Genomic DNA, 115,343 nt, shown 5'->3' with positions numbered 1-115,343 from the left:
GCGAGTCATCAACGGTGGTGAATGCGCCGACGGTTTTGAACTGGCCTTCGAAGAGGCGTGCGGCGACTGGCTCGATGCGCAGCCGGATCTGCCTGTGATCGCCTGCGGCATGGTCGGCAGCGCCCAGGGCTGGCGCGAAGTGGCCTACTGCGAGACGCCGGCGAACGTCGCCAATCTCGGAAATTCCCTGCAAACACTGGTCAGTCTGCGCGGCACGCGGGTGCACATCGTGCCTGGCGTGATTCAGCGATCGCGGCTGCCCAACGTGATGCGCGGCGAAGAAACCCAGGTCCTCGGCGTGTTGCAGAACCTGCCGGCCGAGGCGGGCGGCGATCTGTTGATTGGTCTGCCGGGCAGCCACTCCAAATGGGTGGAAGTGGTCGAGGGCCGCATCACTCATTTCGACACCTTCATGACCGGCGAAGTGTTCGCCGTGCTCAGTGAACACAGCATTCTCGGGCGTACCCAGCAACAGGGTGCAACGTTCGACGGCGTGGCATTTGACCGTGGTGTGCAAGTGGCGCTGTCGGCGGACGGCGAACTGGGCGTGCTCTCCACATTATTCAGTGCCCGCACCCTGGGCCTGACCGGCGAACTGGCCCCGACGGCGCAAGTGGATTACCTGTCCGGGCTGATGATCGGCCATGAGCTGGCGGCACTCGCCATAGTTCAGCGCCGCCGCCGCAACAGCGTGCATCTGCCCTCGATCATCCTCATCGGCAACGCGCAACTCTGCGCCCGTTACGGCCGTGCCCTCGATGCCTGCGGTTTCGCTCGCGTCACGCTGGCCGAGCAGGCCACCGAGCGTGGTCTGTGGCAACTGGCGCTGGCCGCCGGGCTGCTCGATTCCTCATCCCGTTAACCCTGACTGGAGGCCTGACATGCTCAAGCAAGCATTGGCACAAAACGGTCTGATCGCAATCCTGCGTGGCCTGCAACCGCAGGAAGCCGCTGCTGTCGGAAAAGTCCTGTATGCCGCCGGATTTCGCGTCATCGAAGTACCGCTCAATTCTCCGTCGCCGTACGACAGTATCCGCATCCTGCGTCAGACCTTGCCTGCCGATTGCCTGATCGGTGCCGGCACGGTGTTGACCCCGGAGCAGGTCGAGCGGGTGAAAGAGGCGGGCGGCCAAGTGATTGTCATGCCGCACAGCGACGCCAAATTGCTGCGTGCGGCGAAAGCGGCGGGGCTGTACCTGTCGCCGGGTGTCGCCACGCCGACCGAAGCGTTCGCGGCGCTGGAGGAGGGCGCGGACATTCTCAAGCTGTTCCCGGCCGAGCAGATGGGCCCGGCGGTGGTCAAGGCGTGGCTCGCGGTGTTGCCCTCCGGGACGGTGCTGGCGCCGGTCGGCGGGATCACCCCGGACAACATGCAGGCGTTCATCGACGCTGGCGTGAAAGGTTTCGGCCTCGGTTCCGGCCTGTTCAAACCGGGCATGACGACTGAGCAAGTGGCGGCCAATGCCAAGGCCTACGTGGCTGCCTGGAAAGCCCTTCGCTGAGATTTATCCGGCGCTGCGTGCGCTGCATCTAACAAGAGAGACAAGCAGATGAAAATCACCAAACTCACCACCTTCATCGTCCCGCCGCGCTGGTGCTTCCTCAAGGTCGAAACCGATGAGGGCGTGACCGGTTGGGGCGAGCCTGTGGTCGAAGGCCGTGCCCACACCGTCGCCGCTGCCGTTGAAGAATTGTCCGACTACCTGATCGGCAAAGACCCACGCAACATCGAGGACATCTGGACCGTGCTGTACCGTGGCGGCTTCTACCGTGGCGGTGCGATCCACATGAGTGCGCTGGCCGGTATCGATCAGGCGCTGTGGGACATCAAGGGCAAGGCCCTCGGCGTGTCGGTCAGCGATCTGCTCGGCGGTCAGGTGCGCGACAAGATTCGTGTGTATTCGTGGATCGGTGGCGATCGTCCGGCCGACACCGCCCGTGCCGCGAAAGAGGCGGTAAGCCGTGGTTTTACTGCGGTGAAAATGAACGGCACCGAAGAGCTGCAGTTCCTCGACTCCTTCGAAAAAGTCGATCTGGCCCTGGCTAACGTGGCTGCGGTGCGCGATGCCGTCGGGCCGAACGTCGGTATCGGCGTGGACTTCCACGGTCGGGTGCACAAGCCGATGGCCAAGGTGCTGATGAAGGAACTCGACCCGTACAAACTGATGTTCATCGAAGAGCCGGTGCTCAGCGAAAACTATGAAGCGCTGAAAGAGCTGGCGCCGTTGACCAGCACACCGATTGCCCTGGGCGAACGGCTGTTCTCGCGCTGGGATTTCAAGCGGGTGTTGAGCGAAGGTTACGTCGACATCATCCAGCCGGATGCCTCTCATGCCGGCGGTATCACCGAAACCCGCAAGATCGCCAACATGGCTGAAGCCTACGACGTGGCGCTGGCGCTGCATTGCCCGCTGGGGCCGATTGCGCTGGCGGCGTGCCTGCAACTGGATGCGGCTTGCTACAACGCGTTCATTCAGGAGCAGAGCCTGGGCATTCATTACAACGAGAGCAACGATCTGCTCGACTACGTGAAGGATCCGCGGGTATTCGACTACGACCAGGGCTTCGTGAAGATTCCGAACGGGCCGGGGCTGGGCATCGAGATCAACGAGGAATACGTGATCGAACGCGCCGCCGTCGGCCACCGCTGGCGCAACCCGATCTGGCGCCATGCCGATGGCAGTTTTGCCGAGTGGTGATTCCCTTCTGGACCACCACAAATCCCCTGTAGGAGCGAGCCTGCTCGCGATGGCGTCTTGTCTGTCAGATCAATGCCGGATGTGCTACCGAATCGCGAGCAGGCTCACTCCTACAGGGACTAGTGCAAGGCCATAGGCCAACCTCAAATAATCATAAGAAGAGGCACCCCCCATGCCAACGCAAACCCTCACCGGGCAGGCGTCTTTAGTCACGCCTAGCCGCAGGCGGTTTTTCATCATGGTGCTGTTGTTCATCACCGTGGTCATCAACTACCTCGACCGCAGCAACCTGTCGATTGCCGCGCCCGCGCTGACCAGCGAACTGGGCATCGACCCGGTTCACGTCGGGCTGATTTTCTCCGCATTCGGCTGGACCTACGCCGCGATGCAGATCCCCGGCGGCTGGCTGGTGGATCGGGTGCCGCCGCGCATCCTCTATAGCGTCGCGCTACTGCTGTGGTCGCTGGCCACGGTGCTGCTCGGCTTCGCTGCGAGTTTCATTGCGCTGTTCGTGCTGCGCATGGCAGTCGGCGCTTTGGAAGCCCCGGCCTATCCGATCAACAGCCGCGTGGTGACCACCTGGTTTCCTGAGCGCGAGCGGGCCACGGCGATAGGTTTCTACACCTCCGGACAGTTTGTCGGCCTGGCCTTTCTGACCCCGGTGCTGGCCTGGCTGCAACATGAATTCGGCTGGCACATGGTGTTTGTCGCAACCGGTGCGGCGGGCATCATCTGGGCGGCGATCTGGTACGCGGTGTATCGCGAACCGCGAGACTTCAAGGGCGCCAACGACGCGGAGATCGACCTGATCCGCGAGGGTGGCGGACTGGTGGATATTCAAGCGCAGACGGCCAAGGCCTCGTTCAGTTGGACCGACCTCGGTATCGTCCTGAGCAAACGCAAATTGTGGGGCATCTACCTCGGCCAGTTCTGCCTGAACTCGACGCTGTGGTTCTTCCTGACGTGGTTCCCGACCTATCTGGTGAAATACCGTGGCATGGACTTCATCAAGTCCGGCCTGTTGGCGTCGCTGCCGTTTCTCGCGGCTTTTGTCGGCGTGCTGTGCTCGGGATTCTTTTCTGACTTGCTGATCCGGCGTGGCTGCAGCGTGGGCTTTGCGCGCAAGTTGCCGATCATTGGCGGGTTGCTGATTTCCACCTCGATCATCGGCGCCAATTTTGTTGAATCGACGCCGCTGGTGATCGCCTTTCTGGCGTTGGCGTTTTTCGGCAACGGGCTGGCCTCGATCACCTGGTCGCTGGTCTCGACCCTGGCGCCTGCGCGGTTGCTGGGGTTGACCGGCGGGGTGTTCAACTTCATCGGCAACCTGTCGGCAATTGCCACGCCGATTGTCATCGGGTTCCTCGCCCGTGGTGATTCGTTTGCCCCGGCGATCACCTACATCGCGGTTCTGGCGCTGATCGGTGCATTGTCCTACGTGTTGCTGGTGGGCAAGGTCGAACGTATCGAGTTGTAGTGGTCTGCGTCGGGCGACCATAATGCCGCCCGTTCCCTCGCTCAACGGTAAAGGCTGGATATGCAGGAAGACGCCCCGGAAAAAACCAAGGACGCCGCACCCACCGGTACTCAGACGCTGCTTCGCGGACTGGGTGTGGTGCAGGCGGTGGCCAGTGGCGCCCGCGATCTGAAAGAGATCGCCCGGCTGATCGGCACCACGCGCAGCACCACCCATCGTCTGGCCAGTTGCCTGGTGGACGAGCGCTACCTGCGCGTGGTGCCGCAAATCGGCTATCTGCTGGGGCCGAAGTTGATCGAGCTGGGGTTTCAGGCACGCGAAGAGTTACCGCTGGTGAGTCTGGCCGGGCCGTATCTGGACGAGTTGTCGGCGCTGACCGGCGACACCGTGCACTTGGGCATTCGCGAGGGCGACGAGGTCTTGTATCTGCTGAAGAATCCGGGGCGCAACGGCCCGGAAATGCGCTCGCGGGTCGGCCATCGCATGCCGCTGGCACGCACCGGGATTGGCAAGGCGTTGATGCTCGATGATTCGCCGCAGGATTGGCAGCGCCTGTACGACATCAGCCTGCCGGCGGGTGGGAAAAGTCAGTTCTGGCCGCAGCATCCGCAGCAGTCCTGGGAACAGCTCGAACAGCGCATGACCGAGTACGTGGCCGGTGGCTACGCCTTCGATCTGGAAGATAACGAGCCGTCGATCCGCTGTGTGGCGGCGCCGATTCGTGATGCGAGCAAGCGCATTGTGGCGGCGATCAGTATCGCCAGCACCGTGCCGTACATGCCGCTGGAAAAAATGGCCGAGCTGATCCCCCTGATCAAAGGGGTCACAGCCCGGCTCTCGGCGGAGCTTGGCTTGAAGGTCTGAGGCCTTAAACCTTGAGCGTCGCCATGTCGATCACGAAGCGATACTTCACGTCACCGGCAATCATCCGCGCGTAAGCCTCGTTGATCTGGCGGATGTCGAGCATTTCGATGTCGCAGGTGATGTTGTGCTCGGCGCAGAAATCCAGCACTTCCTGGGTTTCGGCGATGCCACCGATCAAGGAGCCGGCGAGTACGCGGCGGCTCATCACCAGTTTGCCGGCGTGTATCGGCGGATCAACCGGTTCGATCAGACCGACGATGATGTGCACGCCGTCGAAGCGCAGGGTGTCGAGGTACGGATTGAGATCATGCTGCACCGGAATGGTGTCGAGCAGGAAGTCGAAACGGCCAGCGGCGGCGGCCATCTGCTCGGCATCGGTGGAGACGATCACATGATCGGCGCCCTGACGACGACCTTCTTCGGCCTTGCTGGCCGAACGGGTGAACAGCGTGACTTCCGCGCCCATGGCCTTGGCGAACTTGATGCCCATATGGCCGAGGCCGCCCATGCCGAGAATCCCGACCTTGTCACCGGCCTTGACTCCGTAATGCTTGAGCGGCGAGTAGGTGGTGATGCCGGCACAGAGGATCGGCGCGGCGCTGGCCAGGTCGAGTTTCTCCGGGATGCGCACCACGAAGTGTTCGCTGACCACGATGCTGTCGGAGTAGCCGCCCATGGTGTTGCTGCCATCGACCCGGTCCGGGGTGGCGTAGGTCATGGTCGGGCCTTCGAGGCAGTATTGCTCGAGGTTCTGCTGGCAGGCGGCGCAGGAGCGGCAGGAGTCGACCATGCAGCCGACACCGACCAGATCGCCGACGTTATGTCGGGTAACGTTCGCACCCACGGCGGTGACTTTGCCGACGATCTCATGGCCGGGCATCAACGGATAAACAGCGATGCCCCATTCGTTGCGCGCCTGATGGATGTCGGAGTGGCAGACGCCGCAATACAGGATCTCGATCGCCACATCATCAGCGCGTGGACTGCGGCGTTCGAATTTCATCGGGGCGAGGGGAGTGGTGGCCGATTGAGCGGCATAACCGATAGCGGTGTACATGAGAACCTCGCAAAAGCAGTGACAGGTGAGGTGGCGCATTTTGGGCGCCGTCTGCCGCTGCGGCCATGACAATTCCTCCGGCTCTCATGCCTAATCCTCCGGCATGCAGGTCTGGGCAAGCGCATTGACGAAAGGATCTGCGATGATGCTTGCATGCCTTTTTCCGTGACTTTTTTGAAGACCCCTCCGATGCAGTTGACCCGCCACCTTGATGCCAATGCCACGCTGGTTTCGCTGATCGAGCCGCTGGCGCTTTGCGATGGTTACAGCCAGACCGGTCTGCCCGGCGTGCAGGTATTGCGCGCCAGTTGCGACGTGGCGCGTGGCCCGCACATTTATGAGCCGAGCCTGATGATCATCGCCCAGGGCAGCAAACTGGCGTTCCTCGGCCCGCGCACCATGGAATATGGCGCCGGGCACTACCTGATTCAGGCGCTGCCGGTGCCGTTCGAGTGCGAAACCTTTGCCTTGCCGGATGCGCCGTTGCTCGGAGTGTCGGTGGCCATCGACCGGGTGTTGCTCGGCGAGCTGGTGCTGGCCATGGGACTGGCGCCGGGGCGGCACATTCCGGCACAGACACCGGAGTCGATGACCTCGGTGGTGCTCGACGATGACATGCGTGGCTGCGTCGAACGTTTGTTGCGCTGCCTGCACGATCCGCTGGAGCGGCAGATTCTCGGGCCGGCGCGGGTGCGTGAATTGTTGTTTACCGCACTGCGCGGACCGCAGGCCGATGTGTTGCGCGCGCTGGTGGAACAGCAGGGGCAGTTCGCCCGGGTGGCGGCGTCGATCAGTCATCTGCATGCGCATTACACTGAGCCGTTGAATGTCGAGACTTTGGCCAGTTGTGCCAACATGAGCGTGTCGTCCTTCCACGAGCACTTCAAGCGCAGCACGCTGTTGTCGCCGGTGCAGTATCTGAAGCGCTTGCGCCTGCTCAAGGCGCAGACCTTGCTGGTCGTCGAAGGGCTTGGGGTGGCGCAGGTGGCGCATCGGGTGGGGTATCAGAGTACGTCGCAGTTCAGTCGCGAGTACAAGCGTTACTTTGAGCGCAGCCCAGGCGACGAACGCGCGGCCTGAGTCAGTGGCAACGTTCCTGATGGACCCGCGATCCCTGTAGGAGCTGCGGCACGCTGCGAGCTTTTGATTTTCAGATCAGCGTCAAGAGATCGCAGCGTGCCGCAGCTCCTACAGTGGAATGCAGGAATTTTGGGCAACAAAAAGGCCCCCATTTCGGGAGCCTCGTTGTTCAGCGATACGCCTTACATGTTCGGGTAAGTCGGGCCGCCAGCGCCTTCCGGCGTGACCCAGGTGATGTTCTGCGAAGGATCCTTGATGTCACAGGTCTTGCAGTGCACGCAGTTCTGGGCGTTGATCTGGAAGCGTTTTTCGCCGTCTTCCTTGGTGATCACTTCGTAGACGCCGGCCGGGCAATAGCGCTGCGCCGGTTCGTCGTACAGCGGCAGGTTTTTGCTGATCGGGATACTCGGGTCGGTCAGCTTCAGGTGGCACGGCTGTTCTTCTTCGTGGTTGGTACCGGAGATGAACACCGAGCTCAGTTTGTCGAAGCTGAGTTTGCCGTCCGGCTTCGGATAGTCGATCTTCTTGCAGTCGGCCGCGAGCTTCAGGCAAGCATAGTCCGGCTTGGTGTCGTGCAGGGTGAACGGCAGTTTGCCGCCGAAGATGTTCTGGTCCAGCCAGTTGAAACCACCGCCGACGATCGCGCCGAACTTGTGGATCGCCGGGCCGAAGTTACGGCTGGCGAACAGTTCGTCGTAGAGCCAGCTCTTCTTGAACGCGTCGACGTAGGAGGTCAGCTCTTCAGTGCCATCCTTCTCGGCGAACAGCGCGTCGGCCACCGATTCCGCGGCGAGCATGCCGGACTTCATCGCGGTGTGGCTGCCCTTGATCTTGGCGAAGTTCAGGGTGCCGAGGTCGCAGCCGATCAGCGCACCGCCCTTGAAGACCATTTTCGGCAGCGAGTTCAGGCCACCTTTGCAGATCGCGCGAGCGCCGTAGCTGACGCGCTTGCCGCCTTCCAGGTATTGAGCCAGCACCGGGTGGTGCTTGAGGCGCTGGAACTCGTCGAACGGCGACAGGTAGGTGTTGCTGTAGGACAGGTCAACGATCAGACCGACCACTACCTGGTTGTTTTCCAGGTGATAGAGGAACGAGCCGCCGGTGTTTTCGGTGCCCATGATGTCCAGCGGCCAGCCGGCGGTGTGCACCACCAGACCTGGCTGGTGTTTGGCCGGGTCGATTTCCCAGATTTCCTTCAGACCGATGCCGTAGTGCTGGGCGTCGGCATCGCTGTCGAGGTTGTAACGCTTGATCAGTTGCTTGCCGATGTGGCCACGGCAGCCTTCGGCGAACAGCGTGTACTTGCCACGCAGTTCCATGCCCGGGGTGTACAGGCCTTCTTTCGGGTTGCCTTCGCGGTCGACGCCCAGATCACCGGTGATGATCCCGCGCACGATGCCGTTTTCGTCGATCAGGGCTTCCTGAGCGGCGAAGCCCGGGTAGATTTCCACACCGAGGTTTTCGGCCTGCTGCGCCAGCCAGCGGCACAGGTTGCCCAGGGAAATAATGTAGTTGCCTTCGTTGTGCATGGTCTTGGGCACAAAGAAGTCAGGAATTTTCTGCGCGCTGTCGGCGTTTTTCAGCACGAAAATGTCATCGCGGGTGACCGGGGTGTTCAGCGGGGCGCCGAGTTCTTTCCAGTCCGGGAACAGTTCGTTCAGAGCGCGTGGTTCGAACACGGCACCGGAAAGGATGTGTGCGCCGACTTCGGAGCCTTTTTCGACCACGCAGACGCTGATTTCCTTACCGGCTTCGGCGGCCTTCTGCTTCAGACGGCAGGCGGCGGACAGGCCAGCGGGGCCGGCACCGACGATGACCACGTCGAATTCCATGTATTCGCGTTCCACAGGCTATCTCCTACTCAAGGCTCAACAGTTTTTTTTCTAATTTGGAGGTTCGGTGTCGCATCCGTTATTGCCTTTACGTTAACGTCAAGGGTAATAATGGGCAAACCAGCTTTCTCTCTAGGCGGCGCATTATATCTACACCACTCTTAGCGTCCAATACAAACGTTTGTTTGAATCGGCTCCAGCCCAGAGAAATCAAAGAAGCGCGGCTTATGAACGGCCATTTTGCCGTATTGACCGGAATAGGCGTTCCGGTCAAGATACGGGCGGTTTTGCGCTCGCCGTAGGCAGACTGGCGGTTTCAAGAGCACCTCTAAAGACAGGGCACAGGCAGCACAAGGTGATGCGCAGCGAAAGTCCGGCGCGCAGTTTACACACCGTGCGAATCAATGACCCGTCAGTCACCACTGACGAACGGTCATAGCCCCCAGCCGGCGTTTTTAGAGGTGCCCTTGTGCCCGATGAGCATCAACCGCCAGGTTCGCCTAGGCGACTTTCTTTTCACCGGAGAGTAACGAGGAATCCATGAAGGTTCTTGTAGCTGTCAAACGCGTTGTGGATTACAACGTCAAGGTTCGCGTCAAGGCGGACAATTCCGGCGTAGACCTCGCCAACGTCAAGATGTCGATGAACCCGTTCTGCGAAATCGCAGTGGAAGAAGCCGTACGCCTGAAAGAGAAAGGTGTTGCGACTGAAATCGTCGTCGTCTCCATCGGCCCGACCACCGCTCAGGAACAGCTGCGTACCGCACTGGCTCTGGGTGCCGACCGCGCCATCCTCGTCGAATCCGCTGAAGACCTGACTTCGCTGGCCGTGGCCAAGCTGCTCAAGGCTGTGGTCGACAAGGAACAGCCTCAACTGGTGATCCTGGGCAAACAGGCCATCGACAGCGACAACAACCAGACCGGCCAGATGCTTGCTGCACTGAGCGGCTACGGTCAGGGCACGTTCGCCTCGAAAGTCGAAGTTTCCGGCGACAGCGTTGCCGTGACCCGCGAAATCGACGGCGGCGCGCAGACCGTTTCCCTGAAACTGCCGGCCATCGTCACCACCGACCTGCGTTTGAACGAGCCGCGCTACGCGTCCCTGCCAAACATCATGAAAGCCAAGAAGAAGCCTCTCGAAGTGCTGACTCCGGACGCTTTGGGCGTTTCCACCGCCTCCACCAACAAGACCCTGAAAGTCGAAGCGCCGGCTGCACGCAGCGCAGGCATCAAGGTCAAGTCGGTGGCTGAACTGGTCGAGAAACTGAAAAACGAAGCGAAGGTAATCTAAAAATGACTATCTTGGTAATCGCTGAACACGACAACAAAGTGCTGGCCCCGGCCACACTGAACACCGTGGCTGCTGCTGCCAAAATCGGCGGCGACATCCACGTGCTGGTTGCAGGTCAGGGCGCTGGCGCCGTGGCTGAAGCCGCTGCGAAAATCGCTGGCGTGAGCAAAGTCCTGAACGCTGACAATGCCGCTTACGCGCATCAGCTGCCGGAAAACGTTGCGCCGCTGGTAGCAGAGCTGGGCAAGGGCTACAGCCACATCCTGGCTGCCGCCACGTCCAACGGCAAAAACATCCTGCCGCGCGTTGCCGCTGCGCTGGACGTTGACCAGATCTCCGAGATCATCTCGGTCGAAAGCGCCGATACTTTCAAGCGTCCGATCTACGCCGGTAACGCCATCGCTACCGTGCAATCGACCGCTGCGATCAAAGTGATCACCGTGCGTGCCACCGGTTTCGACCCGGTTGCCGCTGAAGGTGGTTCGGCGGCTGTTGAAGCGGTCGCTGCTGCGCACGACGCCGGCACTTCCAGCTTCGTCAGCGAAGAACTGGCCAAGTCCGATCGTCCTGAACTGACCGCTGCCAAGATCGTCGTTTCCGGCGGCCGCGGCATGCAGAACGGTGACAACTTCAAACACCTGTACGCCCTGGCCGACAAGCTGGGCGCTGCCGTCGGTGCTTCGCGCGCCGCCGTCGACGCAGGTTTCGTACCGAACGACATGCAGGTCGGTCAGACCGGCAAGATCGTTGCACCACAGCTGTACATCGCCGTCGGTATCTCCGGTGCGATCCAGCATTTGGCCGGCATGAAAGACTCCAAAGTGATCGTTGCGATCAACAAGGACGAAGAAGCGCCGATCTTCCAGGTGGCCGATTATGGTCTGGTGGCGGATCTGTTCGAAGCCGTACCTGAGCTGGAGAAGCTGGTCTAATCCGGCAGCTTCACTTATAAAGAGCCCGACCTTCTGGTCGGGCTTTTTTTTGTCTCGAATTTGAGTGGGAGTGTTTTGCCATGGATCTGCGCCACTGGCTGTTATTGGGATTGATCCTCTTGCCGGGGATGGCTGCGGCCGCCGGCAAATGCGAGCGCCTCGTCGTCACCGGCAGCCCGGATGCGCCGCCGTACCTGTGGCAGGACCCGCAGAATCCCAAGCAGTTGATCGGCGCCAGTGCCGACCTGTTGCAGCAAGTGGCCAAGGATCTGGGGATCAAGGTCGAGCTGCTCTACGCCGGCAAACGCTCGCAGGCTCTTGATGAAGTGCGCAGCGGGCGCATGGACATGCTGGCCGACACACCGCTGATGTTCAACGAACTGGAAAACCTCGACTACATCTATCCGCCGTTGCTGGAAAACGACTATCTGGTGTGGACGCGCAAAGGCTCGACGCTGGTCTACAGCGAAGCCAGGGATCTGCACGGGCACACTGGCGGGCTGTCGGAAAAGTCTCGAATGACCCAGGCATTCGGCACTTTCGCCGAGCAGAATCTGACCCTGACCCGGACGGCAAACATCACTCAGGCCTTTCAGAAACTTCTGCTGGGTGAGGTGGAATATGTACTCGCCGGTCGCTACTCGGGCATGGCCGCCGCGCAGGCATTGGGCATGGCCAATGATCTGCTGGCGTTCGAGCAACCGATCGACCGACCGGGATTGTTCCTCGCGGTTTCGCACAACTCGGCCTGCAACGATCCGTGGTTGCGCGGACAGTTCGCTAAAAAGATGACAGAATTGCCCGCGTCCGGACTGACCGAAGCCGCGCTGCAACGCAACATCGAGCGCTGGAAGGCTCAGCAGCAACAGCCGCAGCCATCTGTCAGTACCCCAAAACAGTAGGGATTCTTAGTGAGTATTCGACCTCTTTTCGCGGCCATGGCCGTTCTGGCCCTGGCCGGCTGCGCCAACGATCCTGCGCCCAATGAGCAAATGCGTCTGACCGAGCAGGCCATCACCCAGGCCAAGGCTGTGGGTGCGACCGCCGATGAACTGCCGGAAATGAAACTGGCCGAAGACAAGTTCAATCGGGCCAAGGGCAACATGACCGACGAGTCTTTCAAGAACGCCCGCATGCGTGCCGAACAGGCCGAGCTGGACGCTCGTTTGGCAGAAGCCAAGGTGCTGACACAAAAGAGCGAAGAGCAACTGAACGTACTCAACACCCGCATCATCCGACTGCGCAAGCAACTGGGAGATGCACAATGAGCCTCAAGTCCAAAGCCCTCGGCGGTTTGCTTCTGGCCGGTTGCGCGAGCCTCTATGGTTGCGCCGGTCAACACAGCGAAGCCGCCTTGCAACAGGCCGGCAGCGACTTCCAGAAGGTCAAGGAAGATTCCAACGTGCTGCGTATTGCGCCCAAGGACGTGATTCGTGCCGGTGAATCGCTGGCCCGTGCCGATCGCCTGTCGACCTATTGGGGCAGTGGCTCGGACGTGGTGCATTACGCCTACCTGAGTCAGCGCTACAGCGAAATCGCCCGCGAACACACCAATCTGGTGCTCAACGAAGAGCGCGCGGCGAAGCTGGAGCTGGAACGTCAGCGCCTGCAACTGGCCCTGCGTGAGTCCAAATTGCTGAGCGTGCAGCAGCAGGGCAAGTGGCTTGAAGAACAGATCGTCGCGCTCGCCACCACGCAAACCGATCGCGGTCTGGTGATGACCCTCGGTGACGTGCTGTTCGACACTGGCGAGGCGGAGTTGAAGAACTCGGCCAATCGCGTGGTGTTGAAGATCGTGCAGTTCCTGCAACTCAACCCGAAGCGCGTGGTGCGTATCGAGGGCTACACCGACAGCACCGGCGGCAAACAGGAAAACCTCAAACTGTCGCGTGATCGCGCGCAAGCGGTGGCCGATGTGCTGATGGACCTCGGGATTGAGGACAAGCGCATTCAGGTCGAAGGTTACGGCGACGAGTACCCGGTGGACGCCAACGCTTCCGAGCGCGGTCGGGCACAGAACCGTCGGGTGGAAATTGTGTTCTCCGACGAGAAAGGCCAGCTCGGCGCTGCCCGTTGAATTGCGGGTTCGGCGCAGTCTCCTGAACGACGCGTACCCCTGTAGGAGCTGGCGAAGCCTGCGATCTTTTGATCTTGGAAAAGCAAGATCAACGGATCGCAGCCTCGTTTCACTCGACAGCGCCTACAAAGGCCCGGCCTGTCATGCAGCGCCGGGCTTTTTTACGTCTGTCGAATAGCGCGCAAATCCGTACAGTTGTAGCTGACACTGCACTGTACGGTCGACTATGGTGGCAACTGTCCCAGTACACTTCTAAACTGTTCCGGTATTGTTTCACACAAGAATAAAATGCCCGTGAAATCGAGTGCTGCGTCATGACCAACCTCTTGCTCTACCAACGTATTGCTCAACAACTGGCGGAAGACATCCGGCGCGGTGTCTATCAGCCCGGAGAACGCGTGCCGTCGGTGCGCAAGATGAGTTCGCAGCTCAATGTCAGCCATGCAACGGTGTTGCAGGCTTATGCCAATCTCGAAGATCAGGGCCTGATCCGAGCACGGCCGCAATCCGGTTACTACGTACACCAGACCCCGGCACTGACAGCGCCGACCCCGGACATCGCCCGGGTCGAACGCCCAGGGCTGGTCACCCGCGCCAGCATCATTCAGCAAGTGCTGGTCGAATCCCGGCGCGAGGGGGTTTTCCCGTTGGGCGCTGCGGTGCCGAGTGTCGATTACCTCCCGGTGCGTGCGCTGCATCAGCAGTTGGCCAAAGTCACCCGATTCCATAGTCCACGCGCGTTCAGTTACATGTTCAGCCCCGGTTTTGAACCGCTGCGCCGGCAAGTGGCGATTCGCATGCGCGACGCGGGTGTGGTGGTCGATCCGTCGGAAGTGGTGATTACCCACGGTTGCGTCGATGCGCTGCAGATGTCGCTGCGAGTGCTGACCCGTCCCGGCGACCTGATCGCCGCTGAATCGCCAACTTATTACGGTCTGCTGCAACTGGCCGACCTGCTGGGCCTGAAAGTGATCGAGATCCCCAGCGATCCGGCCACCGGCATGAGCCTCGAAGCGCTGCAACTGGCGGCCAACCAATGGTCGATCAAGGCGCTGGTGCTGACTACCCGATTAAGCAATCCACTGGGCGGCACCATGCCCGAAGAGCGGCAGAAGCAACTGCTGCGGCTGGCCTCGGACTTCGATATCCAGATCGTCGAAGACGACATCTATGGCGAGTTGATGTTCGAACAGGGCCGCACCAAAGCCCTCAAGGCCTACGATCGACTGGATCGGGTGATCTACTGCTCGAGTTTCTCCAAGACGTTGTCGCCGGGTGTGCGTGTCGGCTGGATGATCGCCGGCAAGTATCAGCAGGAAATCCAGCGTCTGCAGACGTTCACCACGCATTCGGCGTGCAGTGTGACCCAGATGGCGATTGCCGCTTATCTGGAAAATGGCGGTTATGACCGGCATTTACGGTACATCCGCCAGGAATACCGAAAGAACCTCAGCGCGTTCCAGCTGGCGGTGCAGCAGTACTTCCCCGAAGGCACGCAAATGACCCGGCCCACGGGCGGTTTCATCCTCTGGGTGAGTCTGCCGGGCAGGGTCAATACTCAGGAATTGCATGTCCGCGCATTGCAGCAGGGCATCAGCATTGCACCGGGGCTGATCTTCAGTAATACCGAGCAGTTCAATCACTGCATCCGCCTGAACTGCGGCACGCCGTGGAATCGCGAGGCGGAAAGGGCGCTGATGACCCTCGGTTTGCTGGCGACTCAACTGTGTCAGGAAACCGCTGGCGGTTTCTGAACGACTGGTGCGTCACGCTTGTCTTGTGACGCTCAACAAGCGAGCATATGGCCCTCTGCCGTTAGTGTTGTAGGGCTCATGAAAGCGATTTTGCCTGCTGCCTGGATTTTGCTTGGTGTGTTGACGATGGGCCATGGGCCCGGTGTCATGGCAGCCGCCGTTCAGGAAAAGCCTGCGGCGTCAGCACCGGCGAGCAAAACGGCCAGCCACAAAGCCGTTGCGGACAAGAAAGCTCAGACTAAAAAAGCCCCGCAGAAGAAGGCGGCCCCGGTGAAGAAGCGGCCCCCGGTCGCCTCCAAGTCAAAACCGGCCAGTGAGGTGGCGAAAACCCGATTGCCGCCGGCCAAGCTCGATCTGAGTCTGCCCAAGGACATGGTTCAGCAACTCAAACCCGCCGGCACCTTGTCGCTGCCCAAGCACGAGGCGATCCTGCCGCAGATGTTCGGCGAGAAGAACAGCGGCTTTCAGCTCAATGGCCGCCTGCTCAGCAACGAAATGCAGTTGCAACTGCGCAACGAAGAGCGCCGAGAGGTCGAAGGCGCGGCGCTGGATTTCGAGTTCAAACAGTAAATTCAATCGATCCGTGACCCGCAGACCAGACGCTTTGTCGGAGACTGGTCAGTCACATTCAGTTATCGGTAAAAACCCCGGTTCAGGGAATTTGAAACAACCGTTTTAGCGGTTACTCTGTCCGTGTCTCTTTAACACATTGCCCGTCGCGAGGACTTGCTCGTCATGAAATGCCGTGAAGGCTGTGGCGCTTGCTGTATTGCCCCTTCTATCAGTTCTGCCATTCCGGGCATGCCCAACGGCAAACCTGCCGGCGAACGTTGCGTGCAACTTTCGGTCGAAAATCTGTGCAACATTTTTGGCCAGCCGGAGCGTCCGGCGGTCTGTTCAGGATTTGCCGCCGATGTCGAAGTCTGTGGCAGCAACTCGGAAGAGGCGATCAGGTTGATCGGCTGGTGGGAGCAGATGACGGCGGCGTGATGTGTCAATCGAACGGAACTTCAACAATAAGGAATAAGACTATGGGTTCGCTGCATCGTATCGCTGTGTTGTGTGGTTTGACCGCTGTGCTGGCTACCTCGGTTGCTCAGGCTGAGGACTGGAAAGTCGCCAAGGAGCAGGACGGGATCAAGGTCTCGCTGGCCGAAGTCGCGGGCTCCGATTACAAGTCCTATCAGGGCGTGACCCTGATGAAAACCACCATTGCCAAACTGCGCGCCTTGCAGGAAGACGTCTCTGGCGCGTGCGCGTGGATCTACGAGTGCAAGACCCAGAAGCTGCTCAAGCACGAGGGCGATCAGAGCTGGACCTACACCCAATTCAACACGCCGTGGCCAGTCACCTCGCGTGATTCGGTGCTGCACATCACCACTGTCGAAGGCGCCGATGGCAGCCTGACCCGCAACCTCGAAGGCGTGCCGAAGTACGTTCCGGAAGAGAAAGGCTTTGTCCGTGTCGCTCAGGTCAAGGGTTTCTGGAAGTTCGTACCCAAAGGTGATCAGGTCGAAGTGACCTATCAGGTGCACACCGAGCCGGGCGGCAGCGTACCGGCCATGGTAGCCAACAAATTTGTGGTCGACGCACCTTTCAATACCCTCAAAGCCCTGAAAGAACGCGCCGAGAAGTAATTCGTACGTTCACAGCAAAACGCCCCGACCGATTCGGGGCGTTTTGTTTTGTCGTTATATTGTGTTTCCAGATATGCGCTGCACGAAATTTTCACAAACCTTTCCCGACAATTCGCCCGCGCAACTCATGTTGTCTGCGAACGATTGCTTTTATGAAAGAGTCGGGCAGCGGGACAGTAATCAATGGCAATGCTGCCGTTGATCGTGCAACATTTGCGCACCGCGCACGCCCCGGGGCCTGGAATGGCCAATAGAGGGCATGGCGCCGCTGTATTTTGCAACTTCAACTTCCAATGGGTCCTAAAACGACATGGCAAACCCGGACGCCCTGAATCAGCAGCGATCTTCCACTCGCCTGCTGCAACCGACCGTCAAATCGCATCTGGCCTACACACTGTTGTGTGCCTTGGTCATGATGGTGATGTTTTCCGTGCTGCGCCTCGCGCTGCTGGTCTACAACCGCGAGATGATCCTCGATACCCCGGCTTCGACCTTCCTCGAAGCCTTCGCCAACGGCCTGCGTTTCGACCTGCGCCTGGTGGTCTATGTCTGCGTTCCGCTGGTGCTGGCACTGTTCAGTGCGCGGGCGATGGCTGCGCGTGGCTTCTTCCGTCTGTGGCTGACCGTGGCGTCCAGCATCGCGCTGTTCCTCGGCCTGATGGAGATGGACTTCTACCGTGAGTTCCACCAGCGCCTCAATGGCCTGGTGTTCCAGTACGTGAAGGAAGACCCGAAAACCGTGATGAGCATGCTCTGGTACGGTTTCCCGGTGGTGCGCTATCTGTTGGCGTGGGTCATCGGCACCGTGATCCTGACCCTGGCCTTCAAGGGCGCCGATCGTGCGACCCGTCCACGCGGCCCGTTCAGCGGCGGCAACGTCGGCACCCGTCAGGTGGCGCCGTGGTACACCCGCCTGGCGGTGTTCGTGGTCTGCCTGCTGATCTGCGTGGTGGCTGCCCGTGGCACCCTGCGTCAAGGTCCACCGATGCGCTGGGGTGACGTGTACACCACCGATTCCAACTTCGCCAACCAGCTCGGCCTCAACGGCACGCTGTCGCTGATCGAAGCCGCCAAGTCCCGCATGGGCGAGGATCGCGATAACATCTGGAAAGCCACGCTGCCGCAGGAGCAAGCGCAGAAAGTCGTGCGTGACATGCTGCTGATGCCTGACGACAAACTGGTCGATGCCGATATTGCCGCCGTGCGCCGTGATTACACGCCACCGGCTGACAAGACCCTGCCGATCAAGAACGTCGTTGTGATCCTCATGGAAAGCATGGCCGGTCACTCGGTGGGTGCCTTGGGCGCGCCGGGCAATATCACGCCTTACCTGGACAAGCTGTCCAAGGAAGGCCTGCTGTTCGACCGGTTCTTCTCCAACGGTACGCACACCCATCAGGGCATGTTCGCGACCATGGCCTGCTTCCCGAACCTGCCTGGCTTCGAATACCTGATGCAGACTCCGGAAGGTAGCCACAAGCTGTCCGGTCTGCCGCAGGTGCTCAGCGCCCGAAACTACGACGACGTGTACGTCTACAACGGCGACTTCGCCTGGGACAACCAGTCGGGCTTCTTCAGCAACCAGGGTATGACCAACTTTGTGGGTCGTAATGACTTCGTCAACCCGGTGTTCTCCGATCCGACCTGGGGCGTGTCCGACCAGGACATGTTCAACCGTGGTCTGGAGGAGCTGAAGGCGCGGGAAAACGGCAAGCCGTTCTACGCGCTGCTGCAAACCCTGTCCAACCACACGCCGTATGCCTTGCCGACGCCATTGCCGGTCGAGCGCGTGACCGACCGCGGTTCGTTGAACGAACATTTGACCGCCATGCGTTACTCCGACTGGGCTCTGGGTCAGTTCTTCGAGAAGGCGCGCAAAGAGCCGTACTTCAAGGAAACCCTGTTCGTCATCGTCGGCGACCACGGTTTCGGCAACGAGCGCCAGATCACCGAAATGGACCTGGGCCGCTTCAACGTGCCGATGCTGATGATCGCCCCGGGCATCCAGGAGAAGTTCGGTACCCGTGACCACACCGTGGGCACGCAGATCGACATCGTGCCGACCATCATGGGTCGTCTGGGTGGCGAAGTGCGTCACCAGTGCTGGGGTCGCGACCTGCTCAACCTGCCGGCCGGCGACACCGGTGTCGGTGTGATCAAGCCGTCGGGCAGCGAGCAGACCACCGCCATCGTCACCGCCGACCAGATCCTGGTGCTGCCGAAAGAGAAGGAAATGGCGCCAAAGCTCTACCAGTACCAACTGGGCGCGAACCCTTCTGCCGAGATCATTGCGGACGCACCGCGTACCGCGGAACTGAAACTCAAGCTTGAAGCGTTCTTGCAAACGGCGACCAAGAGCCTGATGGACAACACTGCTGGTGTCGTCAACGGCAAGCCGGACTGATAAAACCGCTGCATGAAAAAGAGGCCCCTGAGGGCCTCTTTTTTTTGTCTTGGGGTTTTATATCCTGCCAAGTAACAGCAAGACCAACAGCACCACCAACACCACGCCGATAATGCCCGAAGGACCGTAACCCCAACTTCTGGAGTGCGGGAAGACCGGCAGACCACCGATCAGCAACAGGATCAGGATAATGATAAGAATTGTGCCCATGTCGATTTCCTTGTTTATAGCGTTCGAGAAGTCTTGGTGTTCAAGGGCGACTGGAGGCTAACTAATTCCAGACGGCTTACAAATTCCGACTGGTGCGAATGAAAGAAAATTCAAAGTTTTTTTAATGTATTTGGATTGCTCGTTTATTTCCTTTAAAGCGCGAGATCAAAAGATCGCAGCCTTCGGCAGCTCCTACAGGAATCGGTGTAGGAGCTGCCGAAGGCTGCGATCTTTTGATCCTGTATTCAGCAATCTGATGGAGCGTGGGATACCCGGGATCCTTCGCTACACTCCGCGCATCTCCTACGGAACAACAAGGCTGTCTGCTATGCAAAATCGCATGATGATCACGGGTGCGGGCTCAGGTTTAGGTCGCGAAATCGCGCTGCGCTGGGCGCGTGAAGGCTGGCAGCTGGCCTTGTCCGACGTCAGCGAGCCCGGCCTGCAGGAAACCCTGAAACTGGTGCGCGAGGCGGGCGGCGACGGTTTTATCCAGCGCTGCGATGTGCGTGATTACAGCCAGCTCACGGCGTTTGCCCAGGCTTGCGAAGTGAAACTGGGTGGCATCGATGTCATCGTCAACAACGCCGGTGTGGCGTCCGGCGGGTTCTTCAGCGAACTGTCGCTGGAGGATTGGGACTGGCAGATCGCGATCAACCTGATGGGGGTGGTCAAGGGCTGCAAGGCGTTCCTGCCGCTGCTGGAGCAGAGCAAAGGCAAGATCATCAACATCGCTTCGATGGCTGCACTGATGCAAGGCCCGGCAATGAGCAACTACAACGTGGCCAAGGCCGGTGTAGTGGCGCTGTCGGAAAGTTTGCTGATCGAGCTGGCACAGCAGGAAGTCAGCGTGCATGTGGTCTGCCCGTCGTTCTTCCAGACCAACTTGCTCGACTCGTTCCGTGGCCCGACGCCGGCCATGAAAGCCCAGGTCGGCAAGTTGCTGGAAAGTTCGCCGATCACGGCTGCCGACATCGCTGACTATATCTACCAGCAAGTGGCCGCCGGCGAATTCATGATCCTGCCGCACGAGCAGGGGCGCATGGCCTGGGCGATCAAACAGAAGAACCCGCAACTGATCTACAACGAAATGACCACCATGGCCGATAAAATGCGCGCCAAGGCCAGACAAACCAACGGCTGAACTTGCCCGAAGGGTGTCGCGTCGTTAGGGTGGCCGCAATGGTCACCCTGTCGAGATGCATCAATGCTCAATTACCTGTGGTTCTTCCTCGCGGCGCTGTTTGAAATCGCCGGCTGTTTCGCCTTTTTCATGTGGTTGCGCCAGGGCAAAAGTGCCCTGTGGGTGATCCCGGCGCTGCTCAGCCTGACCCTGTTCGCCCTGTTGCTGACCCGCGTCGAAGCGGCTTATGCCGGGCGCGCCTATGCTGCGTATGGCGGGATCTACATCGTCGCGTCGATCGGCTGGCTGGCGGTGGTCGAGCGCGTGCGCCCGCTGGGTTCGGACTGGATCGGCGTGGCGCTGTGCGTGATCGGCGCCAGCGTGATCCTGTTCGGGCCGCGGTTTTCCGCCGCTTGAGGCGAGGCTGTTTAGTCATTTGCAGGAAACGTCTGAAGGGCGTGGCGCCTGCGCGCGTAGGGCAAAACTGAATTGCTCACCACCCATTGTAGAGCGCGTGCCCACCGCGCATCTTCAGGGCTGGCTAACCCTGAAGGACGAACTCCATGCTTGTACTCAGCCGTGTTGTGGGCGAGTTGATTTCCATCGGTGACGACATTTCCGTGCGCGTGTTGTCAGTCAACGGTTCCAGCGTGCGTTTTGGTGTCGAGGCGCCGCAGAAGGTCAATGTGCACCGCTCTGAAGTCTACCAGCGGATCCAGCGCAAACAGGCCACTGAAAAAGTCCGCTGAAATCTCAGTCGAAAAGATGCTTGGGCACATCGTGTTTGAGCATCAACTGGCATTGCTCGCTTTCCGGGTCGAAAACAATCAGCGCCTGACCTTTGGTCAATGCCTGGCGTACGCGCAGCACGCGAGTTTCCAGCGGTGTGTCATCACCGTTGTCGGTGCCGTCGCGGGTGACGAAATCCTCGATCAGGCGGGTGAGGGTGTCGACTTCAAGAGCGTCGTAGGGAATCAGCATGGGCACCTCGGCTAAATCAATGGCGGGATGCTACGGCGATTGATGTTGGGCTGCCAGTTTTGTATTGCCTGTGCCGGCCTTATCGCGAGCAGGCTCACTCCTACAGGGAAATGCATTCCGGCTGTAGGAGTGAGCCTGCTCGCGATAGCCATAGTTCAGACAACAAGGATTCAACTGTCGGAACGCTGCCCCACCAGACTGTCCACCGACGGCACTCGCGTATCGCTCTCCATCTGCGTCTCATGTTCGATCTGGTGACTGAAGCGATCCAGTGAAGCATTGGCTGGCGCCGCATCGCTGGCGAATACCGGCGGGCTCAGAATGTAAGCGCCGAGCAAACGACTGAGCGCTGCCAGGCTGTCGATGTGCGTACGTTCATAACCATGAGTCGCGTCGCAGCCGAACGCCAGCAGGGCCGTGCGGATGTCGTGCCCGGCGGTCACCGCCGAATGCGCGTCGCTGAAGTAATAACGGAACAGGTCGCGCCTTACCGGCAGTTCGTTTTCACCGGCCAGACGCAGCAAATGCCGCGACAGGTGATAGTCATAAGGCCCGCCGGAATCCTGCATCGCCACGCTCACCGCGTGTTCGCTGGAATGCTGGCCGGGCGCGACCGGCGCGATGTCGATGCCGACGAATTCGCTGACATCCCATGGCAATGCTGCCGCCGCGCCGCTGCCGGTTTCTTCGGTGATGGTGAACAGTGGGTGACAGTCGATCATCAACTCCTGACCGCTGTCGACGATGGCTTTGAGCGAAGCGAGCAGGGCTGCAACGCCAGCCTTGTCATCGAGGTGACGGGCGCTGATGTGGCCGCTCTCGGTGAACTCCGGCAGCGGGTCGAACGCCACCACGTCGCCGACGCTGATGCCCAGCGATTCGCAATCGGCCTTGGTCGCGCAGTAGGCATCCAGACGCAGTTCGACGTGATCCCAACTGATCGGCATCTCGTCCACGGCGGTGTTGAACGCGTGCCCGGACGCCATCAATGGCAACACGCTGCCGCGAATCACGCCGTTGTCGGTGAACAGGCTGACCCGGCTGCCCTCGGCAAACCGGCTCGACCAGCAACCGACCGGGGCCAGGGTCAGACGGCCATTGTCTTTTACTGCACGCACGGCGGCACCAATGGTGTCGAGGTGCGCGGAGACGGCGCGGTCGGGGCTGTTTTTCCTGCCCTTGAGCGTGGCGCGAATGGTGCCGCGACGGGTCATTTCGAAAGGGATGCCAAGTTCTTCCAGACGCTCGGCGACGTAACGCACGATGGTGTCGGTGAACCCCGTAGGGCTGGGAATGGCGAGCATTTCCAGCAGGACTTTTTGCAGGTAGTTCAGATCCGGTTCAGGGATTTGTGTGGTCATGGAAACTCCTGATGAGTTGAGGCGCATCGATGGTTTCGATGAGAAGGATTTGTGGCGCCTGATTCGGCCCCTTCGCGAGCTGGCTCGCTCCCACATTTGGAGGCGTTCCCCTGTGGGGGCGAGCCTGCTCGCGAAGACATCAGCCCAGACAAAGCAGAATCAAGAAACAGCCGGCTGACTGTGCGGAAACAACAAATCGACAAACCGCTCCGCCGTCGGCTGCGGTTCATGATTGGCCAGGCCGGCGCGTTCATTGGCTTCGATAAACACGTACTCCGCTTGATCCGCTGCCGGCACCATCAGGTCGAGGCCGACCATTGGAATGTCCAGCGCCCGCGCAGCGCGCACCGCTGCATCGACCAGGGTCGGGTGCAGAATCGCCGTGACGTCTTCCAGCGTGCCACCGGTGTGCAGATTGGCGGTGCGGCGCACGAACAGATGCTCGCCCGCCGACAGGATGCTGCTGTAGTCATAACCGGCCGCATGCAGGGTGCGCTGGGTTTCGTGATCCAGCGGGATCTTGCTCTCGCCCCCAGTGGCGGCTTGCCGACGACGGCTCTGCGCCTCGATCAATGCCCCGATCGAATGATGGCCGTCACCGACCACCTCGGCGGGACGACGAATCGCTGCGGCCACTACTTCAAAACCGATCACCAGAATCCGCAGGTCGAGACCTTCGTGGAAGCTTTCGAGCAGCACGCGGCTGTCAAAATGTTTGGCGGCTTCGATGGCCTGCTGCACCTCTTCGATACTCTGCAGATCGACCGCCACCCCTTGGCCCTGTTCACCGTCGAGTGGCTTGACCACCACGCGCTGATGCTCATCGAGAAATGCCAGGTTGTCGTCGGCATTGCCTGCCAGTTGCTGCGAAGGCAGCTTCAGGCCGGCGGCCTTCAACACTTTGTGGGTCAGGCTCTTGTCCTGGCACAGACTCATGCTGATTGCGCTGGTCAGGTCGCTCAGCGATTCGCGGCAACGCACCCGACGCCCGCCATGACTGAGGGTGAACAGCCCGGCTTCGGCATCATCCACCTGCACGTCGATGCCGCGCCGATGCGCTTCCTCGACGATGATCCGCGCGTAAGGGTTGAAATTGGCTTCCGGCCCGGGCCCGAGGAACAGCGTCTGATTGATGCCGTTCTTGCGTTTGATCGCGAAGGTCGAGAGGTTGCGAAAACCGAGTTTGGCGTAGAGGTTCTTGGCCTGACGGTTGTCATGCAGCACCGACAGATCCAGATAACTCAGGCCGCGACTCATGAAGTGCTCGATCAAATGCCGCACCAGCACTTCGCCGACGCCTGGCCGCGAGCACTGCGGATCCACCGCCAGGCACCACAAGCTGCTGCCGTGTTCCGGATCGTTGAAGGCTTTCTGGTGATTGAGGCCCATGACGCTGCCGATCACCGCGCCGCTGTCTTCATCTTCAGCCAACCAGTACACCGGGCCGCCCTGATGATGCGGGGTCAGCCGTGTCGCATCGATCGGCAACATGCCGCGTGCCTGATACAGCAGATTGATTGCCTGCCAGTCCGCCTCGCTTTGCGCCCGGCGAATGCGGAAGCCGCGAAACACGCGGGTGGCCTGGCGGTAATCGCTGAACCACAGACGCAAAGTGTCGGACGGATCGAGAAACAGCTGCGTCGGTTCGAGACCGAGAATCTGCTGCGGTGCGGCGACGTACAGAGCGATATCGCGCTCACCCGGCTGCTCGTTGAGCAGTTCCCGCGCCAGCGTCGCCGGGTCAGGAAAGGTGTGGCCGATCAGCAGCCGGCCCCAGCCGCAATGCACGGCAATGGGGTCGGCGCCGAGTTCGCTGCCGTCTTCGGCCAGACGCGCCTGCAAGCGTTCATACGACGGTGTCTGACCGCGCAACAGGCGTTGGCTGATAGCCGTGGCGTGAGGTTTCATCAATCAGATTCCTTGTTCACTGAGCCACAGGTTCAGGGCCGCCAGTTGCCACAGTTTCGAGCCGCGCAATGGCGTCAGTTGGCCTTGCGGATCAGTCAGCAGTTTGTCGAGCATGGCCGGGTTGAACAGGCCACGATCCTGGCTCGGATCCAGCAGCAGTTCACGCACCCAGTTCAGGGTGTCGCCTTGCAAGTGCTTGAGGCCCGGTACCGGGAAATAGCCCTTCTTGCGGTCGATCACCTCGCTCGGAATCACCAGGCGCGCGGCTTCTTTCAACACCTGTTTGCCGCCATCGGGCAGCTTGAACTGGCCGGGAATCCGCGCCGACAGTTCCACCAGTCGATAGTCGAGGAACGGCGTGCGCGCCTCCAGCCCCCAGGCCATGGTCATGTTGTCGACACGTTTGACCGGGTCATCCACCAGCATCACCGTGCTGTCCAGACGCAAGGCTTTATCGACTGCGGCATCGGCGCCGGGTTGGGCGAAGTGTTCCTTGACGAAGTCGCCGGCCGCGTCATTCGCGGTCAACCATTTCGGTTGCACGGTGGCGGCGTAGTCGTCATAGCTGCGGTCGAAAAACGCCGCGCGGTAGGCCGCGTATGGATCGGCCGCACCGTCGACTTGCGGGTACCAGTGGTAACCGGCAAACAGCTCGTCGGCGCCTTGGCCGCTCTGCACCACTTTGCAGTGCTTGGCCACTTCGCGGGACAGCAGATAGAAGGCGATGCAGTCGTGGCTGACCATCGGCTCGCTCATCGCGCGGAACGCAGCGGGCAGTTGCTCGATGATCTCTTTTTCGTCGATGCGCAATTGATGATGCTGAGTGCCGTAGTGTTTGGCGATCAGATCGGAATACTGGAATTCGTCACCGCGCTCACCGCCGGCATCCTGGAAACCGATGGAAAAGGTCGACAGGTTTTCCACGCCGACTTCACGCAGCAGGCCAACGAGCATGCTTGAATCGACACCGCCGGAAAGCAGCACGCCGACATCTACCGCCGCGCGTTGACGGATTGCCACTGCCTCGCGGGTGCTGTCGAGCACGCGGTCGCGCCAGTCTTCGAGGGTCAGATTTTTCTCGTCGTCGTGTGGGCCGTAGGGCAGGGTCCACCAGGTTTTCTGCTCGGTGCGGCCATCGGCTTCGACGCGCATCCAGGTCGCTGGCGGCAGCTTTTCGATGCCTGCGAGCAAGGTGCGTGGAGCCGGTACCACCGCATGGAAATTCAGATAGTGATTAAGCGCCACCGGATCGAGGATCGGGTTGATGTCGCCGCCCTTGAGCAGCGCCGGCAGGGCCGAGGCAAAGCGCAAACGCTGGCCGGTGCGCGACAGGTACAAAGGCTTCACGCCGAGACGGTCGCGAGCGATGAACAGGCGCTGGGCATCGCGCTCCCAGATGGCGAACGCGAACATGCCGTTGAGTTTCGGCAGCAGGGCTTCGCCCCAGGCGTGGTAGCCCTTGAGCAGCACTTCGGTGTCGCCACCGGAATAGAAGGCGTAGCCGAGTGCTTCGAGTTCGGCGCGCAGTTCCGGGAAGTTGTAGATCGCGCCGTTGAAGGCCAGGGACAAACCGAGTTGGCTGTCGATCATCGGCTGCGCCGAGCCGTCCGACAGGTCCATGATTTTCAGGCGACGATGACCCAGGGCAATCGGCCCTTGGGCATGGAAGCCCCACGCGTCGGGGCCGCGAGGGGCCAGGTGATGGGTGATTCGCTCTACCGCTGCAAGGTCTGCAGGTTGATGATCAAAACGTAACTCGCCAGCTAATCCGCACATAAAGTCCTTACCGGTTTTTCCGTTGGGGAGGGGTGATTCAAGTCTGGCCAAAATGGCCGGTACTCAGAAACTGACCCGCTGCAGATGTGGGAGTTTTAGAACGATGAGTTATAAGAGGGGGCGACTGACCAGCGGCCAGTCGCGATTTTTCATTTGCCGCGAATCAACATGCGCAAGGTGAAACGGTTAGGATGGCAGGCCTCGGCGACGCTTCGGGGCAGCGGCAGCGGCTCGTTGTCCAGCCATGCCGCGAGCAGCTCACCGGACAGCGGCGCGGTGATCAGCCCGCGTGAACCGTGGCCACTGTTGACGTACAAGCCATCGAGCCACGGGCAGGCGATGTCCGGCACTTGTCGCGCGTCCTTGCTCAACGCGGCGTAGGCCTGAGCGAAGGCTTCGCGGTCAGCGAGGGGGCCGACGATCGGCAGATAGTCGGGACTGGTGCAGCGGAATGCGGCGCGTCCTTCCAGTGTTTCAGGGGGCAGTCGATCGATATTCAGACGCGCCACCAGATCACTGGAGATTTCTTCGAGCATCGCCAGATTGCCCAGATGTTCGGCGGTGGTCGGCGTCAGGTCATCGCTGTTGAAGTCGAAGCTGGCGCCGAGGGTATGTTCGCCCAAGCGTGCGGGGGCAACATAGCCTTCGGCGCAGACCACGGTGCGCAGCGCCTGGCTCTCGGCGGTTTGTGGCAGGCGCGTGATCTGCCCGCGAATGCGCTTGAGCGGCAGTTCGGCACTTTGCGCAAAGCGTTTGATCTCCGCCGCGCCGGCCAATACCACCACCGGCGCGCTGGCGAGCACGCGGTCGCCGTCGAGGGCTTGCCACTGACCCTCGACCTTGCGCAGTTCCAGCGCGTCGTGATGCTTGAGCAGTTCGATGTTCGCTTGCGCGGCTTGCGCCTGACACAGCGCGGGCGGATGCACCCAGCCCCCTTCGGGGTAGAACAGCCCGCCGTGGACCACCGCAATCCCGGCCTGGATTTCGGCTTGCGGCTGATCGAGCCAGTGCACCAGATCTTCCGGGAACGCCGCGGCCAGTTGCGCCTGACGCTCGGCTTCCTTGGCATTGAAAGCCAGCTGCAGCACGCCGCAATCGTCCCAGTCCGTACCGCGTTGCAGGGTTTCCAGCAGACGGCGGGTGTAGCCGAAGCCGCTGACGATCAGTTGCGACAACGCGGTGCCGTGGGCCGACAACTTCAGGTACAGCACGCCCTGCGGATTGCCCGACGCTTCCTGCGCCACCGCCTCGTGACGCTCCAGCAGACTGACTTGCCAGCCGCGCGCGGCGAGACTGGCCGCGGTCGCACAACCGGCCAGGCCGGCGCCGATCACCAGCGCGCGCCGCTCACCGGTCAGCGGGGCAGGGCGGGCGAACCACGGTTTGTCCGGCAGCGGTGGCGCGACGTCCTGCGGCCAGCCGAGAAACTCGCCGCGCAGGATCTCCCACTTGTGGCCGATGCCCGGCGTGCGTTTCATCTTGAACCCGGCCGCGTTGAGCAGACGCCGCACCCAACCGGTGCTGGTGAAGGTACTGATGGTCGAGCCGGGCGCGGCCAGTCGAGCCAGTTCGACGAACAGTTCAGCGGTCCACATGTCGGGGTTTTTCGCCGGGGCGAAACCGTCGAGAAACCACGCGTCGATCTGTGCATCGAGTTGCGGCAATTGCTCCAGCGCATCGCCGATCAGCAGCGTCAGCGTCACCCGGCCATTGCCGAGAAGGATCCGCTGAAAGCCCTGATGGATCGCCACGTAATGGGTCAGCAGCTGATCGGCGAGCGGCTTGAGCTCCGGCCACAAGGCCAGCGCCCGTTGCAGATCTGCCGGGCTCAGCGGGTATTTTTCGACGCTGACGAAATGCAGCCGCGCACCGGCCACCGCGTGCTGCTCGAACAACTGCCAGGCGCAGAGAAAATTCAACCCGGTGCCGAAGCCGGTTTCGCCGATCACCAGCCGCCCGTGTGCCGGCAACGCGGCAAAGCGCTCGGCCAGGCGATTCTGTTCGAGGAACACGTAACGGGTTTCATCCAGCCCCGACTGGTCGGAAAAATACACATCATCGAACACCCGCGAGCGCGGACGTCCGTGGTCATCCCAGTCGAGTTGGGCGTGGGGCAATACAGGTTTCATGGCAGGCTCGGCAACGACAAGGCGGCCATTCTAGCTGATCGTGCGGAGGGTGCTTGATCCATGGCAAGGCCTGGCTTTGCAGTGTCGAAGACAATCGATGATTTGAGACGAAAGGCGGGTTTCTTTGTGGCGGGGGAGCTTGCTCCCGCCGGGTTGCGAAGCAGCCCCAAAACCTGCGACCGCAAATTGTCCTGAAGGACCGTGGTTGCAGGTCCTGCGACTGCTGCGCAGCCGAACGGGAGCAAGCTCCCTCGCCACAGGTTTCATTCATTCAACTCAACTTTGTGGGGGAAATTCTCCTCCCTCGCCATGCCGAATCCGCTAGTCTTGCTGAATCCTGGAAGGAGCCGTACCCATGTTTGAATCCGCCGAAATCGGCCATGCCATCGACAAAGAGACTTACGACGCGGCTGTGCCTGCACTGCGTGAAGCACTGCTGGAAGCGCAGTTCGAGTTGCAGCAGCAGAAGCGTTTTCCGGTGATCATTCTGATCAACGGCATCGAAGGCGCGGGCAAGGGCGAAACCGTCAAGTTGCTCAACGAGTGGATGGACCCGCGCCTGATCGAGGTGCGCACCTTCGATCAGCAGACCGATGAAGAGCTGGCGCGGCCACCGGCCTGGCGCTACTGGCGGATGCTCCCGGCCAAGGGACGGATGGGCGTGTTCTTCGGTAACTGGTACAGCCAGATGCTTCAGGGGCGGGTTCACGGACTGTTCAAGGATCCACGCCTGGATCAGGCGATCAACGCCGCCGAGCGTCTGGAAAAGATGCTCTGCGATGAAGGCGCGCTGATCTTCAAGTTCTGGTTTCACCTGTCCAAGAAACAAATGAAAGCGCGGCTCAAGGCGTTGGCCGATGACCCTTTGCACAGCTGGCGCATCAGCCCGCTGGACTGGCAGCAATCGCAGACCTACGACAAGTTCGTCAAATACGGCGAGCGCGTGCTGCGCCGTACCAGTCGCGACTACGCGCCATGGCACATCATCGAAGGCATGGACGCCAACTACCGCAGTCTCGCGGTCGGCAAGATCCTGCTGGAGGGCCTGCAGAATGCGCTCAAGCGCCCAGAGGTGCATACCGAAGAGGTCAACGCCGCCCCGTTGGGCACGGCGGTCGATCAACTCAACCTGCTCGACAGTCTCGACCTGAACCAGCGGCTGGAAAAGAAAGACTACGAAGAACAACTGATCACCGAGCAGGCGCGGCTGTCCGGGCTGATGCGCGATAAACGCATGCGCCGCCACGCCTTGGTGGCGGTGTTCGAAGGCAACGATGCGGCGGGCAAGGGCGGGGCGATCCGCCGGGTCGCGGCGGCGCTCGATCCGCGTCAGTACAGCATCGTGCCGATTGCCGCGCCGACCGAAGAGGAGCGCGCGCAGCCGTATCTGTGGCGCTTCTGGCGACATCTGCCGGCGCGGGGCAAATTCACCGTGTTCGACCGCTCCTGGTATGGCCGGGTACTGGTGGAGCGGGTCGAGGGCTTTTGCAGCCCGGCTGACTGGCTGCGCGCCTACAGCGAGATCAATGACTTCGAAGAGCAGATCGCCGACGCCGGGGTCATCGTCGTCAAGTTCTGGCTGGCGATCGACAAGGACACGCAGATGGAACGCTTCCAGGCCCGCGAGCAGATTCCGTTCAAGCGCTTCAAGATCACCGAGGACGACTGGCGCAACCGCGACAAGTGGGACGCCTACCGCGCCGCCGTGGGCGACATGGTCGACCGCACCAGCACCGAGATTTCGCCGTGGACGCTGGTCGAGGCCAATGACAAGCGCTGGGCCCGGGTCAAGGTGCTGCGCACGATCAACCGTGCCCTCGAAGAGGCGTTCGCGAAGTCCGACAAACGCGCGAAAAAACACAAGGACTGAGCCGATGGACACGCATACGCGAGGTGAATGATTGTCGCGGTCGGCGGCGGTGTGGACTTATGCTCGGTTCACTCTCCTCCGACAACAACAATTGAGGTATTCCATGCGTGAAGTGGTGATCGTCGACAGCGTGCGGACCGGCCTGGCCAAGTCCTTTCGCGGCAAGTTCAACCAGACCCGCCCCGACGACATGGCGGCCCATTGCGTCAACGCGCTGTTGTCGCGCAACGACATCGACCCGGCCAGCGTCGAGGACTGCATTGTCGGCGCCGGCTCCAACGAGGGCGCGCAGGGTTACAACATCGGCCGCAACGTGGCGGTGCTGTCGCACCTGGGCACGAATGTGGCCGGCATGACCCTTAACCGTTTCTGCTCGTCGGGGTTGCAGGCGATTGCGATTGCCGCCAACCAGATCGCCTCCGGTTGCAGCGACATCATTGTTGCCGGTGGCGTCGAGTCGATCAGCCTGACCCTGAAAAGCGTCAACACCGATCACCTGATCAACCCGTTGCTCAAGCAACAGGTGCCGGGCATCTACTACACCATGGGCCAGACCGCCGAAGTGGTTGCGCGGCGTTACGACGTCAGCCGCGAGGCGCAGGATCGTTACGCGCTGCAGAGCCAGCTGCGCACTGCCCAGGCGCAGGCGGCCGGACTGTTCAATGATGAAATTGTGCCGATGGCGGTCAAATACCGGGTCGAGGACAAAAACAGTGGTGAGGTGCAGATCTTCGACGGCATCGTTGATCACGACGACTGCAACCGCCCGGACACCACTTACGAAAGTCTCGCCGGACTGAAACCGGTGTTTGCCGAGGACGGTTCGGTGACGGCCGGCAACTCGTCGCAGCTGTCCGACGGCGCGTCAATGACCCTGGTGATGAGCCTGGAAAAAGCCCTGCAGTTGGGGCTCAAGCCGAAGGCGTTTTTCCGTGGCTTCACCGTCGCCGGTTGCGAGCCGGACGAGATGGGCATCGGCCCGGTGTTCTCGGTGCCGAAACTGCTCAAGGCCAAGGGCCTGCAAGTGGCGGATATCGATCTGTGGGAGCTGAACGAGGCGTTTGCCTCGCAATGCCTGTATGCCCGGGACCGGCTGGAGATCGATAACGACAAATACAACGTCAATGGCGGCTCGATTTCCATTGGTCACCCGTTCGGCATGACCGGGTCGCGGCAGGTCGGGCATCTGGTGCGTGAGTTGCAACGGCGTAATCTGCGTTACGGCATCGTGACCATGTGCGTGGGGGGCGGGATGGGGGCGACGGGGTTGTTTGAGGCGGTGCGCTGACGGGCCAACACAATCCTTGTGGCGAGGGAGCTTGCTCCCGCTGGGCTGCGGAACAGACCTGGAATGTCCCGGTAAAGCCTGAAACGAGGGCCGCTGCGCGCCCCAGCGGGAGCAAGCTCCCTCGCCACAGGTTTATGCTGTCTGCGCCTGCATCCGCGCGATATACGCCTGAATTTCCTGCTCGGCCTTCTCGGCGCTGTCGAACGGCCCTTCAAGGGTGTTCTCCCGCGTGCAGAAAAACAGTTCGCCATTGACCCGACACACCCGGTTGCTGCGAAAACGAGTGCGCGGGGCACTGTCCTGGGCGCGCTGTCCTGACATGACCGGTCTCCTTGGTTGATGCGCTGAAAGATATCCAATGAGCTTATGCCTGAAGCACTTGGCGCGCCTCGTCAGCCGATCAACGGCGAAGTGTCAATTTAATGCTGCGACCTGCACAGTTTCATTCGCGGCCTGGCCCGAACTGTCCCTGTGTTGCGTCTGACGGCGGGCCTAGAATGATCGCTCTCGTCAGCAGGCATTGGGGTTCGCATGCACATTTCATCCGGTCGCTGGGTTTACGGTCTGTTCCTGGCGCTGCTGACGGCGTTTTTGTGGGGCATCCTGCCGATCAAACTCAAACAGGTGCTGCAGGTGATGGACCCGATCACCGTGACCTGGTTTCGCCTGTTGGTCTCCGGCGGTTGTCTGTTCATCTACCTGGCGGCCACCCGACGGCTGCCGAGCCGCAAGGTGCTCGGCCCACGGGGCGGCTGGCTGGTGTTGATGGCGGTGCTCGGGCTGGTGGGCAACTACGTGCTGTACCTGATGGGCCTCAACCTGCTCAGCCCCGGCACCGCGCAACTGGTGGTGCAGATGGGGCCGATCATGTTGCTGATTGCCAGCCTGTTTGTGTTCAAGGAGCGCTTCAGCATCGGTCAGGGCATTGGCCTGGCGGTGCTGCTGATCGGCTTTGTGCTGTTCTTCAATCAGCGTCTGGCTGAACTGCTCACCTCATTGTCGGACTACACCGCCGGGGTGTTGCTGGTGCTGTTGGCCTCGACGGTCTGGACCTTCTATGCGCTGGGCCAGAAGCAATTGCTCACGGTATGGAATTCGTTGCAGGTGATGATGGTGATCTACCTGTTCTGCGCGCTGTTGTTGACGCCGTGGGTGCATCCGCTCGAAGCACTGGAACTGAGCCCGCTGCAAGGTTGGCTGTTGCTGGCGTGCTGCATGAACACGCTGATTGCCTACGGCGCCTTCGCGGAAGCACTGGCGCACTGGGAGGCCTCGCGGGTCAGTGCGACGCTGGCGATCACGCCATTGGTGACCTTCGGCGCGGTGGCGATTGCCGCCGGGGTGTGGCCGGAGTATGTGCATGCCGAGCAGATCAATGGTCTGGGTTATGGCGGGGCGGTGCTGGTGGTGCTGGGTTCGGCGCTGGTGGCGTTGGGGCCGTCGTTGATTGCCGGGCTGAAGGCGCGGCGCCTGCGCATTGCAGCCAGTTAGACCGCGCTGCTCCCATTCGCGAGCAGGCTCGCTCCCACATTTGAGCGCTTTTCCAACATGAGAATGCGGTTCACTGTGGGAGCGAGCCTGCTCGCGAAGACGGACTTTCAGGCGCTACAGTAATCAGCCCTTGGCGCCAGCCTCGATCATGTTCTCCGGCCGCACCCAGGCATCGAACTCTTCATCGGTCAGATAGCCCAGCTGCAGCGCCGCCTCACGCAAGGTCAGGCCTTCGCCGTAAGCCTTCTTGGCGATTTCCGCCGACTTGTCGTAACCGATGTGCGGGTTCAGCGCCGTCACCAGCATCAGCCCGCGTTCCAGGTGTCTGCCCATGACTTCGGCGTCGGGTTCAAGACCGGCGATGCAGTGCTGCTGGAAGTTGCTGCAACCGTCGGCAAGCAAGCGGATCGATTGCAGCAGGTTGTGAATGATCACCGGTTTGAACACGTTCAGTTGCAGGTGACCCTGACTCGCCGCGATGCCGATGGTGACGTCGTTGCCCAACACCTGGCAGGCCAGCATCGACAGCGCTTCGCACTGGGTCGGGTTGACCTTGCCGGGCATGATCGAACTGCCCGGTTCATTGGCCGGCAATTTGACTTCGGCAAAGCCTGCGCGTGGGCCAGAGCCGAGCAGGCGCAGGTCGTTGGCGATTTTCATCAGCGCCACGGCGAGGGTCTTCAGGGCGCCGGACAGGCTGGTCAGCGGCTCATGCCCGGCCAGCGCGGCAAACTTGTTCGGCGCAGTGACGAACGGCAGGCCGGACAGGGCGGCGAGTTCAGCAGCAATCGCTTCTCCAAAGCCGTGCGGCGAATTCAGGCCGGTGCCGACGGCAGTGCCGCCCTGCGCCAGTTCACACACCGCCGGCAGCGCGGCGCGGATCGCCCGTTCGGCGTAATCCAGTTGCGCTATAAACCCCGATAACTCCTGACCGAAGGTAATCGGCGTCGCGTCCATCATGTGCGTGCGACCGGTCTTCACCAGTTTCATGTGGCGTGCCGCCAACTCGGCCAGACCGCCGGACAGCTCGGCAATGGCCGGCAGCAATTGCTCCTGCACGGCTTTGGCGGTGGCGATGCTCATGGCGGTAGGGAAGCAGTCGTTGGAGCTTTGCGAGCGGTTGACGTGATCGTTGGGGTGCACCGGCGTCTTGCCGCCGCGCGGGTTGCCGGCCAGTTCGTTGGCGCGACCGGCGATCACTTCGTTGACGTTCATGTTGCTCTGGGTGCCGCTGCCGGTCTGCCAGACCACCAGCGGAAACTGGTCGTCGTGCTGGCCGTCGAGGACTTCGTCGGCAGCTTGTTCGATCAGGCGGGCGATGTCGGCGGGCAGGTCGCCGTTGCGGTCGTTGACCCGGGCGGCGGCTTTCTTGATCAGGGCCAGGGCGTGCAGTACCGGCAGCGGCATGCGTTCCTGACCAATGGCGAAGTTGATCAGCGAGCGTTGCGTCTGAGCACCCCAGTAGGCGTCGTCCGGGACTTCAATCTGGCCCAGGCTGTCGGTTTCGATACGGCTCATCGTGCACACTCCTGTTGGTTCGTTTGCGCAGTTTAGGCCCGGTCAGGCCCAGGTGGTTCCCTCGGACCGATTGTTGACCGGTAAAACCCGGCCAATCAAGCGCGGCAAGGCTCGGGGGTTGAGCCACGAGGTTTTTTAGGCGCAGAATGGTCGCCCTTGGGGTTTGACCTCGCCTAGCTGAAAAGGAAACTCGATGACTCGTCTTCGTGCCATCTGCACCGCGGTTGCACTGGTTTGCGCCAGCGGCCAGGTGCTTGCCGATACCGCCAGCCACAACGCCAGTGCTGAAGCTTTCCTGACCCTGGCGCACGCTGACAAGCTGGGCACTCCGGTGTACATGCAAGTGCAGCAAATGTTCGCTCAGCGCTTTGAACAGACCAAAGCCCCGGAATCCAAGAAAGCCGTACTGGAAACCTACCAGGCCAAGGCCAACGCCGCCCTGGACCAGGCCATCGGCTGGAACAAGCTCAAGCCTGACATGGTCAAGCTCTACACCAGCAACTTCAGCGAATCGGAGCTGAAAGACCTGGTCGCGTTCTACCAGTCGCCACTGGGCAAGAAAGTCCTGGAAAAAATGCCGCAGCTGACCCAGCAATCGGCCCAGATGACCCAGGGCAAGCTGGAAAGCGCTGTGCCTGTCGTCAACAAGTTGCTCGACGACATGACCAAAGAGCTGACCCCTGCAGCCCCTGCGGCCAAGAAGAAGTAAGCGGAGTTCGTGATGACCATGCAACAACGCATCGAATCGACGCTGGGCCTGCTGCAGCCTGAGCATCTGCAAGTGCTGGACGAAAGCCACATGCACAGTCGCGGGTTACAGACGCACTTCAAGGCGGTGGTGGTCAGCGCGCAGTTCGAAGGCCTGAACCGGGTCAAGCGCCACCAGAAAGTCTACGGCACGCTCGGCGAGCTGATGGGCGAGTTTCATGCGTTGGCGCTGCACACCTACACCCCGCAGGAATGGGCAGAAGTGGGCGCCGCCCCGGCGTCGCCGACCTGTGCCGGCGGTAGCAAACACTGAGGATTGCGAGGACTGCTGTGGCGAGGGAGCTTGCTCCCGCTGGAGTGCGCAGCACTCCCAAAATGCGAGTTTTGCGACTGCTTCGCAGCCGAGCGGGAGCAAGCTCCCTCGCCACAGAGTTTCGACAGATCCTAAATCCACCGTGTTTTTGCTAGAATCCGCAACGCGCCGCTCACCCGGCGCGTTTTTTTTGAATCCGGTTCACCCTTTGCGAGGGTAGCCACCTGGAGAAATACCCATGACACAACCGATTGTCGTGGCGGCACTGTATAAGTTCGTCACCCTCGAAGATTACGTTGACCTGCGCGAGCCCCTGCTGCAAGCGATGGTCGACAACGGTATCAAAGGCACCTTGCTGATCGCCGAAGAAGGCATCAACGGCACCGTGTCCGGCAGCCGCGAAGGCATTGACGGGCTGCTCGCCTGGCTGAAGAACGACCCGCGCATGATCGACATCGACCACAAAGAGTCGTACTGCGACGAGCAGCCGTTCTACCGCACCAAGGTCAAGCTGAAGAAAGAGATCGTCACCCTCGGCGTCGAAGGCGTGGACCCGAACAAAAAGGTCGGCACCTACGTCGAGCCGCAGGACTGGAACGCGCTGATCAGCGATCCGGAAGTGCTGCTGATCGACACCCGCAACGACTACGAAGTGGCGATCGGCACCTTCGAAGGCGCCATCGATCCGAAAACCACCAGTTTTCGCGAATTCCCCGACTACATCAAAGAACACTTCGACCCGGCCGTGCACAAGAAGGTCGCGATGTTCTGCACTGGCGGCATTCGCTGCGAGAAAGCCTCCAGCTACATGCTGGGTGAGGGTTTCGAAGAGGTTTACCACCTCAAGGGCGGCATCCTGAAGTACCTCGAAGAAGTGCCGCAGGAAGAAACCAGGTGGCAGGGCGACTGCTTCGTGTTCGACAACCGCGTGACCGTGCGTCACGACCTCAGCGAAGGCGACTACGATCAATGTCATGCCTGCCGCACACCGGTCAGCGTTGAAGATCGCGCCTCCGAGCACTACGTGGCCGGCATCAGCTGCCCGCATTGTTGGGACAAGCTGAGCGAGAAAACCCGCCGCAGCGCCATCGATCGGCAGAAGCAGATCGAACTGGCCAAGGCTCGCAACATGCCGCACCCGATCGGCTACAACTATAAACAAGCATCCACCGAGGCCTGATCATGACTGCGCGCCTGCTCTATGTGATGGATCCGATGTGTTCCTGGTGCTGGGGGTTCGCTCCGGTCGCCAAGGCATTGGTCGAGCAGGCGCAGGCAGCCGGGGTGGAGCTGCACCTGGTGGTCGGCGGGTTGCGTACCGGCAGCGGTGCGGCGCTGGAGCCGACCACGCGGCGCTACATTCTTGAGCATTGGCAGGCGGTCACCGAGGCCACCGGTCAGCCGTTCAAGTTCGACGGTGCGCTACCCGATGGTTTCGTCTACGACACCGAGCCGGCCTGCCGGGCAATCGTCACCGCGCGCAGCCTGGCGCCGGATTGCGCGTGGACACTGGTCGGCCTGATCCAGCAGGCGTTTTACGCTGAAGGCCGCGATGTCACCCAGGCCAGTGTGTTGGTGGAGCTGGCCGAACAGGCCGGCGTGCCGCGTATCGAGTTTGCCGCGCTGTTCGATCATGCCGATCAGCACAAGGCGACTCAGGCTGATTTCAGCTGGGTGCAGGATCTGGGCATCGCCGGGTTCCCGACCCTGCTCGCCGAGCGCAACGGTCAACTGGCGCTGTTGACCAACGGCTATCAACCGCTCAGTGAACTCTCGCCATTGCTCGGCCGCTGGCTGGAGCGCGCAGCCTGTGCCTGACCGGGCCGATGACACGCCAGCCGTAAAGCGTGTCGACCGGCTGAGCTGGGCAGAAGTCCGGCGCCTGGCACTGCATCACAAAAAATCCCTGTGGATCGCCAACGGCGTGGCCGTGCTGGCGACGCTGTGCAGCGTGCCGATTCCGTTGCTGTTGCCTTTGCTGGTGGACGAGGTCCTGCTCGGGCATGGCGACGCTGCGTTGAAAGTCATGAATCACGTGTTGCCGTCGATGTGGCAGCAAGCGGCGGGTTACATCGGCCTGATGCTGCTGGTCACCCTGACCCTGCGTTGCAGTGCCCTGTGTTTTGGCGTGTTGCAGGCGCGGCTGTTTGCGCGGCTGGCCAAGGACATCGTCTACCGCATTCGTGTGCGCCTGATCGAACGCCTCAAACGCATCTCCCTCGGCGAATACGAAAGCCTCGGCAGCGGCACCGTGACCACCCATCTGGTCACCGATCTGGACACCCTCGACAAGTTTGTCGGCGAAACCCTCAGCCGGTTTCTGGTGGCGATGCTGACCCTGGTCGGCACCGCGAGCATCCTGATGTGGATGCACTGGAAACTGGCGCTGCTGATCCTGCTGTTCAATCCGTTGGTGATCTACGCCACGGTGCAGTTGGGCAAACGGGTCAAGCACCTGAAGAAACTGGAGAATGACAGCACCTCGCGTTTCACTCAGGCCTTGAGCGAAACCCTCGATGCGATCCAGGAAGTGCGCGCCGGCAACCGCCAGGGCTTCTTCCTCGGGCGGCTCGGCTTGCGAGCGCAGGAAGTGCGCAACTACGCGGTCAACTCGCAGTGGAAGACCGATGCCTCGAACCGCGCCAGCGGTCTGCTGTTCCAGTTCGGCATCGACATCTTCCGCGCCGCGGCGATGCTCACGGTGCTGTTCTCCGACCTGTCGATCGGCCAGATGCTCGCGGTGTTCAGCTACCTGTGGTTCATGATCGGCCCGGTAGAACAACTGCTCAATCTGCAATACGCCTACTACGCGGCGGGTGGCGCACTGTCGCGGATCAACGAACTGCTGGCGCGGGCTGACGAACCGCAATACCCGGGCGGCGTCGATCCGTTCAAGGGCCGGGATACCGTGGGCATCGAGGTGCAGGGACTGAGCTTCGGTTACGGCGATGAGCTGGTGGTGGATCAGATGAACCTGTCGATCGCCCCCGGTGAGAAAGTCGCGATTGTCGGTGCCAGTGGCGGCGGCAAAAGTACTCTGGTGCAGCTGCTGCTGGGGCTGTACACACCGTCGGCGGGTACCATTCGTTTCGGCGGTTCGACCCAGCAGGAAATCGGTCTGGAGCTGATTCGTGAAAACGTCGCGGTGGTGCTGCAGCATCCGGCGCTGTTCAACGACAGCGTGCGCGCCAACCTGACCATGGGCCGCACCCGCAGTGACGAAGCCTGCTGGCAGGCACTGGAAATCGCCCAGCTGGAGGCGACCATCCGGGCGCTGCCGGACGGTCTCGACAGTATCGTCGGACGTTCCGGCGTGCGCCTGTCCGGCGGTCAGCGCCAGCGTCTGGCGATTGCGCGGATGATCCTCGCCGAGCCGAAAGTGGTGATTCTCGACGAAGCCACTTCGGCCCTCGACGCTGCCACCGAATACAACCTGCATCAGGCCATGGCGCGCTTCCTGAACGGCCGCACCACGCTGATCATTGCCCATCGCCTGTCGGCGGTGAAGCAGGCGGATCGGGTGCTGGTGTTCGATGGCGGGCACGTGGCCGAGGATGGCGACCACCAGCAACTGATCGCCGATGGCGGTCTCTACGCCAAACTCTACGGCCATCTGCAGCGCCTGTAATCAGCCCCACAGCACCTGCAACGCCGCCTCGCCGCCGTCATGGCCGAACTGCTTCATCACCACCGAACAGGATTCGCACGGGCGCATGGTCGTCGCGATGTCGACCGAGCGGATCTCTGTCGGGTCGGGATATTTCTCGCGCAGCACGCTGATCAGTTTGCTTTCGCTGTCCAGCGAGGTCGGCCGGCTGGTCTGCGTCGGCTGATAGGTTTTCAGCTCCTTGATGGTCAGCGGCACGGCCAGCAGTTGCCCTTGCTCGGTGACCTCCAGCGAGGTGCGCGGGAAGCTTGGGTTGTAGTCGATGTTGATGTAAGTGGTGTCGCCGATCCGCACATGATTGGCACCCATGTGGCGAAACAACGGCAGACGCTGGGTGCTGCCTTGAGCGCCGGACACGCTGACGTAGATCTCTCGTTTACCGCTGGTCGTGGTGACTTCGGCATAGGCGATGTTACGTGCGTTGGCCTGCCGCTCACGCACGGGTAACAGGTTGTGCAGTTTCTGCATGGCGCCATCAATGCGCAGTGCCGCATTGGTTTTGGCCGGATTGATCGTTGGAGACAGAAACAACGTGTCGAAAATCTCTGCGGTTTTCTGCCGAAAGGCTTCCGGCGCTTCCTTGCTGCGCGCCCAGGTAGCGGCGCCTTCAGGCAGACGGGTAACGATCATCCGCGTCGAGTGGTCGAACATCAGCGCCTCGCCCGGGCTGGTGTCGACTTTCAGCCATTTCATGTTGTTTGCAGGAATTGGCGTGGTGCCGATTGGAATCGCGATCTGCTCCATGGTCTTCATCGCGCGCTGCACCGATTCCAGACCATGGATGCGCACGATGTTGTTGGCGTGTAGCGAGCCGGTGTAGACGGTCAGCAGTTCAGCACCGAGGGTGCCGTCGGCCAGTTCGGCGGGTGCCAGGCGCCTGAAGGTCAATTGATCGGGCGCTTTTTTACCCTTGGCGATGGTGGCCAGGTAGTACTCATGGATGTTGATTCGGAAGAACACGTAGGAGGCCGAGTCGTCGATGGCCGGCATTAGCACCGCACCAACCTGATGTGAGTCATTGATCCCGTCATAGCTGCCGCCGGTTTTTATCCGCGCATAAATGCCTTTGCGAAACTGCAGCGTGGCTTGAATCTGCTGTCTTGGTACCAGCCTGCCTTGATGGAATCCAAGGAGTTGCAGATCGCCGGTGAACAGCCTCGGGCGGTTATCGATGATTTGATAAAGCTTGTCATCGACCGCCAGGAACGTTCCGTCTTGATGGGGCAGCATGGCGGGCTCCGAGGCCCGCTCGCCGAACCATGGCGCGTAACCCTTTTCCTTGTCGATGGTGCCGACGGCGGGCGTCGGGGCGGGTTCTGCGGTGATGTAGCTGACGCGGCAGTCGCCCGCGCCCGGTGCGCGACGTATCCGGCACGGCAGCAACGTCCAGTGCTGACTGTCATCGAGCAGATCAACGCGGCGCAGTTCATCGCCGTCGAGTCGATAGGGCACATCATCGATCAATACCGTGGTGCGTCCGCCAGCCTCGGGGACAAGCTCGACGCGGCTGTTCGGCGCCAGTTCGATAACGATCTGATCGTCGGTTTTTTTCACGGCGCTGTAGTGCGAACGCCCCAGCGAAAAATCATGCTCGTGTGCGAGCAACTGCGGCCCATAAGCGCGCTCGGACAGCGGATCGAGCAAGTGATGCCGCGAGCCGCCGACGTTGCGCACCGGCACATCGTCAATGCCCCTGACCACGGCCAGATGATCGGCAGGGTTCAGCGCTTTCCAGCGCCCGGCATCCAGTGCCTGGGGCAGACTGTGCAGCAGGTCATAGTCAGCGCTTCTGCCGGCCAGCCTTTTCAGACGTGCAACCGCGCGGTGTTCCAGATGCGCCACGGCCCGCACTGCGCCGATCGCACCTCGGCCGCCGAGCTTGAGCAAAGCAGGCGCAGCGTCCAGCGGATTGAGGTTTCTCAAGCTCGAAACCAGCAGGTTTTTCGACAATTGCGCCATGCGTGGCAGGGCGACGCGAATCGCCATTTTCCCGGCCACGGCAGCGAGGCGAATGCTGCCGGCGACGAACTTGCCCAAGGGAATCGCGAACGAGACGATATCGAGGAGCAGGCCGAGTACCCCCAGTGCGCGTTTGCCCGGACTGTCCGATTGCAGGTCTTCGAGACTGCCCCAGAACGGGATAAAGCCCTTCAGAGCCTGAGTCCAGTGCTTTTTGCGGCTGTCGCGCTCGAAACGGGTATCACCCCAGGCCTCACTGCGCAGCGCCTGCTCATCGACATAGAACAATCGGGTCGCGATGAACGAGGTGATTTGCGCCGTGCGCGGCGAGGTGAAGGTCAGGTTCGGCGAACTGTCGTGATGGGCCGCCGGGATCATCGAAACCGGGAGGGAGGCGCCCAGCGGTTCGAGAATGGCGACACACTTGGCGTCGGCGTCGAGAATCGAACCGTCCCAGTGTGCTTTTCGATCAAACGGCAGGCGGCGGGCGACGATGCGGCTGATGCTCTGGCCCTTGGTGCGCCCACGTTTGGGCGGCAGGGGTGGCAATAACAGACCGCCAACATGTGTGCCATCCAGATCCGGACGTTTACGAATGATGCCGGCGCGTGGCAGGCATTCGTAGAATTGTGGCGGGCCCTGATACGTCGCCTGCAGCACGAAGCCCATGCGTGCCCTGTACGGCAGGATGTTTTTCAGTGTTTCCAGATGAGATTCGATGTGCCGTGTCGGATCCCTGAGGCAGTGAATCCGCACGTCGCCGTGCTCCAGTGCCCGGCGGTCATCCCACGGGAGTGTGACCAGCAGCGACTTGATCAGATATTCATAGGCTTTGCGGGTCTCGCTCAGATAGTCATCGAACTGCTGGTCGAACAAGGCCTTGATATCAGGCAAGGTGCGGTTGCTCGGAAACCGTGAAAGGCGTCGTCCTGGATGTCCGGTGTCGACAAAACCGCTTTGCAGTTTGCCTGCTGCGTTCAGGCTGATCCATTCGCTGGCGCTGCGGCCATCGTCGCTGACGTACCAGCGTGAGTCGGCGCTCAGCCCGCCAGAGGCGTAGACCTCCAGCAACGGCCAGATCGGCAATGCCACCTCCGGGGTGTCGATAATGCTGCGTTGGCTACGGTTGGGCGCTGAAGGATGGTGGCGTTTGAGGCGAATCGTCGTGTGATCGTACAGCTCGTTGGCCAGCGCCTTGTCCAGTTGCTGTTTTGCCAGGGCGAGTCGCCGTGGCGGCTCGATGTCCAGTTGCAGGATCGCCGCGTTCATTTGCTTGTTGTGGTCTTCCAGCGCTTGCAGCGCCGCGTCATCGCCGGATGTCTCGTTCGCTGCGGTCTGGGCTCCGGTGTTCAGTGTCCAGGTCTGTGCGGCAGGCGCTCGGGTCATGGCGATCAGCATCTGCAGGTGGGTGCTGGCGTTTTCGCTTTTGTGCAGCGGCAGATCGACCAGCTGCTGAAAGCTCAGATGTTCCAGCAACTGTGGATCAAGGGCATGGGCGAGGTGCACGCCATGCACGAAATTGACCCAGACCACCGAGCTGGCGTACGGCAGGTCGTCAGGAATATCGCGCACTTGAAAACCCAGTCCGAACTGCGCCAGGCATACCCATCCCAGCACATGTTTTTCGGTTGGGGTCGAGGTTCGGTGAGAATCCTCCAGGTGCTGTAAAAAGTCCTGGCGAATGGCGGCGTAGCTGGCGCCGTGATGAGTGCGTTGTTCCAGCGCGAAACCGGCCACTTCGGTCGAGTTGCCGTCGCCGGGCAGTTCGTACCACAGGCACAACGCGTCGAGCAGTAAACGCAGGCCGATATCGGGCACGGTCGGCTCATCGGGCCGCGCGCCATACCATTGCAGTTTCTGCAGCAAGCGCTGGCCCAGGTCGCGCGCCTTGGGCGTGTCGAGCAGGCGCTCCAGGCAGGCGGCGGGCTGCTGTTCCAGTTGCTGGCGGGTGAAGGCAGGCGTTACTTCGCTGGCCAGGCTGTCGATGGCCGACAGGGTTTTGCCGGTAAGCCAGTCGCCAATCAGGTCGTGAATCGCGGCTTTGTCATCGTCGCTCATCAGTACCGTCAGCGCCGGTTGATGTCGCAGATTCAGTCGATGGCTGGCGCGTTGTTCTTCGACCTTGCCGATCAGCCGGGCCAGTGCCGTGGCGTCCTGTACGTCCGCAAATGTGAACCCGGACTCACGCAGCAGTTGTGACAACGGCAGCAGCCTGTCGGAACGCAGGTGTGCGCCTATACTCAGCAACGCTCGCTGAAATTCATGAAACGTATTGGAGGCCCGGGTGACATCCTCGATGGCGTAGCGGGCGCAGCTGCCATCGGGACGGTCGAAGGAAAAGCTGCAGTGACCGGCTGCGGCGTCGACTTGCAGCAGTGATCCTCTGGACGTTTGCAGGTACGCCGCCAATTGTGGTTCGGCGCTGTCTTCGAACAGTGCGTGCAGAAGGTTCTGCGCCTGGGCGTGTGCTGCACCCAGGCGTGAATGTGCCTGGGGCGCCAGGTAGTAGGTCTGCAGTGAAGTCGATGCGCCGAGCACGGCGCGCAGGGCGGTGATCATTGCGCGGTATTCGCTCTGTTGGGCAGTATGGCGTTGCAGCGTGGCGGAAGGTGACTGCATGGAAAACGGCTCTGGAATGATTGAAAGCCGTCAGTGTCGAAGCATGGCGAACAGCGGGTGCGGTACATACGTATCGCCGGTTGAAAATGTCCTGGTTTGCTGGAAGGGGTCACCCCCTGATCCGGCGCTGGCGGTCTCCCCTTGAAGATGACAGTGCGTACGCAAAGGACCTCATGAAGCATAAAAGGACTCTCGGAACGCCACGGTTGTTGGGCATCGTCTGGCCATTTATTGCCGTCGTGTTATTTCAGGCTTTACTGGGGGGCGTGAGTCTTTACGTCCTGTCGGCCGTTCGCGGTTATGTCGCCGGTGAGAGTCTCTGGTCCAAGGGCCAGAAGGACGCCATCTATTACCTGAACCTGTATGCCGACAGCCGCGACGAGGCGATCTTTCTCAAATTCAAGGAAGCGATTGCCGTGCCTCAGGGCGGTCACCAGTTGCGTCTGGCGCTGGATCGTCAGCCGCCGGATCTGCAGGCGGCACGGGAGGGGATCCTCAAGGGCGGCAACCATCCCGATGATGTGTCTAGCCTGATCTGGCTGTACCTCAATTTCCGTCATTTCAGTTATCTGGAAACCGCGATCGACCGCTGGACCATCGGCGACGCCTATCTGGTGCAACTGGACAATGTCGCGCGCGAGATGCATCAGGGCATCAGCGAAAACATCGCGACGCCGGCTGATATCCAGCACTGGAAAGCGCAGATCTTTGCCATCAACGACGGTGTGACGCCGGCAGCCAAGGCGTTCAGCGATGCTTTGGGCGAAGGTTCACGGATGATCCTGCGCCTGCTGCTGTTCACCAACCTGGCCACGGCGCTGGGGTTGATCGTGCTGGCCCTGTTGCGTACCCACAAACTGCTCAAGCAGCGGCATGCTTTTGCTCAGGCGTTGCAGCTGGAGAAGGATCGGGCACACATCACCCTGCAATCGATTGGCGACGGGGTGATCACCACCGACGTCAATGGCGCGATCGATTACATGAACCCGGCGGCGGAGGCCATGACGCACTGGAAGTCCGAGCACGCGGCGGGTCTTCCGTTGGCAGCGTTGTTCAATCTATTGGATGACAACGCCCAGGCCGAAGGGCTGACGCTGATCGAGCATATTCTCAGCGGACAACTGGTCGGCGGCAGTGAGCACTCCAAACTGATTCAGCGTCTGGATGGCAGTACGGTCTCGGTGACGCTGGTGGGGGCGCCGATCCGTAATGCCGAGAAAGTCAGTGGCACGGTGCTGGTGCTGCATGACATGACTCAGGAGCGGCAGTACATCGCCAATCTATCGTGGCAGGCGACCCACGATGCCTTGACCGGTCTGGCCAACCGCCGCGAGTTCGAATATCGCCTGGAGCAGGCCTTGCACAACCTGACGCGCCAGTCCGGTCGGCATGCGCTGATGTTCCTTGATCTGGACCAGTTCAAACTGGTCAACGACACGTGCGGTCACGCCGCCGGCGATGAATTGCTGCGGCACATCTGCACACTGTTGCAATCGGGCTTGCGCGAGAGCGACACCCTCGCGCGGCTGGGGGGCGACGAGTTCGGCATTCTGCTGGAGAACTGCGCCCCGGATGCCGCCGAGAAAATTGCCGAGAGCCTGCGCCAGACCGTGCAGAATCTGCACTTTGTGTGGAAGGGGCGGCCGTTCCTGACCACCGTGAGTATCGGCCTGGTGCACATCGCCCAGGCCCCGACCACCCTCGAAGCGTCATTGCGCGCCGCCGACATGGCTTGCTACATGGCCAAGGAAAAGGGCCGCAACCGGGTCCAGGTCTATCATGCCGACGATTCCGAACTGTCCCTGCGCTTCGGCGAAATGGCTTGGGTGCAGCGCCTGCACATGGCGCTGGAGGAAAACCGCTTCTGCCTCTATGCCCAGGAAATTGCTCCGCTGGGCGCTACAGCCCATGGCGGTGGGCACATCGAAATACTCTTGCGTCTGCACGACGAAGCCGGACGGATGATCCTGCCGGACAGTTTCATTCCGGCGGCAGAACGTTATGGCCTGATGAGTCAACTGGATCGTTGGGTTGTCGAGAATGTTTTTAAAGTGATTGCCCAATGTATTGCCGAACAACATGAAGCTCCGTTGGCAATGTGTGCGATTAATCTTTCAGGCATTACTATCGGAGATGACGCGTTCTTGCACTTTCTGCGTGAACAGTTTGTTAGTTACGCTATACCCCCTGAAATGATTTGTTTTGAAATTACTGAAACCAGTGCAATTGCGAATCTTGGCAGTGCAATTCGATTTATTAATGAACTCAAAGGCTTAGGTTGTTACTTCTCACTTGATGATTTTTGTGCCGGAATGTCTTCATTCGCTTATCTGAAACATTTGCCTGTAGACTTCCTGAAGATCGACGGGAGTTTCGTAAAGGATATGCTGGACGACCCGATTAACCGCGCTATGGTCGAGGTGATCAATCACATCGGGCATGTCATGGGTAAGCAGACAATTGCCGAGTTTGTAGAAACAACTCAGATCGAGCAGGCATTGCTTGAAATCGGGGTGGATTACGCTCAGGGTTATGTCATCGAACGCCCGCAGTTGTTTACCTGCGACAGTTTGCAAAGTCGGCCCGCCAGACCGCAGCCGCTGTTGTTCAAGGCGCCTGGCACGTTCCGTTGAAATCTCTTGCCGATCCTTACAATCACAAATCAAAAGGAGCCGAACAGTGATCGACACATTCAACCGAACCGGACCACTCATGGAAGCTGCAAGTTATCCTGCCTGGGCGCAACAGCTCATTACGGATTGCAGCGAGAGCAAGCGCCGGGTTGTCGAACATGAATTGTACCTGCGCATGCGCGATAACAAGCTCAGCGCCAAAACCATGCGCCAGTACTTGATCGGGGGCTGGCCAGTGGTTGAACAGTTTGCGTTGTATATGGCGCAAAACCTGACCAAGACCAGGTTTGCCCGCCATCCTGGGGAGGACATGGCGCGCCGCTGGCTGATGCGCAACATCCGCGTTGAACTCAATCATGCCGACTACTGGCTGAACTGGAGCCGCGCGCATGGCGTCAGCCTGGAGGATCTGCAGGCCCAGCAAGTACCACCGGAACTGCATGCGCTGAGTCACTGGTGCTGGCATACGAGCTCGGCTGATTCGCTGATCGTTGCCATCGCCGCCACTAACTACGCCATCGAGGGTGCGACTGGGGAGTGGTCGGCGCTGGTCTGTTCTAGCGGCGTGTACGCAGCGGCGTTCCCGGAAGAAGAGCGCAAGCGCGCGATGAAGTGGCTGAAGATGCACGCCCAATATGACGACGCGCACCCGTGGGAAGCGCTGGAAATCATCTGCACGCTGGCAGGCATGAACCCGAGCAAGGCACTGCAGACCGAACTGCGTCAGGCGGTGTGCAAGAGCTACGACTACATGTACCTGTTCCTGGAGCGCTGCATGCAACTGGAAACCGCCGAGCGTGCGTTGCACGGGCGTGAACGCCGGACACTCGTAGAGAGCTGATAGCCCATAACGCCGCAAAAGTGTAGGAGTGAGCCTGCTCGCGATCACGGTGTGTCAGTCAACAAAGAGGGTGACTGACACACCGGATCGCGAGCAGGCTCACTCCTACAGTGGTTTTTGGGTGTCTGGAAGAACTCAGCCCGCCATTGCCAACCGATTACGTCCCTCGCGTTTGGCCACATACAGCGCACTGTCAGCCCGGCGCAGCAGGCTGTCGGCCGACTCCCCCGGCAACAGCGTCGAGCAGCCAAGGCTCACAGTCAGGTCGATCAACTGCCCGTCCGCGAAGTATTCCGCAGTCTGCGCGGCATGCCGCAGACGCTCGCCGACCATCGCCGCCGCTTCCCGGCCGGTGTTGCACAGCAAGATCAGAAACTCTTCCCCGCCATAGCGAAACACCATGTCGACGTTGCGCAGTTGATCCTTGATCGACGCTGCCACCGCTTTGAGTACGTCATCCCCGGCGCTGTGGCCGTGGCTGTCGTTGACCCGCTTGAAGTGGTCGATGTCGAGCATCAGCACCGACAACGGTTGCAGGTGCCGGCGGGACATGTCGATCTCGCGTTGCAGGGTCTGCTCCATGGCGATCCGGTTGCCGGTTCCGGTCAACGGGTCGCGCAATGCACTTTGCGTTGCCGCGCGGTAGAGCAGGGCGTTGCGCATCGGGAATAACAGCGACGACAGCAGTGACTCAAGGTTGCCCTGATCCTGCTCGCTGAAGCGCTGGTTGCGGCGGAAGACCAGTTCGCCCAAGTGCTCGCCTTCGTGGCTGAGGCTGTAGCTGACCGAATGGTGACCGCGGGCACCGAACTCCAGGCGCAAGTCGCTGGCCGAATGCACGTAGCTCAAGGCATCCAGCGGCACAAGGCGCTGAACTTCGCGGAAAAACAGACCAAGGATTCGTTGCGGCTCAAGACTGGTTTGCAGTTGCAGGCTCATTTGCTGACGCAGTTGCGCCAGGCTGGCCGGGCGTTCCAGAAGCGGAGGCAGCTGACCAAAGCCCAGGCGTTGCAATTTGGCACTGTCAAAGTCAATTGCATTGGTCTGGGAGGGTGATTTCATATGGCGTGAGCCCCTAAGCAGTAAGTCTGTCTTACAGGCTGGGTGAGAGCGGCTATGGGCTGCGCGTCATACTGATCCATCAGTCCCGTAGGACATTTGGCGTAAGTTTAGTCTGCCTGATGACGATTAGTCAGCTATCGAAATCGGCCTGGCCCCAGTGCCTTCACACGGCATGCTTTGAGGGAAATTAGAGCGAAAGTCGTGCCATTCAGTTCAGGTTTATTAAAACCTTTATGAATCAACGGGATGGCTTTTTGCTGCGAGGGCGGGTGGCGGATATTTGACTGAAGTGTGACGGCGCGAGGCGGCAATTGTGTGCCGCGACGGTAATCCATCGCGGCAACAAAAGCGACGTATGGCAGTTATTGTGCGTTGAAGGCCTGGCCATTGATGCCCGTGCTGTCCGGGCCCATCAGGTACAGGTACACCGGCATGATCTCTTCCGGGGTCGGATTGTTCAGCGGGTTTTCCCCTGGATAGGCCTGTGCTCGCATGCTGGTACGAGTGCCACCCGGGTTGATGCTGTTGGAGCGCACGGGTGCTACGCCATCGACTTCGTCGGCCAGGGTTTGCATCAGGCCTTCGGTGGCGAACTTCGATACGCCATAGGCGCCCCAGTAGGCTCGGCCCTTGCGCCCGACGCTGCTGGAGGTGAACACCACCGAGGCATCCTGAGACAGCTTGAGCAGTGGCAGCAGGGTGCTGGTCAGCATGAACATGGCGTTGACGTTGACTTGCATGACTCGCATGAAGTTTTCGCCCGACAGCTGTTCGATCGGCGTGCGCGGCCCGATGATCGAGGCGTTGTGCAGCAGGCCGTCGAGGTGGCCGAACTCGGTTTCGATCATCGCCGCCAGCTCATCGTATTGATGGGGCAGGGCGGTCTCGAGGTTGAACGGGATCACCGCCGGTTGCGGATGACCCGCGGCTTCGATCTCGTCGTAGACCTGAGTCAGATTGGCTTCGGTCTTGCCCAGCAGCAGCACGGTAGCGCCGTGGGCGGCGTAGGTTTTCGCGGCAGCCGCACCGATGCCGCGACCGGCACCGGTGACCAGAATGACCCGATCCTTGAGCAATTCGGGACGGGCGGTGTAATCAAACATAAGAACCTCACAATCCATTCATGAAGACCTGCTTCCCTGTGGTGAGGGGATTTATCCCCGACCGGCTGCGAAGCAGTCGTGAAACCTGCATATCGAATCGACCTGAAAGATTGCGCGGGCTGCTTCGCAACCCATCGGGGATAAATCCCCTCGCCACAGGGGGTAGGTCAGCAGCTGCAAAGGGCGTTGTCGAGCACCTTGCGCAATTCCAGCGGATGATCCACCACCACATCCGCGCCCCAGTGCCGCGGGTTGTCGTCCGGGTGTATGTAGCCATAGGTCACGGCGCAGGTCTTGGTGCCGGCATCGCGGCCCGACTCGATATCGCGCAGATCATCGCCCACAAACAAAACCGTCGACGGATCCAGATCAAGCATCTTGCACGCGAGGATCAGCGGCTCCGGGTCCGGCTTGCTGTTTTTCACGTGATCCGGGCAGATCAACAGTGCCGAGCGCTCGGCCAGCCCCAGTTGCTGCATGATCGGCTCGGCAAACCGTACCGGTTTGTTGGTGACCACGCCCCAGATCAGGTTGGCCCGCTCAATGTCGGCCAGCAGCTCGCCCATGCCGTCGAACAGCTTGCTATGAACGGCGCAACCGGCCAGATAGCGCTCGAGGAATTCCTGGCGCAGCTCCTCGAAGCCCGGCGATTCCGGGTCCATCGAGAAAGTCACCGCGACCATGGCTTTGGCACCGCCGGAGATTTCGTCGCGGATGTGCTTGTCGTTCATCGGCGGCAAGCCGCGATCCGCGCGCATCGCCTGGCAGATGGCGATGAAGTCCGGCGCGGTGTCGAGCAGGGTGCCGTCCATGTCGAAAAGGACTGCTCTGATGGCCATCGGCTTACTCCTCGCGCAGGGTCTGGATCATGTAATTGACGTCAACGTCGTTGGCCAGCTTGTAGTGCTTGGTCAGCGGGTTGTAGGTCAGGCCGATGATGTCCTTGACGGTCAGGCCGGCGATGCGGCTCCAGGCGCCCAGCTCGGACGGGCGGATGAATTTCTTGAAGTCGTGGGTGCCGCGCGGCAACAGCTTCATGATGTATTCGGCGCCGATGATGGCGAACAGGTACGCCTTCGGGTTGCGGTTGATGGTCGAGAAGAACACCTGGCCGCCGGGCTTGACCATGCGGTAGCAGGCACGGATCACCGACGACGGGTCCGGTACGTGCTCAAGCATTTCCAGGCAGGTCACGACGTCGAACTGCTCAGGCATTTCTTCAGCCAGGGCTTCAGCGGTGATCTGCCGGTATTCGACGCTGACGCCGGACTCCAGCTGATGCAGTTGCGCAACCGCCAGTGGCGCTTCGCCCATGTCGATGCCCATGACAGTGGCGCCGCGCTGGGCCATGGCTTCGCTGAGGATGCCGCCGCCGCAACCGACGTCGAGGACTTTCTTGCCGGCCAGGTTGACCCGCTCGTCAATCCAGTTGACGCGCAACGGGTTGATGTCGTGCAGCGGTTTGAATTCGCTTTCACGGTCCCACCAGCGATGGGCCAGGGCTTCGAATTTGGCGATTTCGGCGTGGTCGACGTTGCTCATGATCTATTCCTCGAAAAACTTGAAAAGGGTTGTAGCCGCGGAGTCTGCTCCGCGGTGTTTACGATTCGGTATGGCCGCTGATGCGCTGACCCCAGGCCCGGGCGGTGGCGCCCAGCTGTTGTTCGTCCAGGCGGGTCAGGCGCCGGTCGTCGAGTAATTGTTTGCCGGCGACCCACAGGTGTTTCACGCAGTCGCGGCCGGTGGCATATATAAGCTGCGACACTGGGTCATAGACCGGTTGCTGGGCCAGCCCGGACAGGTCGAACGCGACGATGTCCGCAGCCTTGCCGATCTCCAGCGAACCGACTTGCGCCTCGATGCCCAGGGCCCGTGCGCCATTGAGCGTGGCCATGCGCAGCGCACGATGGGCGTCCAGCGCGGTGGCCGAACCGGCGACGGCTTTGGCCAGCAGCGCGGCGGTGCGGGTTTCGCCGAGCAGGTCGAGGTCGTTGTTGCTCGCTGCGCCATCGGTGCCGACGGCAACGTTCACGCCAGCCTGCCACAGGCGCTCCACCGGGCAGAAACCGCTGGCCAGCTTCAGGTTCGATTCCGGGCAGTGGATCACGCTGGTGTTGCTTTCTACCAGCAATGCCAGATCGTCATCGCTGATCTGGGTCATGTGTACCGCCTGGAAGCGCGGGCCGAGCAGGCCGAGACGACCGAGGCGGGCCAATGGCCGCTCGCCGCGATGCTCCAGCGATTGCTGGACTTCGAAGGCGGTCTCGTGGACGTGCATGTGGATCGACGCGTCCAGCTCTTCGGCGATCACGCGGATTTTTTCCAGGTTCTCGTCGCCCACGGTGTAGGGTGCATGTGGGCCGAAGGTGATCTTGATCCGTTCGTGATGCTTCAGATCGCCGAACAGCTCGACGCCCTGACGAATGGCCTCATCGGCACTGGCGGCGCCAGGAATCGGGAAATCGAGGATCGGAATCGCGATCTGCGCGCGAATGCCGCTGTTGTGCACGCGCTCACTGGCGACTTTCGGGAAGAAGTACATGTCCGAGAAACAGCTGATGCCACCCTTGATCTGCTCGGCAATCGCCAGGTCAGTGCCATCACGGACGAAATCCTCATCGACCCATTTGGCTTCGGCCGGCCAGATGTGGTTTTCCAGCCAGGTCATCAGTGGCAGGTCGTCGGCCAGGCCACGGAACAGGGTCATCGCCGCATGCCCGTGAGCGTTGATCAGGCCCGGGCCGAGCAGTACGTCCGGCAATTCGCGGACTTCAGTGGCGTTACACTTCAATGCTTCGGCGCGCGGGCCGATAAACACGATGCGACCGTCGCGAATGCCCAGGCCATGCTCCTTGAGCACAACGCCTGCAGGTTCGACGGGTACCAGCCAGGTCGGCAGCAATAATAAGTCGAGCGCAATGGCAGGTTTCGGCATCGAGGGTCGGTTCCAGTGCTTTTGTAAAGGATGGCGAAGTATACCCGAGCGTCTTCGCGGGGGGATCGCTATAATCGGCGGCTTTTGTTCATGAGTGCGGGGTGAGGGATGCGCGATCGACTGTTGGCTGCGGAGAAAGTAAAGGCCATCGATTGGCGAGATGGCGCGCTCCACCTGCTGGATCAGCGTATTTTGCCGTTCGAGGAAACCTGGATTGCCTACACCAGCGCTGCCGGTGTAGCTGAAGCCATTCGTTCGATGGTGGTGCGTGGCGCGCCGGCGATCGGCATCAGCGCGGCCTATGGCATTGTGCTGGCGGCCCGCGCCCGCGTGGCCGAAGGCGGCGACTGGTACGCGGCGCTGGAAGAGGATTTCGCTCTGCTGGCCGACTCGCGGCCGACGGCGGTCAACCTGTTCTGGGCGCTGAATCGCATGCACGATCGGCTCGATCGCCTGAAGGACAATGCCGATCCGCTGGTGGCGCTGGAAGCCGAAGCCATTGCCATTCATGAGAGCGACCGCGAAGCCAACCTGACCATGGCTCAGCTCGGTGTCGATCTGATCCGCAAGCATCAGGGCAATGCCCAGGCAATCCTGACCCACTGCAACACCGGCGCTTTGGCTACCGGCGGTTTCGGTACGGCGCTGGGGGTGATTCGTGCGGCCTATCTGGAAGGCATGGTCGAGCGGGTTTATGCCGATGAAACCCGGCCATGGCTGCAGGGCTCACGCCTGACGGCCTGGGAGCTGGCGAACGAAGGTATTCCGGTGACGCTGAATGCCGACTCGGCGGCCGCGCACATCATGAAAACCAAAGGTGTGACCTGGGTGATCGTCGGCGCTGACCGCATCACCGCCAATGGCGATGTGGCGAACAAGATCGGCACCTATCAACTGGCGGTCAATGCCATGCACCACGGCGTGCGTTTCATGGTGGTGGCGCCGAGTTCGACCATCGACATGACTCTGGCCAGCGGCGACGAAATCCCGATCGAGGAGCGTGACGGCGCCGAGTTGCTGGAGGTGGGCGGCAAGCGCGTGGGGGCGGACGTCGAGGCATTCAACCCGGTGTTCGACGTGACGCCGGCGGATCTGATCGACGCGATCGTCACTGAAAAGGGCATCGTCGAACGTCCGGATACGGCGAAAATGGCCCAGTTGATGTGCCGCAAACGCCTGCATTGATTGGCTTGATGTCGGCGTCGTCCTCTTCGCGAGCAGGCTCGCTCCCACAGATTTTGTGATCACCACAGAACAATGTGGGAGCGAGCCTGCTCGCGAAGGGGGCCTGAAAGTCAATAAACATCCCCAAACCTGACCTCAAATCTGCATTCAAAGAAGCTCTGAGCCTCTCTCGTCCCCTTTGCGCCTGTCATCGGTCAACTAACTATGCTCCATGCGCATCTGGGGGATAGGTGCGTGGCGGCTCTTGTGATAACATCCGGCGTTTTCCGAGGCAGCTTCACGGAGCTGTCTTTACTGCGCAAATCCACGGTTCAATTTGTTGATTTGTCGTAAGTCGGCGCATGGCACTCAGCCTGCCCCGACGAGCTTCGTTCATCCCATATGGACATGACGAAGTTTCACCAGAAAAAGGAATCAGGCTTCTCATGGGCGAACTGGCCAAAGAAATCCTCCCGGTCAATATCGAAGACGAGCTGAAACAGTCCTACCTCGACTACGCGATGAGCGTAATCGTCGGCCGTGCACTGCCGGATGCGCGCGATGGCCTCAAGCCCGTGCACCGTCGCGTACTGTTCGCGATGAGCGAGCTGGGCAACGACTTCAACAAGCCGTACAAGAAATCTGCCCGTGTTGTCGGTGACGTGATCGGTAAGTATCACCCGCACGGTGATACGGCGGTGTACGACACCATCGTCCGCATGGCTCAGCCTTTCTCCCTGCGCTACCTGCTGGTTGACGGTCAAGGCAACTTCGGTTCGGTGGACGGCGACAACGCCGCAGCCATGCGATACACCGAAGTGCGCATGACCAAGCTGGCGCACGAGCTGCTGGCCGACTTGCACAAGGAAACCGTGGATTGGGTGCCGAACTACGACGGCACCGAAATGATCCCGGCGGTGATGCCGACACGCATCCCCAACCTGCTGGTCAACGGTTCCAGCGGTATCGCCGTGGGCATGGCGACCAACATTCCGCCGCACAACCTCGGTGAAGTCATCGATGGTTGCCTGGCCCTCATCGACAACCCCGAGCTGACCGTCGATGAGCTGATGCAATACATCCCCGGTCCGGACTTCCCGACGGCCGCGATCATCAACGGTCGTGCCGGCATCATCGAAGCCTACCGCACGGGTCGCGGCCGCATTTACATGCGTGCCCGTTCGATCATCGAAGACATCGACAAGGTCGGTGGCCGTCAGCAGATCGTCATCACCGAGCTGCCGTACCAGCTGAACAAGGCGCGTCTGATCGAGAAGATCGCCGAGCTGGTCAAAGAGAAGAAGCTTGAAGGCATCACCGAGCTGCGCGACGAGTCCGACAAGGACGGTATGCGCGTCGTAATCGAACTGCGTCGCGGCGAAGTGCCTGAGGTGATCCTCAACAACCTCTACGCCCAGACTCAGCTGCAATCGGTATTCGGCATCAACATTGTGGCGCTGATCGATGGCCGTCCGCGGATTCTGAATCTCAAGGATCTGCTGGAAGCTTTCGTCCGTCACCGTCGTGAAGTGGTCACCCGTCGTACCGTATTCGAACTGCGCAAGGCCCGCGAGCGTGGTCACATCCTCGAAGGTCAGGCCGTTGCCCTGTCGAACATCGACCCGGTGATCGCCCTGATCAAGGCGTCGCCGACCCCGTCGGAAGCCAAGGAAGCGCTGGTCAGCACCCCTTGGGAATCCTCGGCGGTGGTGGCGATGGTTGAACGTGCCGGCGCCGATTCGTGCCGTCCGGAAAACCTCGATCCGCAATACGGTCTGCGTGAAGGCAAGTACTTCCTGTCGCCAGAGCAGGCGCAAGCCATTCTGGAACTGCGTCTGCACCGTCTGACCGGTCTGGAGCACGAGAAGCTGCTGGCCGAGTATCAAGAGATCCTCAACCAGATCGGCGAGCTGATCCGCATCCTCAACAGCGCCGTGCGCCTGATGGAAGTGATCCGCGAAGAGCTGGAAGTGATCCGTGCCGAATACGGCGACGTGCGTCGCACCGAGATTCTCGATGCGCGTCTCGACCTGACCCTGGGCGACATGATCCCGGAAGAAGAGCGCGTCGTGACCATCTCCCACGGTGGCTACGCCAAGACTCAGCCACTGGCTGCGTACCAGGCTCAGCGTCGTGGCGGCAAAGGCAAATCGGCGACCGGCGTCAAGGATGAGGACTACATCGCTCACCTGCTGGTAGCCAACAGTCACACCACGCTGCTGCTGTTCTCCAGCAAGGGCAAGGTGTACTGGCTCAAGACTTACGAAATTCCGGAAGCATCCCGCGCCGCCCGTGGTCGTCCGCTGGTCAACCTGCTGCCGCTGGATGACGGTGAATACATCACCACCATGCTGCCGGTCGAGGAATACACCGAAGGTCACTACATCTTCATGGCGACCGCCAACGGCACCGTGAAGAAGACCCCGCTGGAATCCTTCAGTCGTCAGCGCAGCGTCGGTCTGATCGCGCTGGAGCTGGACGAAGGCGACGTGCTGATTTCCGCGGCCATTACCGATGGCGAGCGCGAAGTGATGCTGTTCTCCGATGGCGGCAAAGTGACGCGCTTCAAGGAATCCGACGTGCGCGCCATGGGTCGTACCGCTCGTGGTGTACGCGGCATGCGTCTGCCGGAAGGGCAGAAGCTGATTTCGATGCTGATCCCGGAAGAAGGCAGCCAGATCCTCACCGCTTCCGAGCGTGGTTACGGCAAGCGCACCGCGATCACCGAGTTCCCTGAGTACAAGCGTGGCGGTCAGGGCGTGATCGCCATGGTCAGCAACGAGCGTAACGGCCGTCTGGTCGGTGCGGTTCAGGTGCTCGACGGCGAAGAAATCATGCTGATCTCCGATCAGGGCACTCTGGTGCGTACCCGTGTCGACGAAGTGTCGAGCCTGGGTCGTAACACCCAGGGCGTGACCCTGATCAAACTGGCCAAGGATGAAACCCTGGTCGGTCTGGAGCGGGTTCAAGAGCCGTCGGAAGTCGAAGGCGAAGAGCTTGAAGGTGAAGAGGGTGTCGAGTTCGACGGTGATGTCGTGATCGACGACGTTGCCGAGGACCAGCAACTCGACGCCGCAGCTGACGAAGAGCCGCAGGAATAAGCGGACAATCGAGGGGGCGGATGAAAATTCGCCCCCTTGTTATTTGTCCGGTATGAAACATGATCCCTGTATTAGCTGCCGGAGGCTGCGATCTTTTGATCTTGATTGGACAAGGCAGGATCAAAAGATCGCAGTCTCCGGCAGCTCCTACATGGGGCGATGTACAGATTTCGATGTGCAGAATCACCGATTTACAGATTTTTTGTGTATCACCAAGTCAGAGCGAGATTGGATGTGAGCAAGCGAGCCTATAACTTCTGTGCCGGTCCTGCGGCGCTTCCTGAAGCTGTCCTGCAACGTGCCCAGGGGGAACTCCTTGATTGGCACGGCAAGGGTTTGTCGGTCATGGAAATGAGTCATCGCAGCGATGAGTTCGTGTCCATTGCCACCCAGGCCGAGCAGGACCTGCGTGACCTGCTGAATATCCCGTCGAACTATAAAGTGCTGTTCCTGCAGGGGGGCGCCAGCCAGCAGTTTGCGCAGATCCCGCTGAACCTGTTGCCGGAAAACGGCAGCGCCGACTATATCGACACCGGTATCTGGTCGCAGAAAGCCATCGAAGAAGCCTCGCGCTACGGCCACGTCAACGTTGCCGCCACCGCCAAGCCTTACGACTATTTCGCCATTCCCGGGCAGAACGAGTGGAACCTGTCGAAAGACGCCGCTTACGTTCACTACGCGCCGAACGAAACCATCGGTGGTCTGGAATTCCAGTGGATCCCGGAAACCGGTGATGTGCCGCTGGTCGCCGACATGTCCTCGGATATTCTCTCGCGTCCGGTCGACATCTCGCGTTTCGGCATGATCTACGCCGGCGCACAGAAGAACATCGGCCCGAGCGGCATCGTCGTCAACATCATCCGCGAAGACTTGCTGGGCAAGGCTCGTGCGCTGTGCCCGACCATGCTCGACTACAAGGTCGCGGCCGATAACGGTTCGATGTACAACACCCCGCCGACCCTGGCCTGGTACTTGTCCGGTCTGGTGTTCCAGTGGCTGAAAGAGCAGGGCGGCGTTGAAGCGATCGCCAGACTCAATGACGTCAAGCAGCGCACGCTGTACGACTTCATCGACGCCAGCGGTCTCTACAGCAACCCGATCAACAAGTCGGACCGCTCGTGGATGAACGTGCCATTCCGTCTGGCTGACGATCGCCTGGACAAGCCGTTCCTCGCCGGTGCCGACGAACGCGGCCTGCTCAACCTCAAGGGCCACCGCTCCGTGGGCGGCATGCGCGCCTCCATCTACAACGCCGTCGACATCAACGCCGTCAACGCGCTGGTGGCGTACATGGCTGAATTCGAGAAGGAACACGGCTGATGTCCGAGCAAGAACTCAAGGCACTGCGCGTTCGCATCGACGCTCTGGACAGCAAGGTCCTGGAGCTGATCAGTGAGCGTGCGCGGTGCGCCCAGGAAGTCGCGCGAGTAAAGATGGCCTCGCTGGCCGAAGGCGAAGTGCCGGTGTTCTATCGTCCCGAGCGTGAAGCTCAGGTGCTCAAGCGCGTGATGGAGCGCAATCAGGGGCCGCTGGGCAACGAAGAGATGGCGCGGTTGTTCCGCGAAATCATGTCCTCGTGCCTGGCGCTTGAGCAGCCGTTGAAAGTGGCTTACCTCGGCCCTGAGGGCACCTTCACCCAAGCGGCGGCCATGAAGCACTTCGGTCACGCGGTGATCAGCAAGCCGATGGCGGCAATCGACGAAGTGTTCCGTGAAGTCGCGGCGGGTGCGGTGAACTTTGGCGTGGTGCCGGTGGAGAACTCCACCGAAGGCGCGGTCAACCACACCCTCGACAGCTTCCTCGAACACGACATGGTGATCTGCGGCGAAGTCGAGCTGCGCATCCACCATCACCTGTTGGTCGGTGAAAATACCAAGACCGACAGCATCAGCCGCATCTACTCCCACGCCCAGTCGCTGGCCCAGTGCCGCAAGTGGCTGGATGCGCATTATCCGAATGTCGAGCGCGTGGCGGTGTCGAGCAACGCCGAAGCGGCCAAGCGGGTCAAGGGTGAGTGGAACTCGGCGGCGATTGCCGGCGACATGGCTGCAGGCTTGTATGGCCTGACGCGTCTGGCCGAGAAGATCGAAGATCGTCCGGACAACTCGACGCGCTTCCTGATGATTGGTAATCAGGAAGTGCCGCCGACCGGCGACGACAAGACTTCGATCATCGTCTCGATGAGCAACAAGCCTGGCGCGCTGCATGAACTGCTGGTGCCGTTCCATGACAACGGGATCGACCTGACCCGGATCGAAACCCGTCCGTCGCGCAGCGGCAAATGGACCTACGTGTTCTTCATCGACTTCGTCGGCCACCACCGTGATCCGCTGATCAAGGGTGTGCTGGAAAAGATCAGTCAGGAAGCAGTAGCACTCAAAGTGCTGGGTTCCTACCCGAAAGCAGTTCTTTAAGGGGCGGTAGCAAATGAGTGGCAACTTCCTCGCTCTGGCACAGCCGGGCGTGCAACAACTTTCGCCGTACGTTCCGGGCAAGCCTGTGGACGAACTGGCGCGCGAGCTGGATCTGGATCCGGCGAAAATCGTCAAACTGGCCAGCAATGAAAACCCGCTGGGTGCCAGCCCGAAAGCGCTGGCGGCGATCCGCGAAGAGCTGGCCGAACTGACCCGTTATCCGGACGGCAACGGCTTTGCGCTGAAATCGCTGCTGGCCGAGCAGTGCCGCGTCGAGCTGAACCAGGTGACCCTGGGCAACGGCTCCAACGACATCCTCGAGCTGGTGGCGCGCGCCTATCTGGCGCCGGGCCTGAACGCCGTGTTCAGTGAGCACGCGTTCGCCGTTTACCCGATCGCCACTCAGGCGGTCGGTGCGCAAGCCAAAGTGGTTCCGGCCAGGAATTGGGGGCATGACCTGCCGGCGATGCTCGCGGCCATCGACGCCAACACTCGCGTGGTATTCATCGCCAACCCTAATAATCCGACCGGTACCTGGTTTGGCGCCGAAGCGCTGGACGAGTTCCTGCAGGACGTGCCGGAGCACGTGCTGGTGGTGCTGGACGAGGCGTACATCGAATACGCCGAAGGCAGTGATCTGCCAGACGGTCTGGATTTCCTCGCGGCGTACCCGAACCTGCTGGTATCGCGCACGTTCTCCAAGGCCTACGGCCTGGCGGCGCTGCGCGTCGGTTATGGCCTGTCCACTGCGGTGGTGGCGGACGTGCTCAACCGGGTACGCCAGCCATTCAACGTCAACAGCCTGGCCCTGGCCGCGGCTTGTGCGGCGCTGAAAGACGAGGAGTATCTGGCGCAAAGCCGTCAGCTCAATGAATCCGGCATGCTGCAGTTGCAGGCAGGTTTCCGTGAGTTGGGTTTGAGCTGGATCGAGTCCAAAGGCAACTTCATCTGTGTCGACCTCGGTCAGGTAGCTGCGCCGATTTTCCAGGGCTTGTTGCGCGAAGGCGTAATCGTGCGCCCGGTAGCCAACTACGGCATGCCTAACCACTTGCGGGTGACCATTGGTCTGCCAGCGGAAAACAGCCGCTTCCTCGAAGCGCTGCGTAAGGTTCTGGCTCGTGGGTGATGTCACTGCTCTGCAATCTGCTGCACCTATGATCGGTCGCCTTGTAGTGGTTGGTCTGGGATTGATCGGTGGTTCGTTTGCCAAAGGCTTGCGTGAAAGCGGTCTTTGCCGCGAAGTGGTCGGGGTCGATCTCGACCCGCAATCGCGCAAGCTGGCGGTCGAGTTGGGTGTGGTGGATCGTTGTGAAGAGGACCTGATCGCTGCGTGTCAGGGCGCCGACGTGATTCAACTGGCGGTGCCGATCCTGGCCATGGAAAAAGTGTTGGCCCGTCTGGCAAGTGTCGACCTGGGGCAGGCGATACTGACTGATGTCGGCAGCGCCAAGGGCAATGTGGTGCGCGCGGCGACCGAGGTGTTCGGTGGTATGCCGGCGCGTTTCGTCCCGGGCCATCCGATTGCCGGCTCCGAGCAGAGCGGGGTGGAAGCTTCCAACGCCGAGTTGTTCCGTCGGCACAAGGTGATTCTGACGCCGCTCGAGCAAACCGACCCGGCCGCGCTGGCGGTAGTTGATCGCTTGTGGCGCGAACTGGGTGCCGACGTCGAGCACATGCAGGTCGAGCGCCACGACGAAGTGTTGGCCGCGACCAGTCATCTGCCGCACCTGCTGGCCTTTGGTCTGGTCGACTCGTTGGCCAAACGCAATGAAAACCTTGAGATCTTCCGTTACGCTGCGGGCGGTTTCCGCGATTTCACAAGAATCGCCGGAAGCGACCCGGTGATGTGGCACGACATCTTCCTCGCCAACCGCGAGGCTGTCCTGCGCACACTCGATACATTTCGCAGCGACCTCGACGCTTTGCGCGACGCGGTCGATGCAGGGGATGGGCACCAATTGTTGGGCGTCTTCACGCGCGCCCGGGTTGCCCGCGAGCATTTCAGTAAAATCCTGGCCCGCAGGGCCTATGTGGACGCTATGAATTCCAACGATCTGATTTTCCTGGCTCAACCTGGTGGCCGCCTGTCCGGTCGGATTCGCGTACCAGGTGACAAATCGATTTCCCACCGTTCGATCATGCTCGGCTCGCTGGCCGAAGGCGTGACCGAGGTTGAAGGTTTCCTCGAGGGCGAAGATGCCCTGGCCACCTTGCAGGCATTTCGCGACATGGGCGTGGTCATCGAAGGCCCGCACCACGGTCGCGTGACCATTCACGGCGTCGGCCTGCATGGCCTGAAGCCGGCGCCGGGTCCGATCTATCTGGGCAACTCCGGCACTTCGATGCGCCTGTTGTCCGGCCTGCTGGCGGCGCAGAGCTTCGACAGCACCCTGACCGGCGATGCGTCGCTGTCCAAGCGTCCGATGAATCGCGTGGCCAACCCGCTGCGTGAAATGGGTGCCGTGATCGAAACCGCTGCCGAAGGTCGTCCACCGATGACCATTCGTGGCGGGCACAAACTCAAAGGTCTGACCTACACCATGCCGATGGCCAGTGCGCAGGTGAAGTCCTGTCTGCTGCTGGCGGGGCTGTACGCGGAAGGCAAGACCACCGTGACCGAACCGGCGCCGACCCGTGACCACACCGAGCGCATGCTGCGTGGTTTCGGCTATCCGGTGAGCGTCGATGGCGCTACCGCGTCGGTCGAGTCCGGTGGCAAGCTGACCGCGACTCACATCGAAGTACCGGGCGATATCTCGTCGTCGGCGTTCTTCCTGGTGGCGGCCTCGATCGCCGAAGGTTCCGAACTGGTGCTGGAGCACGTTGGCATCAACCCGACCCGTACCGGCGTCATCGACATCCTGCGTCTGATGGGTGCCGATATCACTCTGGAAAATCAGCGTGAAGTCGGCGGCGAACCTGTAGCTGACTTGCGCGTTCGGGCAGCTAAACTGAAAGGTATCGAGATTCCGGAAGCGCTGGTGCCACTGGCCATCGACGAATTCCCGGTGCTGTTCGTGGCGGCGGCGTGTGCCGAAGGTCGTACTGTGTTGACCGGTGCTGAAGAGCTGCGCGTCAAGGAATCGGATCGCATTCAGGTGATGGCGGACGGCTTGCTGGCGCTGGGCGTCAAATGCCAGCCGACCCCGGACGGCATCATCATTGATGGCGGCCAGATCGGTGGCGGGGAAGTGCATGGTCACGGTGATCACCGCATCGCCATGGCCTTCAGCGTCGCCTCGCTGCGCGCCACTGCGCCGATCCGCATCCATGATTGCGCCAACGTCGCGACGTCGTTCCCGAATTTCCTCGCGCTGTGCGCCCAGGTTGGCATTCGTGTGGCACAAGAGGCTCAGTCGTGAAAAACATTGCACCGGTCATCACCATCGATGGGCCTAGCGGTTCGGGCAAGGGCACGGTCGCCGGGATCCTGGCAAAGCGTCTGGGCTGGAACCTGCTGGACTCCGGTGCGCTGTATCGCCTGCTGGCGTTCGCTGCGCACAACCATGGTGTCGACCTGACCAATGAAGAGCTGCTGAAGAAACTCGCCGCTCATCTGGATGTGCAATTCATCGCCGCGACCGACGGTCAGTTGCAGCGAATCATCCTTGAGGGTGATGAAGTCAGCGATGTCATCCGTACTGAAAGTGTCGGTTCCGGCGCTTCCCAGGTGGCGGCATTGCCGGCGGTACGTGAGGCGCTGCTGCAGCGCCAGCGTGCTTTCCAGGAAGCGCCGGGCCTGGTGGCCGATGGTCGCGACATGGGTACGGTGGTTTTTCCGGATGCGCCGCTGAAGATTTTCCTCACCGCCAGTGCCGAGGAACGGGCGCGCCGCCGATATTTGCAGTTGAAGGGCAAAGTCGAGGGTGTTAGTCTGTCGAGTCTGCTAGATGAGATCCGTGCACGCGACGAGCGTGATACCCAGCGCGCAGTAGCCCCGCTCAAGCCGGCGGCTGATGCGATCCAGCTGGATTCCACGGAGTTGTCCATCGATCAGGTGCTTGAACGCATCATGAGCGAGATCGCCATTCGCGATATCGCCGGGTGACCAAGAAGGCCGCAGGGGACCAGTCATAGTCCTGCAGCGCTTCTTTTAAATGAAACTAACCCACACCGTCTGGGGTGTGGAGATGGGCGTATTCTTCGCCCTCATCTACAGGAATTAAAATGAGCGAAAGCTTTGCGGAACTCTTTGAAGAAAGCCTAAAGACCCTGAACCTTCAGGCAGGCTCCATCATCACCGGTGTTATCGTTGATATCGATTACCAAGCTCGCTGGGTAACCGTTCACGCTGGTCTGAAGTCTGAAGCACTCATCCCGCTGGAACAGTTCTACAACGATGCTGGTGACCTGACTATCAATGTCGGTGACGAAGTTCACGTAGCTCTGGATTCGGTTGAAGACGGTTTCGGTGAAACCAAGCTGTCCCGTGAAAAAGCCAAGCGCGCTGAATGCTGGATCGTTCTGGAAGCAGCCTTCGCAGCTGAGGAAGTGGTCAAGGGCGTTATCAACGGTAAGGTTAAAGGCGGCTTCACTGTCGACGTTAACGGCATCCGTGCGTTCCTGCCAGGTTCCCTGGTTGACGTCCGTCCAGTGCGCGACACCACGCACCTGGAAGGCAAAGAGCTGGAATTCAAGGTCATCAAGCTGGACCAGAAGCGCAACAACGTTGTCGTTTCCCGTCGCAGTGTCCTGGAAGCCGAGAACTCCGCCGAGCGTGAAGCTCTGCTGGAATCCCTGCAGGAAGGCCAGCAAGTCAAAGGTATCGTCAAAAACCTCACCGATTACGGCGCATTCGTCGATCTGGGTGGCGTGGACGGCCTGCTGCACATCACCGACATGGCCTGGAAGCGCATCAAGCATCCTTCCGAGATCGTCAACGTTGGTGACGAAATCGATGTCAAGGTTCTGAAATACGATCGCGAGCGCAACCGTGTTTCCCTGGGCCTGAAGCAACTGGGCGAAGATCCATGGGTTGCTATCAAAGCCCGTTACCCAGAAAGCACTCGCGTTACCGCTCGTGTAACCAACCTGACCGACTACGGCTGCTTCGCTGAGCTGGAAGAGGGCGTTGAAGGTCTGGTACACGTTTCGGAAATGGACTGGACCAACAAGAACATCCACCCTTCGAAAGTCGTACAAGTCGGCGACGAAGTGGAAGTCATGGTTCTGGACATCGACGAAGAGCGTCGTCGTATCTCCCTGGGCATCAAACAGTGCAAGTCGAACCCATGGGAAGACTTCTCTGGCCAGTTCAACAAGGGCGACAAGATCTCCGGGACCATCAAGTCGATCACCGATTTCGGTATCTTCATTGGTCTGGACGGCGGCATCGACGGTCTGGTTCACCTGTCCGACATCTCCTGGAACGAAGTGGGCGAAGAAGCCGTACGTCGTTTCAAGAAGGGCGACGAGCTGGATACTGTCATCCTGTCGGTTGACCCAGAGCGCGAGCGCATCTCCCTGGGCATCAAGCAACTGGAAAGCGATCCGTTCTCCGAGTACGTCTCGGTTAACGACAAAGGCGCTATCGTTACTGGCACCGTGAAAGAAGTTGACGCCAAAGGCGCCATCATCGTTCTGGCTGACGACATCGAAGCGACCCTGAAAGCCTCCGAAATCAGCCGTGACCGCGTTGAAGACGCGCGTAACGTTCTGAAAGAAGGCCAGGAAGTTGAAGCCAAGATCATCAGCGTTGATCGCAAGAGCCGCGTAATCCAGCTCTCGATCAAGTCGAAAGACGATGCTGAAGAGAAAGAAGCCATCCAGAGCCTGAAAGCAGCTCCGGAAGGTGAAGCAGCTGACACCACTATGGCGGCACTGCTGCGTCAAGCAATGGCCAAACAGAACTAAGTTCTGCTTGATCATGAAAAAGGGCGACTTCGGTCGCCCTTTTTTGTGCCTGCGATTTGGTGAGGTGTGCCGCGGTTTGCGTATGTCGGGGCTACGGTGAAACCAATCTCTTCAACGAGTTGTCTGTTTCTTTAATCGGATCAATCGCCTATTCGCGACTAAGCTGGGTATTACTCGTGCGGTAGTCGGGCGTTGCCTGGCATAAGGAAGTGGATGAACAGATTTATTGTGTTGTTTGCGGTGTTGGTTTTGGCTGGATGTACCACAAGTGCCAAAACGCATGCCGTGCGTGGCGTCAGCGGTATCGAGATTGACTGCTCTGGTCTGGGTTCGGGGTGGGAGAAGTGCCAAAAGCGCGCAGCGAAGGAGTGCAAGGGGGCGGGTTACAAGGTAATCACCCGATCTGATCAGGCCAGGGATGAAGATGAATATCCGTTTGGCTTCAATCCGGCAGGCTACGTCACTCGAACCATGCTAGTCATGTGCCGTTGAATGTGCGCGGCTTCGGCTTGTGCTTTGTGCGCGGAAAACGGGCGTTTCGGCGCCAAGGAAGATATGTCAATCCCTGGGCTGTTCAAAATCTTCCGGGCGTGCTAAAACCTTTCAAGCGCTGATCTAGCTGCTTGAAAAAGAAGGGAAAAATATGACGAAGTCGGAGTTGATCGAACGAATTGTCACCCATCAAGGGCTACTCTCATCCAAGGATGTGGAGCTGGCCATCAAGACCATGCTTGAACAAATGTCCCAATGCCTGGCCACCGGTGATCGCATCGAAATCCGTGGGTTTGGCAGCTTCTCCCTGCACTATCGTGCGCCGCGCGTAGGTCGCAATCCTAAGACTGGCCAGTCCGTCAGTCTTGACGGCAAATTCGTTCCGCATTTCAAGCCGGGCAAGGAATTGCGTGACCGGGTGAATGAGGAAGAGGAGGAGGGGGTTTGACAGTCGCTGCCCTGCAAGGAGTTACTCGTGCGTAACCTCAAACGCATACTTCTAGGTGCTTTCATATTGTTGCTGGTATTGGTGATTCTTGCGTTTGTGCTTGAGAATCAGCAGCCAATCTCGTTGATGTTTCTTGGGTTGGCCGGGCCGCAGCTTCCAGTGTCATTGGTGGTGGTCATCGCATTGCTTGCTGGCATGCTGGTTGGTCCGATTCTGGGTTGGTTTCTGGGACGTTCGTCCAGAGCTGCGCGCAAGCGTCTTGTCTGAAGATGACAGGCGCAGGGCGCCTGTCGAAATTGCGCTCCAACCTATCCATATCCATTAGTAAAACGTTCATTAAGCTGTAAAATGCAACCCTTGTTCGATAGTGGCTTATTTCCACGTCGATTTAGACTGACTCTGACGGAAGCCTCAGGTTTGATGGCTTCTGCATTCATGGATTAGACAGTGCTCGTTGGTGTCACTGTCCGCAGCTCAAGGGTATGGTTTCGCGTGAAAATTCTAGTTACCGGCGGCGCCGGGTTCATCGGCTCGGCAGTCATCCGTCACATCATTTCCAATACCAGCGACGCAGTAATCAACGTCGATAAACTGACGTATGCCGGTAATCTCGAGTCCCTCGCAGAAGTTAGCGGTGATCCTCGCTACGTGTTCGAGCGTGTCGACATATGTGATCGTGATCAGATTGACCGTGTTCTGCGTGAACACCAACCCGATGCCATCATGCACTTGGCTGCAGAGTCCCACGTCGATCGCTCGATTACCGGCCCGTCGGAATTTATCCAGACCAACATCATCGGAACTTACACGCTACTGGAAGCTGCGCGCCAGTATTGGGCTGCACTGGATGATGTGCGTAAAGCCAACTTCCGTTTTCACCATATTTCGACCGACGAAGTTTACGGTGATCTTGAAGGGCCAGAAGATCTCTTTACCGAGACTACTCCTTATCAGCCAAGTTCGCCTTATTCGGCCAGCAAGGCCAGCTCCGATCATTTGGTTCGCGCATGGGCTCGTACTTATGGTCTGCCGACGCTGGTTACAAATTGCTCAAACAACTATGGCCCTTGCCACTTCCCTGAGAAATTGATTCCGTTGATCATTCTCAATGCGCTGGAGGGCAAGCCGCTGCCGGTTTACGGCAAGGGCAACCAGGTTCGTGACTGGCTGTATGTCGAAGATCACGCTCGTGCGTTGTACAAAGTCGTCACTGAAGGTGTAATCGGTGAGACCTACAACATCGGCGGTCATAACGAAAAACAAAACATCGAAGTGGTGCACACCCTTTGTGCTTTGCTTGATGAGTTGCGCCCTGATTCAGCCCATCGACCGCATGCGAGCCTGATCACTTACGTCCAGGACCGCCCGGGCCACGATCAGCGTTATGCAATTGATGCCAGCAAGATCCAGAAAGAGTTGGGCTGGACTCCGCAAGAAACGTTCGAGTCGGGAATTCGTAAAACTGTCGAGTGGTATCTGACTAATACCGAATGGGTGGAGCACGTGAAAAGCGGCAGCTACCAGCAGTGGATTGATGCCAACTACAGCGACCGTTCGGTGGAAAAATGAAAATCTTGTTGCTCGGCAAAAATGGCCAGGTTGGCTGGGAGCTTCAACGCGCTCTCGCCCCCCTTGGTGATTTGATTGCACTGGATCGTAATGCGGTTGGTGAATTGTGCGGTGATTTGGCAAACCTCGACACACTGCGCTCGACTATTCGTCAGATCAAGCCCGATGTGATTGTGAATGCCGCGGCATACACCGCGGTAGATAAGGCTGAGTCGGACAAGGAGTTGGCTGATCGGGTCAACGGTGAGGCGACCCGTGTGATGGCAGAGGAAGCAGCGCTTCTGGATGCTTGGCTGGTTCATTATTCAACCGATTACGTGTTCAGCGGTCTCGGTGTGGATCCTTGGCAGGAGACAGACGGCGTGGCTCCGGTAAATCATTACGGAGCCAGCAAGCTTGCGGGTGAGCAGGGGATTCTGGAGTCCGGTTGCAAGCACCTGATCTTCCGTACCAGTTGGGTATATGGCGCGCGCGGTAACAACTTCGCCAAAACGATGTTGCGCCTGGCGAAAGACCGCGAAAGCCTCAATGTCATCGCTGATCAAATCGGCGCCCCTACAGGTGCAGATCTCATTGCTGATGTTACTGTCTTGGCTATTCAGAAAGTACAGCAAGCACCTGAACTGGGTGGCCTGTATCACTTGGCCGCCGGTGGTGAGGTTTCTTGGCACGGTTATGCGGTTCACGTCATTGACTTCGCGCGAGCGGTGGGTGAGGAACTGGCAGTCAAGAATGTGAGTCCGATTGAAACGACGGCCTATCCTACCCCTGCTCGCCGGCCATTGAATTCGCGTTTGAATACTCAAAAAATCCGCGACAATTTCTCTCTGCACTTGCCGGATTGGCAAGGTGGTGTGACCAGAATGCTTATGGAAGTTTTAAATAAATGATCACTACAAATCGTAAAGGTATCATTCTCGCTGGCGGTTCGGGTACGCGCCTACACCCGCTTACCCTTGGCGTATCCAAGCAAATGCTGCCTATCTACGACAAGCCAATGATCTTCTATCCGCTGTCGGTGCTAATGCTTGCGGGTATGCGGGAAATTCTCATTATTTCTACACCTGAGGATTTGCCTTGTTTCCGCAAGCTGCTGGGAGATGGCAGCCTGTATGGCATAAAGTTGACCTATGCGGAGCAACCAAGTCCTGATGGTTTGGCTCAGGCATTTATTATCGGTGAGGAATTTATTGGCAAAGATCCTTGCTGTTTGATTCTTGGCGACAATATTTTCCACGGGCATCATTTCTCGGACAACCTGCGCGCTGCCAGTAATCAGGAAAGTGGGGCTACAGTTTTTGGCTATCATGTTTCTGACCCTGAGCGCTTTGGTGTCGTTGAGTTTGATGATTCTGGCCGTGCCTTGAGTATTGAAGAGAAGCCTGATCAGCCAAAATCCAGCTATGCAGTAACTGGCTTGTACTTCTATGACAATCAGGTTGTTGATATCGCCAAAAGCATCAAGCCGTCAGAACGAGGCGAGTTGGAAATTACTGATGTCAACCGAGTTTATCTTGAGCAAAAAGCGCTTAGTGTTCAAATGCTTGGGCGTGGTTTTGCATGGCTTGATACAGGGACTCATGATTCTTTGCTCGAAGCCAGCCACTTTGTGCACACCATTGAGCATCGTCAAGGATTCAAGATTGCGTGTCTTGAAGAAATTGCCTATACCAATGGGTGGATTAACGCTGAGCAACTTGGGGCTCAGGCAGAACGCCTGAAAAAAACCGGGTACGGCCAATATCTACAAAAACTATTGGATCATGGCTCGCTGTAAATAGAGCGAAGCACACTCTGGATTAGTAAATCCAGCACCGTCTATGCAGGATTCGCATGCCAGTAGAAAATCAAAGCGTTGCAGTTTTGCTGGCTGCCTATAACGGTATGCTTTGGATCGAGCAACAACTTGATTCGATTCAAGCCCAATCCATGACCGATGTATCGATCTACATCAGTGTCGATTCGTCCACCGATGGCACTGAGGCTTGGTGTGCTGCCTATGCAGCACGTCATTCCAATGTGGTTGTTCTGCCACCGCAAGGCAAGTTCGGTGGGGCCTCACGTAATTTCTTTCGCCTGATACGGGATGTCGACTTTTCCAGGCACGACTTTGTTGCCTTTGCCGATCAAGATGATATTTGGCATGAAGAGAAGCTTGTTCGGGCGACACGCACGCTGATTGATCATCAGTTTGACGCATATTCGAGCAACGTCACTGCATTTTGGGCAGGCGGAAATGCTCGCTTGTTAGATAAGGCCCAACCCCAAGTCGAATGGGACTACTTGTTCGAGGCAGCAGGGCCGGGCTGCACCTATGTGTTAGGACGCAGACTGGCAGACGCTCTTAAAGTCTCACTCCTTACTAATTGGTTCGCGCTACAGTGTGTTGATCTGCACGATTGGTACTGTTATGCGTTTGCTCGTAGTCGTGGATTCAAGTGGGTGATTGATCCTGTGTCCACTATGCAATACAGACAACATGAGCGTAATCAAGTCGGTGCGAATACCGGGTTCAAGACATTAATCGCACGTTACAAAACAGTGCGGGACGGTTGGTGGTTCAAGCAGGTACGAATAATTGTAGAGTTGTTGGATCTGCTTGAGGAGCGATTTGTTCGTCAGTGGATCGGCTTTAGCCGTAGAGAGTTGATTTTTCTGTCATTGAGTTCATGCCAGTGTCGGCGACGTAAACGCGATAAAGCGCTTTTCTTTATTTTATGCTGGGTTGCAGCGCTGTCAGGGACGAAGAAAAGATGAATCAACCGTTGGTCTTGGTTACGGGGGCAACAGGGTTCGTAGGTGAGGCGGTAGTTTTTAAGTTACTTATTGATAAGGCATTTACGCCACTAGCTACCGTGCGTTCCCAGTCAAAAATCAGTGGGCTGTGTAAAACTGTTTACTGGGATATGAATTCACCTGATATCGGGTTTGCTCTTGATGGTGTTCACGCAATCGTTCACTGTGCTGCCAGGGTTCATGTTATGGACGAAACTGCACCGGACGCTCTGGCGGAGTTCCGGAAAATCAATGTCAACAGTACGTTGAATCTGGCGCGAAATGCCGCCCGTGCGGGCGTAAAGCGTTTTATATATATAAGCTCAATTAAAGTTAATGGTGAAAGTACTCTTCCAGGTTGTCCGTTCACGCCTGCTCTAAGCTCAGTGCCGAAAGATCCTTATGGGTTATCAAAATTCGAAGCAGAAGAGGGGCTAAGAAAAATAAGTTTAGAAACAGGTATGGAGTTGGTCGTTATTCGACCTCCGCTAGTCTATGGGCCAGGCGTCAAAGCGAATTTTCTCGATATGATGAACTGGCTGGACAGGGAAGTTCCTCTTCCGCTAGGTGCTATTCATAACCAGCGAAGCCTGGTATTTGTTGAAAATCTGGTGGATTTGATTGTCACCTGTATCAGTCACCCTTCCGCTAAGGGGCGTGTATTGATGGTCAGTGATGGTGCAGATATATCCACATCACAGTTGCTTGGATTAATGGCAAAAGCTTTAGGGAAAAAAAGTCGCTTGCTTCCCATTCCGGCAACTCTATTGAAATTGGCGGGCTTTTTGACAGGGCGCAGAGCCGTGATTCAACGCCTTTGTAGTTCACTGCAAGTTGATATCAGTGAAACATGCAGTTTGTTGGGGTGGTTTCCTCCGATTACAAGGGATCTAGCGTTTCGCCGCAGTGCGCTTCACTTTCAGGATAATCGGAAGTTATGATTTTCTGTTGGCTATTAATATTTGTTCTTTGCATCTCCCTCGTGTTGACGTGGGCGTTGCGCCATTACGCACTCAATGCAAGCATAATGGATGTCCCGAATGAGCGAAGTTCCCACACAGTACCTACCCCTAGAGGCGGGGGCGTTGCAATTGTTATCTCTTTCATTGCAGTGCTTCCGATACTTGTCAGGTTTGACTCTTTAACGCTGTCTGAGGCAGCAGCAGTTGGCGGCGCAGGCTTACTTGTAGCCATTTTAGGCTTTGCTGATGATCATGGGCATATCGCTGCTAGATGGCGACTTCTGGGGCATTTTATCGCTGCTGCCTGGGTTTTGTTCTGGTTGAACGGGTTGGCACCCATTTTATTTTTTTCCCAAGTATTAGATATGGGGTGGGCTGGACCAGCATTGGGCGCGATGTATCTGGTTTGGGTTCTCAATCTATATAACTTTATGGATGGTATTGACGGTCTTGCAAGTATAGAGGCTGTTTGTGCTTGTTTAGGGATGTGTGTCATTTACTACGTTGCGGGAACACCAGAACTTGTCGGTGCACCTTTGTTACTGGCTGCAGCGGCCATGGGGTTTCTCTTTTGGAACTTTCCTCCTGCGAAAATATTCATGGGTGACGCCGGTAGCGGGTTTCTTGGTATTGCGATAGGTGGGCTTTCTCTTGTTTCAGCTTGGCATTCACCTCATTTTCTATGGTGTTGGTTGATATTGCTTGGCGTCTTTGTGGTAGACGCCACGTTTACACTTTTGCGCCGAATTACCCGAGGCGAAAAAATTTATCAGGCTCACTGCAGCCACGCTTATCAAAATGCTTCAAGGTACTTTAAGAGCCATCGGTTTGTTACGTTGGCTGTATTCGCAATTAACATACTTTGGCTCCTACCCATTGCTGTGCTGGTCGCCCTTAATGCCTTGGAAGGTGTGGTAGGAATTTTGCTGGCCTATTTTCCAATCGCTGTTCTTGCCTGGAGGTTTGAGGCGGGAGCGGCTTCACCCCAATAGGGGGGGGCTTTCGTGACTTTCGAGGGTTATCTACCGTGAGGGGCAACGTTGGCCAGAATGTTTCTAAGAATCACGGTCCAGCGGTGATATTTTGAGATCCAGGCGTGGGTTTGATAAGATCGGACACCCTGATATTCGTATTTCCTTCGATTTCAGGATCCCCAAGCTGCTGATGTCAGAACCAATGATTTCTGACAGTGGCCTCCGTTTTTTGACAAAAGCCCCGAAGGTATCGAACATGCTCCCCCCGAAAAACGTTTTGCACCTTGGAAAAGCGGTCTGCGTACGGTGAGTGACTCTTTTTTAGTCAAGGAAAGCAATGCGGTGAGCGTTAGTAATGAGACGATTGGGAAGGTCGCGATATTACTTTGCACCTATCAGGGGGAGCGCTATCTCGCGGAGCAGATAGACTCTATTATCAGCCAAACTTATGATAATTGGGTTATTTATGCGTCTGATGACGGATCACAAGATCATACCTTGGAGATTTTGCGTCTCTATCAAAAAAAGATAGGCGCAGAACGATTTTTTATACTCTCCGGTCCGCAGCAAGGTTACGCGAATAATTTTATTTCTTTAGTCAAAAAACAGGATATCTCAGCGGAATATTATGCGTTCTGTGATCAGGACGATATATGGTCAGAAGATAAACTCTGCGTTGCTATTCAGTGGCTAAAAAATTGCGCGGTTGACATCCCTTCACTTTATTGCGGGCGAACAGCGCTGGTCAATGAATTTGGAGTGAAGGTTGGTAACTCACCACTTTTTAAATATCCGCCAAGTTTTAAGAATGCCCTGGTACAAAGTCTTGCGGGTGGAAATACGATGGTGTTCAACCATGCGTTGAAAGCAATAGCTGGCGTTACCGCCAATTCAGACGTCATTTCACATGATTGGTGGTTTTACATACTGGTGACGGCTTGTGGTGGTCGAGTTTATTACGATTTCGAGTCGCATGTCAGCTATAGGCAGCATTCAGATAATGTTATCGGTGCTAATGCAGGTGTTTTATCCGGTTTTACGCGCTTAAGGAAAATGCTCGGTGGTCGTTTTCTTGAGTGGAATAGACGCAACCTTAAAGCGGTTGATCCATTAAAAGAGCGTATGCCGCCCTCAAATTTGATGGTCCTGGAGAATTTTGAAAGGGCTAGATGCTCGCCGTTATTGAAGCGCTGTATCTTTTTAATACGTTCAGGTGTTTATAGACAAACATTGCAGGGGAATTTGGCTCTCTGGGCAGCCGTGCTGCTTAATAGGATTTGAATAGGATTATGTATGCAGGTGTATAGATTTAAGGCTTTAGCGGAAGAATCATCAGCTTCGGAGCGGAGTTTGGAGGTTTTTCCCCGTTTGTCAGTGTTGGTCTATGCAGTTTATATAAGTAGTTTCTTTGATTATTGAAATTATTTTGTTTGTTAGATAGTGTGATGCTTCTTGGAGTGGCTATGGCCAGTTTTGTTGGAAGTTTAAAAGCAAGTGTATTTGCACCGGTTGTTTCGGTTGTGCGTAATCGTTCTTTGATTCTTGCATTGAGCAAGCGTGAAGTGCTTGGCAGATATCGGGGGGCTAGTTTTGGCCTGTTATGGTCTATTTTAAGCCCTTTTTTGATGTTGTGTGTTTACGCTTTTGCATTCGGCAGCATTCTTAATAGCCGCTGGCCTCAGCCAGCCGGTTCGGTCAATAGTTTTGCGATAATTCTTTTCGTTGGTCTTATCGTTCATGGTTTTTTTGCGGAGTGTTTCACTCGTGCTCCAATGCTGATTACCAGTAATGTAAGTTATGTTAAGAAAGTTATTTTTCCGATTGAAATACTTCCTTGGCCGATGGTGGTCTCGGCGTTGTTTCATACCTTTATGAATGTTGTAGTTCTAATCATACTAAGGCTGGCAGTCGATCATCAATTTTCTTGGAGTATTGTTCTTTTGCCGGTAGTGTTTTTACCCTTGGTCATATTGATGCTGGGGGTTGGCTGGTTTCTTTCAGCGCTAGGTGTTTATATTCGTGATGTCAGTCAGGTTACGGGAGTGCTGTCCACTGCACTGTTGTTTACCTCTTCGGCTGTAGTGCCGGTTAATGCCATCCCAGAGCAATATCGATTTGTATTTTCGCTCAATCCATTGACCTTTATTATCGATCAGGCTCGAGAGGTTTCTCTTTGGGGGGGGATGCCTGATTGGAGCGGATTGGGGCTGTATGCCTTGGCCAGTTCTCTGTTTGCATTAGTCGGTTATACATGGTTTTCAGCGACAAGAAGGGGGTTTGGCGATGTGCTCTGATTCTGCAGTAATTGTGAGCAATGTAAGTAAAAGCTTTCCTGTGTATGACAAACCTCATCATCGACTTCTGCAGATGCTTTCTCCAGTAAGTAAGAAAAAGATATGGTTTAGAGAGTTTCATGCTCTAAAAAACATTAGCTTTGAAGTCAAGCGTGGAGAGACTTTTGGGATCGTTGGTCGTAATGGTTCCGGTAAGTCAACTTTACTGCAGCTAATTTGCGGCACGTTATTTCCTAGTCAAGGTGAGATAAAGGTTAACGGACGAATCGCTGCACTACTTGAATTGGGTGCTGGCTTCAATCCGGACTTTACCGGCCGTGAAAATGTTTACTTGAATGGTTCTGTACTTGGCCTTTCCAAGGAAGAGATCGATTCTCGATTTGAGGAAATCGCAGCATTTGCCGATATAGGCGATTTTATAGAACAGCCGGTAAAGAGTTATTCAAGCGGAATGTATGTCCGTTTGGCTTTCTCCGTAGCCATCAACGTGAGCCCGGATTTGCTTATTGTAGATGAGGCGCTGGCCGTTGGTGATGAAGCTTTCCAGCGTAAGTGTTTTGCACGTATTCAGCGTCTGAGAGATGACGGTTCTACGATTCTGTTCGTATCTCATTCTGCCGGGATCGTAACAGAGCTTTGTGACCGAGCTATTCTCCTGGATCAAGGGGAGTTACTTGCCCTTGGTGGTCCAAAGTCGGTTGTCTCCAAGTATCATAAGCTAATTTATTCTCCTGCTGACTCTGTAGAGGCACTGAGGGCAGAAATAAAATTGCAAGTAAGTGATGAATTGCAAGGCACTGATAAGTTTGTTTCAGTCGCCGATAGAGTCGACTCAAAGTTGGTAATCAGTGCTAAGAAAGATGCTGAGGCCAAAGAGGATGCTTATTACGATGAGGGCATGGTCCCTCAAAGTACATTAAGTTACAAGTCCAACGGCGTGTCCATAATTAATCCTCAAATCGAGACTCTCGATGGTCGCCGAGTCAACGTGATTCAGGAAGGTGAGGCCTATAATTTTGTGTACGAAGCAGACTTTTCAGAGTCTGCCGAGAAGGTAAGATTCGGGATGATGATTCGTACTACATCCGGGCTGGAACTGAGCGGTGCAGTCAGCTCCACGATCCAGGATGCGATTGATATTGTAGAAAAGGGAACTCGAGTCAAGGCTGTTTTTCCTTTTGTTTGTCAGTTAATGCCTGCAATGTATTTTTTGAACGCTGGGGTGCTGGCTGTTCTAGATGGACAAGAGCAGTTCTTGGATCGAAAAATCGATATCGGAATGTTTCGAGTGCTGCCTAACCCATCACGCCTTTCTACCGGTTTGACAGATTTGGTTGAATCGCCCGATTTATGGTTTTCCTCGATAGATTTATCGGTAACTAATCATGAATAACCCTACAGCAATTTTAGTATTGGGAATGCCTCGTAGCGGTACCTCGGCAGTAACCCGTGTGCTGAATCTACGCGGGGCGGCGTTGTCGGGAAATTTGTTGCCTGCAGCCAAACCCAACCCTAAAGGTTTTTTTGAAAGCGCAGACGCGTTGGCCATTCATGAGCGGCTCTTAACGGCTTTAGGGCGCACTTGGTTTGATGTCAGTGAGATGCCTGAAGGATGGCTTGAGCATCCAGCGACCCAGAAGGCACATGAAGAACTGGTCGAACTGGTTCAACGTGAATATGGCGACCAAGCGCTCTGGATTATCAAAGAGCCCAGAATGTGTCGTATTGTTCCTCTATGGCTCAGAGTGCTTCGCTCGCTGAACATTGCGCCCCGTGCGTTACTGGTAACCCGCCATCCGGATGAAGTTGCGAGTTCTGTAGCTCGAATGGTCGGTGAGGATAAGTGGGGGGCCAAACATACTGAAATTTTGTGGCTTGAATACTTTTTTGAAGCTGAAAAAGCTACGCGTGAAATTCCTCGATCAATAATTACCTATGATCAATTGTTGATGGATTGGGCTGTCAGTGTGGAGCGGGTTGCGGCCGAACTGGAGCTTGAGTGGCCCGTTTCGATCGAAGATTCGAAGCAAGAAGTTGATGCTTATTTGGGAGTTGAGAATCGTCATCATGATCACAACTCAAACGCAGATCCGCAACGCAAAGACAGAACTTTTGCAGAGCGTGTGTATTCTGTGTGCAATGAAATGCGGAGTGATTACTGGCAGGTTATCGAAAATTCACAGATCGAATTCTCCGAAATGCTGGCTCTTTTCTCTTCGCCAATGCGTGAGGCAGTTGATAGGGCTCTAGAGCAACGAGATGAACAGAATCTCTTGCAGCAGGCTGAACTCCAGGCGCTGAGACAGCATCATAACGATGTTTTTTATAAACAACATACTGAGTTGAGCGAGCTGAAAGAATCGCACAAGAAGATGGAGGAAGCGCTCTCCGAAAGCAGGGTTGAGATATCTAGATTGATAAATTCACTCAATGAAGTTTCATGTGAGCTTGGCGTCGTGGCCGCGCGAGAAAAAACTTGCCAGCAGCAGTTGCATGATACCCAAGCGAGTTACGCGGACCTCCTTGCGCTTACGGCTAGGAGGACGTGGCTGGTAAAAAAAATCTTTTCGATTGCAAAAAAATAAGCCTTATTTGAATTGGTGGTTATATGAAGCGCGTATTATTTTATCTTTTCTATGATGAGCAGGGTCAGGTCGATGACTATGTTACTCATAAATTGAAATCGTTGAAGGACAGTATTGATACAATTTTTGTCGTGTCAAATTCTGCGCTGACAGTTGAGTCGAGAAAAAAGCTTGAAGATGTTGTTGATGTCGTTTATGTCCGTGAAAATATCGGTTTTGATGTTTGGGGATATAAAGAAGCTATGGAGACTTTTGGTCTCGATAAGCTAGAAGAATATGATGAACTGATTCTGATGAATTACACGTTCTTCGGTCCAATTTTTCCGTTTTCTGAAACGTTTGAAAAAATGGACGCGATGGAGTGTGATTTTTGGGGTATTACTGCGCATAAGGCGATGGTGCCCAACCCATTCACTGGCCGTGATGAACTCCCGCTTCACTTAAACTCGCACTGGATTGCTGTGCGTAAGAAAATGTTCACATCTCCAGAGTTCAAGCAGTATTGGCGTGAAATGCCAATGATCAACTCCTATGTGGACTCTATTCTTCAGCATGAGTCTCGCTTTACTAAGCATTTTAGTGATTGCGGATTCAGCTTTGAGGTTACATTTCCTGTAGAAGATTATCCAACTGAATACTCCGCGTTCCAGAGTATTGAGTTGATGTTTGAGAATCGCAGCCCAATTTTAAAACGACGCCCGTTTTTTCACGATCCAATATTTCTAGAACAAAACGCAATGACCCTGAAAGGGGTAATGAAAAAAATAGAAGAGGATAGTGATTACGACACTTCTCTTATTTGGAAGAATGTTGTCCGCAGTACTCAGCCGCGAACGCTTCATACCAATATGGATTTGCTAGAGGTTCTTCCAGGCGAGGATTTTGAAGAGCTGAATAGTAAGCCGCGCCGTATCGCGGTGCTGGCTCATTTGTATTATGATGACATGCTTGAAGAAGCTATGTCGTATATTACTAATATTCCGTATGCATATGATCTTTATATCACTACTAGTGATGAGCAGAAGAAAAAGAATATCGAACTTGCTCTGCTAAAGTATAATGTGAATAAGTTTGAAGTGCGCGTTACTGAGGAGAATCGTGGAAGGGACATGGGGTCCCTATTCATGACGCTTCGTGATGTTCTTTTGTCAGATAAATATGATTATCTGTGCCGGGTCCATTCAAAAAAATCCCCGCAAAATGGTCATAATATGGCGTTGCTGTTCAAGCAGCACATGTTCGACAACCTCTTGCACAGTCCTGGATATGTAAAGCGCGTTATTGGGTTGTTTGAAAAAAATGAAAGTTTGGGGATGGTTTTTCCTCCCGTTGTGCATATTGCCTACCCTACATTGGGACATGCTTGGTTCGAGAACCGCAAGCCCGCGACGGAGTGGGCGAAAAAGTTAGGCATTACCACCGCATTTGATGACTCAACACCAGTGGCGCCATATGGAACGATGTTTTGGTTCCGGCCAGAGGCCATCAAGAAAATTTCAACCTATCCATTCAAATGGTCCGACTTTGATCCTGAGCCGAATCATATGGACGGTGGTCTGGCTCACGTACTAGAGCGCTTGCTAGGTTATTCGGTGATGAGTGATGGCTATCACATGAGGTGTGTCATTAACACATACCAGGCATCAATCAATTACACCAAGCTGGAATACAAGCTTCAACGGCTTGGTTCTATGTTGCCTAACGGAAATATACAGTATCAAATTCAATGGTTGGATAAGGCCAGGGATATTTGTAATCGCGTAGACCATTATTCTTCAGCGAACAATACTTATGTGCCGCCTGCCGAGTGGCTGGATCAAGCGAGAGAGCTGCATGAGAAACTGGTAACATTCTTGCCAGGTGGCACGTTTCGTGAAAAGATGGGGGCTTTGGATCAGGCTCGCCTCTTGAATGACAAATTGAACTCTTTCATGGGCGATTCGGATGTTTTGACCCGCCTGCGTTGGGTGGATCGAGCGAAGCTGTCCGTTCAACGACGAGTATTGAATCGACTCGTATCGTTGTTCAGAGGTAAGTAACCAGCAATGATAATGGCGAATCTAACGGTTCGCCATTATCATAAGTCTACGCATGTGCTTTTGAGTGTAGAGTACATACGGTTTGTTTGAGAGCTTAACGGAATCAGATTGAATATGCGTAGAGTTGCTTTTTATCTTTTTTATGATAATGACGGAGTTGTGGATGACTATATAGTCTATAAGCTTCGTAAGCTTCGTGCGCACGTCGATACCATATTTTTCGTTTCTAACTCTGAAGTTGCTTCGGGTTGTCTCGAGAAGGTTGAGCAATTAGTCGATACTGTTTACTGCCGGAAAAATATCGGTTTTGATGTTTGGGCTTATAAAGAGGCGATAGAGAAGTTTGGTTGGGAGGAACTCCGTCAGTACGACGAGGCGCTGTTTTTAAACTATACCTTCTACGCTCCGGTTTTTCCTTTTTCGGAACTGTTTGATTCGATGAGTGAAGCAAAAGTGGATTTTTGGGGGGTCTCTGCTCATAATCAGGTTTCGCCAAATCCATTTACCGGTAAAGGCAATTTGCCGTTTCATATTCAATCGCACTTCATCGCTGTGCGTAATGAGATGCTTTGCTCTGATAGTTTTTATAAGTATTGGCATGAAATGCCAATGATCAAATCTTATGAAGACTCTATTTTAAAGCATGAGGGGCGTTTTACCCAGTATTTCAAAGATTTGGGTTTTCAATGTGCTGTTTATCTAGATCCTGCAACCTACAACACCGATCATCCGGTTTTTTCCGAAATTGATTTAACCATCGAGCGACGTTCGCCGATTTTAAAGCGACGGCCTTTTTTTCACGATCCCGCCTTTCTCGAATCCCAGGCAATTGATGTCAAACGTGCATTGGATATTGTACGGGAGAGGTCAGATTATGATGAAGCGTTGATCTGGAAAAACCTGATCCGTACCACGCCGTTGCGTACGATTTATACAAATCTCGAGCAATTGAGTATTCTTTCGGATACTCATGCTAATTCCATTATTCCTCGGCTCTCCCAGAAGAGAATTGCAGTCATCGCGCATATTTATTATGTCGATATGCTGGATGAGATAATGGGTTTGATAAAAAATATTCCGTTGAGCTGTTCATTATTTGTCACTACCGATTCCGAAGAAAAGAAAACGCAGATCATCAATGCTCTCACTGATTTGAATGTGTGTGATTTTTCGGTATTGGTTTGCGCTTCCAATTTTGGCAGAGATACATCTGCATTATTTATTACTTGCCGCGATGTCGTGCTCCAAGGCGAATTTGATTATATTTGCAGGCTTCATAGCAAGAAGTCACCGCAAGATGGTTGGGCAAAAGCGTCGATGTTCAAACGCCACTTGTTTGAGAACCTTCTTTCCAGTAATGAATATGTAACCAATGTGCTTGAGATGTTTGAAGCGGAGCCGTGGGTGGGGGTTGCAATGCCGCCTGCAGTGCATATTGGTTATCCCACCCTAGGTCACGGATGGTTTCTCAATAGAGGGCGAGCTGTAGACGTTGCGAGAAAAATTGGCTTGAACGTCCCTCTAGACGTAGAGACTCCCATCGCAACGTATGGCTCGATGTATTGGTTCAAACCGGAAGCGTTGAAAAAGCTGTTTGAGCATGAGTGGAAATGGAGTGACTTTGATGAAGAGCACTATGGAGATGGAGACCTTCCCCATGTGCTTGAACGGCTAGTTACGTATTGTGCTCAAGATGCTGGTTTTATAAGCCGGTGCATAATGACACCCGCGCAGGCGTCGAAGAATTATGTCAAGCTAGAATATAAGGTGCAGGCGCTGTCTAGTTGTTTTCCTTCGGGAGACCTACGTGAACAGATGCAAATCGCCAGGACGGCACGCTTTGCAGGGGGAGTAATAATTTCTTTGAAGCGCTCTATAATGTTCAGATTTCCACGGCTTGCACCACTTCTACGTAGTGGCTACCGTTGGGTGTTGAAAAAATAATAATGCCGAGAGGATGTCGATCTCGCCACTCTCTTGCGTAGGCAACAGTGCCATCGTTACTAACTGGAAAGTAGATTATGGTTTTTAGTTCTTACCTATTCATTTTTCTGTTTTTGCCCGCCTTTTTAATAGCTTACAAGCTAGTTGGGCATCGACTCAGAAATATTCTGATTCTGGTTGCAAGTCTGTTTTTCTACTACCTGGGGGACGCAAAAGGGGTCTGGATTCTCTTGGCTGCCATTGTCGGCAACTATGCGTTCGGTTACTTGATTGCTATATATCGACAGTCGGGCAGCGATGAAGGGGCGAATAAAACTGCCAGGATCTTTCTTATTCTTGGTCTTTTTTTCAACTTGTCGGTGCTAGGTTATTTTAAGTACATTGGTTTTATTACGCAGAACATCAATGTCATCGCTGAGAAATTTGGTCACCCGTCAGCCGTTCCGGTTATATCCGTTCTTTTGCCTCTAGGTATCAGTTTTTTTGTTTTTCAAGGTATCAGCTACCTGGTCGATGTGTACCGGGGCACCATTCAGGCAACCAAAAGTCTATTGATTTTCGGTACATTCAAGTCGTTGTTTCCACAACTTATTGCTGGCCCTATTGTCCGTTACCGTGATATCGCAGCAGAGCTTCCGGATCGATCTGTCAATCCCGATATGGTCGTTGAGGGGATTACGCGATTTGTTATCGGCTTTGCAAAAAAAGTGTTGTTGGCTGATACCTTTGCAATCACTGCTGACGCCATTTTCGCACTGCCCTCGTCCGAACTGAATTTCGGAACTGCCTGGTTGGGTGCTGCCAGTTATACGTTGCAAATATACTTCGACTTTTCCGCCTACTCTGACATGGCTATCGGATTAGGTTTGATGATGGGGTTCCGGTTTCCGGAAAACTTCAACTACCCTTATAAGGCGGCATCTATTCGCGACTTCTGGCGCCGCTGGCATATGACCTTGTCCGGGTGGTTTCGTGATTACGTCTATGTACCTTTGGGTGGTAACCGAGTTGGCGCCGCTCGAACTTACGTTAATCTTATGGCGGTTTTCATTCTGACAGGATTATGGCACGGCGCTTCTTGGACATTCGTCGCTTGGGGCCTATGGCATGGTCTTTTCCTTGTTATAGAGCGCTTCACTAATATGGAGAGTCGCGGCATACCTTTCGTATTGCGTTGGTTATACACCCTTGCAGTAGTGGTTTTCGGCTGGGTACTGTTTCGTTCCGAAACATTCGAGCATGCGTTCCACATGAGTGCCTTGATGTTGAACCTTCGGAGCGGCCCGGAAAACTACGTTGTCGCCGAGTATATGAGCAACGGATTGTTGTTGGCCTTGGTGGCGGGAGCAATTCTCAGCTTCCCAGTTTATAAGTGGCTGTGTGATCGTCTATCATCCAGCCAACGAGTTGTTGTTGGCGTATTTGGACTCGGTTCACTCTTCCTGCTTGCAAGCATGAAAGTTCTTTCCGGCGCATACAGCCCTTTTCTCTACTTCCGGTTTTAATATATGAGATCAGTATTTAAGCCACGGGTCATCATTGGGTTGTTCATGCTCGCCCTGTGCGTGCCCGGCATTGCGGTGATGTTTTCTCCCCAATTCGCTCCTGCGATAAAATCCGTCATCAAGCATCCTGGTGAGTGGGCAAATCTGCGTGACGGAATTCGCAGAACCACGCCGCTTTGGAATAACGCCGTCGAGGGCTATTCGAGTTTTCTTTACGCTCTCGGAACAACTAATGACAAGGCTATTGCTGTTGTGGGGCGTGATGGCTGGGTTTTTCTTGGGGACTTCTTCAACAAGAACATGTCACAAGCCCTCGGTCGTCGTCACTATAATGAAGTTGAGCTGAACGCTTGGAGCGGGACAGTTGGGGGGCAAGAGCGGTGGTTGGCTCAACGCAATATCCCGATGTTGTTTGTTGTCGCGCCAGCCAAGTGGTCTATTTATCCGGATAAGCTCCCTCAGTGGTCCGAAGGGCGCATTGGCACTCACATATTCGATCAGTTACTCAGTTCACAGCAGCATCTGCCATTGATTGATTTGCGACCAAGCCTGCAACAGGCTCGCTCAATTGGAGATACGTATTCCCCATTCAATAGTCATTGGACGGATTTTGGTGCCTGGGTAGGCTGGAAGGAAATCAGCAAAAAACTGGCCACCCTCAATCCGAAATTTAACGATCTGTACGTTCCTCCAGCTGATGGTGCTGTCGTCAATCCCGATTACGGTAGTGAATTCAAGGCAATGATCAGCCTGCCGGAGCCTAATCCCTGGACCATGCCGAAGCTGGCTTCTCCCTTGCCAGAATTTGCGATCGTGGGTGATGACGGCTCAGCTCAGGTCGTGCCTGGGAGTACGCACACAGGTCTATTGGATCTACCAAGAAATACCCGCAATGAATCGGCGAAAAAACGCTTGAGAGCATTGGTATTACGGGATTCGATGGGCGACTCGCTATCGCCATATTTGCAAGCTGCTTTTTATGAAACGATTCAGGTTCGGCATAACATTGACAATCAGTCGCTGGCTCCCAATGTTCCGGCTCTGATTGAAAAGTACAAGCCGGATGTTGTGCTCTACGTGATGACTGAGCGTCATCTCGATAACGTTTTGAGCGAGAGTTATTTGTGGTTATCCGCTAATAACTATGACCTTGCTGTGAGCCAGGGCGCCGCCGTCAACGTTGCGAACGAATCCCCAGCCCTCATCACGAGCGGTAATTCGGATCTGAAGGGACCCTTCGCTCTTACGTGGGCGGATTCGTCGAAAGGGTTGCGAACTGTGCGGGTTTTCCTGAAGGCGAGCGCCTCAGGTGTATTCAAGATTAAAGGGGTGAAGGACGGGCGACCGGTGGAGTTTGCCGAACGCTACGCACAGGGAGATAATGAACTTTTTTTGAGCCTGACCTCCGAGGTTGATGGGGCTCAAGTCAGTTTTGAAAATCTGGATCCTTCTGTTCAGGTGAGCCTGGGCAAGGTTTCCATGGTTGTGCAGGACGCGAAGTAATTTTTTGAATCAAGATCAGGAGTGGTTAATGAGCAAGACATGTCTAGTTACCGGTGGCGCAGGCTTTATTGGCTGTGCTTTGTCTCCTTTGTTGGCCGGGCAATTCAGCCGAGTTGTTGCTTTCGACAATCTCCACCCTCAGGTGCATCCAAGCGCAGAGCGTCCGGCGGCACTGGATTCGCGTGTTGAGTTTGTGAAGGGCGATGTCACCTGTCCAGAGGACTGGGATCGCGTCTTGAAAGAGTTTGCACCCGATGTTGTTATTCATTTGGCAGCAGAAACAGGTACCGGCCAATCATTGATGGAAGCGAGCCGCCACGCTCATGTCAACGTCACCGGTACGACCCAAATGCTGGATGCGCTCGTGCGCAACAATCCAGAAGCGTTGCCTGAGCGCATCGTTCTGACTTCCAGCCGTGCCGTTTATGGTGAGGGTGCGTGGAAAGATGCTAACGGCGCAATCGTTTACCCGGGTCAGCGTTCCCGTGAGCAACTAGAGCGTGCTGAGTGGGATTTCCCTGGCCTCAAGGCTTTGCCATTTAACTCTCATACTACAACGCCTGACCCAACAAGCGTTTATGGCGCAACCAAGCTTGCTCAAGAGCATATCCTCAGCTCTTGGTGTCTTGCCCTGGGTGTGACGCCTGTAATGTTGCGTCTGCAAAACGTTTACGGTCCGGGTCAGTCGCTGATCAACTCTTATACCGGTATTGTTTCCTTGTTCGCGCGTATGGCGAAAGAAGGGAAGAGCATCCCGGTCTATGAAGATGGCGTAATCATTCGAGACTTCGTTTTTATCGACGATGTGGCCAATGCAATTTTTGCGGCGACCATCCATTCTGATGGTACCACCAAGCCTTATGACGTGGGTTCGGGCGAAGCGACCAGCGTAGCCCAGTTGGCGGATATCATTTCTCGCTACTACAAAGCTCCTGAGCATCACATCAATGGCAAGTATCGTCATGGTGATGTGCGTCACGCTTCTTGCACCATTGACGAGACCAGAGAAGTTCTGAACTGGTCGCCAAAGATTATGGTTGAAGAGGGTGTACACATCCTTTGCAAGTGGATTGATGACGGCGCTAAAGCCTAAAATCGTCTGATATATGAAGGGTGATCGACTGATCACCCTTTTTTTTCTGTGTTTTCTACGCAGGTGCTAATGCCGGTGCGCTAACTTTCAAACTTCTGGCATACACTTAATGCTACCGAGCGTGCAGCCACACGCAACTCGGGAACCGCAGTAAGCTCCCAATGATCGGCTTTTAACATAGGGCCGACATAGCTTAGCCAGTCATTAGGCTCCCCTTGAGCATTTTTCAGATAGTAGTGCTCATTCGCACAAATACCCAATCCCAAGTTGTCCGAAACTATCAACCCCTCCTTCAATAGCTCTTTGATAAGCGGACTTTTCGTTTTTTCAGGATTGGAAGTGGGACCGGTGCAGTTCACAATCAGGTTGACTGTCAGTAATCTATTTGATGCCTTGCGTCGTTCCTTTATCACCGCAGTCACAGAACCGTTCACTACATCCATCGAGACAATGCGTCCGGCCAGGGGGATTAGTTGGCCACGATTCAGTGCATCCTCAAATATCTGGAATGTATCCGGCGCGACCCTGTGGCGATGTACGTCCCAATAGCTTTGGAGGTGGCGCAGGAATCGGCGGCGTTCGGTGTCGGGAAGACGTCTCCAGAGCTCTGCTGTCACGGGACGAATCGATGCAATGATATCTCGCCAGTCAATCTGTTCATTCAGTCCGGTTTTTATCGCGTTTCGGACGATTTTCAGATAGCCCAGTATTGATGGCTTTGACTCAAGAAGGCGGTTACGCGTTTGCATGTGATCCGTATGTTGACCTCTCGCGACACGATGAGGTTTCGGTAACAAGCCTCGTCGAGAAAGCATATAGACCTTGCCGGTATGCTTTGACTTCATCAAGTTGCTGATGACATCAATTGCCGTGAGTCCGCCTCCGATCAAAAGTACTGGCTGATCCTTCTGGATTTTTGAGTCAGATCGTTGCTCCCAGGGATCTTGCTGATAGTAGTGCGTTTCGCTAACAGACCCGAGGCCCGATGGGTTGCTTGGAGGGAAATGTCCGAAAGCCAATGTGACTTGATCAGCTTTGAATATATCTCCCGAGTCTAATTCAATTGTGGCCCCTTGACCGTTAGGGGTCAGGCTGACAACTTCGGCACTGATCTGAGTTGTTTTGACGCGAGCAGATGAGCGTTCAATCGCCTGAGTTAGCAAGTGTTCGAGATAATCGCCGTACACTTTCCGCGAAACAAACGAGCTCGCCGTCACTTTCATGTTGCGCCCGAGGCAATACTCCAGGAAGGAATCTGGCTCATCTGCAAGAGCTGTCATATTGCCAGCTGGTACATTTAAAAGGTGCAGTGGACTATTGGTGCCATAAGCAAGCCCGCGAGCAATTAGTCCAGACCGGTTGATGATGAGCAGTTGAGCTTCGTGTTGTACTCGATTCAAAAACTCGATAGCAGCAACGGTTCCGCTAAAGCCTGCTCCAACAACAACGAATGTGTTCATGCTTCCAGGTTTTCTTGAAGGACAGCGAGAATGCGCTGAACAGATTTCTCGAGATCCTCTTCAAGTGTGTTGATTCTTATTTTAGGCGCTAGAGGCGCTTCATAGGCTGAATCAATTCCAGTGAAGTTCTTGATCAATCCCTGTCTTGCTTTTCCGTACAAACCTTTCGGGTCGCGTCGCTCACACTCGGTCAAAGGTGTATCGATATGGACTTCAATGAAATTTTGGTCGCCTATGACATTGCGCGCCAAGGCTCTGTCGCGTCTGAAGGGGGAAATGAATGCTGTTATTACGATCAGTCCAGCGTCTAGAAATAGTTTTGAAACTTCTGAGATTCTTCGAATGTTTTCTTCTCGGTCTTGATCGGAGAATCCAAGATCATTACATAGACCTAGCCTAATGTTATCTCCGTCAAGAAGATAAGTGTGTCGTCCGGCTTTTAATAGTGCAAGTTCCAAGGCGTTGGCAATGGTTGATTTACCTGCGCCACTCAATCCTGTCAGCCATATAACGACCGGCCTCTGCCCTTTAAGGGCTGTTCGATTTTCAGATGTTACCAATTGAGGCGGTGAGGTAAGATTTCTGATCATGATATCTCTTTACAACAAATTGGTTACGAGCGCGGATTTATTTGATAAGCAAACAATATATATTACTAATGTTTTCTAGAGGGCTTACATTTATTCTGAATAGCATTTCGAATGACCTCAAGTGTAGCTGATGTCCCTCTGCGTCTCAATTTCATTTCCGTTTTTTCGCCCTGACTTCTCTCAAAATATGACATTCTATGCATCAAAGGTTACATTTCAGTTGTCAGAGTTGCGGGATATTTGGTGTGCGAGCGTCGTCGGCCGTGGTGGGCCGGTAACCAATTTGAGTTCACCTGGAGTCCTGGTAGACGGTTACAATGTGAAATGCTGACCTCGGTGAAAGGAGTGGGCACTAAGCCATTATGCTAATGGATAAAATTCGATCTTTTTTGTTGGGGCTACCGCGGCGCAAGAAACGCCTGATACAGGTTGCCACCGACGTCGTTCTTGTATGGGGCGCGCTCTGGCTTGCGTTCATCGTTCGTCTGGGCATAGACGACATGTACAACCCCTTGAAAGTTCATTTCTGGCTCTTCGCTTGCGCACCGATCATCGCCATCCCGCTTTTTATCCGTTTTGGCATGTACCGCGCTGTCATGCGATATTTTGGCAACGATGCGCTCATCGCGATCATCAAGGCCGTAAGTCTCTCCTCGCTGTTTCTGGCTCTGGTGGTTTATTGGTATAGCAACCACGAGGCTGTTGTTCCTCGGTCTATCGTTTTCAACTATTGGTGGCTTAGTCTTGTCATCATTGGTGGTTTGCGCCTGTGCATGCGTCAGTATTTTATGGGGGACTGGTTCACAGCAGCCCAACACGTACCCTTTACGTCCCGGGATGATGGTCTGACGAAGGTAGCTATCTACGGTGCCGGCGTTGCGGGTAACCAACTGGTCGCCGCGTTGCGCATGGGGCGAGCCATGCGCCCTGTAGCGTTCATAGATGACGATTCCAGTATTGCCGATCGTTCAATTTCAGGTCTGCAGGTTTACAAGCCCAAGCATATTCAGCAGATGATTGACGCCACCGGGGCGCAGGAAATCCTTCTCGCGCTTCCGTCGTCGACGCGTGCTCGACGCAGGGAGATTCTGAATCTGCTGGAAGTATTCCCCCTTCATATACGCAGCGTTCCCAATTTCACGGATCTGGCTAGCGGTCGAGTAAAGGTTGAAGATATTCAGGAAGTAGACATTGCCGATCTGCTTGGACGAGATTCGGTGCCAGCACAGCCAGACCTGCTAGAGCGTTGTATTAAAGGAAAAACTGTAATGGTGACCGGTGCCGGTGGGTCAATCGGTTCGGAGTTGTGCCGACAAATCTTCTCACTGGAGCCGATGGCGCTATTGTTGTTCGAACACAGTGAATTCAACCTTTACAGCATTTTGACCGAGTTGGAGCAGCGTGGGTCTCGGCAGTCGGTTTCCGTGCGGTTGTTGCCGATCCTGGGCTCCATTCGCCATCAGGACAAGCTGCTTGATGTGATGAAAACCTGGAAAATCGACACCGTCTACCATGCGGCAGCATACAAGCATGTGCCGATGGTGGAGCACAACATTGCAGAGGGTGTCCTCAATAACGTCATCGGAACCCTCAATACCGCTCAGGCTGCGCTTCAGTCCGGGGTCTCGAATTTTGTCCTGATTTCTACAGACAAGGCAGTGCGGCCGACGAATGTCATGGGCAGTACCAAACGTCTGGCCGAGTTGATCCTCCAGGCGCTGAGCCGGGAGGTTGCCCCCGTGATGTTTGGTGACAAGGCCAACGTTTCCCGTGTCAATAAAACCCGCTTTACCATGGTTCGGTTCGGTAATGTTCTAGGGTCCTCGGGCTCAGTGATTCCGTTGTTTCATAGTCAAATCAAATCCGGTGGACCGTTGACAGTCACGCATCCCCGGATCACCCGCTATTTCATGACCATTCCCGAGGCTGCGCAACTGGTCATCCAGGCAGGCTCGATGGGGCAGGGCGGGGATGTATTTGTCCTGGACATGGGCGAGCCGGTGAAAATCGTCGAATTGGCGGAAAAAATGATTCACCTGTCTGGATTGAGCATTCGCTCCGAGCGTAATCCACAAGGAGACATCTCCATTGATTTTACGGGGCTTCGTCCGGGAGAGAAGTTATACGAAGAGCTGCTGATCGGTGACAACGTGGCAGCCACACCGCACCCGATGATCATGAGTGCCAGCGAAGATCATTTACCGTGGGACTTGCTCAAGCTTCGTCTGACGGATTTGCTGGCTGCCGTCGAGCAGGACGATTATGCCCGCGTCCGCCAACTCCTGCGAGAAACTGTCAGCGGCTACACCCCCGACGGCGAAATCGTCGACTGGATCTATCAGCAGCGCCGCCTCGAACCCTGATTGTTTCACATCCTGTAATAGACGCATTTTTGACACCCGCCAACCATCGCCTAAGTTTGGAGAGCAGCTTCGGAAAAGCTGCTTTCTCAAACGATGATGGAGCGTCATTTATGCGTAACGGTTTTTTCTACTCTCTGGTTTTCGCCTTCCTCACCAGTGCTTCAATCGCTGCTATCGCAGCACCTGTCGTTGTCCCTCAAGCGGAAAAGGCAACGGTGGTGGCGGAGGCGGTGACGGCATTCCCAAGTGAGAAGGTCGATCTGAACGGTGCCGATGCCGCGACTCTGCAGAAGCAGTTGGCTGGAGTCGGTGAGGCGAAAGCCAAAGCCATTGTTGCGTATCGTGATGCTAATGGGCCATTCGCCTCGGTGGATGAGCTGCTGGAAGTGAAGGGCATCGGCAAGGCGATCCTCGATCGCAACCGCGACAAGCTGGAAGTGAACTAAGCTGATTACTTAACGCCAAGGGGCCGGTCATTGACCGGCCTTTCTGCTTTCTGGGTGGCAGCGATGCGACAGAGGGAGCGGCGTCGCGTTTGTCGGTGAGCTGAAAATTATAGGTATCATATTTTCTTTGGATTATGCCTATAATAATTTCCGTCGCCTCCACGCCAGTGAGCGTTGGAGGCCTATCTCCCAATATGTTTCAGGAGCGCTCTCATGGGTTCAGTCCAGTCTCAAGGTACGGCTGTCGTCACTGGCGCATCGTCCGGTATCGGTGCCATCTACGCGCAACGGCTGGCAACGCGTGGTTTTGATTTACTGTTGGTGGCCCGTGATCAACAGCGTCTGGAGAACGCTGCCAGCCAGTTGCGCGACGCCCACGGTGTAAAGGTCGAAGTGCTCAAGGCCGACCTGACGCAAAAGGACGATGTCCTCAAACTCCAGCAACGCCTGCGCAGTGACTCGAGCATCACTCTGTTGGTAAATAACGCAGGAGTTGCAGCCGATGGCTTGCTGGCCAACTCCGATGCCGAGCAACTGGAGCGTCTGATTCAGTTGAACGTCACCGCCGTGACGTTGCTGGCCTCGGCAGCCGCCGCCAGTTTCGCCAAGGCCGGACGCGGCACGATCATCAACATCGCCTCGGTGGTGGCGCTGTTTCCTGAACGCTTCAATGCAACCTACAGCGCGAGTAAAGCCTATGTGTTGAGCCTGACTCAATCGCTCAACGCCGAGCTCGAAGGTACTGGCGTGAAGGTGCAGGCGGTGTTGCCCGGCGTTACTCGCACTGAAATCTGGGAGCGTTCCGGCATCGACGCCAGCGGCATTCCGGCGGAGATGGTGATGGAGGCTGGCGAGATGGTCGATGCGGCGCTGGCCGGTCTGGATCAGGGCGAGTTGATTACCATCCCGTCGCTGCCTGACGAGGGTGAATGGCAGGCCTTTGTGCGTGCACGACATGCCATGGCACCGAATCTGTCGCGCAGTTCGGCGGCTGAACGCTACAAAAATTGATCAGAGGTAACTGCGGTATGAGTCAGCGTCGAATTGTTGTCACCGGTATGGGTCTGGTTTCTCCTTTGGGCAGTGACGTCGAGAGGGTCTGGCAGCGCTTGCTGGCCGGGCGCTCGGGCTTGCGCAATTTGCCGGACGCGGTGAGCGCAGATCTGCCGACCCGGGTCGCCGGGATGGTGCCAACGACGGCGGAGGACGTCGAGGCCGGTTTCGATCCGGACCTTGCCACGCCACCCAAAGAGCAAAAGAAGATGGATCGCTTCATCCTGTTCGCCATGGAAGCGGCGCGCCAGGCGTTGGAGCAAGCCGGATGGCAGCCGTCCGAGGCCAAGGATCAGGAGCGCACTGCGACCATCATCGGCTCCGGTGTTGGCGGGTTCGGTGCAATCGCCGACGCGGTACGCACTACGGACAGTCGTGGACCGCGTCGGCTGTCGCCGTTCACCATTCCATCGTTTCTGGTCAATCTGGCGGCCGGTCATGTGTCGATCCAGCACGCTTTGAAAGGCCCGCTCGGCGCACCGGTAACCGCCTGTGCTGCCGGAGTGCAGGCAATTGGCGATGCCGCACGGATGATTCGTGCCGGTGAGGCGGATATCGCTGTTTGCGGTGGGGCGGAAGCCTGCATCGATCGGGTCAGCCTGGCCGGCTTCGCAGCGGCGCGGGCGCTGTCCAGCGGTTACAACGACACCCCCGAGCGCGCTTCGCGCCCTTTCGACAGCGGTCGCGATGGTTTCGTGATGGGCGAGGGCGCCGGTCTGCTGGTGATCGAATCGCTGGAGCATGCGCTGGCCCGCGGCGCGCAACCTTTGGCTGAGCTGGTCGGTTACGGCACCACTGCCGACGCCTATCACCTCACCGCCGGGCCGGAGGACGGCAGTGGTGCACGACGCGCGATGCAGTTGGCGCTGGCTCAGGCGGGTGTCGCGCCAGATCAGGTGCAGCATCTCAATGCGCATGCGACCTCGACGCCGGTGGGCGATCTTGGTGAATTGGCAGCGATCAAGGCGCTGTTCGGTACGGAGAATAAAATCGCCGTGACCTCGACCAAATCCGCCACAGGGCATTTGCTCGGCGCTGCCGGAGGGTTGGAAGCGATCTTCACCTTGTTGGCCATCCGCGATCAGGTAGTCCCGCCGACGCTCAATTTCGACAATCCCGATCCTGCGAGTGCGGGTGTAGATATCGTTCACGGTCAGGCGCGGTCTATGCCGATCGAATATGCCCTGTCCAACGGTTTCGGTTTTGGCGGGGTGAATGCCAGTGTGCTGTTCAAGCGCTGGCAGGCCTAGTCCTGCGATTGCTTGAGGTGATCGCGCGTGACGTCGAGGATGCGTTGGGCAAGCTCGACGTCAGCGACACTGCGTGACAACAGGAGCGCGCCGACCAGCGTCGACATGATGACGATGGCCCGGTCGGCACTGTTGTCACCCTCGAGGGTGCCTTCGATTTGATTCAGTCGGGCATTGAGTACCGCATCACTGGTCGGGCTCGGCTGGCCGCGCAGACCCAGCTCTGAGGAAATGGTCAGCAGCGGGCAGCCTTCGTGCGGGGAGGTCTGATGCCATTCGGACAGGTAGGTGTCGATAAACGCCTGCAGCGGATGTTCCTGGGCAAAGATCTCGGCGCACAGGCCATCGACTTGATCGCTTGCCTCCTGCAAGGCTTTCTCGACCAGTTCGTCCTTGGATTTGAAGTGCGAGTAAAAGCCGCCGTGAGTCAGCCCCAGTGCTTTCATCAGAGGTTGCAGGCCGGTAGCACCGATGCCGTCTTTGCGAAATCGCGCCGAGGCTTCCTTGATGATCCGTTGATGGGTTTGAGCTTTATGATCTTGCGAGTAACGCATGTGGAACTCTCCGCAACAAGACCACCATCTTAACCAAGGTAAATGACATGGTGACTGTACTTCTACTTCTTAAAAACGCGCCGCTGAGTCCAACACGATCCTTGGAGGTAATACTCCGCACAAAAAACAAACCCCGCCTGATCCGGCGGGGTTTTTCGTTCAGCGATCCTGCGCGTCCTTGATGTCCGCTTCGGCGTTTCGCTGCGCAACGCGTTTTCGTTCTTCGTCGGTCAGTTCAACCTTGTTGGCGGTGTCGCGCAGCATCATCAGTCCGCCAACGATCGAGCCGATTGCAACGACCAGAATCAACCAGGCATACCAGGGCATAACGGCTCTCCTTAATGGCAGTTCGACGGGCGAGGGTTTCGCCAGCGACGCTGCATACCACTTATGAGCGAAGTGAGTTCGCAGTGGTTCCATTCTAGGCCCGATATCCCCGACGCACCTTAATTCCCTGTAGGAGCGGTCGAGTGAAACGAGGCTGCGATCCTTTGGCGTTTAAAGATCAAAAGATCGCAGCCTCGTTTCACTCGACAGCTCCTACAGAAGGCATGGGTTATCGCCCTGTGAGCATCGCATCGGCCGGAGCGTCAGCGCGCAGTTGCCCGGTGAGCAGGAAGTAGCCGAAGCCGACCGCCATGAAGCCAAGGAAAATCAGCCCGATCAGTGCGTTGAACCAGGCCATGGCAATCAGGCACACCACCGCCAGCACCAGTGCGATCAGCGGAATCAGCGGATAGCAGGGCGCACGGAAAGTGCGCTCTAGATTGGGTTCGGATTTGCGCAGTTTGAACAGGCTGAGCATGCTCATGATGTACATCACGATCGCGCCGAACACGGCCATGGTGATCATCGCCGCGGTAAGGGTCATGCCGCCGAGGTTGATCAGGCCGTCGCTGTAGATCGCGGCGATGCCGATGATGCCGCCGGCGATGATCGCCCGGTGTGGGGTCTGGAAGCGCGAGAGTTTCGCCAGCGACGCCGGCAAGTAACCGGCGCGGGCGAGGGCAAAGAACTGCCGCGAGTAGCCGAGGATGATCCCGTGGAAACTCGCCACCAGCCCGAACAGGCCAATCCACACCAGCATGTGCAACCAGCCGGAGTTGTCGCCGACCACGGTTTTCATCGCCTGCGGCAGCGGATCGTTGATGTTTGCCAGGGTGCGCCAGTCGCCGACACCGCCGGCGAAGAACATCACGCCCATCGCCAGCAACACCAGGGTCAGGATCCCGCTGATGTAGGCCTTGGGGATCGTGCGTTTGGGATCCTTGGCTTCTTCGGCGGCCATCGCCGCGCCTTCGATGGCGAGGAAAAACCAGATCGCAAACGGAATCGCGGCAAACATCCCGGCAATCGCCGGCGCACCGAACACATCGGAACCGGCCCAGCCATTCATCGCAAAACTGGCGAAACTGAACGCTGGTGCGACCACGCCCATGAACACCAGCAATTCGATCACCGCCAGCACGCAGACGATCAGTTCGAACGTCGCGGCCAGTTTCACCCCGAGGATGTTCAGGGTCATGAACACGATGTAAGCGCCGACCGCTGCGTGTTTCGGATCGAGCGCCGGAAACTGCACATTCAGATAAGCGCCAATCGCCAAGGCGATCGCCGGCGGTGCGAAGACGAACTCGATCAGTGTGGCCAGCCCGGCGATCAGCCCACCTTTCTCACCGAATGCCCGGCGACTGTAGGCAAACGGTCCGCCAGCATGGGGAATCGCCGTGGTCAGTTCGGTGAAACTGAAGATGAAGCAGGTGTACATGGTCGCGACCATGAACGAGGTCACCAGAAAGCCCAGCGTGCCAGCCACGCCCCAGCCGTAACTCCAGCCGAAGTACTCGCCGGAAATCACCAGCCCGACGGCGATGCCCCACAGGTGCAAGGTGCCCAGCGTGGGTTTGAGTTGTGTGTTCATGCGCATGCTCCCGGAAGGGTTTGGAAAGCTCGGGGGAGGGCGTGTGCAGTGGGCGTGCCATAGCTGTGAGTCAGGTCGTAATGCGCTGAAAGCTGTCGTATCGGGGATGTTCGCAGCTGGATGAGCGTTTTTTGTGCGCCAGTTGGGTGCGATGCTGGCAGTTATGCCGTCTTCGTGAGCAGACACGCTCCCACAGGGGAATGCACTTCAACATGTGGGAGCGAGCCTGCTCGCGAAGAGGCCCGGCCTGACAGGACAAAACCCTGCTGTAACGCCAGCATAAACCCACTCTTTACGCTTTCTTTATGCCCAGCCAACCCCCTCGGTCTCGTTCCTTTACAGCCTCTTTTCCGACAATGCCTCCACACGCGGCAATACGCCGTAACACGGAGATCTTCCATGAGCGTTCTGGACGGGGTGTCCCTGCTGTTGGCAGCCGGGCTGTTCATTTATCTGTTGGTTGCGCTGTTGCGCGCGGATCGGAACTAGGAGCGGCTATGCACAGTTATGACTATTGGCTGATCCTCGCGTTTTTTGCGGTGGTCTTGCTGCCGGCGCCGCTCCTCGGGCGCTTTTACTACAAGGTTATGGAGGGTCAGCGCACCTGGCTGACGCCGGTTCTCGGCCCGGTCGAGCGCGGCTGTTATCGGATTGCCGGGGTTGATCCGCAGACTGAACAGAGCTGGCAGAAGTACACGCTGGCTTTGCTGGCGTTCAACCTCGCCGGTTTCCTGCTGCTGTTCGCGATCCTGTTGTTTCAGGATCACCTGCCGCTGAACCCGCAAAACCTGCCGGGCCAGGAATGGACCCAGGCATTCAATACCGCGGTCAGTTTCATGACCAACACCAACTGGCAGTCCTACAGTGGTGAAGCGACCCTCAGCTACCTGAGCCAGATGGTCGGTCTCACCGTGCAGAACTTCGTCAGCGCCGCCACCGGTCTCGCGGTGCTGGTTGCATTGTGCCGTGGCATCGGTCGCAAGTCGGCCAAGACCCTCGGTAATTTCTGGGTCGACATGACCCGCGCCACCCTCTACGGCCTGCTGCCGCTGTGCCTGCTGCTGGCGCTGTACCTGGTGTGGCAGGGCGTCCCGCAGACCTTCGCGCAATACGTCAATGCCGTCACCATGCAGGGCGTCGATCAAGTGATCCCGCTCGGCCCGGCGGCCAGCCAGATTGCGATCAAGCAACTGGGCACCAACGGCGGTGGCTTCTTCGGCGTCAACTCGGCGCATCCGTTCGAGAACCCGACCGCGTGGAGCAACCTGTTCGAACTCGCGTCGATCATCCTGATCCCGGTGGCGCTGGTGTTCACCTTCGGCCACTACGTCAAGGACCTGCGTCAGAGCCGCGCGATCATCGCCTGCATGCTCGCTCTGTTCCTGATCGGCGGCGCGACTTCGCTGTGGGCCGAATATCAGCCCAACCCTGCGCTGAACAACGTTGCGGTCGAACAGACCGCGCCGCTGGAAGGCAAGGAAGCGCGCTTCGGCACCACGGCCACTGTGCTGTGGTCGGTGACCACGACTGCGGCGTCGAACGGTTCGGTCAACGGCATGCATGACAGCCTCAACCCGCTCAGCGGCATGGTGGCGCTGGTCAACATGATGGTCGGCGAAGTGATCTTCGGCGGCGTCGGTGCCGGGCTCTACGGCATGTTGCTCAACGTGCTGATCGCGGTTTTCCTCGCCGGCCTGATGATCGGCCGTACACCGGAATACCTCGGCAAGAAACTGCAGGCGCGGGAAGTGCAATTGCTGGTCGTTACCCTGCTGGTAATGCCGATCGGCGTGCTGGTGCTCGGTGCGATTGCCGCCACTCTGCCTGGCCCGGCGGCGACCATCAGCAATCCCGGCCCGCACGGTTTCAGCCAGTTGCTCTATGCCTACACCTCGGCCAGCGCGAACAACGGTTCGGCGTTCGGTGGCCTGAGTGCCAACACGCCGTTCCACAACCTGATGCTCGGTCTGGGCATGTTGATCGGTCGCTTCGGCTACATCCTGCCGGTGCTTGCTCTGGCCGGCAGCCTGGCGATGAAGAAAACCGCACCGATCGGCCAGAACAGCTTCCCGACCCACGGCCCGCTGTTCGTGACCCTGTTGACCGTGACCATTTTGCTGGTGGGTGGCCTGACCTTCCTGCCGACTCTGGCGCTCGGTCCGATTGCTGAACACCTGAGCTTGGGCTTCTAAGGAATCCATCATGAATATGCATGTTCCTGCAAAACCTGCGGTGCCGACCAAGTCGGCAGAAGCACCGAAAACCGCGATCTCGGCCCTGTGGCGTCCGGCGCTGGTGCAAGCCTTCGTCAAGCTCGATCCACGCCAGCTGGTGCGTTCGCCCGTGATGCTGGTGGTCGAACTGACGGCGATTTTCACCACCGTGCTGTGCTTCATCCCGGACAACGTCGTGCCGACTTTTGTCGCCGCGCAGATTGCTCTGTGGCTGTGGTTCACCGTGCTGTTCGCCAACTTCGCCGAAGCCTTGGCCGAAGGTCGCGGCAAGGCCCGCGCCGACAGCCTCAAGGCTGGCAGCGAAGGCCTCAGTGCGCGGCGCAAATTGGCTAACGGCAGCTTCCAGGTGGTGCCCGCCGCCAGCCTGCGCAAAGGTGACGTGGTGCGCGTCGAGGCGGGGGAGATGATCCCGGGTGATGGCGAAGTCATCGAAGGTATTGCCGCCGTCAACGAAGCGGCGATCACCGGTGAATCGGCGCCGGTGATTCGCGAGTCCGGCGGCGATCGCTCGGCGGTCACTGGCAACACGCGCCTGGTGTCCGACTGGTTGTTGGTGAAGATCACCGCCAACCCGGGTGAATCGACCCTCGACCGCATGATCGCGCTGGTCGAAGGCGCCAAACGCCAGAAGACTCCGAACGAAGTCGCGCTGGATATCCTGCTGATCGGCCTGACGCTGATTTTCCTGCTGGTGGTGGTGACCCTGCAACCGTTCGCCCACTTCGCCAACGGCAATCTGCCGCTGGTGTTCCTGGTGGCGCTGCTGGTCACGCTGATTCCGACCACCATCGGTGGCCTGTTGTCGGCCATCGGTATTGCCGGGATGGATCGTCTGGTACGCCTGAACGTGATCGCCAAATCCGGGCGCGCCGTGGAAGCGGCCGGTGACGTGCACGTGCTGCTGCTGGACAAGACCGGCACCATCACTTTCGGCAACCGTCGTTGCAGCGCGGTGTATGCCGCGCCGGGCGTGAATGGTCGCGAGTTGGCCGAAGGCGCGCTGTTCGCTTCGCTGGCGGACGAAACCGCCGAAGGTAAATCCATCGTCGAATACCTGCGCGGTCTGCACCCGCAAACCGAGCCGGCACTGGATACGTTGACTGCCGTGCCGTTCAGTGCAGAAACCCGCTTGTCCGGTGTCGACTATCAGGGCCGTGTTTACCGTAAGGGCGCAGTCGATTCGCTGCTGTCGTTCCTCGGTCAACAACGCTCTGATCTGGCCCCGGCGCTGTCCCGGGAAATCGACAAGATCGCGCAGAGCGGCGGTACGCCGTTGCTGGTCTGCGCCGACGGCAAGCTGCTCGGTGCGATCCATCTCAAGGACGTGGTCAAGCCAGGTATTCGCGAGCGTTTTGCCGAGCTGCGCAAACTGGGGATTCGCACCGTGATGGTCACCGGTGACAACCCGTTGACCGCTGCGGCCATCGCGGCAGAAGCGGGCGTCGATGACGTGCTCGCCGAAGCCACCCCGGAGAAAAAACTGGCGCGCATCCGCCTTGAGCAGAACGACGGTCGTCTGGTCGCCATGTGCGGTGACGGCGCCAACGACGCCCCGGCGCTGGCCCAGGCTGACGTCGGCATGGCGATGAACGACGGCACCCAAGCCGCACGCGAAGCAGCGAACATGGTCGACCTCGACAGCGACCCGACCAAGTTGCTGGACGTGGTGCAGATCGGCAAGGAATTGCTGGTGACCCGTGGTGCGCTGACGACGTTTTCCATCGCCAACGACGTCGCCAAGTACTTCGCGATTCTGCCGGCGCTGTTCGCTGCGATTTATCCGCAACTGGGCGTGCTGAACATCATGCACCTGACCAGTCCGCAGAGCGCGATCCTCTCGGCCATCGTCTTCAACGCCCTGATCATCGTGGTGCTGATTCCACTGGCATTGCGTGGTGTGCGGGTGCAAGCGGCGAGTGCCGCGGCACTGCTGCGGCGCAACCTGCTGATCTACGGACTGGGCGGGATTCTGGTGCCGTTCGTGGGGATCAAGGCGATCGACATGCTGCTCACGGCGTTGCACCTGGTTTGATCCGTTCGCGAGCAGGCTCGCTCCCACATTTGCGATGCGATTCATTGTGGGAGCCAGCCTGCTGGCGATGAAGTCGACTCGGTCCACCTGAATTAATGCGGTACCCGCTTTCTGAATTCGAGGATTTTGCAATGTCCACAATGATACGTCCGGCCCTGAGCCTGCTGGTGCTGATGACCCTGATCACCGGCGTGGCTTATCCACTGGTGGTGACCGGCGTTGCGCAGGTCGCTTTCCCTGAACAGGCCAACGGCAGCCTGGTGCACGATGCCGACGGCAAGGTGCGCGGCTCGTCACTGATTGCCCAGGATTTCGTCGGTGATGCCTGGTTCCATCCGCGTCCTTCGGCGGGCGCCTTCGCGACCGTGTCCAGCAGCGCCAGCAACCTCGCGCCGAGCAATCCGGCGCTGGCCACTCGGGTGATCGACGACGCCAACAAGTTGCAGGTGCCCGGCCAGGGGCCTGTGCCCCTGGCGTTACTGACCACCTCCGGCAGTGGCCTCGATCCGCACTTGCCACCAGCGGCAATTGCCTATCAACTGGCGCGTGTCGCGCAGGCGCGCAACCTGCCGGTGTCGACCTTGCAGCAACTGCTCGATGCGCACATCGAACAGCCGTTGGTGGGGCCGCCGGTGGTGAATGTGCTGGAGCTGAACATGGCGCTGGAAAAACTGTAGATCAAAAGATCGCAGCCTTCGGCAGCTCCTACACTGGATCGACCTGTAGGAGCTGCCGCAGGCTGCGATCTTTTAACATTTCACCCTCATTTCAAACCGAACAAGGCAATCCCCGATGAGCGACTCCGGCCGCGCCGACGCGCTGTTAGCAGACCTGCCCCGCGACGGCCGTGGCCGGCTGAAGATTTTCCTCGGTGCCGCCCCCGGTGTCGGCAAGACCTACGCCATGCTCCAGGCGGCGCACACGCAATTGCGCCAGGGCGTGAAAATCATCGCCGGCGTCGTCGAAACCCATGGCCGCGCGGAGACCGAAGCGCTGCTCGGCGGTTTGCCGCAGCAACCGCTGGTGCGCTCGGAATACCGTGGCGTGATGCTCGAAGAAATGGACCTCGACGGCTTGCTCGCGGCCAAACCGAAACTGGTGCTGGTGGACGAACTGGCGCACACCAACGCTCCCGGCAGTCGCCACGCCAAGCGTTGGCAGGATATTCAGGAACTGCTCGCCGCCGGCATCGACGTGTACACCACGGTCAACGTCCAGCACCTGGAAAGTCTCAACGATCAGGTGCGCGGCATCACCGGTGTGCAGGTGCGCGAAACCCTGCCGGACTGGGTGCTGCAGGAAGCCTACGAACTGCTGCTGATCGACCTGCCGCCGCGTGAATTGCTGGAGCGTCTGCGTGAAGGCAAGGTCTACGTGCCGGAACAGGCGCGGGCGGCGATCGATGCGTTTTTCACCCAGACCAACCTCACCGCGTTGCGCGAGCTGGCGATGCAAACGGCGGCCGCGCAGGTCGACAACGATCTCGCTCAAGGCTATCGCCAACTGGGTCAGGCGGCTCCGGCGGTGCGTGGGCGTTTGCTGGTCGGCGTTGACGGCGATGCGCATGCCGAACGCCTGGTACGTCACGCCAGCCGGGTAGCCCAGCGTCGGCATTTGCCATGGAGTCTGGTGCATGTCGACAACGGCACGGTGCGCGACGAGCAATCGCGCCTGCGCCTGCAAAATGCCCAGCAACTGGCCGAACGCCTCGGCGGTGAGGTGGTGTTGTTGCGCGCCGGCGAAGTGGCGAAAACCCTGATCCAGCATGCCGCCGAACGCCGTGCGAGTCTGCTGCTGGTCGGCCAGTCGCGGCCGAGTCTGCGGCGTCGGCTGTTCGGTGGCGGGCTCGCGGCGCGTTTGCTGCGCCAGGCCCATGGCCTGGAAATCAACGTCCTCGACAACGACCATGAACACCCGCAGCAGCGTCTGCGGGTGACGCCGACGCTGGTCTGGTTCGACTATCTGCTGGCACTGCTTGCCACGGTGCTGGCCTGCGCCCTGGCGTGGGCGGTATCGAGTATTTTGCCGCTGCCGAACATCTCGCTGGTGTTCCTCGCGGCGGTGCTGCTGGTGGCGGTGCGCAGCAGTCTGGGCCCGGCGCTGGCCTGCGCGGCGCTATCGTTTCTGACCTACGACTTCCTGTTCATTCCGCCGAATTTTTCCTTCGCCATCCAGCGCGAAGAAGACGTTTTGACCTTGCTGTTCTTCCTGCTGATGGCGGCGCTCACCGGCAATCTCGCGGCGCGTCAGCGACGGCAGTTGCAGGCGTTGCGCGATACGCAGGAAGAGACCACGGAGCTGCTCGACCTGTCGCGCAAACTGACTGCGGCGACGGATCGTCAGGCGGTGATCAGCGCCGCCGCCCAGCACCTCAACGGCTGGAGCGATCTGCAATTGTGCCTGCTCAATCGGGATGGGCAGGGTGGCTGGAAAGTCGAAACCGGCGGGCCGCTGGAGTTCAGCGAGTCCGAACGGGCCGCCGCCGACTGGGCCTGGCAGCACGATCAACCGGCGGGCATGGGCACCGGCACGCTGCCGTTCGGTCGCTGGTGGTGGTGGCCGCTGTCGGTGGAGGACGGGCCGCTGGCGCTGCTCGGGGTCTGCGCCAAAGAGGGCCAGACCTTGAGCGGCCAGCGTCGACGCCTGCTCACCGCGTTGAGTCAGCCACTGGCGCAGGCACTGGCCCGGGCGCAACTGGCGGATGATCTGGAAGCCGCGCGCCTGCACGGTGAAACCGAACAATTGCGCAGTGCGCTGCTGGCCTCGGTATCGCATGATTTGCGCACACCGCTGACCGCCATGCGCGGCAGCATCGACAGCCTGCTGGCCCTCGGCGAAGCGATCCCGCTGGAGGATCGCCGCGAGTTGCTCGAAGGTACCCGCGACGAAGCCGAACGTCTCGACCGCTACATTCAGAACCTGCTGGACATGACCCGTCTCGGCCACGGGGCGTTGAAACTGGCGCGGGATTGGGTGGCGCCGGCGGACATCGTCGGCAGTTCGCTCAATCGCCTGCGTGCGGTGCTCGCGCCGTTGCAGGTCAGCACCGACGTGCCGTCCGAGTTACCGCTGCTGTTCGTGCATGCGGCGCTGATCGAACAGGCGCTGGTCAATGTGCTGGAAAACGCTGCGCGCTTCTCGCCACCACACGGACGTTTGCAACTGAGTGCCGGGGCGAGTGAGGACGAGATTTTCTTCACGGTCAGCGACGAAGGCCCGGGGATTCCCGAGGACGAGCGAGCGAAGATTTTCGACATGTTCTACACCGCCGCACGTGGTGATCGCGGCGGGCAGGGCACAGGGCTGGGCCTGGCGATCTGTCAGGGCATGGTCGGCGCGCATGGCGGGCGGATCAGTGTCGCCGAGGGCATCGACGGGCGCGGCACCAGCATCACCCTGCACCTGCCGTTGCAGACGCAACCGGGGATGGACAATGAAGCCTGATCGCGACTGCGCTACTCTCTTGCCAATCTTTTGTGTTGATGTGAATTCATGAGCCAGACCGCGACCATTTTGGTCATCGACGACGAACCGCAGATCCGTAAATTTCTGCGTATCAGCCTCGCTTCACAAGGCTACAAAGTGCTCGAGGCCGGCACCGGTGCCGAAGGCCTGGCCCAGGCGGCGCTGAACAAACCCGACCTGCTGGTGCTCGACCTCGGGCTGCCGGACATGGACGGCCAGCAGGTGCTGCGCGAGTTTCGCGAGTGGGCCACCGCGCCGGTGCTGGTGCTCTCGGTGCGGGCCAGCGAGGGGCAGAAAGTCCAGGCGCTGGATGGCGGCGCCAACGACTACGTGACCAAGCCGTTCGGCATTCAGGAGTTTCTCGCCCGGGTCCGCGCGTTGTTGCGTCAGGCGCCGGCAGGCGAGGCCCAGCAAGCGGCGCTGACGTTCGGCCCGTTGACCGTGGATCTGGCTTATCGACGAGTGCTGCTCGACGGTGTCGAAGTGGCGCTGACCCGCAAGGAATACGCGGTGCTGGCGCAACTGGCGCGGCATCCGGGACGGGTGATCACCCAGCAGCAATTGCTCAAGGATATCTGGGGGCCGACGCATACCGAGGACAGTCATTACCTGCGGATTGTGGTCGGACATTTACGTCAGAAGCTGGCGGATGATCCGACGCGGCCGCGGTTTATCGTCACTGAGGCGGGGGTTGGGTATCGGTTGTTGAGTGATGTTGGCTGATCTCGCCTCTTCGCGAGCAGGCTCGCTCCCACACTGAATCTGCGTCGTTCAAAAATCCCCTGTGGGAGCGAGCCTGCTCGCGAAGATGTCATCAAACACACCCGAGAAATCAGGCCCGATCAACCCTGCTCACTCTCATACCGATCCAGCGTATCCCGCGCAATCTCCCGTCCCAGCGCGATCAGTTCCGGCGCCTTGTAGAACTCGAAAAACCGGCACACGCGCTTCGGTACATTGATCAGGATGTCCGGCGGATAGCCGGCGATCTTGTATTGCGCCAGCGAGGTCTGCATCACCTCGAAACTCTGGTTGATCAGGTCCAGCAGTGATGCCGGCCCGACGTTGTCGATGATGAACGAACCGGTGGCGGATTTCGGTGCGCCTTCGCGTTCGGGAGCCGCTGCCGGTTGCTGACTTTCCGGCTCGCTGCCTTCCAGCCATGGGTTGATGTCTGCCGCCTCTGCGCGCAAGGCTTCCTGTTCGAGCAACAGCAATTGTTCGGCCTGTTTGCGGCGGAACGGCATCTTCGAACCCAGCGAACTGAGCAGGCTGTCGAAGCGCGAACGAAACGCTGGCGGACGCTGGATCACCGGCAGTTTGTAGTGGCGCTGGTTGGTCGCGTTGAGGTTGACCGCGATGATCAGGTCGCAGTGGCTGGAGACCACCGGCACGATCGGCAACGGGTTGAGAATGCCTCCGTCGACCAGCATCCGGTTGCCCTGCATCACTGGAGTGAACAGGCTGGGAATCGCCGCCGAGGCGCGCATCGCCTGATGCAGGCAGCCCTCCTGAAACCAGATTTCCTGCTGGTTGGTCAGGTCGGCGGCGACCGCGGTGTAGGGAATGCGCAGGTCTTCGATGTTGATCTCGCCGACGATCTTGCGGATCTGCCCGAAGACTTTCTCGCCGCGAATCGCCCCCAAGCGAAAACTCACGTCCACCAGTCGTAACACGTCCAGATAATCGAGGGTTTCGATCCAGGTGCGGTACTCGTCGAGTTTGCCTGCGGCATAGATTCCGCCGACCACCGCGCCCATCGAACAACCGGCAATGCAGGCAATGTCGTAACCGCGTCTTTCGATCTCCTCGATGACCCCGATATGGGCATAGCCCCGGGCGCCACCGGAGCCCAGCACCAGTGCGACACGCTTTTTCATCAAACTTCCTCCCGACAAGGCCCCCACAATGCACCCATCCGGGGGCGGGCGACAATCGCCAGGGTCGCTGGGGGCCGCCGGGGCGTCGTTTTTTCGATACTCCGTGACCACTCGGCGCTATGCTTTGGTCACCGCAGATTCATGGGGCGCCAAGGCACTTTTCCCGCGCTGTAACGTCTTACCTGCACGACTGTTGACCTATTTTGAGGTGTGAGTGATGAAAGCCTGGATCTGTGTGCCGTTGATCGCGCTGGCATTGGCCGGTTGCGCTGGCAAGACTGCTTATCGTGACAGCTGTGGCAGTCAGCTCGATGCGGCGTGGCATGAACTGGACCTGGCCAAGGCCGAAGGTTTCGCCGGTACGGTCAGTTACTCCAAGGCGCTGTCGTTGCTGACGGCAGCCAAGACTCAGCAGCAATTCGAAGGCTTTGAAGGCTGCAGCAAAAAGGCCGAGAAAGCCCGTTTCTATATTCGCGAATCCCGCGCCGGGCGCTAAGCTGCTGACTTGACGCAAGGATGCGCCTGCCTTCTCACGGCAGACTCATCCTTCAAGCCATGTGAATCAGGAGCAAGTGATGTCTGCGTTGGTGGATCGGTTGGTGGCTCATGTCCTGAGTCTGGAAGTGCGACTGCTGGCCTGTCAGGCGCGCCTGACTGCGCGGACCGATCCCGAGGCGCTGCACGACTTGCGCACCACGGTGCGGCGCTTGCGCAGCCTGTTGCGACCCTTGCGTGGTTTGCCGGGTGTTGAGCAACTGGAAGGTGCCGCATCGGCGGTCGGTCAGTTGACCACGCCGTGGCGCGATCGCGAGGTGTTGGCGGCCTATCTGCTGGCGCACGATCAGCCGCACGCGGCGCAACGGCGCCTGGCGCAGATGGCCGAGGCCTATCCGACGTTGGCGGCGAGTGCCGAAGTGGCTTCACTGCTGATCATCCTCGATGCCTTTCCGCGCTTTTTGCGTGCCTCCGAGCGCCAGGGCTTGCTCAGGGGGCTGGGCAAACGCATCGAAAAACGCCTGCACAAACAATGGCAAAAACTCGACGAGGCCCTGCACGATCCGGCCCACGACCGGCATCGTCTGCGCTTGCTGATCAAGCGCGTGCGTTATGGCATCGAAGCCTATCCGGAACTTGATCGCCTGCCCGAGGCGGCGCTGGCGCGGTTGAAGTCGGCGCAGGGCGCGCTGGGCGACTGGCACGATTGCTGGCAGTGGCTGGCGCGGGCGGAGCTGGAAAGCGATCTGCAACCGTGCGTCGCGACCTGGCAGGCGGGCCTGATCAAGGCTGAAGCCAAGGCGGATCGGGTGCTGGAAAAACTCAGTTCAAGCTGCTTCAAATAATCTCGATATCACCCGGCCCCTGTAAAAGCTGCCGAAGGCTGCGATCTTTGCTTTTTAAAATCAAAGGATCGCAGCCTGCGGCAGTTCCTACAGGGGTTTTTCTTTGAGTGGGAAATCGATGTAAGGCCTTTCTGTCAGTCCATTTGACCGGAATAGACGCTGCGGCGCTCTGCCATGCTGGTTAAGATCGCTGCATTCCTTTATTCGCTTGCCGAGGTTGTCATGCGCTTTTCCGATCTGATCGAGGCGGTCCGTCGCCAACCTGAAGTGACCATTCCTGCCGAGTGGGGTCAGGGTCGGGCCAGTTTTGGTGGCCTGGTCGCGGCGCTGCAATACGAAACCATGCGCGCGAAAGTGCCGGCGGATCGCCCGGTGCGTTCGCTGGCAATCACTTTTGTCGGCCCGGTCGAGCCGCAAGTGCCAGTGCGTTTCGAGGTCGATGTGTTGCGCGAAGGCAAAGCAGTCAGCCAAGTGCTGGGCCGGGCCATGCAGAACGGTCAGGTGGTGACGATTGTGCAGGGCAGCTTCGGCGCTTCGCGACCTTCGGAAGTGGGCGTTGCCGCCTATCCGGCAGCTGAAATGAAACACTGGGAAGAATGCCAGGAGTTGCCCTACATCAAGGGCGTGACCCCGGAGTTCATGCGTCACCTGGCGATGCGCTGGAGCGTTGGCGGCATGCCGTTCACCGGCAACACATCGCGACAGATGGGCGGCTGGGTGCGTTTGCGGGGGGACGTCAAGGAAGAACCGGTCAATGAGGCGCATCTGCTGGCGCTGGTGGATGCGTGGCCACCGGCCTTGTTGCCGTACCTGAAGAAACCGGCACCGGGCAGCACGCTGACCTGGACCATCGAATTCGTGCAACCGTTACGCGACCTGAGCACGCTGGACTGGTGCAAATACCTGGCAGACATCGAGTACGCCGCTGATGGTTACGGACATGTCGCCGCCAAGCTGTGGAGCGCAGAGGGAGAGTTGATCGCCATGAGTCGGCAGACCGTGACGATTTTTGCCTGAGTGACTCAGTGCCAACGGTGGCGTTCCCGCCAGGCGCGCCACCAGCCGCCACTGAGGAAGAACCGTGGAAAGGTCAGGAACTGCTCGACCAGCAAGCGTGACACGGCATCTTTGCGATCGCTGAACGGCTCGGAGGCTTGCGCCTCCAGGCTGTGGCCGTGGCGCTGCAGACCCAGCGCCGCGACGATACCGATCACGCCGATGGCGACACTGGCCAGGCTCAGGCTGAACACCCCGGACACGATCAGCAGAAATGCAACGATGAACAGCGGTACGGCAATCAGATGCAACACCAGATTGGTCGGGTGCTGATGATTGTTCGGGTACGCGCGCCATTGCCACGCAGGAAGATTGGGGTGACGTTTGCCCATGTTGGCTACTCCTCGATCCATGTTGAACACATGGTTGAAGAATAGGCCGGGGCGGGTGGGGCGGCGAATCAAGGTTGGCTATGGTGGTGATAGGCGCAATGGCTGGATTCAATGGTGTTGCAATTGACGCCATCGCGAGCAGGCTCACTCCTACAAAGGATCTGCTGCGCACACAAATCCCCTGTAGGAGTGAGCCTGCTCGCGATGAGTCCCTTAAAGTTTGAGTTGACCTATCGCCTTGCTCAGCTCCCCGGCCAATGTCGCCAACTCATTACTGGTGGTCGCCGAATCCACCGTCTGCTGCACGGTGTTTTCGGTCACGTCACGAATGCTCACCACCGCTCGATTCATCTCTTCCGCCACCTGACTCTGCTGCTCGGCCGCCACCGCAATCTGCGTGTTGCTTTCGCGCATCTGCGCCACGGCGCCAGTGATTTCCGCCAGCGCCTCGCCAGCCTCCTGCGCCTGCTGCACGCAGTCGTCGGCCTTGTACGAACTCTCCTGCATGAAGTCCACCGCGTCGCGGGTGCCGGCCTGCAGTGCCGAGACCATGGTGGTGATTTCATCGGTGGAGGTCTGCACGCGTTTCGCCAGGTTGCGCACCTCATCGGCGACCACCGCAAAACCGCGGCCCATCTCGCCGGCACGGGCCGCTTCGATGGCGGCGTTGAGGGCCAGCAGGTTGGTTTGCTCGGCGATGCTGTGGATCACACTGACCACACCGTTGATCTTCTGGCTGTCCTCGGCCAGGCGCTGAATCATCTCGGCGGTCTGTTGCACACCGCTGGAGAGTCCGGCAATCGACTGCTGCACGCGGCTGACCACTTGCTGGCCGCTGCCCGCGAGACCATCGGCGGTCTGCGATAGATCACGGGTGGCACCAGCATGCTGGGCGATGTGATAAACCGTGGCGGTCATTTCATTGATCGCGGTGGCGGCCTGATCGGTTTCGCTCTGTTGACCGAGCATGCCGTGGCGCACTTCGTTCATGCTCGCCGCCAGACGCGCAGCACCGACGTCGAGTTGCCGCGCGGTGTTGGCGACGGTGGTGACCACGCGTTGATAACCGGCCTGCATCGCGTTGAACGCATTGGCCATCTGCCCGACTTCGTCCTTGCAGGCCAGCGGCACGCGGGCCGAGAGGTCACCGCTGTTCTCGACATGCAGCATCACATCTTTCAAGGTGTTGAGCTGACTGAGCAGGAAGCGGATCAGCAACTGCGAGGCGCCGAGCATCGCCAGCATCAGGATGAACACCGCCACCGCGTAGTTGGCAAAGCGTTCGCTGAATACTTGCGCCAGGCTTGGGCCATAGGCGATGACCGCGACTTGCTCGCCGTCGGCGCGGCTGAACACTTCGGCGCCCAGCAGCGGGTTGTTGCCGAACAGCGGCAGATGATTGATCTCGTTCCAGCCGTTGTTGTCGCTGATCTCCAACACGGGTTGATCGTTGAGGCGTGGCACTTCACCGCGTTTGAACGTCAGCACCTGATCGGCCTTGGGCAGCGCCTGCCCGGCCGGCCACGCCTTGAGCAATTGCGCCTGGGCCTGCGCGGAGGTTTTCGACGCCTGGCTGCGGGCCTGCTGCTCAAGTTGCACGGCGTACAACACCAGCAGCAGGGTGGTGACGAAGGCGACCGCATTGACCGCCCAGAATTTGTATTTCAGCGAGATATTGCTAAGCCAGGCACCCATGGAGGTCTTCTCTGATAGCGGAAACAGTTTTGGCAAGGTGCCATCATTGTGCCGCTACCTTGGAAGTCGGGGTTGATGTGGGTCAACAGATCAAAAGATCGCAGCCTTCGGCAGCTCCTACAGGGTGCTCGCTATCTCAATGCAGGAGCGGCCGAAGGCTGCGATCTTTTTGGCTTAAACCAATGTCGGAAGGTTGTAGAACGCTCGGGCGCAGGCTGTGGTATGCGCCGCCAGATCTTCCTCGGTTTCGCCGCGATGCAGCGCCACTTCGCGCAACACTTCGGTCAGATACGCCGGCTCATTGCGCCCGTTTTTCGGCTTCGGACGCAAAGTTCGCGGTAGCAGGTACGGCGCGTCGCTTTCGAGCATCAGTCGTCCGCGCTTGATCTCCTTGACCAGCGGATGCAGATGCGTGCCGCGGCGCTCGTCGCAGATCCAGCCGGTGATACCGATGTGCAGGTCCAGATCGAGGTAACTGAACAAGGCTTTTTGCTCACCGGTAAAGCAGTGCACCACGGCGGCGGGCAGTTGATCGCGGAAGTCCCTGAGGATTTCCAGCAGACGCTGACTGGCATCCCGCTCATGCAGGAACACCGGCAACTGCAGTTCTACCGCCAGCGCCAGATGTTCTTCGAGGACTTTTTCCTGTTGCGGGCGTGGCGAGAAATCACGGTTGAAATCCAGCCCGCATTCACCCACGGCGACCACGTTCGGCTCTTGCAGCAGGCTGCGCAAACGGCGCGCGCTGTCAGCATTCCAGTCACTGGCCGAATGCGGGTGAATACCGGCGGTGGCAAACAGCTGCTGGCCGCGTTCATCCAGTTGCCGGCACAGCTCCAGCGCCTGTTCGCTACTCTCGACGCTGGTGCCGGTCAACACCAGTTGGCAGACCCCGGCAGCGTAGGCGCGGTCGAGCACGGCCTGATGTTTTTCGGCGAAACTGGGGTTGGTCAGGTTGACGCCGATATCGATGAGTTGCATGGTTCTACCTCGGGCCGAAGGCCGGAAAGCATACCAGAGCTGTAGATTTATAAGAAAAGCCAAGAACTACAACGAGTTATAGCTGTCTTTTGATGCCGCGACGCAGCCCGGGTTGGCAGGAATGCCATCACTGTGCCAGTCTCTCGCACTTTGCCAGCGCTCCAGGCGCTCTGTTTTCGTCGGTGATTTCGACCGTTCAGCGGTGAAATCACCCCGTATTCTTTCCGGAGAGTGGATGCATCGTCCCTCGGTTTTGCTCCTGATGTGTGCGTCGCTGCTACTGCCGATAACGGCGGTTGCGCGCCTGCCCGGGCCACAGCAAGCCGTGCCGGCCGCCAAGGTTCGCGACCTGTCGGAAATCCGCAGCAGTCGCGTGTTGCGAGTGCTGGTCAATCAGAGCCGCAACAGCTCCGGTGAAGTTCAAGGCCAGGCCATCGGCGTCGAATACCATCGCCTGCGCGCCTTCGAGCAATACCTCAATGGCCACGCTCGCGATGGCCAGGAAATCACCCTCAAGATCATTCCCAAAGCCAAGGATCAACTGCTTGGCGCGTTGCAGCGCGGCGAAGGTGATCTGGTGGCGCCCGGTGAGCTGCTCGATCTGCAACCCGGCTACGCGGTTGCCAGCAGTGAGCCAATCGCCAGCAACGTGCCGCTGGTGCTGGTCGGTATCAAGGGCGAGCGTCGCTACACCAAGGTCGAGCAGCTTTCCGGCAAGACCCTGGCCTTGCCGACCGGCAGTGCGGCGGGGGAGGCGGTCAGCCAGCTCAATCAGAAACTGGCGTTGCACAAACTGGCGCCGATCAAGATCGAATGGGTCGATCCGACGCTGGCGGTCGAGGACGTGCTGGAGATGGTGCAGGGCGGGATTTTCCACCTGACCATCGTCGAGCAACCGATCGCCGAGCGTTGGGGCAAGATCCTGCCGAAGCTGCGTTTCGACCGGCAGTTGATGATTAGCGAGCCGGGTGAGGAATACTGGTTTGTACGCCGTGATGCCTCGATGCTGCGGGCGAGTATCGATCGCTTTCTGGTCGGCTACAAGAAACCGGCGAACGAGGATGCAGAGTTTCTGCGGATCTATCGGCGGCTCTACCAAGTGCATTATCCGTTGGCCAAGGCTAACCGCCAGCGTCTGGAGAAACTGCGCCCGACCCTGCAAAAACACGCGGATGCGCAAAGCATGGACTGGCTGAATCTGGCGGCGCTGGCCTTCAAGGAGTCGGCCCTGCAACCCAGCGCCCGCAGCGGCAGTGGCCCGACCGGGTTGATGCAGATTACCCCGTCCGCAGCGCAGCGGGTCGGTGTGAATAACATCCAGAATCTCGATGCGAATGTGCAGGCCGGGGCCAAGTACCTGGCGATGATCCGTCGCAAGTTTTTCAACAGTCCGAAACTCAATGAGCGCGAGCGCATGGCGTTCACCCTGGCGGCCTACAACATCGGCCCGGAGCGCGTGCAAGGCATGCGCGCCGAGGCACGGCGACGCGGGCTGAATCCGAACCAGTGGTTCTTTCAGGTTGAGCGCATTGCCATGGAACAGGTGGGCATGGGCCCCGTCAGCTATGTTAATAGCGTGAACAAGTATTACCTGGCGTTCGACCGGGAGCGGGAGTCGTTGGAGCCCCGGGGCCAGAAAGTCGCCTCACGAAAATGATCTAATAATTTGATTGTTATGGCGAAATAATTGCGCTTTTAACATGAATTTAACTGATTAATATAGCGGCCAATCCCAACACACTTATCGCAAAACAAGGAATGCCCCATGAGCTCTCTGATCAACAAGGTTCTGTTCACCCGCGCCGGTTATGGCCTGACCATTCTGCGCATCGCAGTCGGCGTGATCTTCGCCGCCCACGGTTCACAAAAGCTGTTTGGTCTGTTCGGTGGTTATGGTCTGGCGGGCACCGCGCAATACATGGACAGCATTGGTCTGCACCCGGGTTACCTGATGGCCACGCTGGCCGGCGGTACCGAGTTCTTCGCTGGTCTGGCGCTGATCATCGGCCTGCTGGTGCGCCCGGCGGCGCTTGGTCTGACCTTCCTGTCGCTGGTGGCGATCTTCACCGTGCACATCAGCAATGGTCTGTTCATGGCCAACAACGGTTACGAGTTCGCCCTGGCGCTGCTCGGTGGCAGCCTCGCGGTGATGATCGAAGGCGCCGGCAAGCTGTCGGTGGATCGCGCCATCGCCGGTTGAGCGCTCTGGATCAAGCAAAAGGCCCGCATTGTGCGGGCCTTTTTTGTTGCGGCCGATTCTTGACACTCATCGGTCACGTTCTCTAGGATGTTGCTCATGCGCCGATTTAAACAGCTACTTGCGGGGCGCCAGGTGACTCAGACAGTTGCCGTCAGAAGCCGGAACAGGGCTTCGAAATACCGCTAAAGCGCTGGTTCGGTGTTGCCTCTCACCTGCCATGCAGACTTTTGAGGCAGAGACACGACACGATGAATGCACTACGCCCTCCAGCACGTCCCGCGCCGATCACGGCACATATCACTCAGCGCAACCCGAAAATCCTGCTTGGCGGCAAACATCAGCCGACGCTGTTGCGTTATCTCGATGGCTGGCCACGTCGCAGCGGTGGTCCCGCCGCGTTCCTGATCCAGTTTGTCGAGGATGGCGAGTCCCTGGCACGTTTTGCCAGCGACAGTTTCGATCTGGCGGTGATTCAGGCACCCAGCGCTGAAGACGCTCCGGATATGATCAAGCAACTGGTTCGCGTCGCGCGGCAGGGGTTGATCACCCGCCGCTGAAACGCTCAGGGATAATCGATCGCCACGATATAGACAAACTGCTCACCGGTTGGCGTCTGTACCCGGACTTCGGCGTCCAGCGCCTTGCCGATCAAGGCGCGAGCCAGTGGTGAGTCGATGCTGATCAGACCCAGTTTCAGATCCAGTTCATCCGGACCGACGATGCGGTAGCGCGATTGCTTGCCGTCTTCGTCCTCGATGGTTACCCAGGCGCCGAAGTAGACCTTGTTCGGATCGCTGGGTTTTTCGCTGACGACCTTCAGTGCTTCGAGACGCTTGGTGAGAAAACGCACGCGGCTGTCGATCTCGCGCAGCATTTTCTTGCCGTAGGTGTATTAGCACTCCTGCCAAATACATACTAATTATCCCGATCCTCTCTCGAAGGCGGGTGGTTTTTTCGGCATTCCTCTCCCTTAAGCTATATGCAAGATTCGCATAATAAGTACTCAGTACTATAAGTGTTTAGGAACCGCCGGGGAGAGAAGACAATGGCTTACGTAGCCAAAGTGAAGGTTAGGTACCGGAATGACGATACGGGACGTGAGATCCAGTTGCCCGGTGTGCTAACGGAAGGAGGAGTGTTGATCTCGCACCTGAGATACCTGGCAAGCGAGCCAACTAAGAGTGCGTCGTGGAGGGAAAGGAGCGTGTTCGCGATGAGGGACACCTCGTGCCGAGTGCTTCTTCAGTTTCGCTGTAATAGCGCCTGGTCGTATCACGGGCAACGTGCGCACGATCGTTGTACCTAAATCAAAGCGCCATTCCGGTATTTTTTATTTAAAACTGAGTAGTTTTTCGCGTGCACTAAATTGGAAAATGCGCACCATTTCGAGCCGCCCAGAAAATTTTCTAAACAGATCTGGGGTCGGGCCCTAAAAAATAAGAGCTAAATTGGTGCGGAAAAAAATACTTTGACAGGGTGATCGGAGTTGTTACAAATTGCGCCGGGAACACATCGGGCTGAGCGATGTGTTCGATTAGAATTACTCCCGATACCTAAGGAAGGGTAAATATGGCTGAAGCGCCTTTTGAATTAATTTCTGAAGTTAAAAGTTCTTCTAGATTGCCACTAGGTCAACTGATATTGGCAATGGGGCTGATTTTAGTTGGTGCGGGGCAGACACTTCTCTATGCGTTGCTGGGGCCGGCGGCTCGTCAGATTGGGCTGTCCGATGTCCAAACGGGATCTATCGTCGCCATCTCCGCCTTTATACTTACTTTCGCTTCGCCCATTTGGGGGAGGGTGATCGATCGTTCAGGAAGTCGTCTCGTTTATTTGATCGGTATGTTCAGTTACGCTGCGGGCTCATTGTGCTTTGCATTGGTTTTAAATGCTGGGATGAATTTAGCGTTCTCCGCACTAAGTGTGTTGGGTCTTTTGATTTTTGTTCGTGTTATTTACGCATCGATGACTGCCGGAATTCATCCAGCAGCGATGGCAAGCATTGCGATGGTCACTCCGAAAGAAAAGCGTCCGGCGAAGATGGGCCTAATGTCTGCTTGTTTTGGGTTGGGGTCTACACTGGGGCCGCTTTTGGGCGCCGGCCTTGGAGGATACGGATTGCTCTGCCCGCTGTACGTTGTTGGAGCTCTCGCCTTTTTAAATGTCCTGTTAGGAATGTTTTTGCTAGACAGGCCAAATGGAAATCTTTCACCTGAAGCTGTTCATAAAACCAATGCATTGCACCTGTTCGATTCTAGAGTTATCGGAGGTTTGCTGGCTACTGTTCTGGTTTATGTAGGCTTTTCAGCCCTACAGCAGTCTATCGCCTTTCATGTCCAAGACACATTGCACTTGAATGCAGCTGAAACTGTAAAACAAACAGGAGTTGTGGTATTTGGGCTTGCCGTAGCAATGGTGGTAACTCAATTTTTTATAATTCAGTATTTTAAACCAGGCCCCCTCAAAGCAATTTCTATCGGTGGTGCACTTGCATTTACTGGTCTTGCATCAATCGCGCTTGGCGCTGTCACGATTGAGCAGATTACGGTGGGAGCGTCTCTCGCAGGGGCTGGATTTGCGTTCTTATTTCCCGGTCTTCAAGGAAGCCTTTCGAGCTCTGTAAAAGAGTCGGAGCAAGGAAGTGTTGCTGGACTTTCATTTGGGGCAGCGGCGCTGGGATACGTGATCGGCCCATTAATCGGGACGTCGCTTCTTGCCGTGGGTTATGGAGCCACGTACTGGTGTGCCGCCATACTCGTATTGATTGGCGTGCTGGTCGCTATGGTTAAAGGTCTTAGTTAATAAGGAATATTCTGGTTTTCTGTCTTTCTAGGTTGCTCCATTATTGGTTGCGATGAAATATCGTATTTTTTTTGCGAATTATAATAAGAGGATGTGCGTCCAGAAACTTGGAAGCCAAATCTGTAGCATAGGTGAAGTTGTAAGGATGTGACCGTAATAGCAAGCGTGCTCTTTACTTAATAAGGATGTCTAAACTCATGCAATCTATTAGTTTGATTCAGAATGGCAGTTCCCTCGCAAGGAGTTTTGAAATTGTGATGCGAGCGGCGGAAACCAAGCCAGCCAAGGCAGCGGCAGAAACCAAGCCAGCCAAGGCAGCGGCAGAAACCAAGCCAGCCAAGGCAGCGGCAGAAACCAAGCCAGCCAAGGCAGCGGC

General features: G+C 57.9%; 97 protein-coding genes and 1 pseudogene (1 of these 98 running past the window's edge). 72 read left to right on the top strand and 26 right to left on the bottom strand.

Translation table 11 applies throughout. The annotated features are described in order from the left end of the window. The 5 genes from BW33_RS10305 to BW33_RS10285 all read left to right on the top strand — a co-directional run. On the top strand, positions 1-862 hold the 3' portion of the coding sequence (locus BW33_RS10305; RefSeq protein WP_047598764.1) for a 2-dehydro-3-deoxygalactonokinase. The gene continues 128 nt to the left of window position 1, outside the view; the window shows 862 of its 990 coding nt (coding positions 129-990); the start codon falls outside the window, past its left edge; its stop codon occupies positions 860-862. A gap of 19 nt (positions 863-881) precedes the next feature. Continuing rightward, entirely contained in the window at positions 882-1,502 is a 621-nt protein-coding gene (locus tag BW33_RS10300; RefSeq protein ID WP_047598763.1) for a 2-dehydro-3-deoxy-6-phosphogalactonate aldolase, read from the top strand. A gap of 48 nt (positions 1,503-1,550) precedes the next feature. After that, positions 1,551-2,699, top strand: coding sequence for a galactonate dehydratase (dgoD, locus tag BW33_RS10295; RefSeq protein ID WP_007961968.1), 1,149 nt, complete (start codon positions 1,551-1,553; stop codon positions 2,697-2,699). Between the two features lie 172 nt (positions 2,700-2,871). Then, complete coding sequence (locus BW33_RS10290) at positions 2,872-4,176, top strand: MFS transporter (protein WP_047598761.1); 1,305 nt, start codon at positions 2,872-2,874, stop codon at positions 4,174-4,176. Between the two features lie 60 nt (positions 4,177-4,236). After that, positions 4,237-5,040 carry an IclR family transcriptional regulator gene (locus tag BW33_RS10285; RefSeq protein ID WP_045122581.1) on the top strand — a complete coding sequence of 268 codons (804 nt, stop codon included), beginning with the start codon at positions 4,237-4,239 and terminating at the stop codon, positions 5,038-5,040. 4 nt (positions 5,041-5,044) lie between these two features. Here the strand turns inward: BW33_RS10285 and BW33_RS10280 are convergent, their stop codons facing one another. After that, the gene (locus BW33_RS10280) at positions 5,045-6,097 is read right to left on the bottom strand and encodes an NAD(P)-dependent alcohol dehydrogenase (protein ID WP_047598759.1); all 1,053 of its coding nucleotides are present in this window, start codon (positions 6,095-6,097) and stop codon (positions 5,045-5,047) included. Between the two features lie 189 nt (positions 6,098-6,286). On the opposite strand from BW33_RS10280, the gene BW33_RS10275 reads away from it, so the two are divergent. Beyond that, positions 6,287-7,177, top strand: a complete 891-nt coding sequence (locus tag BW33_RS10275) for an AraC family transcriptional regulator (protein WP_047598823.1) — start codon at positions 6,287-6,289, stop codon at positions 7,175-7,177. A 182-nt stretch (positions 7,178-7,359) separates the two neighbouring features. On the opposite strand, the gene BW33_RS10270 is transcribed toward BW33_RS10275, so the two are convergent. Further along, the gene (locus tag BW33_RS10270; RefSeq protein WP_047598758.1) at positions 7,360-9,024 is read right to left on the bottom strand and encodes an electron transfer flavoprotein-ubiquinone oxidoreductase; all 1,665 of its coding nucleotides are present in this window, start codon (positions 9,022-9,024) and stop codon (positions 7,360-7,362) included. Positions 9,025-9,549: 525 nt separating this feature from the next. On the opposite strand from BW33_RS10270, the gene BW33_RS10265 reads away from it, so the two are divergent. From BW33_RS10265 to BW33_RS10220, 10 genes are all read left to right on the top strand, one after another. Beyond that, on the top strand, positions 9,550-10,299 hold the full coding sequence (locus BW33_RS10265; RefSeq protein WP_007908338.1) for an electron transfer flavoprotein subunit beta/FixA family protein: 750 nt from the start codon (positions 9,550-9,552) through the stop codon (positions 10,297-10,299). Between the two features lie 2 nt (positions 10,300-10,301). Further along, positions 10,302-11,231, top strand: coding sequence for an electron transfer flavoprotein subunit alpha/FixB family protein (locus tag BW33_RS10260; RefSeq protein ID WP_007961977.1), 930 nt, complete (start codon positions 10,302-10,304; stop codon positions 11,229-11,231). A gap of 80 nt (positions 11,232-11,311) precedes the next feature. Beyond that, the gene (locus BW33_RS10255; RefSeq protein WP_047598757.1) at positions 11,312-12,133 is read left to right on the top strand and encodes a substrate-binding periplasmic protein; all 822 of its coding nucleotides are present in this window, start codon (positions 11,312-11,314) and stop codon (positions 12,131-12,133) included. Between the two features lie 9 nt (positions 12,134-12,142). Next, positions 12,143-12,499, top strand: a complete 357-nt coding sequence (locus BW33_RS10250; RefSeq protein WP_047598756.1) for a DUF4398 domain-containing protein — start codon at positions 12,143-12,145, stop codon at positions 12,497-12,499. Next, positions 12,496-13,308 (top strand): OmpA family protein, encoded by an 813-nt coding sequence (locus BW33_RS10245; RefSeq protein ID WP_047598755.1) that lies wholly within the window; start codon positions 12,496-12,498, stop codon positions 13,306-13,308. Before BW33_RS10250 ends, BW33_RS10245 begins: the two co-directional genes overlap by 4 nt. 314 nt (positions 13,309-13,622) lie before the next feature. Beyond that, the gene (locus BW33_RS10240) at positions 13,623-15,062 is read left to right on the top strand and encodes an aminotransferase-like domain-containing protein (protein WP_003226969.1); all 1,440 of its coding nucleotides are present in this window, start codon (positions 13,623-13,625) and stop codon (positions 15,060-15,062) included. Positions 15,063-15,140: 78 nt separating this feature from the next. Further along, positions 15,141-15,632: a hypothetical protein gene (locus BW33_RS10235; protein WP_047598754.1), complete on the top strand. Its 492-nt coding sequence runs from the start codon at positions 15,141-15,143 to the stop codon at positions 15,630-15,632. Between the two features lie 165 nt (positions 15,633-15,797). Next, a complete protein-coding gene (locus BW33_RS10230) occupies positions 15,798-16,052 on the top strand; it encodes a YkgJ family cysteine cluster protein (RefSeq protein ID WP_047598752.1) in 255 nt (84 codons plus the stop codon). A gap of 41 nt (positions 16,053-16,093) precedes the next feature. Next, a complete protein-coding gene (locus tag BW33_RS10225) occupies positions 16,094-16,699 on the top strand; it encodes an START domain-containing protein (RefSeq protein ID WP_047598749.1) in 606 nt (201 codons plus the stop codon). 310 nt (positions 16,700-17,009) lie between these two features. Continuing rightward, positions 17,010-19,103 (top strand): LTA synthase family protein, encoded by a 2,094-nt coding sequence (locus BW33_RS10220; protein WP_047598747.1) that lies wholly within the window; start codon positions 17,010-17,012, stop codon positions 19,101-19,103. Positions 19,104-19,160: 57 nt separating this feature from the next. On the opposite strand, the gene BW33_RS28405 is transcribed toward BW33_RS10220, so the two are convergent. Continuing rightward, the gene (locus BW33_RS28405; RefSeq protein ID WP_169432680.1) at positions 19,161-19,319 is read right to left on the bottom strand and encodes a DUF3309 family protein; all 159 of its coding nucleotides are present in this window, start codon (positions 19,317-19,319) and stop codon (positions 19,161-19,163) included. 322 nt (positions 19,320-19,641) lie between these two features. Between BW33_RS28405 and BW33_RS10210 the strand changes: the two genes are divergently transcribed. From BW33_RS10210 to csrA, 3 genes are all read left to right on the top strand, one after another. Then, positions 19,642-20,457, top strand: a complete 816-nt coding sequence (locus BW33_RS10210; RefSeq protein WP_047598745.1) for an SDR family oxidoreductase — start codon at positions 19,642-19,644, stop codon at positions 20,455-20,457. 63 nt (positions 20,458-20,520) lie between these two features. Continuing rightward, complete coding sequence (locus tag BW33_RS10205) at positions 20,521-20,853, top strand: YnfA family protein (RefSeq protein WP_003226957.1); 333 nt, start codon at positions 20,521-20,523, stop codon at positions 20,851-20,853. 146 nt (positions 20,854-20,999) lie between these two features. Then, positions 21,000-21,185, top strand: coding sequence for a carbon storage regulator CsrA (csrA, locus tag BW33_RS10200; RefSeq protein ID WP_047598743.1), 186 nt, complete (start codon positions 21,000-21,002; stop codon positions 21,183-21,185). 4 nt (positions 21,186-21,189) lie between these two features. On the opposite strand, the gene BW33_RS10195 is transcribed toward csrA, so the two are convergent. The 5 genes from BW33_RS10195 to mnmC form a co-directional block, all read right to left on the bottom strand. Continuing rightward, complete coding sequence (locus BW33_RS10195) at positions 21,190-21,417, bottom strand: YheU family protein (RefSeq protein ID WP_003192759.1); 228 nt, start codon at positions 21,415-21,417, stop codon at positions 21,190-21,192. A gap of 170 nt (positions 21,418-21,587) precedes the next feature. Beyond that, complete coding sequence (locus tag BW33_RS10190) at positions 21,588-22,778, bottom strand: osmoprotectant NAGGN system M42 family peptidase (RefSeq protein WP_047598742.1); 1,191 nt, start codon at positions 22,776-22,778, stop codon at positions 21,588-21,590. A gap of 159 nt (positions 22,779-22,937) precedes the next feature. Then, the gene (gene ngg, locus BW33_RS10180; RefSeq protein ID WP_047598739.1) at positions 22,938-24,686 is read right to left on the bottom strand and encodes an N-acetylglutaminylglutamine synthetase; all 1,749 of its coding nucleotides are present in this window, start codon (positions 24,684-24,686) and stop codon (positions 22,938-22,940) included. 3 nt (positions 24,687-24,689) lie between these two features. Next, on the bottom strand, positions 24,690-26,462 hold the full coding sequence (locus BW33_RS10175; RefSeq protein WP_047598738.1) for an N-acetylglutaminylglutamine amidotransferase: 1,773 nt from the start codon (positions 26,460-26,462) through the stop codon (positions 24,690-24,692). A 149-nt stretch (positions 26,463-26,611) separates the two neighbouring features. Next, complete coding sequence (mnmC, locus tag BW33_RS10170; RefSeq protein ID WP_047598736.1) at positions 26,612-28,591, bottom strand: bifunctional tRNA (5-methylaminomethyl-2-thiouridine)(34)-methyltransferase MnmD/FAD-dependent 5-carboxymethylaminomethyl-2-thiouridine(34) oxidoreductase MnmC; 1,980 nt, start codon at positions 28,589-28,591, stop codon at positions 26,612-26,614. A 355-nt stretch (positions 28,592-28,946) separates the two neighbouring features. On the opposite strand from mnmC, the gene pap reads away from it, so the two are divergent. Together pap and BW33_RS10160 are read left to right on the top strand one after the other, a co-directional pair. Beyond that, entirely contained in the window at positions 28,947-30,461 is a 1,515-nt protein-coding gene (gene pap / locus BW33_RS10165) for a polyphosphate:AMP phosphotransferase (protein ID WP_047598735.1), read from the top strand. A 103-nt stretch (positions 30,462-30,564) separates the two neighbouring features. Continuing rightward, complete coding sequence (locus BW33_RS10160; RefSeq protein WP_047598734.1) at positions 30,565-31,749, top strand: thiolase family protein; 1,185 nt, start codon at positions 30,565-30,567, stop codon at positions 31,747-31,749. Between the two features lie 132 nt (positions 31,750-31,881). Here the strand turns inward: BW33_RS10160 and BW33_RS10155 are convergent, their stop codons facing one another. Further along, positions 31,882-32,070 carry a DUF6316 family protein gene (locus tag BW33_RS10155; RefSeq protein WP_047598732.1) on the bottom strand — a complete coding sequence of 63 codons (189 nt, stop codon included), beginning with the start codon at positions 32,068-32,070 and terminating at the stop codon, positions 31,882-31,884. Positions 32,071-32,280: 210 nt separating this feature from the next. Between BW33_RS10155 and BW33_RS10150 the strand changes: the two genes are divergently transcribed. Further along, positions 32,281-33,240, top strand: coding sequence for a DMT family transporter (locus BW33_RS10150; protein ID WP_047598730.1), 960 nt, complete (start codon positions 32,281-32,283; stop codon positions 33,238-33,240). Positions 33,241-33,363: 123 nt separating this feature from the next. Here the strand turns inward: BW33_RS10150 and BW33_RS10145 are convergent, their stop codons facing one another. After that, the gene (locus BW33_RS10145) at positions 33,364-34,758 is read right to left on the bottom strand and encodes a class II fumarate hydratase (RefSeq protein ID WP_047598729.1); all 1,395 of its coding nucleotides are present in this window, start codon (positions 34,756-34,758) and stop codon (positions 33,364-33,366) included. 193 nt (positions 34,759-34,951) lie between these two features. On the opposite strand from BW33_RS10145, the gene BW33_RS10140 reads away from it, so the two are divergent. The 5 genes from BW33_RS10140 to BW33_RS10120 all read left to right on the top strand — a co-directional run bounded on the left by BW33_RS10140 (position 34,952) and on the right by BW33_RS10120 (position 39,407). After that, the gene (locus tag BW33_RS10140; protein ID WP_047598727.1) at positions 34,952-35,467 is read left to right on the top strand and encodes a DUF2059 domain-containing protein; all 516 of its coding nucleotides are present in this window, start codon (positions 34,952-34,954) and stop codon (positions 35,465-35,467) included. Positions 35,468-35,479: 12 nt separating this feature from the next. Further along, positions 35,480-35,779, top strand: coding sequence for a BolA family protein (locus tag BW33_RS10135; RefSeq protein ID WP_003226935.1), 300 nt, complete (start codon positions 35,480-35,482; stop codon positions 35,777-35,779). A 238-nt stretch (positions 35,780-36,017) separates the two neighbouring features. Then, on the top strand, positions 36,018-36,959 hold the full coding sequence (gene trhO / locus BW33_RS10130; RefSeq protein WP_047598725.1) for an oxygen-dependent tRNA uridine(34) hydroxylase TrhO: 942 nt from the start codon (positions 36,018-36,020) through the stop codon (positions 36,957-36,959). Between the two features lie 35 nt (positions 36,960-36,994). Continuing rightward, a complete protein-coding gene (locus tag BW33_RS10125) occupies positions 36,995-37,597 on the top strand; it encodes a DsbA family protein (protein ID WP_171061881.1) in 603 nt (200 codons plus the stop codon). Beyond that, positions 37,590-39,407 carry an ABC transporter ATP-binding protein gene (locus BW33_RS10120; RefSeq protein WP_047598721.1) on the top strand — a complete coding sequence of 606 codons (1,818 nt, stop codon included), beginning with the start codon at positions 37,590-37,592 and terminating at the stop codon, positions 39,405-39,407. Before BW33_RS10125 ends, BW33_RS10120 begins: the two co-directional genes overlap by 8 nt. Here BW33_RS10120 and BW33_RS10115 read toward each other — a convergent pair whose 3' ends face one another. Beyond that, positions 39,408-44,024 (bottom strand): deaminase domain-containing protein, encoded by a 4,617-nt coding sequence (locus tag BW33_RS10115; protein WP_047598720.1) that lies wholly within the window; start codon positions 44,022-44,024, stop codon positions 39,408-39,410. It lies immediately after the preceding gene. A gap of 173 nt (positions 44,025-44,197) precedes the next feature. Between BW33_RS10115 and BW33_RS10110 the strand changes: the two genes are divergently transcribed. After that, positions 44,198-46,657: an EAL domain-containing protein gene (locus tag BW33_RS10110; RefSeq protein ID WP_047598719.1), complete on the top strand. Its 2,460-nt coding sequence runs from the start codon at positions 44,198-44,200 to the stop codon at positions 46,655-46,657. A 79-nt stretch (positions 46,658-46,736) separates the two neighbouring features. Further along, positions 46,737-47,498 carry a TenA family transcriptional regulator gene (locus tag BW33_RS10105; protein WP_442965399.1) on the top strand — a complete coding sequence of 254 codons (762 nt, stop codon included), beginning with the start codon at positions 46,737-46,739 and terminating at the stop codon, positions 47,496-47,498. Between the two features lie 135 nt (positions 47,499-47,633). Here BW33_RS10105 and BW33_RS10100 read toward each other — a convergent pair whose 3' ends face one another. The 5 genes from BW33_RS10100 to BW33_RS10080 all read right to left on the bottom strand — a co-directional run bounded on the left by BW33_RS10100 (position 47,634) and on the right by BW33_RS10080 (position 52,598). Then, positions 47,634-48,560, bottom strand: coding sequence for a GGDEF domain-containing protein (locus tag BW33_RS10100; protein WP_047598716.1), 927 nt, complete (start codon positions 48,558-48,560; stop codon positions 47,634-47,636). Between the two features lie 362 nt (positions 48,561-48,922). Beyond that, positions 48,923-49,663, bottom strand: coding sequence for a YciK family oxidoreductase (locus BW33_RS10095; protein ID WP_003226924.1), 741 nt, complete (start codon positions 49,661-49,663; stop codon positions 48,923-48,925). A gap of 167 nt (positions 49,664-49,830) precedes the next feature. After that, entirely contained in the window at positions 49,831-50,502 is a 672-nt protein-coding gene (gene mupP, locus BW33_RS10090) for an N-acetylmuramic acid 6-phosphate phosphatase MupP (RefSeq protein ID WP_047598714.1), read from the bottom strand. 4 nt (positions 50,503-50,506) lie between these two features. Then, positions 50,507-51,205 (bottom strand): bifunctional 2-polyprenyl-6-hydroxyphenol methylase/3-demethylubiquinol 3-O-methyltransferase UbiG, encoded by a 699-nt coding sequence (gene ubiG, locus BW33_RS10085; protein WP_047598712.1) that lies wholly within the window; start codon positions 51,203-51,205, stop codon positions 50,507-50,509. Positions 51,206-51,263: 58 nt separating this feature from the next. Next, entirely contained in the window at positions 51,264-52,598 is a 1,335-nt protein-coding gene (locus tag BW33_RS10080) for a TRZ/ATZ family hydrolase (protein ID WP_047598710.1), read from the bottom strand. A 108-nt stretch (positions 52,599-52,706) separates the two neighbouring features. On the opposite strand from BW33_RS10080, the gene mtnA reads away from it, so the two are divergent. The 26 genes from mtnA (at position 52,707) to BW33_RS09955 (ending at position 85,313) form a co-directional block, all read left to right on the top strand. Then, a complete protein-coding gene (gene mtnA, locus BW33_RS10075; RefSeq protein WP_047598709.1) occupies positions 52,707-53,783 on the top strand; it encodes an S-methyl-5-thioribose-1-phosphate isomerase in 1,077 nt (358 codons plus the stop codon). Between the two features lie 425 nt (positions 53,784-54,208). Further along, positions 54,209-56,863, top strand: a complete 2,655-nt coding sequence (gene gyrA, locus BW33_RS10070) for a DNA gyrase subunit A (protein WP_047598708.1) — start codon at positions 54,209-54,211, stop codon at positions 56,861-56,863. Between the two features lie 234 nt (positions 56,864-57,097). Next, positions 57,098-58,183 carry a 3-phosphoserine/phosphohydroxythreonine transaminase gene (gene serC / locus BW33_RS10065; RefSeq protein WP_047598706.1) on the top strand — a complete coding sequence of 362 codons (1,086 nt, stop codon included), beginning with the start codon at positions 57,098-57,100 and terminating at the stop codon, positions 58,181-58,183. Continuing rightward, a complete protein-coding gene (gene pheA / locus BW33_RS10060; protein WP_003226907.1) occupies positions 58,183-59,277 on the top strand; it encodes a prephenate dehydratase in 1,095 nt (364 codons plus the stop codon). The genes serC and pheA overlap by 1 nt, the downstream gene beginning before the upstream one ends. A gap of 13 nt (positions 59,278-59,290) precedes the next feature. Continuing rightward, positions 59,291-60,403 carry a histidinol-phosphate transaminase gene (gene hisC, locus BW33_RS10055; RefSeq protein ID WP_047598704.1) on the top strand — a complete coding sequence of 371 codons (1,113 nt, stop codon included), beginning with the start codon at positions 59,291-59,293 and terminating at the stop codon, positions 60,401-60,403. Between the two features lie 28 nt (positions 60,404-60,431). Beyond that, positions 60,432-62,639: a bifunctional prephenate dehydrogenase/3-phosphoshikimate 1-carboxyvinyltransferase gene (locus BW33_RS10050; protein WP_047598702.1), complete on the top strand. Its 2,208-nt coding sequence runs from the start codon at positions 60,432-60,434 to the stop codon at positions 62,637-62,639. Further along, positions 62,636-63,325, top strand: coding sequence for a (d)CMP kinase (gene cmk / locus BW33_RS10045; protein ID WP_015093983.1), 690 nt, complete (start codon positions 62,636-62,638; stop codon positions 63,323-63,325). Before BW33_RS10050 ends, cmk begins: the two co-directional genes overlap by 4 nt. A 119-nt stretch (positions 63,326-63,444) precedes the next feature. Continuing rightward, positions 63,445-65,130 carry a 30S ribosomal protein S1 gene (gene rpsA / locus BW33_RS10040; protein ID WP_007963626.1) on the top strand — a complete coding sequence of 562 codons (1,686 nt, stop codon included), beginning with the start codon at positions 63,445-63,447 and terminating at the stop codon, positions 65,128-65,130. Between the two features lie 213 nt (positions 65,131-65,343). Then, complete coding sequence (locus tag BW33_RS10035; protein ID WP_047598700.1) at positions 65,344-65,622, top strand: hypothetical protein; 279 nt, start codon at positions 65,344-65,346, stop codon at positions 65,620-65,622. Positions 65,623-65,773: 151 nt separating this feature from the next. Continuing rightward, positions 65,774-66,070, top strand: a complete 297-nt coding sequence (ihfB, locus tag BW33_RS10030) for an integration host factor subunit beta (protein ID WP_003189779.1) — start codon at positions 65,774-65,776, stop codon at positions 66,068-66,070. A gap of 27 nt (positions 66,071-66,097) precedes the next feature. Next, complete coding sequence (locus BW33_RS10025; protein ID WP_047598698.1) at positions 66,098-66,337, top strand: LapA family protein; 240 nt, start codon at positions 66,098-66,100, stop codon at positions 66,335-66,337. Positions 66,338-66,562: 225 nt separating this feature from the next. Next, the gene (gene rfbB, locus BW33_RS10020) at positions 66,563-67,639 is read left to right on the top strand and encodes a dTDP-glucose 4,6-dehydratase (RefSeq protein ID WP_177327477.1); all 1,077 of its coding nucleotides are present in this window, start codon (positions 66,563-66,565) and stop codon (positions 67,637-67,639) included. Then, entirely contained in the window at positions 67,636-68,529 is an 894-nt protein-coding gene (gene rfbD, locus BW33_RS10015; RefSeq protein WP_047598695.1) for a dTDP-4-dehydrorhamnose reductase, read from the top strand. The genes rfbB and rfbD overlap by 4 nt, the downstream gene beginning before the upstream one ends. Then, entirely contained in the window at positions 68,526-69,416 is an 891-nt protein-coding gene (rfbA, locus tag BW33_RS10010) for a glucose-1-phosphate thymidylyltransferase RfbA (protein WP_047598694.1), read from the top strand. The genes rfbD and rfbA overlap by 4 nt, the downstream gene beginning before the upstream one ends. A gap of 56 nt (positions 69,417-69,472) precedes the next feature. Then, positions 69,473-70,396 carry a glycosyltransferase gene (locus tag BW33_RS10005; protein ID WP_047598693.1) on the top strand — a complete coding sequence of 308 codons (924 nt, stop codon included), beginning with the start codon at positions 69,473-69,475 and terminating at the stop codon, positions 70,394-70,396. Beyond that, positions 70,393-71,355, top strand: a complete 963-nt coding sequence (locus tag BW33_RS28400) for a UDP-glucose 4-epimerase family protein (protein ID WP_081794200.1) — start codon at positions 70,393-70,395, stop codon at positions 71,353-71,355. Before BW33_RS10005 ends, BW33_RS28400 begins: the two co-directional genes overlap by 4 nt. Further along, a complete protein-coding gene (locus BW33_RS10000) occupies positions 71,352-72,368 on the top strand; it encodes an MraY family glycosyltransferase (RefSeq protein ID WP_047598691.1) in 1,017 nt (338 codons plus the stop codon). Before BW33_RS28400 ends, BW33_RS10000 begins: the two co-directional genes overlap by 4 nt. Positions 72,369-72,692: 324 nt before the next feature. Beyond that, positions 72,693-73,631, top strand: a complete 939-nt coding sequence (locus BW33_RS09995; protein ID WP_047598689.1) for a glycosyltransferase family 2 protein — start codon at positions 72,693-72,695, stop codon at positions 73,629-73,631. 182 nt (positions 73,632-73,813) lie between these two features. Beyond that, the gene (locus BW33_RS09990; RefSeq protein WP_047598688.1) at positions 73,814-74,644 is read left to right on the top strand and encodes an ABC transporter permease; all 831 of its coding nucleotides are present in this window, start codon (positions 73,814-73,816) and stop codon (positions 74,642-74,644) included. Then, on the top strand, positions 74,634-76,037 hold the full coding sequence (locus BW33_RS09985; protein ID WP_047598687.1) for an ABC transporter ATP-binding protein: 1,404 nt from the start codon (positions 74,634-74,636) through the stop codon (positions 76,035-76,037). Before BW33_RS09990 ends, BW33_RS09985 begins: the two co-directional genes overlap by 11 nt. Beyond that, complete coding sequence (locus tag BW33_RS09980) at positions 76,030-77,229, top strand: sulfotransferase (protein WP_081794199.1); 1,200 nt, start codon at positions 76,030-76,032, stop codon at positions 77,227-77,229. Before BW33_RS09985 ends, BW33_RS09980 begins: the two co-directional genes overlap by 8 nt. 23 nt (positions 77,230-77,252) lie before the next feature. After that, a complete protein-coding gene (locus BW33_RS09975; RefSeq protein ID WP_047598685.1) occupies positions 77,253-79,268 on the top strand; it encodes a rhamnan synthesis F family protein in 2,016 nt (671 codons plus the stop codon). Positions 79,269-79,382: 114 nt separating this feature from the next. After that, complete coding sequence (locus tag BW33_RS09970) at positions 79,383-81,212, top strand: rhamnan synthesis F family protein (protein ID WP_047598683.1); 1,830 nt, start codon at positions 79,383-79,385, stop codon at positions 81,210-81,212. 77 nt (positions 81,213-81,289) lie between these two features. After that, entirely contained in the window at positions 81,290-82,717 is a 1,428-nt protein-coding gene (locus BW33_RS09965; protein ID WP_047598682.1) for an MBOAT family O-acyltransferase, read from the top strand. A 3-nt stretch (positions 82,718-82,720) separates the two neighbouring features. Beyond that, entirely contained in the window at positions 82,721-84,220 is a 1,500-nt protein-coding gene (locus tag BW33_RS09960; RefSeq protein ID WP_047598680.1) for an alginate O-acetyltransferase AlgX-related protein, read from the top strand. Positions 84,221-84,248: 28 nt separating this feature from the next. After that, complete coding sequence (locus BW33_RS09955) at positions 84,249-85,313, top strand: NAD-dependent epimerase/dehydratase family protein (RefSeq protein WP_047598678.1); 1,065 nt, start codon at positions 84,249-84,251, stop codon at positions 85,311-85,313. Between the two features lie 80 nt (positions 85,314-85,393). On the opposite strand, the gene BW33_RS09950 is transcribed toward BW33_RS09955, so the two are convergent. Both BW33_RS09950 and cysC read right to left on the bottom strand, forming a co-directional pair. Beyond that, positions 85,394-86,773: an FAD/NAD(P)-binding protein gene (locus tag BW33_RS09950; protein ID WP_047598677.1), complete on the bottom strand. Its 1,380-nt coding sequence runs from the start codon at positions 86,771-86,773 to the stop codon at positions 85,394-85,396. Next, entirely contained in the window at positions 86,770-87,363 is a 594-nt protein-coding gene (gene cysC, locus BW33_RS09945) for an adenylyl-sulfate kinase (protein WP_047598676.1), read from the bottom strand. Before cysC ends, BW33_RS09950 begins: the two co-directional genes overlap by 4 nt. 368 nt (positions 87,364-87,731) lie before the next feature. Between cysC and BW33_RS09940 the strand changes: the two genes are divergently transcribed. From BW33_RS09940 to fabF, 4 genes are all read left to right on the top strand, one after another. Next, a complete protein-coding gene (locus BW33_RS09940; protein WP_047598820.1) occupies positions 87,732-89,726 on the top strand; it encodes a nucleoside-diphosphate sugar epimerase/dehydratase in 1,995 nt (664 codons plus the stop codon). 110 nt (positions 89,727-89,836) lie between these two features. Next, a complete protein-coding gene (locus tag BW33_RS09935) occupies positions 89,837-90,172 on the top strand; it encodes a ComEA family DNA-binding protein (protein ID WP_047598675.1) in 336 nt (111 codons plus the stop codon). 213 nt (positions 90,173-90,385) lie between these two features. Then, on the top strand, positions 90,386-91,183 hold the full coding sequence (locus BW33_RS09930; RefSeq protein ID WP_047598674.1) for an SDR family NAD(P)-dependent oxidoreductase: 798 nt from the start codon (positions 90,386-90,388) through the stop codon (positions 91,181-91,183). 17 nt (positions 91,184-91,200) lie between these two features. Beyond that, positions 91,201-92,475: a beta-ketoacyl-ACP synthase II gene (gene fabF, locus BW33_RS09925; protein ID WP_047598673.1), complete on the top strand. Its 1,275-nt coding sequence runs from the start codon at positions 91,201-91,203 to the stop codon at positions 92,473-92,475. Here fabF and BW33_RS09920 read toward each other — a convergent pair. From BW33_RS09920 to eat, 3 genes are all read right to left on the bottom strand, one after another. Then, positions 92,472-93,029, bottom strand: coding sequence for a TetR/AcrR family transcriptional regulator (locus tag BW33_RS09920; RefSeq protein ID WP_047598672.1), 558 nt, complete (start codon positions 93,027-93,029; stop codon positions 92,472-92,474). The two genes, fabF and BW33_RS09920, sit on opposite strands and share 4 nt — an antisense overlap. A gap of 159 nt (positions 93,030-93,188) precedes the next feature. Further along, complete coding sequence (locus tag BW33_RS28395; RefSeq protein ID WP_003226857.1) at positions 93,189-93,356, bottom strand: DUF2897 family protein; 168 nt, start codon at positions 93,354-93,356, stop codon at positions 93,189-93,191. 229 nt (positions 93,357-93,585) lie between these two features. After that, positions 93,586-94,950 (bottom strand): ethanolamine permease, encoded by a 1,365-nt coding sequence (gene eat / locus BW33_RS09915; RefSeq protein ID WP_047598670.1) that lies wholly within the window; start codon positions 94,948-94,950, stop codon positions 93,586-93,588. A 399-nt stretch (positions 94,951-95,349) separates the two neighbouring features. Between eat and kdpF the strand changes: the two genes are divergently transcribed. The 6 genes from kdpF to BW33_RS09885 all read left to right on the top strand — a co-directional run bounded on the left by kdpF (position 95,350) and on the right by BW33_RS09885 (position 103,404). Next, positions 95,350-95,439 (top strand): K(+)-transporting ATPase subunit F, encoded by a 90-nt coding sequence (kdpF, locus tag BW33_RS09910; protein WP_007963673.1) that lies wholly within the window; start codon positions 95,350-95,352, stop codon positions 95,437-95,439. Positions 95,440-95,447: 8 nt separating this feature from the next. Beyond that, positions 95,448-97,142 (top strand): potassium-transporting ATPase subunit KdpA, encoded by a 1,695-nt coding sequence (gene kdpA / locus BW33_RS09905; protein ID WP_047598669.1) that lies wholly within the window; start codon positions 95,448-95,450, stop codon positions 97,140-97,142. Between the two features lie 10 nt (positions 97,143-97,152). Next, a complete protein-coding gene (gene kdpB / locus BW33_RS09900; protein WP_047598668.1) occupies positions 97,153-99,216 on the top strand; it encodes a potassium-transporting ATPase subunit KdpB in 2,064 nt (687 codons plus the stop codon). A gap of 131 nt (positions 99,217-99,347) precedes the next feature. Next, positions 99,348-99,893 (top strand): potassium-transporting ATPase subunit KdpC, encoded by a 546-nt coding sequence (gene kdpC, locus BW33_RS09895; protein WP_003226848.1) that lies wholly within the window; start codon positions 99,348-99,350, stop codon positions 99,891-99,893. Between the two features lie 115 nt (positions 99,894-100,008). Continuing rightward, positions 100,009-102,660: a sensor histidine kinase gene (locus tag BW33_RS09890; protein WP_047598666.1), complete on the top strand. Its 2,652-nt coding sequence runs from the start codon at positions 100,009-100,011 to the stop codon at positions 102,658-102,660. Between the two features lie 48 nt (positions 102,661-102,708). Further along, a complete protein-coding gene (locus BW33_RS09885) occupies positions 102,709-103,404 on the top strand; it encodes a response regulator (RefSeq protein ID WP_047598664.1) in 696 nt (231 codons plus the stop codon). Positions 103,405-103,523: 119 nt separating this feature from the next. Here BW33_RS09885 and BW33_RS09880 read toward each other — a convergent pair whose 3' ends face one another. Further along, positions 103,524-104,561, bottom strand: a complete 1,038-nt coding sequence (locus tag BW33_RS09880; protein WP_047598663.1) for a patatin-like phospholipase family protein — start codon at positions 104,559-104,561, stop codon at positions 103,524-103,526. A gap of 217 nt (positions 104,562-104,778) precedes the next feature. Between BW33_RS09880 and BW33_RS09875 the strand changes: the two genes are divergently transcribed. The 3 genes from BW33_RS09875 to BW33_RS09865 all read left to right on the top strand — a co-directional run bounded on the left by BW33_RS09875 (position 104,779) and on the right by BW33_RS09865 (position 106,918). Continuing rightward, positions 104,779-105,057 carry a hypothetical protein gene (locus BW33_RS09875; protein WP_041069470.1) on the top strand — a complete coding sequence of 93 codons (279 nt, stop codon included), beginning with the start codon at positions 104,779-104,781 and terminating at the stop codon, positions 105,055-105,057. A gap of 79 nt (positions 105,058-105,136) precedes the next feature. Continuing rightward, entirely contained in the window at positions 105,137-105,901 is a 765-nt protein-coding gene (locus tag BW33_RS09870; protein ID WP_047598662.1) for a CHAD domain-containing protein, read from the top strand. A gap of 222 nt (positions 105,902-106,123) precedes the next feature. Then, complete coding sequence (locus tag BW33_RS09865; protein ID WP_047598818.1) at positions 106,124-106,918, top strand: acyl-CoA thioesterase; 795 nt, start codon at positions 106,124-106,126, stop codon at positions 106,916-106,918. A gap of 5 nt (positions 106,919-106,923) precedes the next feature. Here the strand turns inward: BW33_RS09865 and BW33_RS09860 are convergent, their stop codons facing one another. The 3 genes from BW33_RS09860 to BW33_RS09850 all read right to left on the bottom strand — a co-directional run bounded on the left by BW33_RS09860 (position 106,924) and on the right by BW33_RS09850 (position 109,965). Next, positions 106,924-107,289, bottom strand: coding sequence for an Mpo1-like protein (locus BW33_RS09860; protein ID WP_047598660.1), 366 nt, complete (start codon positions 107,287-107,289; stop codon positions 106,924-106,926). 213 nt (positions 107,290-107,502) lie between these two features. After that, entirely contained in the window at positions 107,503-108,984 is a 1,482-nt protein-coding gene (locus BW33_RS09855; protein ID WP_047598659.1) for a methyl-accepting chemotaxis protein, read from the bottom strand. A 174-nt stretch (positions 108,985-109,158) separates the two neighbouring features. Beyond that, positions 109,159-109,965, bottom strand: a complete 807-nt coding sequence (locus BW33_RS09850; protein ID WP_047598658.1) for a TatD family hydrolase — start codon at positions 109,963-109,965, stop codon at positions 109,159-109,161. A gap of 235 nt (positions 109,966-110,200) precedes the next feature. Here BW33_RS09850 and BW33_RS09845 point away from each other — a divergent pair, with 235 nt between their 5' ends. From BW33_RS09845 to BW33_RS09835, 3 genes are all read left to right on the top strand, one after another. Further along, positions 110,201-111,622 (top strand): transglycosylase SLT domain-containing protein, encoded by a 1,422-nt coding sequence (locus BW33_RS09845; RefSeq protein WP_047598657.1) that lies wholly within the window; start codon positions 110,201-110,203, stop codon positions 111,620-111,622. Between the two features lie 108 nt (positions 111,623-111,730). Then, positions 111,731-112,165: a DoxX family protein gene (locus BW33_RS09840; protein WP_007964771.1), complete on the top strand. Its 435-nt coding sequence runs from the start codon at positions 111,731-111,733 to the stop codon at positions 112,163-112,165. Between the two features lie 248 nt (positions 112,166-112,413). After that, positions 112,414-112,722, top strand: coding sequence for a hypothetical protein (locus tag BW33_RS09835; RefSeq protein ID WP_047598656.1), 309 nt, complete (start codon positions 112,414-112,416; stop codon positions 112,720-112,722). A 5-nt stretch (positions 112,723-112,727) separates the two neighbouring features. Here BW33_RS09835 and BW33_RS09830 read toward each other — a convergent pair. Then, positions 112,728-113,057: pseudogene (locus BW33_RS09830) on the bottom strand (GreA/GreB family elongation factor); the annotation flags it as partial. A 677-nt stretch (positions 113,058-113,734) separates the two neighbouring features. Between BW33_RS09830 and BW33_RS09825 the strand changes: the two are divergent. Beyond that, entirely contained in the window at positions 113,735-114,967 is a 1,233-nt protein-coding gene (locus BW33_RS09825) for an MFS transporter (RefSeq protein ID WP_047598655.1), read from the top strand. Positions 114,968-115,343 lie beyond the last annotated feature (376 nt).

Origin of the sequence: Pseudomonas sp. RIT288 (assembly GCF_000631985.1) — a bacterium.
Classification (GTDB): Bacteria; Pseudomonadota; Gammaproteobacteria; order Pseudomonadales; family Pseudomonadaceae; genus Aquipseudomonas.
This window is presented reverse-complemented; position numbering and strand designations above follow the sequence as displayed.

Bases quoted from the DNA above. Each gene is read 5' to 3' on its own strand.
- BW33_RS10290 (WP_047598761.1), top strand. From the start codon at position 2,872: ATGCCAACGCAAACCCTCACCGGGCAGGCGTCTTTAGTCACGCCTAGC.
- BW33_RS10255 (WP_047598757.1), top strand. From the start codon at position 11,312: ATGGATCTGCGCCACTGGCTGTTATTGGGATTGATCCTCTTGCCGGGG.
- BW33_RS09860 (WP_047598660.1), bottom strand. From the start codon at position 107,289: ATGGGCAAACGTCACCCCAATCTTCCTGCGTGGCAATGGCGCGCGTAC.
- BW33_RS10205 (WP_003226957.1), top strand. From the start codon at position 20,521: ATGCTCAATTACCTGTGGTTCTTCCTCGCGGCGCTGTTTGAAATCGCC.
- mupP (WP_047598714.1), bottom strand. From the start codon at position 50,502: ATGGCCATCAGAGCAGTCCTTTTCGACATGGACGGCACCCTGCTCGAC.
- rfbD (WP_047598695.1), top strand. From the start codon at position 67,636: ATGAAAATCTTGTTGCTCGGCAAAAATGGCCAGGTTGGCTGGGAGCTT.
- BW33_RS10260 (WP_007961977.1), top strand. From the start codon at position 10,302: ATGACTATCTTGGTAATCGCTGAACACGACAACAAAGTGCTGGCCCCG.
- BW33_RS09960 (WP_047598680.1), top strand. From the start codon at position 82,721: ATGAGATCAGTATTTAAGCCACGGGTCATCATTGGGTTGTTCATGCTC.
- kdpB (WP_047598668.1), top strand. From the start codon at position 97,153: ATGAATATGCATGTTCCTGCAAAACCTGCGGTGCCGACCAAGTCGGCA.
- BW33_RS10140 (WP_047598727.1), top strand. From the start codon at position 34,952: ATGACTCGTCTTCGTGCCATCTGCACCGCGGTTGCACTGGTTTGCGCC.
- BW33_RS28395 (WP_003226857.1), bottom strand. From the start codon at position 93,356: ATGCCCTGGTATGCCTGGTTGATTCTGGTCGTTGCAATCGGCTCGATC.
- pap (WP_047598735.1), top strand. From the start codon at position 28,947: ATGTTTGAATCCGCCGAAATCGGCCATGCCATCGACAAAGAGACTTAC.
- BW33_RS09955 (WP_047598678.1), top strand. From the start codon at position 84,249: ATGAGCAAGACATGTCTAGTTACCGGTGGCGCAGGCTTTATTGGCTGT.
- kdpF (WP_007963673.1), top strand. From the start codon at position 95,350: ATGAGCGTTCTGGACGGGGTGTCCCTGCTGTTGGCAGCCGGGCTGTTC.
- BW33_RS09885 (WP_047598664.1), top strand. From the start codon at position 102,709: ATGAGCCAGACCGCGACCATTTTGGTCATCGACGACGAACCGCAGATC.
- BW33_RS10245 (WP_047598755.1), top strand. From the start codon at position 12,496: ATGAGCCTCAAGTCCAAAGCCCTCGGCGGTTTGCTTCTGGCCGGTTGC.
- BW33_RS10145 (WP_047598729.1), bottom strand. From the start codon at position 34,758: ATGAGCCGTATCGAAACCGACAGCCTGGGCCAGATTGAAGTCCCGGAC.
- BW33_RS10150 (WP_047598730.1), top strand. From the start codon at position 32,281: ATGCACATTTCATCCGGTCGCTGGGTTTACGGTCTGTTCCTGGCGCTG.
- BW33_RS10160 (WP_047598734.1), top strand. From the start codon at position 30,565: ATGCGTGAAGTGGTGATCGTCGACAGCGTGCGGACCGGCCTGGCCAAG.
- BW33_RS10115 (WP_047598720.1), bottom strand. From the start codon at position 44,024: ATGCAGTCACCTTCCGCCACGCTGCAACGCCATACTGCCCAACAGAGC.
- BW33_RS10105 (WP_442965399.1), top strand. From the start codon at position 46,737: ATGGAAGCTGCAAGTTATCCTGCCTGGGCGCAACAGCTCATTACGGAT.
- BW33_RS10210 (WP_047598745.1), top strand. From the start codon at position 19,642: ATGCAAAATCGCATGATGATCACGGGTGCGGGCTCAGGTTTAGGTCGC.
- BW33_RS10265 (WP_007908338.1), top strand. From the start codon at position 9,550: ATGAAGGTTCTTGTAGCTGTCAAACGCGTTGTGGATTACAACGTCAAG.
- BW33_RS09985 (WP_047598687.1), top strand. From the start codon at position 74,634: ATGTGCTCTGATTCTGCAGTAATTGTGAGCAATGTAAGTAAAAGCTTT.
- rfbA (WP_047598694.1), top strand. From the start codon at position 68,526: ATGATCACTACAAATCGTAAAGGTATCATTCTCGCTGGCGGTTCGGGT.
- trhO (WP_047598725.1), top strand. From the start codon at position 36,018: ATGACACAACCGATTGTCGTGGCGGCACTGTATAAGTTCGTCACCCTC.
- BW33_RS10230 (WP_047598752.1), top strand. From the start codon at position 15,798: ATGAAATGCCGTGAAGGCTGTGGCGCTTGCTGTATTGCCCCTTCTATC.
- BW33_RS09835 (WP_047598656.1), top strand. From the start codon at position 112,414: ATGAATGCACTACGCCCTCCAGCACGTCCCGCGCCGATCACGGCACAT.
- BW33_RS09980 (WP_081794199.1), top strand. From the start codon at position 76,030: ATGAATAACCCTACAGCAATTTTAGTATTGGGAATGCCTCGTAGCGGT.
- mtnA (WP_047598709.1), top strand. From the start codon at position 52,707: ATGCGCGATCGACTGTTGGCTGCGGAGAAAGTAAAGGCCATCGATTGG.
- BW33_RS09865 (WP_047598818.1), top strand. From the start codon at position 106,124: ATGCGCTTTTCCGATCTGATCGAGGCGGTCCGTCGCCAACCTGAAGTG.
- BW33_RS09930 (WP_047598674.1), top strand. From the start codon at position 90,386: ATGGGTTCAGTCCAGTCTCAAGGTACGGCTGTCGTCACTGGCGCATCG.
- BW33_RS10195 (WP_003192759.1), bottom strand. From the start codon at position 21,417: ATGCTGATTCCCTACGACGCTCTTGAAGTCGACACCCTCACCCGCCTG.
- BW33_RS09870 (WP_047598662.1), top strand. From the start codon at position 105,137: ATGTCTGCGTTGGTGGATCGGTTGGTGGCTCATGTCCTGAGTCTGGAA.
- BW33_RS10135 (WP_003226935.1), top strand. From the start codon at position 35,480: ATGACCATGCAACAACGCATCGAATCGACGCTGGGCCTGCTGCAGCCT.
- BW33_RS09950 (WP_047598677.1), bottom strand. From the start codon at position 86,773: ATGAACACATTCGTTGTTGTTGGAGCAGGCTTTAGCGGAACCGTTGCT.
- BW33_RS10005 (WP_047598693.1), top strand. From the start codon at position 69,473: ATGCCAGTAGAAAATCAAAGCGTTGCAGTTTTGCTGGCTGCCTATAAC.
- BW33_RS10220 (WP_047598747.1), top strand. From the start codon at position 17,010: ATGGCAAACCCGGACGCCCTGAATCAGCAGCGATCTTCCACTCGCCTG.
- BW33_RS09975 (WP_047598685.1), top strand. From the start codon at position 77,253: ATGAAGCGCGTATTATTTTATCTTTTCTATGATGAGCAGGGTCAGGTC.
- BW33_RS09990 (WP_047598688.1), top strand. From the start codon at position 73,814: ATGGCCAGTTTTGTTGGAAGTTTAAAAGCAAGTGTATTTGCACCGGTT.
- BW33_RS09940 (WP_047598820.1), top strand. From the start codon at position 87,732: ATGGATAAAATTCGATCTTTTTTGTTGGGGCTACCGCGGCGCAAGAAA.
- gyrA (WP_047598708.1), top strand. From the start codon at position 54,209: ATGGGCGAACTGGCCAAAGAAATCCTCCCGGTCAATATCGAAGACGAG.
- BW33_RS09825 (WP_047598655.1), top strand. From the start codon at position 113,735: ATGGCTGAAGCGCCTTTTGAATTAATTTCTGAAGTTAAAAGTTCTTCT.
- BW33_RS09855 (WP_047598659.1), bottom strand. From the start codon at position 108,984: ATGGGTGCCTGGCTTAGCAATATCTCGCTGAAATACAAATTCTGGGCG.
- BW33_RS10235 (WP_047598754.1), top strand. From the start codon at position 15,141: ATGAAAGCGATTTTGCCTGCTGCCTGGATTTTGCTTGGTGTGTTGACG.
- BW33_RS10275 (WP_047598823.1), top strand. From the start codon at position 6,287: ATGCAGTTGACCCGCCACCTTGATGCCAATGCCACGCTGGTTTCGCTG.
- BW33_RS10100 (WP_047598716.1), bottom strand. From the start codon at position 48,560: ATGAAATCACCCTCCCAGACCAATGCAATTGACTTTGACAGTGCCAAA.
- BW33_RS09935 (WP_047598675.1), top strand. From the start codon at position 89,837: ATGCGTAACGGTTTTTTCTACTCTCTGGTTTTCGCCTTCCTCACCAGT.
- fabF (WP_047598673.1), top strand. From the start codon at position 91,201: ATGAGTCAGCGTCGAATTGTTGTCACCGGTATGGGTCTGGTTTCTCCT.
- BW33_RS10080 (WP_047598710.1), bottom strand. From the start codon at position 52,598: ATGCCGAAACCTGCCATTGCGCTCGACTTATTATTGCTGCCGACCTGG.
- BW33_RS10125 (WP_171061881.1), top strand. From the start codon at position 36,995: ATGTGTTCCTGGTGCTGGGGGTTCGCTCCGGTCGCCAAGGCATTGGTC.
- rpsA (WP_007963626.1), top strand. From the start codon at position 63,445: ATGAGCGAAAGCTTTGCGGAACTCTTTGAAGAAAGCCTAAAGACCCTG.
- BW33_RS10000 (WP_047598691.1), top strand. From the start codon at position 71,352: ATGATTTTCTGTTGGCTATTAATATTTGTTCTTTGCATCTCCCTCGTG.
- BW33_RS09920 (WP_047598672.1), bottom strand. From the start codon at position 93,029: ATGCGTTACTCGCAAGATCATAAAGCTCAAACCCATCAACGGATCATC.
- hisC (WP_047598704.1), top strand. From the start codon at position 59,291: ATGAGTGGCAACTTCCTCGCTCTGGCACAGCCGGGCGTGCAACAACTT.
- BW33_RS10155 (WP_047598732.1), bottom strand. From the start codon at position 32,070: ATGTCAGGACAGCGCGCCCAGGACAGTGCCCCGCGCACTCGTTTTCGC.
- ngg (WP_047598739.1), bottom strand. From the start codon at position 24,686: ATGAAACCTCACGCCACGGCTATCAGCCAACGCCTGTTGCGCGGTCAG.
- BW33_RS09840 (WP_007964771.1), top strand. From the start codon at position 111,731: ATGAGCTCTCTGATCAACAAGGTTCTGTTCACCCGCGCCGGTTATGGC.
- BW33_RS10110 (WP_047598719.1), top strand. From the start codon at position 44,198: ATGAAGCATAAAAGGACTCTCGGAACGCCACGGTTGTTGGGCATCGTC.
- BW33_RS09875 (WP_041069470.1), top strand. From the start codon at position 104,779: ATGAAAGCCTGGATCTGTGTGCCGTTGATCGCGCTGGCATTGGCCGGT.
- BW33_RS09965 (WP_047598682.1), top strand. From the start codon at position 81,290: ATGGTTTTTAGTTCTTACCTATTCATTTTTCTGTTTTTGCCCGCCTTT.
- BW33_RS10300 (WP_047598763.1), top strand. From the start codon at position 882: ATGCTCAAGCAAGCATTGGCACAAAACGGTCTGATCGCAATCCTGCGT.
- BW33_RS09850 (WP_047598658.1), bottom strand. From the start codon at position 109,965: ATGCAACTCATCGATATCGGCGTCAACCTGACCAACCCCAGTTTCGCC.
- BW33_RS10175 (WP_047598738.1), bottom strand. From the start codon at position 26,462: ATGTGCGGATTAGCTGGCGAGTTACGTTTTGATCATCAACCTGCAGAC.
- BW33_RS10190 (WP_047598742.1), bottom strand. From the start codon at position 22,778: ATGACCACACAAATCCCTGAACCGGATCTGAACTACCTGCAAAAAGTC.
- BW33_RS09845 (WP_047598657.1), top strand. From the start codon at position 110,201: ATGCATCGTCCCTCGGTTTTGCTCCTGATGTGTGCGTCGCTGCTACTG.
- BW33_RS09890 (WP_047598666.1), top strand. From the start codon at position 100,009: ATGAGCGACTCCGGCCGCGCCGACGCGCTGTTAGCAGACCTGCCCCGC.
- BW33_RS28400 (WP_081794200.1), top strand. From the start codon at position 70,393: ATGAATCAACCGTTGGTCTTGGTTACGGGGGCAACAGGGTTCGTAGGT.
- BW33_RS10285 (WP_045122581.1), top strand. From the start codon at position 4,237: ATGCAGGAAGACGCCCCGGAAAAAACCAAGGACGCCGCACCCACCGGT.
- cysC (WP_047598676.1), bottom strand. From the start codon at position 87,363: ATGATCAGAAATCTTACCTCACCGCCTCAATTGGTAACATCTGAAAAT.
- BW33_RS09970 (WP_047598683.1), top strand. From the start codon at position 79,383: ATGCGTAGAGTTGCTTTTTATCTTTTTTATGATAATGACGGAGTTGTG.
- kdpC (WP_003226848.1), top strand. From the start codon at position 99,348: ATGTCCACAATGATACGTCCGGCCCTGAGCCTGCTGGTGCTGATGACC.
- BW33_RS10280 (WP_047598759.1), bottom strand. From the start codon at position 6,097: ATGTACACCGCTATCGGTTATGCCGCTCAATCGGCCACCACTCCCCTC.
- BW33_RS10225 (WP_047598749.1), top strand. From the start codon at position 16,094: ATGGGTTCGCTGCATCGTATCGCTGTGTTGTGTGGTTTGACCGCTGTG.
- ihfB (WP_003189779.1), top strand. From the start codon at position 65,774: ATGACGAAGTCGGAGTTGATCGAACGAATTGTCACCCATCAAGGGCTA.
- dgoD (WP_007961968.1), top strand. From the start codon at position 1,551: ATGAAAATCACCAAACTCACCACCTTCATCGTCCCGCCGCGCTGGTGC.
- eat (WP_047598670.1), bottom strand. From the start codon at position 94,950: ATGAACACACAACTCAAACCCACGCTGGGCACCTTGCACCTGTGGGGC.
- BW33_RS09880 (WP_047598663.1), bottom strand. From the start codon at position 104,561: ATGAAAAAGCGTGTCGCACTGGTGCTGGGCTCCGGTGGCGCCCGGGGC.
- ubiG (WP_047598712.1), bottom strand. From the start codon at position 51,205: ATGAGCAACGTCGACCACGCCGAAATCGCCAAATTCGAAGCCCTGGCC.
- BW33_RS10095 (WP_003226924.1), bottom strand. From the start codon at position 49,663: ATGTTTGATTACACCGCCCGTCCCGAATTGCTCAAGGATCGGGTCATT.
- mnmC (WP_047598736.1), bottom strand. From the start codon at position 28,591: ATGAAACCTGTATTGCCCCACGCCCAACTCGACTGGGATGACCACGGA.
- csrA (WP_047598743.1), top strand. From the start codon at position 21,000: ATGCTTGTACTCAGCCGTGTTGTGGGCGAGTTGATTTCCATCGGTGAC.
- BW33_RS10035 (WP_047598700.1), top strand. From the start codon at position 65,344: ATGAACAGATTTATTGTGTTGTTTGCGGTGTTGGTTTTGGCTGGATGT.
- BW33_RS10050 (WP_047598702.1), top strand. From the start codon at position 60,432: ATGATCGGTCGCCTTGTAGTGGTTGGTCTGGGATTGATCGGTGGTTCG.
- pheA (WP_003226907.1), top strand. From the start codon at position 58,183: ATGTCCGAGCAAGAACTCAAGGCACTGCGCGTTCGCATCGACGCTCTG.
- BW33_RS10240 (WP_003226969.1), top strand. From the start codon at position 13,623: ATGACCAACCTCTTGCTCTACCAACGTATTGCTCAACAACTGGCGGAA.
- kdpA (WP_047598669.1), top strand. From the start codon at position 95,448: ATGCACAGTTATGACTATTGGCTGATCCTCGCGTTTTTTGCGGTGGTC.